Source organism: Streptomyces sp. NPDC101160 (genome assembly GCF_044768205.1).
Classification (GTDB): domain Bacteria; phylum Actinomycetota; class Actinomycetes; order Streptomycetales; family Streptomycetaceae; genus Streptomyces.
Map to the genome: position 1 here is coordinate 483,859 of NZ_JBIWPJ010000003.1, position 92,739 is coordinate 576,597.

The 92,739-nt window shown below is 72.7% G+C and carries 90 protein-coding genes and 3 pseudogenes (1 of these 93 only partly in view); 42 read left to right on the top strand and 51 right to left on the bottom strand.

Features of this window, described 5'->3' with window-relative positions; genetic code table 11:
* Together ACIRSU_RS11630 and ACIRSU_RS11635 are read left to right on the top strand one after the other, a co-directional pair.
* A protein-coding gene (locus tag ACIRSU_RS11630) for an STAS domain-containing protein (protein ID WP_403790997.1) crosses the window boundary here: on the top strand, positions 1-821 show its 3' portion. It extends 4 nt beyond the left edge of the window; 821 of the gene's 825 nt are visible here — the last part of the coding sequence; the start codon falls outside the window, past its left edge; the stop codon is at positions 819-821.
* 183 nt (positions 822-1,004) lie between these two features.
* Positions 1,005-2,222, top strand: coding sequence for a DUF4185 domain-containing protein (locus tag ACIRSU_RS11635; protein WP_403790999.1), 1,218 nt, complete (start codon positions 1,005-1,007; stop codon positions 2,220-2,222).
* A 73-nt stretch (positions 2,223-2,295) separates the two neighbouring features.
* Here the strand turns inward: ACIRSU_RS11635 and ACIRSU_RS11640 are convergent, their stop codons facing one another.
* From ACIRSU_RS11640 to ACIRSU_RS11655, 4 genes are all read right to left on the bottom strand, one after another.
* Positions 2,296-3,309 (bottom strand): NlpC/P60 family protein, encoded by a 1,014-nt coding sequence (locus tag ACIRSU_RS11640; protein WP_403791001.1) that lies wholly within the window; start codon positions 3,307-3,309, stop codon positions 2,296-2,298.
* A 13-nt stretch (positions 3,310-3,322) separates the two neighbouring features.
* The gene (locus ACIRSU_RS11645) at positions 3,323-4,297 is read right to left on the bottom strand and encodes an LGFP repeat-containing protein (protein ID WP_403791002.1); all 975 of its coding nucleotides are present in this window, start codon (positions 4,295-4,297) and stop codon (positions 3,323-3,325) included.
* Positions 4,298-4,540: 243 nt separating this feature from the next.
* A complete protein-coding gene (locus ACIRSU_RS11650; RefSeq protein WP_403791004.1) occupies positions 4,541-5,980 on the bottom strand; it encodes a serine/threonine-protein kinase in 1,440 nt (479 codons plus the stop codon).
* On the bottom strand, positions 5,977-6,792 hold the full coding sequence (locus tag ACIRSU_RS11655) for a serine/threonine protein kinase (protein WP_403791006.1): 816 nt from the start codon (positions 6,790-6,792) through the stop codon (positions 5,977-5,979). Before ACIRSU_RS11655 ends, ACIRSU_RS11650 begins: the two co-directional genes overlap by 4 nt.
* Before the next feature lie 494 nt (positions 6,793-7,286).
* On the opposite strand from ACIRSU_RS11655, the gene ACIRSU_RS11660 reads away from it, so the two are divergent.
* Positions 7,287-8,390 carry a BTAD domain-containing putative transcriptional regulator gene (locus ACIRSU_RS11660; RefSeq protein WP_403791007.1) on the top strand — a complete coding sequence of 368 codons (1,104 nt, stop codon included), beginning with the start codon at positions 7,287-7,289 and terminating at the stop codon, positions 8,388-8,390.
* 188 nt (positions 8,391-8,578) lie between these two features.
* Here the strand turns inward: ACIRSU_RS11660 and ACIRSU_RS11665 are convergent, their stop codons facing one another.
* The 4 genes from ACIRSU_RS11665 to ACIRSU_RS11680 form a co-directional block, all read right to left on the bottom strand.
* Positions 8,579-9,244, bottom strand: coding sequence for a cutinase family protein (locus ACIRSU_RS11665; RefSeq protein ID WP_403791009.1), 666 nt, complete (start codon positions 9,242-9,244; stop codon positions 8,579-8,581).
* Between the two features lie 82 nt (positions 9,245-9,326).
* On the bottom strand, positions 9,327-10,412 hold the full coding sequence (locus ACIRSU_RS11670; RefSeq protein WP_403791011.1) for an alpha/beta hydrolase: 1,086 nt from the start codon (positions 10,410-10,412) through the stop codon (positions 9,327-9,329).
* A 123-nt stretch (positions 10,413-10,535) separates the two neighbouring features.
* Positions 10,536-12,998, bottom strand: coding sequence for a penicillin acylase family protein (locus ACIRSU_RS11675; protein ID WP_403791012.1), 2,463 nt, complete (start codon positions 12,996-12,998; stop codon positions 10,536-10,538).
* Positions 12,999-13,107: 109 nt separating this feature from the next.
* Positions 13,108-16,047, bottom strand: coding sequence for an AfsR/SARP family transcriptional regulator (locus ACIRSU_RS11680; RefSeq protein WP_403791013.1), 2,940 nt, complete (start codon positions 16,045-16,047; stop codon positions 13,108-13,110).
* 193 nt (positions 16,048-16,240) lie between these two features.
* On the opposite strand from ACIRSU_RS11680, the gene ACIRSU_RS11685 reads away from it, so the two are divergent.
* From ACIRSU_RS11685 to hypE, 18 genes and pseudogenes are all read left to right on the top strand, one after another.
* Positions 16,241-16,723, top strand: a complete 483-nt coding sequence (locus ACIRSU_RS11685) for a hypothetical protein (RefSeq protein ID WP_403791015.1) — start codon at positions 16,241-16,243, stop codon at positions 16,721-16,723.
* Between the two features lie 44 nt (positions 16,724-16,767).
* Positions 16,768-18,144, top strand: coding sequence for a hypothetical protein (locus tag ACIRSU_RS11690; RefSeq protein ID WP_403791016.1), 1,377 nt, complete (start codon positions 16,768-16,770; stop codon positions 18,142-18,144).
* Between the two features lie 180 nt (positions 18,145-18,324).
* On the top strand, positions 18,325-19,974 hold the full coding sequence (locus ACIRSU_RS11695) for a GDSL-type esterase/lipase family protein (protein WP_403791018.1): 1,650 nt from the start codon (positions 18,325-18,327) through the stop codon (positions 19,972-19,974).
* 228 nt (positions 19,975-20,202) lie between these two features.
* Complete coding sequence (locus ACIRSU_RS11700) at positions 20,203-21,915, top strand: enoyl-CoA hydratase-related protein (protein WP_403791020.1); 1,713 nt, start codon at positions 20,203-20,205, stop codon at positions 21,913-21,915.
* Positions 21,916-22,035: 120 nt separating this feature from the next.
* On the top strand, positions 22,036-23,052 hold the full coding sequence (locus ACIRSU_RS11705) for a hydrogenase expression protein HypE (protein ID WP_403791485.1): 1,017 nt from the start codon (positions 22,036-22,038) through the stop codon (positions 23,050-23,052).
* Between the two features lie 105 nt (positions 23,053-23,157).
* Positions 23,158-24,942, top strand: coding sequence for a nickel-dependent hydrogenase large subunit (locus ACIRSU_RS11710; protein WP_403791022.1), 1,785 nt, complete (start codon positions 23,158-23,160; stop codon positions 24,940-24,942).
* On the top strand, positions 24,939-25,499 hold the full coding sequence (locus tag ACIRSU_RS11715) for a hypothetical protein (protein WP_403791024.1): 561 nt from the start codon (positions 24,939-24,941) through the stop codon (positions 25,497-25,499). Before ACIRSU_RS11710 ends, ACIRSU_RS11715 begins: the two co-directional genes overlap by 4 nt.
* Positions 25,496-26,152: a DUF5947 family protein gene (locus ACIRSU_RS11720; protein ID WP_403791026.1), complete on the top strand. Its 657-nt coding sequence runs from the start codon at positions 25,496-25,498 to the stop codon at positions 26,150-26,152. Before ACIRSU_RS11715 ends, ACIRSU_RS11720 begins: the two co-directional genes overlap by 4 nt.
* Positions 26,149-26,787 carry a DUF6084 family protein gene (locus tag ACIRSU_RS11725; protein ID WP_403791028.1) on the top strand — a complete coding sequence of 213 codons (639 nt, stop codon included), beginning with the start codon at positions 26,149-26,151 and terminating at the stop codon, positions 26,785-26,787. Before ACIRSU_RS11720 ends, ACIRSU_RS11725 begins: the two co-directional genes overlap by 4 nt.
* A complete protein-coding gene (locus ACIRSU_RS11730) occupies positions 26,784-28,181 on the top strand; it encodes a hypothetical protein (RefSeq protein ID WP_403791029.1) in 1,398 nt (465 codons plus the stop codon). The genes ACIRSU_RS11725 and ACIRSU_RS11730 overlap by 4 nt, the downstream gene beginning before the upstream one ends.
* Complete coding sequence (locus ACIRSU_RS11735) at positions 28,178-28,747, top strand: hydrogenase maturation protease (RefSeq protein ID WP_403791031.1); 570 nt, start codon at positions 28,178-28,180, stop codon at positions 28,745-28,747. Before ACIRSU_RS11730 ends, ACIRSU_RS11735 begins: the two co-directional genes overlap by 4 nt.
* Positions 28,744-28,863 carry a DUF6893 family small protein gene (locus ACIRSU_RS11740; RefSeq protein WP_403791033.1) on the top strand — a complete coding sequence of 40 codons (120 nt, stop codon included), beginning with the start codon at positions 28,744-28,746 and terminating at the stop codon, positions 28,861-28,863. The genes ACIRSU_RS11735 and ACIRSU_RS11740 overlap by 4 nt, the downstream gene beginning before the upstream one ends.
* 178 nt (positions 28,864-29,041) lie before the next feature.
* A complete protein-coding gene (locus ACIRSU_RS11745) occupies positions 29,042-29,452 on the top strand; it encodes a hydrogenase maturation nickel metallochaperone HypA (protein WP_403791035.1) in 411 nt (136 codons plus the stop codon).
* Positions 29,440-30,135: a hydrogenase nickel incorporation protein HypB gene (hypB, locus tag ACIRSU_RS11750; protein WP_403791037.1), complete on the top strand. Its 696-nt coding sequence runs from the start codon at positions 29,440-29,442 to the stop codon at positions 30,133-30,135. The genes ACIRSU_RS11745 and hypB overlap by 13 nt, the downstream gene beginning before the upstream one ends.
* A complete protein-coding gene (hypF, locus tag ACIRSU_RS11755) occupies positions 30,132-32,534 on the top strand; it encodes a carbamoyltransferase HypF (RefSeq protein ID WP_403791038.1) in 2,403 nt (800 codons plus the stop codon). The genes hypB and hypF overlap by 4 nt, the downstream gene beginning before the upstream one ends.
* Before the next feature lie 10 nt (positions 32,535-32,544).
* Complete coding sequence (locus ACIRSU_RS11760; protein WP_403791040.1) at positions 32,545-32,865, top strand: HypC/HybG/HupF family hydrogenase formation chaperone; 321 nt, start codon at positions 32,545-32,547, stop codon at positions 32,863-32,865.
* Positions 32,862-33,941, top strand: a pseudogene (gene hypD, locus ACIRSU_RS11765) (hydrogenase formation protein HypD); the annotation flags it as partial. The gene ACIRSU_RS11760 and the pseudogene hypD, both read left to right, overlap by 4 nt.
* A 153-nt stretch (positions 33,942-34,094) precedes the next feature.
* On the top strand, positions 34,095-35,135 hold the full coding sequence (hypE, locus tag ACIRSU_RS11770; RefSeq protein WP_403791487.1) for a hydrogenase expression/formation protein HypE: 1,041 nt from the start codon (positions 34,095-34,097) through the stop codon (positions 35,133-35,135).
* An 84-nt stretch (positions 35,136-35,219) separates the two neighbouring features.
* Here hypE and ACIRSU_RS11775 read toward each other — a convergent pair whose 3' ends face one another.
* Entirely contained in the window at positions 35,220-35,495 is a 276-nt protein-coding gene (locus ACIRSU_RS11775; protein WP_403791041.1) for an isoamylase early set domain-containing protein, read from the bottom strand.
* Positions 35,496-35,882: 387 nt separating this feature from the next.
* On the opposite strand from ACIRSU_RS11775, the gene ctaD reads away from it, so the two are divergent.
* Together ctaD and ACIRSU_RS11785 are read left to right on the top strand one after the other, a co-directional pair.
* A complete protein-coding gene (ctaD, locus tag ACIRSU_RS11780; RefSeq protein WP_403791488.1) occupies positions 35,883-37,511 on the top strand; it encodes a cytochrome c oxidase subunit I in 1,629 nt (542 codons plus the stop codon).
* Positions 37,508-37,906, top strand: a complete 399-nt coding sequence (locus tag ACIRSU_RS11785; protein ID WP_403791043.1) for a cytochrome c oxidase subunit 4 — start codon at positions 37,508-37,510, stop codon at positions 37,904-37,906. Before ctaD ends, ACIRSU_RS11785 begins: the two co-directional genes overlap by 4 nt.
* Before the next feature lie 165 nt (positions 37,907-38,071).
* Here ACIRSU_RS11785 and ACIRSU_RS11790 read toward each other — a convergent pair whose 3' ends face one another.
* The 8 genes and pseudogenes from ACIRSU_RS11790 to ACIRSU_RS11825 all read right to left on the bottom strand — a co-directional run bounded on the left by ACIRSU_RS11790 (position 38,072) and on the right by ACIRSU_RS11825 (position 44,272).
* Positions 38,072-39,781 carry a cytochrome bc complex cytochrome b subunit gene (locus tag ACIRSU_RS11790; RefSeq protein WP_403791045.1) on the bottom strand — a complete coding sequence of 570 codons (1,710 nt, stop codon included), beginning with the start codon at positions 39,779-39,781 and terminating at the stop codon, positions 38,072-38,074.
* A 460-nt stretch (positions 39,782-40,241) separates the two neighbouring features.
* Positions 40,242-40,811, bottom strand: a pseudogene (locus ACIRSU_RS11795) (zinc-binding dehydrogenase); the annotation flags it as partial.
* Positions 40,792-40,938 carry a hypothetical protein gene (locus ACIRSU_RS11800; protein ID WP_403791047.1) on the bottom strand — a complete coding sequence of 49 codons (147 nt, stop codon included), beginning with the start codon at positions 40,936-40,938 and terminating at the stop codon, positions 40,792-40,794. The gene ACIRSU_RS11800 and the pseudogene ACIRSU_RS11795, both read right to left, overlap by 20 nt.
* Before the next feature lie 10 nt (positions 40,939-40,948).
* The gene (locus ACIRSU_RS11805) at positions 40,949-41,725 is read right to left on the bottom strand and encodes a metallophosphoesterase (RefSeq protein WP_403791049.1); all 777 of its coding nucleotides are present in this window, start codon (positions 41,723-41,725) and stop codon (positions 40,949-40,951) included.
* Positions 41,722-41,988, bottom strand: coding sequence for a BON domain-containing protein (locus ACIRSU_RS11810; protein ID WP_403791051.1), 267 nt, complete (start codon positions 41,986-41,988; stop codon positions 41,722-41,724). Before ACIRSU_RS11810 ends, ACIRSU_RS11805 begins: the two co-directional genes overlap by 4 nt.
* Positions 41,978-42,823 (bottom strand): hypothetical protein, encoded by an 846-nt coding sequence (locus ACIRSU_RS11815; protein WP_403791053.1) that lies wholly within the window; start codon positions 42,821-42,823, stop codon positions 41,978-41,980. The genes ACIRSU_RS11810 and ACIRSU_RS11815 overlap by 11 nt, the downstream gene beginning before the upstream one ends.
* Positions 42,824-42,837: 14 nt before the next feature.
* Positions 42,838-44,013 carry an iron-containing redox enzyme family protein gene (locus ACIRSU_RS11820; RefSeq protein ID WP_403791055.1) on the bottom strand — a complete coding sequence of 392 codons (1,176 nt, stop codon included), beginning with the start codon at positions 44,011-44,013 and terminating at the stop codon, positions 42,838-42,840.
* A complete protein-coding gene (locus tag ACIRSU_RS11825; RefSeq protein WP_403791056.1) occupies positions 43,988-44,272 on the bottom strand; it encodes a CDGSH iron-sulfur domain-containing protein in 285 nt (94 codons plus the stop codon). Before ACIRSU_RS11825 ends, ACIRSU_RS11820 begins: the two co-directional genes overlap by 26 nt.
* A 250-nt stretch (positions 44,273-44,522) precedes the next feature.
* Between ACIRSU_RS11825 and ACIRSU_RS11830 the strand changes: the two genes are divergently transcribed.
* On the top strand, positions 44,523-45,095 hold the full coding sequence (locus tag ACIRSU_RS11830; RefSeq protein WP_403791058.1) for an SRPBCC family protein: 573 nt from the start codon (positions 44,523-44,525) through the stop codon (positions 45,093-45,095).
* A 130-nt stretch (positions 45,096-45,225) separates the two neighbouring features.
* Here ACIRSU_RS11830 and ACIRSU_RS11835 read toward each other — a convergent pair whose 3' ends face one another.
* The gene (locus ACIRSU_RS11835; RefSeq protein WP_403791060.1) at positions 45,226-45,936 is read right to left on the bottom strand and encodes a HemK2/MTQ2 family protein methyltransferase; all 711 of its coding nucleotides are present in this window, start codon (positions 45,934-45,936) and stop codon (positions 45,226-45,228) included.
* Positions 45,937-46,063: 127 nt separating this feature from the next.
* Entirely contained in the window at positions 46,064-47,164 is a 1,101-nt protein-coding gene (locus tag ACIRSU_RS11840) for a glutamate--cysteine ligase (RefSeq protein WP_403791062.1), read from the bottom strand.
* Between the two features lie 203 nt (positions 47,165-47,367).
* Here ACIRSU_RS11840 and ACIRSU_RS11845 point away from each other — a divergent pair, with 203 nt between their 5' ends.
* Positions 47,368-47,529, top strand: coding sequence for a hydrophobic protein (locus tag ACIRSU_RS11845; RefSeq protein ID WP_403791064.1), 162 nt, complete (start codon positions 47,368-47,370; stop codon positions 47,527-47,529).
* 86 nt (positions 47,530-47,615) lie between these two features.
* Positions 47,616-47,810, top strand: a complete 195-nt coding sequence (locus tag ACIRSU_RS11850; protein ID WP_403791066.1) for a hypothetical protein — start codon at positions 47,616-47,618, stop codon at positions 47,808-47,810.
* 104 nt (positions 47,811-47,914) lie between these two features.
* Here ACIRSU_RS11850 and ACIRSU_RS11855 read toward each other — a convergent pair whose 3' ends face one another.
* The 4 genes from ACIRSU_RS11855 to ACIRSU_RS11870 form a co-directional block, all read right to left on the bottom strand.
* A complete protein-coding gene (locus ACIRSU_RS11855) occupies positions 47,915-48,814 on the bottom strand; it encodes an SDR family oxidoreductase (protein ID WP_403791068.1) in 900 nt (299 codons plus the stop codon).
* Positions 48,815-48,845: 31 nt separating this feature from the next.
* On the bottom strand, positions 48,846-49,550 hold the full coding sequence (locus ACIRSU_RS11860; protein WP_403791070.1) for a hypothetical protein: 705 nt from the start codon (positions 49,548-49,550) through the stop codon (positions 48,846-48,848).
* 15 nt (positions 49,551-49,565) lie between these two features.
* Positions 49,566-50,126, bottom strand: coding sequence for a hypothetical protein (locus tag ACIRSU_RS11865; protein ID WP_403791072.1), 561 nt, complete (start codon positions 50,124-50,126; stop codon positions 49,566-49,568).
* Between the two features lie 116 nt (positions 50,127-50,242).
* On the bottom strand, positions 50,243-50,440 hold the full coding sequence (locus ACIRSU_RS11870; protein ID WP_403791074.1) for a hypothetical protein: 198 nt from the start codon (positions 50,438-50,440) through the stop codon (positions 50,243-50,245).
* Positions 50,441-50,644: 204 nt separating this feature from the next.
* On the opposite strand from ACIRSU_RS11870, the gene ACIRSU_RS11875 reads away from it, so the two are divergent.
* The 5 genes from ACIRSU_RS11875 (at position 50,645) to ACIRSU_RS11895 (ending at position 55,061) form a co-directional block, all read left to right on the top strand.
* Positions 50,645-51,604 (top strand): Rieske 2Fe-2S domain-containing protein, encoded by a 960-nt coding sequence (locus tag ACIRSU_RS11875; RefSeq protein ID WP_403791076.1) that lies wholly within the window; start codon positions 50,645-50,647, stop codon positions 51,602-51,604.
* Positions 51,605-51,892: 288 nt separating this feature from the next.
* Positions 51,893-52,174 (top strand): GNAT family N-acetyltransferase, encoded by a 282-nt coding sequence (locus tag ACIRSU_RS11880; protein WP_403791490.1) that lies wholly within the window; start codon positions 51,893-51,895, stop codon positions 52,172-52,174.
* An 80-nt stretch (positions 52,175-52,254) separates the two neighbouring features.
* Entirely contained in the window at positions 52,255-53,241 is a 987-nt protein-coding gene (locus ACIRSU_RS11885) for a PfkB family carbohydrate kinase (RefSeq protein ID WP_403791078.1), read from the top strand.
* 107 nt (positions 53,242-53,348) lie between these two features.
* Positions 53,349-54,059: a ribonuclease H gene (locus tag ACIRSU_RS11890; protein WP_403791080.1), complete on the top strand. Its 711-nt coding sequence runs from the start codon at positions 53,349-53,351 to the stop codon at positions 54,057-54,059.
* A gap of 276 nt (positions 54,060-54,335) precedes the next feature.
* Positions 54,336-55,061 (top strand): GNAT family N-acetyltransferase, encoded by a 726-nt coding sequence (locus ACIRSU_RS11895; RefSeq protein ID WP_403791082.1) that lies wholly within the window; start codon positions 54,336-54,338, stop codon positions 55,059-55,061.
* Positions 55,062-55,301: 240 nt separating this feature from the next.
* Here the strand turns inward: ACIRSU_RS11895 and ACIRSU_RS11900 are convergent, their stop codons facing one another.
* The 4 genes from ACIRSU_RS11900 to ACIRSU_RS11915 form a co-directional block, all read right to left on the bottom strand.
* Entirely contained in the window at positions 55,302-55,703 is a 402-nt protein-coding gene (locus ACIRSU_RS11900; protein ID WP_403791084.1) for an STAS domain-containing protein, read from the bottom strand.
* 139 nt (positions 55,704-55,842) lie between these two features.
* On the bottom strand, positions 55,843-56,763 hold the full coding sequence (locus tag ACIRSU_RS11905; protein WP_403791085.1) for a universal stress protein: 921 nt from the start codon (positions 56,761-56,763) through the stop codon (positions 55,843-55,845).
* A 166-nt stretch (positions 56,764-56,929) separates the two neighbouring features.
* Positions 56,930-58,582, bottom strand: a complete 1,653-nt coding sequence (locus ACIRSU_RS11910; protein ID WP_403791087.1) for an FAD-dependent oxidoreductase — start codon at positions 58,580-58,582, stop codon at positions 56,930-56,932.
* Positions 58,583-58,710: 128 nt separating this feature from the next.
* Positions 58,711-59,634 (bottom strand): diiron oxygenase, encoded by a 924-nt coding sequence (locus ACIRSU_RS11915; protein WP_403791089.1) that lies wholly within the window; start codon positions 59,632-59,634, stop codon positions 58,711-58,713.
* A gap of 168 nt (positions 59,635-59,802) precedes the next feature.
* On the opposite strand from ACIRSU_RS11915, the gene ACIRSU_RS11920 reads away from it, so the two are divergent.
* Entirely contained in the window at positions 59,803-60,219 is a 417-nt protein-coding gene (locus tag ACIRSU_RS11920) for a DUF4440 domain-containing protein (RefSeq protein WP_403791091.1), read from the top strand.
* A 48-nt stretch (positions 60,220-60,267) separates the two neighbouring features.
* Positions 60,268-61,317, top strand: coding sequence for a sigma-70 family RNA polymerase sigma factor (locus ACIRSU_RS11925; protein WP_403791093.1), 1,050 nt, complete (start codon positions 60,268-60,270; stop codon positions 61,315-61,317).
* On the opposite strand, the gene ACIRSU_RS11930 is transcribed toward ACIRSU_RS11925, so the two are convergent.
* The 3 genes from ACIRSU_RS11930 to ACIRSU_RS11940 all read right to left on the bottom strand — a co-directional run bounded on the left by ACIRSU_RS11930 (position 61,301) and on the right by ACIRSU_RS11940 (position 63,829).
* Positions 61,301-61,669 (bottom strand): DUF4180 domain-containing protein, encoded by a 369-nt coding sequence (locus ACIRSU_RS11930; RefSeq protein ID WP_403791095.1) that lies wholly within the window; start codon positions 61,667-61,669, stop codon positions 61,301-61,303. The genes ACIRSU_RS11925 and ACIRSU_RS11930 overlap by 17 nt on opposite strands.
* Entirely contained in the window at positions 61,666-62,145 is a 480-nt protein-coding gene (locus ACIRSU_RS11935) for a helix-turn-helix domain-containing protein (RefSeq protein WP_403791097.1), read from the bottom strand. Before ACIRSU_RS11935 ends, ACIRSU_RS11930 begins: the two co-directional genes overlap by 4 nt.
* Before the next feature lie 97 nt (positions 62,146-62,242).
* Complete coding sequence (locus tag ACIRSU_RS11940) at positions 62,243-63,829, bottom strand: serine protease (RefSeq protein ID WP_403791099.1); 1,587 nt, start codon at positions 63,827-63,829, stop codon at positions 62,243-62,245.
* A 214-nt stretch (positions 63,830-64,043) separates the two neighbouring features.
* On the opposite strand from ACIRSU_RS11940, the gene ACIRSU_RS11945 reads away from it, so the two are divergent.
* Positions 64,044-64,784, top strand: coding sequence for an RNA polymerase sigma factor (locus ACIRSU_RS11945; protein WP_403791101.1), 741 nt, complete (start codon positions 64,044-64,046; stop codon positions 64,782-64,784).
* Between the two features lies 1 nt (position 64,785).
* The gene (locus tag ACIRSU_RS11950; RefSeq protein WP_403791103.1) at positions 64,786-65,865 is read left to right on the top strand and encodes a CU044_5270 family protein; all 1,080 of its coding nucleotides are present in this window, start codon (positions 64,786-64,788) and stop codon (positions 65,863-65,865) included.
* 48 nt (positions 65,866-65,913) lie between these two features.
* Here the strand turns inward: ACIRSU_RS11950 and ACIRSU_RS11955 are convergent, their stop codons facing one another.
* Entirely contained in the window at positions 65,914-67,791 is a 1,878-nt protein-coding gene (locus ACIRSU_RS11955) for a protein kinase (RefSeq protein ID WP_403791104.1), read from the bottom strand.
* A 192-nt stretch (positions 67,792-67,983) separates the two neighbouring features.
* Here ACIRSU_RS11955 and rpmG point away from each other — a divergent pair, with 192 nt between their 5' ends.
* Entirely contained in the window at positions 67,984-68,148 is a 165-nt protein-coding gene (gene rpmG, locus ACIRSU_RS11960; RefSeq protein WP_403791106.1) for a 50S ribosomal protein L33, read from the top strand.
* A gap of 41 nt (positions 68,149-68,189) precedes the next feature.
* A complete protein-coding gene (ykgO, locus tag ACIRSU_RS11965; protein ID WP_403791108.1) occupies positions 68,190-68,312 on the top strand; it encodes a type B 50S ribosomal protein L36 in 123 nt (40 codons plus the stop codon).
* A 149-nt stretch (positions 68,313-68,461) separates the two neighbouring features.
* On the opposite strand, the gene ACIRSU_RS11970 is transcribed toward ykgO, so the two are convergent.
* Both ACIRSU_RS11970 and ACIRSU_RS11975 read right to left on the bottom strand, forming a co-directional pair.
* Entirely contained in the window at positions 68,462-69,775 is a 1,314-nt protein-coding gene (locus ACIRSU_RS11970) for an FAD-dependent oxidoreductase (protein ID WP_403791110.1), read from the bottom strand.
* Between the two features lie 37 nt (positions 69,776-69,812).
* Complete coding sequence (locus tag ACIRSU_RS11975; RefSeq protein WP_403791112.1) at positions 69,813-70,646, bottom strand: hypothetical protein; 834 nt, start codon at positions 70,644-70,646, stop codon at positions 69,813-69,815.
* A gap of 297 nt (positions 70,647-70,943) precedes the next feature.
* On the opposite strand from ACIRSU_RS11975, the pseudogene ACIRSU_RS11980 reads away from it, so the two are divergent.
* A pseudogene (locus ACIRSU_RS11980) lies at positions 70,944-71,366 on the top strand (discoidin domain-containing protein); the annotation flags it as partial.
* Positions 71,367-71,372: 6 nt separating this feature from the next.
* Entirely contained in the window at positions 71,373-72,173 is an 801-nt protein-coding gene (locus ACIRSU_RS11985; protein ID WP_403791492.1) for a chitosanase, read from the top strand.
* Positions 72,174-72,239: 66 nt separating this feature from the next.
* Here ACIRSU_RS11985 and ACIRSU_RS11990 read toward each other — a convergent pair whose 3' ends face one another.
* The 6 genes from ACIRSU_RS11990 to ACIRSU_RS12015 form a co-directional block, all read right to left on the bottom strand.
* A complete protein-coding gene (locus ACIRSU_RS11990) occupies positions 72,240-74,360 on the bottom strand; it encodes a protein kinase (RefSeq protein ID WP_403791114.1) in 2,121 nt (706 codons plus the stop codon).
* A 134-nt stretch (positions 74,361-74,494) separates the two neighbouring features.
* Positions 74,495-74,827, bottom strand: coding sequence for a hypothetical protein (locus tag ACIRSU_RS11995; protein ID WP_403791116.1), 333 nt, complete (start codon positions 74,825-74,827; stop codon positions 74,495-74,497).
* Positions 74,828-74,836: 9 nt separating this feature from the next.
* Positions 74,837-75,106, bottom strand: coding sequence for a DUF6296 family protein (locus ACIRSU_RS12000; protein WP_403791117.1), 270 nt, complete (start codon positions 75,104-75,106; stop codon positions 74,837-74,839).
* Positions 75,107-75,133: 27 nt separating this feature from the next.
* Positions 75,134-75,940 (bottom strand): N-formylglutamate amidohydrolase, encoded by an 807-nt coding sequence (locus ACIRSU_RS12005; protein ID WP_403791119.1) that lies wholly within the window; start codon positions 75,938-75,940, stop codon positions 75,134-75,136.
* 103 nt (positions 75,941-76,043) lie between these two features.
* A complete protein-coding gene (locus ACIRSU_RS12010) occupies positions 76,044-77,111 on the bottom strand; it encodes an aldo/keto reductase family oxidoreductase (protein ID WP_403791121.1) in 1,068 nt (355 codons plus the stop codon).
* Between the two features lie 232 nt (positions 77,112-77,343).
* Positions 77,344-77,730, bottom strand: a complete 387-nt coding sequence (locus ACIRSU_RS12015) for a CPCC family cysteine-rich protein (protein ID WP_403791123.1) — start codon at positions 77,728-77,730, stop codon at positions 77,344-77,346.
* 337 nt (positions 77,731-78,067) lie between these two features.
* On the opposite strand from ACIRSU_RS12015, the gene ACIRSU_RS12020 reads away from it, so the two are divergent.
* Both ACIRSU_RS12020 and ACIRSU_RS12025 read left to right on the top strand, forming a co-directional pair.
* Entirely contained in the window at positions 78,068-78,625 is a 558-nt protein-coding gene (locus tag ACIRSU_RS12020; RefSeq protein WP_403791125.1) for an HPP family protein, read from the top strand.
* A 39-nt stretch (positions 78,626-78,664) separates the two neighbouring features.
* Positions 78,665-79,288 carry a hypothetical protein gene (locus tag ACIRSU_RS12025; RefSeq protein ID WP_403791127.1) on the top strand — a complete coding sequence of 208 codons (624 nt, stop codon included), beginning with the start codon at positions 78,665-78,667 and terminating at the stop codon, positions 79,286-79,288.
* Between the two features lie 8 nt (positions 79,289-79,296).
* On the opposite strand, the gene ACIRSU_RS12030 is transcribed toward ACIRSU_RS12025, so the two are convergent.
* The 11 genes from ACIRSU_RS12030 to ACIRSU_RS12080 form a co-directional block, all read right to left on the bottom strand.
* Complete coding sequence (locus tag ACIRSU_RS12030; RefSeq protein ID WP_403791129.1) at positions 79,297-79,998, bottom strand: beta-glucanase; 702 nt, start codon at positions 79,996-79,998, stop codon at positions 79,297-79,299.
* A 359-nt stretch (positions 79,999-80,357) separates the two neighbouring features.
* Positions 80,358-81,248 carry an ectoine/hydroxyectoine ABC transporter ATP-binding protein EhuA gene (ehuA, locus tag ACIRSU_RS12035; protein WP_403791131.1) on the bottom strand — a complete coding sequence of 297 codons (891 nt, stop codon included), beginning with the start codon at positions 81,246-81,248 and terminating at the stop codon, positions 80,358-80,360.
* Positions 81,238-81,873, bottom strand: coding sequence for an ectoine/hydroxyectoine ABC transporter permease subunit EhuD (gene ehuD / locus ACIRSU_RS12040; RefSeq protein ID WP_403791133.1), 636 nt, complete (start codon positions 81,871-81,873; stop codon positions 81,238-81,240). The genes ehuA and ehuD overlap by 11 nt, the downstream gene beginning before the upstream one ends.
* On the bottom strand, positions 81,873-82,637 hold the full coding sequence (gene ehuC, locus ACIRSU_RS12045) for an ectoine/hydroxyectoine ABC transporter permease subunit EhuC (protein ID WP_403791135.1): 765 nt from the start codon (positions 82,635-82,637) through the stop codon (positions 81,873-81,875). The genes ehuD and ehuC overlap by 1 nt, the downstream gene beginning before the upstream one ends.
* Entirely contained in the window at positions 82,634-83,560 is a 927-nt protein-coding gene (ehuB, locus tag ACIRSU_RS12050) for an ectoine/hydroxyectoine ABC transporter substrate-binding protein EhuB (RefSeq protein WP_403791137.1), read from the bottom strand. The genes ehuC and ehuB overlap by 4 nt, the downstream gene beginning before the upstream one ends.
* A 90-nt stretch (positions 83,561-83,650) precedes the next feature.
* A complete protein-coding gene (gene thpD / locus ACIRSU_RS12055) occupies positions 83,651-84,550 on the bottom strand; it encodes an ectoine hydroxylase (protein WP_403791139.1) in 900 nt (299 codons plus the stop codon).
* Between the two features lie 105 nt (positions 84,551-84,655).
* On the bottom strand, positions 84,656-85,066 hold the full coding sequence (locus ACIRSU_RS12060) for an ectoine synthase (RefSeq protein WP_403791141.1): 411 nt from the start codon (positions 85,064-85,066) through the stop codon (positions 84,656-84,658).
* 15 nt (positions 85,067-85,081) lie between these two features.
* Positions 85,082-86,389, bottom strand: coding sequence for a diaminobutyrate--2-oxoglutarate transaminase (gene ectB, locus ACIRSU_RS12065; protein WP_403791494.1), 1,308 nt, complete (start codon positions 86,387-86,389; stop codon positions 85,082-85,084).
* An 83-nt stretch (positions 86,390-86,472) separates the two neighbouring features.
* Positions 86,473-87,030, bottom strand: coding sequence for a diaminobutyrate acetyltransferase (gene ectA / locus ACIRSU_RS12070; RefSeq protein ID WP_403791143.1), 558 nt, complete (start codon positions 87,028-87,030; stop codon positions 86,473-86,475).
* 432 nt (positions 87,031-87,462) lie between these two features.
* The gene (locus ACIRSU_RS12075) at positions 87,463-88,023 is read right to left on the bottom strand and encodes an HAAS signaling domain-containing protein (RefSeq protein WP_403791145.1); all 561 of its coding nucleotides are present in this window, start codon (positions 88,021-88,023) and stop codon (positions 87,463-87,465) included.
* Positions 88,020-88,391: a PadR family transcriptional regulator gene (locus tag ACIRSU_RS12080; protein ID WP_403791147.1), complete on the bottom strand. Its 372-nt coding sequence runs from the start codon at positions 88,389-88,391 to the stop codon at positions 88,020-88,022. Before ACIRSU_RS12080 ends, ACIRSU_RS12075 begins: the two co-directional genes overlap by 4 nt.
* 343 nt (positions 88,392-88,734) lie before the next feature.
* On the opposite strand from ACIRSU_RS12080, the gene fusA reads away from it, so the two are divergent.
* Positions 88,735-90,750, top strand: a complete 2,016-nt coding sequence (gene fusA / locus ACIRSU_RS12085) for an elongation factor G (protein WP_403791148.1) — start codon at positions 88,735-88,737, stop codon at positions 90,748-90,750.
* A gap of 277 nt (positions 90,751-91,027) precedes the next feature.
* On the opposite strand, the gene ACIRSU_RS12090 is transcribed toward fusA, so the two are convergent.
* Complete coding sequence (locus tag ACIRSU_RS12090; RefSeq protein ID WP_403791150.1) at positions 91,028-92,566, bottom strand: MFS transporter; 1,539 nt, start codon at positions 92,564-92,566, stop codon at positions 91,028-91,030.
* Positions 92,567-92,739 lie beyond the last annotated feature (173 nt).

A 92,739-nucleotide genomic window follows, 5' to 3' on the forward strand; every position in this document is an offset into this window, starting at 1 on the left:
CCACTCAACCCGAGCGCGTCGCCATGGTCTTCGAACCGGAGCGCAGACGGATCGTGGCCCGCGTGAGCGGCGAGGTCGACCTGCACGACGCCGTCCACGTGCGCGATCACCTCACCGAGGCACTGGTCGCCAGCCCCGGCGGACTCGACATCGACCTGGCCGCTGTCACCGGTTGCGACAATGCGGGCCTGCAGGTCCTGCTGGACCTGAACCGGCTGGCCCTGCAGGCCGGGAAGTCGGTCGTTCTCACCGCGCTCAGTCGCCCGGTCGCCCGCCTGCTGCGCGTCAGCGGGGCCCAGCGCCTGCTCACCGTGCGGGGCTGGCCCGCGTCCGATGTCCAGGGCTTCCGGATGAGGACAAGCCACTACGGGCAGACCGCGCACCTCGCCGCTTCCGGTGCGCTCGACATGGACGCCAGATCCGCTTTCGACGAGGTAGAGGCCGGTCTCGACGGTTTCGACGTGGTGGCCTGCGACATGCGGGACCTGAGCTTCCTCGACGTGGCGGGCCTGCACACCCTCCTCGACCTCGCACTCCGCCTGCACGCGAGGGGCATCGCGTTCTTCACCTACAACTGGCAGCCCCAGCCGCGTCGGCTCCTGGACCTCGTCGACGAGCTCTACCCGCCCGACGACACCCGCGGCAGGCCCACCCGGCTGCAGGACTTCGCCGCTGCCGCCCGGACGGCCGGAGCGCTCGATGACGGGACCAGGGCACCACATCACACGCATGCCGCCGTCCGTTCGCAAACGACGGCGGAGCCTCAAGCGACGGAACCAGGACGCTCCATCTCTTCCACCGTCCCACACCTGAGCTCCTAGCCGGGGGTAAGGAGGGGCGAAACCCGGAACGTTCCGGATGCCTCGCGCCGTGTGCCCCTGGCTACCTTGCGGGTCGCCGACGGCGGACCACGCCGCGGCGCACACGACTCGGTACGCGGAAGGGGTCCCGTGCGCAGAACGCGAACTGAACCAGAGCTGGTCGCGACCATGGAGGACCGAGAGATGACGAACCCGCCCCAGCCCGGCCACGTGCCCAGCAGGCGGACCGCGCTGAGGGCCGGCATGGGCCTCGCCGTGGGCGCGGGACTGGCCGTGGCCGCGCCCGGAACCGCGTCCGCCGTGCCACGCGGCACCCGGGGCGCAGCCCTGGCGGGCCAGGTCGGCACGCCGCTGTGCGAGCAGCCCGGGGACTCGGCGAGCGCGCAAGGGCTGGTCTCGGGCGACCTCGGCATTCCGTACTTCCGGGAGCACGACGGCACGTGGGGCTACGTCTTCGGGGACAGCTGGACGGGGCCCCGGCAGACCGGTGACTGGATCGGTTCCCCGGTGATGCTGAACCAGGCGAGCTTCGACAGCTCGGGCGGCACACCGATCTCCTTCACCTGGGCGATGCCCACGGGTGGCGCGGCAGCCCAGCTCTTCGACTACCGGCACAACGAGGACAACGGCTACGGCGACACCGAGGTCTCCCGCATCCTCAACGACTGCATCGAGTTCGGCGGTCGCACCTACATCCAGTACACCTCGGTGTTCACCTGGGACCCGCCCGCCGGGTGGGACGGGTCGCTGATGTCCGGCGTGGCCTACTCCGACGACCACGGCGTGACCTGGCACGACTACCCGTACCACTGGCCCGGTGACCGCCTCGGCGCCAACCAGAGCATGTACGGCATGTGGTCGTTCGCGGGCATCGACAACGGCTATCTGTACATCTTCTCCAAGCGCTGGAACGGCGGACACAAGAACACGGCGGACGGCGGCGCGATCCAGCTCTTCCGGATCACGCCCGACGAGTTCCGGGCCGGGAACTTCGGGGCGCAGGAGAACTGGGCCTATCTGAACGGCCGCTGGCAGTGGACCAGGGACGTCGGCCCGTCCGTCATCCTCTCCGGCAACAACATCGGCGAGTTCTCCGTGAAGCGCATCGGCGGCCGGTACTGCATGAGCTACCTGGACGTGGCGGACTACTCGATCTGCACCCGCACCGCGTCCCGTCCCGACGCCGTCTGGTCGGCCCCCAAGGTGCAGATCGTCGGGAACGGCTCCTGGCCGGTCAGTCACTGGGGCAAGCCCCAACTGCCCTTCCTGTACGGCGGATACATTCACCCGGGAAGTGCCAGCGCTACGTCGCTGACCCTGATCGTGTCGCAGTGGTCCTCGGACGCGAACCACCAGACCACCGCCTACCGCGTCCTCCAGTACGACGGCATCAACCCGTGACCCCCTGAGCGCGAAACCCGGACATCACACAGGCGCGGCCCCGGACACCGGGGCCGCGCCTTCGCGCCGAGCGTCAGTTGGTGGTGATCCAGGTGTGGTTGTCGGCGGCGCTCCAGTGGATGGTGGCTTTCTGGAAGACCTGTTTGACGCCGCCGGGTTCGGTTGTCTCGTCGGTGGTGGGGTAGCCGAGTGCGGCTTCGTGGCCTGCGGCGTGGAAGGCGTCGTAGATGGCGTCGTGGACGATGTGGGTGCCGGTCTTGGGTGACCAGAGGAAGAGGGCGTGTTCGAAGAACTGGTAGCGGCCTCGGGTGCCGTCGGGGGCGGTGGAGGCGTCGGCTTCGTCCATGGTGGGGAAGCCCCAGCGGCGTTCGGCGTCCGTGGCCCAGAACCGCTGCAGGATGTCCCCGCGAACCGCGTACGCCACGTCCGGGTGCCAGATGATCATGCCGTTCTGGAAGACCTGGAAGCGACCGCCCAGCGCGGAGTCGCGCTCACCCGTGGCCGGCGCGCCCAGCACGCCGTTCGGGCCGCCCATGCTGTCGTACTTCACCGCGATCGTGCCGTACGGGATCCTGTCGTCGAGCTGGTTGTAGCGGCGCGGCGCGAAACCGCGCAGCCCGTTGCCCCACACGCGTTCCTCGGCGACGTGCCCGAAGTCGTACTCCTCGCGCACCACCGGCTGGGTGTGCGCCGGATCGGCCCACCGCACGAACAGCGCCACATGGTGCGTGCCGCCGTCCACGTCCATGAGCAGGGCGTCACCGGGCTGCAGGTCGCTCGCGGGGATGTCGTAGGTGACGTTCCACAGGTCCCAGGTGGTCAGCGCCCTGCTGAGGTTCCAGGCCATCGACACGAAGCCGGAGCAGTCGGGGCGGTAGCAGCCGTACTGGTTCTCGTGGCAGCCGTCCCAGCTGTACGGCACCTGCTCGGCCACCCACGACCAGGAGCGGTCCATCACCTCGCCGCGCCCGATCGCGCCGTCCGGCACCGAGGCGCCCGCGGCGGGCGCCGTGGTCAGCGTGGCGGCGAGCGCCGCGAGCAGCAGCGCCAACGTCCCCAGGACGCGCTGGAGATTCCGCGATCTCATCAGTGCCTCCAGCTCAGTTGGTGGTGATCCAGGTGCGGTTGTCGGCGGCGCTCCAGTGGATGGTGGCTTTCTGGAAGACCTGTTTGACGCCGCCGGGTTCGGTTGTCTCGTCGGTGGTGGGGTAGCCGAGTGCGGCTTCGTGGCCTGCGGCGTGGAAGGCGTCGTAGATGGCGTCGTGGACGATGTGGGTGCCGGTCTTGGGTGACCAGAGGAAGAGGGCGTGTTCGAAGAACTGGTAGCGGCCTCGGGTGCCGTCGGGGGCGGTGGAGGCGTCGGCTTCGTCCATGGTGGGGAAGCCCCAGCGGCGTTCGGCGTCCGTGGCCCAGAACCGCTGCAGGATGTCGCCGTACACGGCGTAGGCCACGTCCGGATGCCAGATCACGATGCCGTTCCGGAACAGCTGGAAGCGGCCGCCCAGGGACGCGTCCTCCTCGGCGCGCACCGGAGCGCCGAGTGGGCCCCCGCCGCCGCCCAGCGCCGCGTACTTCGCACCGATCGTGCCGTACGGCTGGAACGCCTCGTCCCGCATCGCACGCGCCTTGTCCTCGGCCGTGTCGTACTTCCAGCCGTAGGCGGAGCGCTGCACGGCCTGCGCCAGTTCGCCGGCGGTGCTGCCCTCCCAGTCGGGCTCCATCTGCTGGGCCACTTCGAAGAACTTGTCGGCGGCGTAGTCGACGTCGAGGCACTGAGCGGGCTCGCACCAGCCCTGCGAGGGCCGCTGCTGGAACACACCCAGCGAATCCCGGTCCCCGCACGCCAGATTGTTCATACGGGACTCGATCCAGCCGGTCTCGAAGCCCGCCAGCATCACCTTGTCGGAGACACCCCGGCGCTGCCCGACCTCGTACACCTTGCGCGTCACCGCGATGTCCCGGTCCGGCGGGATGTCGCAGTACTCGTCGGCCGGCGCGAGATGCGCGAGCGGGCCGGGTACCGGGCCCGGGCCCTGGGCCCAGGCCGGGCCGCCCGGCAGCGACAGGGCCGTCATGATCAGCAGAACCGCTGCGCCGCGTCTCCCGCGGCTCGTACGACGTGAGGCTGTGCCAGACACGTTCCTGCTCCTCTGCTCCGCAAGTCGCCCTGCGGCGGGCCACGTTGACGTGCCGGGCGGGATGCCTCGGCACCGGGCAGGCAAGGTAGCCAGCGGCGCGCGGCACGCGGCACCCGGAACGCTCCGGAGTGACAGCGCCGCGGAGAGGCGGGGAGCATGCGGAGGATCGAGGAGTGACGCCTACGGGTGACGGGAGGGAGCGGGGCAGGCGGGGAGCGCGGGGTGGTCACGGGTGCGGACCGCGGGCAGCCAGGCGACGGGGGAAGCGGTGTGCGGGGCGAGACGGACGCGGAACCACTGGGTGGAGACGGCGTCGGCCTCGTCGACGATGGGCTTCCCGTGCGCCAACGCGCAGTCGACGTCGAGGAGATCGCCGTGCCACACCCGCTTCGGCACCACGTTGTCCGCGGTGTAGGCCCGCATCGGGTCGATCGCCAGGCCGAGGCTGCACTCGGGTTCCCGGGTGGGCCGCAGCCGGCACGGCAGGTCGGCGTTGAACACCCGGACGTGCGCGACGGGGTCGACGACGCCGTCCGGCAGGGCCGCCACCCCGTCGTCGGCGGCGGCCGACCAGAGCACCGCGGCGGCCGCACCCGCCTTGAGGGCGACGAGCGCGGCACGGCTCCGTCCGCGGCGCCGGGGCGGCCCGGCCGGCCCCGTGGCGGCCAGGTGGGCGGTGATGCGGGCGAGCAGGCGCTCCGCCGTGTGTCCGGCGCGCGCCGCATGGCTGGGTGCCAGACAGTCGGCGGCCAGGGCACGCCAGAACGGCGGCACCGCGTCGTCCATGCGCAGCGGGGCGCGCCCGTCCGCGTATTCCTGCGCCGCAGCGCCCCGGGAGACGGGCGTGGCGCCCGGGAACGGGGAGGCGCCGCCGGTGAACACCTCGTGGATCATGACGCCGAGGGCCCAGATGTCGGCGGTGGGCCGGATCCGTACGCCGTGCTCGCCGAGCGGGGCCTTCCAGCGTTCCGGCGGGAGGTAGTCCATGGTTCCCATGGGCGGCGCGTAGCCGTGGGTGCCGTCCGCGCCGGTCAGCTCGGCGGCGAGCCCGAAGTCGGAGAGTCGGACCGAACGGTCCGGCATGAGCAGGACGTTGTCCGGTTTGAGGTCGCCGTGCACCCAGCCGCTGCGGTGCAGATGGGCCAGTCCCTCGCAGATCCCGGCGAACAGACGGCCGGCCTCGGCCTCGGTCACGCCCGTGCCGAGCTCGTCCCGCAGGCTGCCTCGGGCGCGCTCCATGACCAGGACGATCGCACCGTCCAGGGGCGGACGGTCCGGCTCGCTGAGCACGACGGAGTCGAGGAGGCGGATCAGCCGTGGGTGACGGGCGCTGCGGGCCAGTTCGACCTCGCGCCGGGCCGCTTCGGCGACCTTCCGCGCCTGGCGCGGCGCGAGCCCGGCCGTCGGCAGGAACTTCAGGGCCACCTCGCGCGGACCGGCCGAGGGATCACCGTCGTACTCGGCGTCCAGGCCCGCGTGGACGGTCGCCCAGCCGCCGGCGCCGATCGGCTCCATGACCTCCCAGCGCCCGACGCGGTGGCCGCGCGGGAGCACGTCGGTGCGCTCACCGCGGTCCGGGGCGTCGGCCGTGCCGCGCACCGCCCCACCACCCGGGTTCATCGCAGCGTTGCCCGCTCTGGCTCCCGGGGCCCGGCGGCGCCCCGGCGCGGGAGGAGGGCGAGGTGCTCCTCGCGCACGAGGCCGAACCGCAGCGCGACGGAGACGACGGCCTCGCGCTTGCCGTTGCGGCGGGCGCTCCGGCTCGGCTCGTGCCGCTCGGCCGGGGTGCTGAGCCGCATCTTCTCTTCCGCGAGGTAGTCGATGTGGGAGCTGACCGCCCGTGACGTCAGGCCGACGCAGCCGGGGTGGCCCGCCAGCCGTTCGACGATCTGAGGAGTGGTCGGCACGGCGAGCGGCGACTCGTCCCGCAGCCGTGGTTCGCAGAGCGCGACCAGGACGAGGAAGTAGATGGCCGTCTCGTCCAGCGAGTACGCCATGAGGGTGTGGGTGCCCCACGAGCCGCCCGCGCGGTCCGGGTCCAGGTAGACGTGGTCGGGCGCGAACACCTGGAAGGCGGCCGTCGTCCCGCCGCGCGTGGGCAGCACGACCCGGGCGAACTCGAACGGGATGGGCGCGCCGGCCCGCCGCGGCGGAACCCTCAGGTACTCCCCGGCGCCCTCGGGGTTCTCCACCAGATAGGTCTGCGTGGCGCTGTGGTTGCTGAGCTGCCAGTGATCGTCCGTCACCCGGATCTCGCCGGCCAGGCGGGAGATCGCCGCGTCCTCGAGGCGCAGCTCCACCGGGCTGGTCGCGGAGCCGCGTCCGAAGCGGGCCACCTCACCGGGGCCGAGCCGCAGCGTCACGGGGTCCGCGCCCGGCTCCGAGTGCGGGCCGCGGACGCCTCGCGGCAGATGAATGACTATCCCGCTCATGATCCCTACTGCCTCGGCACCCCGTCCACGCCCGGCCCGTCCGCCACACACGGACGAACCTCCCTGGTGGGCGCGGCACATCTGAAGGATGGCGTGGCCGGACCAGAGAGGTCCATCAGGTTTCCCGTCACAAAGGCGGGTGGGCGGCGCCCACGGATCGACGGGGCACGAGGAGGCCTCCGAGGGCTCCGTGGGTCACGGTTCCACGAGGTGGAACGGGTTCTCGTACGGCAGGAGGCGCGGGGCGCGCGCGGAGTTGAGCATGCGTCAACTTCCGGCCAGTCGGGTTGCCGCGTCGGCGTGCCAGGCGCACGCGAGGCCGTCGCGGCGGGGGTGACAGTGCAGCCCTCCACCGCCGGCCGGACGGGCGGACCCTTGCCGGTCGAGGGGTCGCGTGTCACCCCGGATCGTTCCGGGTGCCCTGCCCGGAACCGGCGCCGCTAGCTTGTCGGCCTGTTCGCCAGACCGACGAGACCGGAGCCCGGAGGGCAGCGATGCCGACGACCGCGACCATCGGCCGGCCCGCGGACACCGCGCTCGGACAGCGGGAGCGCGAGGTGCTCCACGCGATCGGCTGCGGGCTCCGGGACGACGAGATCGCCGCCGCCCTCGGACTTCCCGAGGACGCCGTGGCCGGACACGTCGCGCGGATCCTCGCGAAACTCGGCCTGCGCGACCGGGCCGCCGCCATCGTCCACGCCTTCGACTGCGGTCTGGTCGTGCCCGGCCACGGCCCCCGCACGACCGGTCCGCGGAGGGACGTGGGCCGGATGACCGGACCCCGGGTGCGGATCTCCCTGCTCGGGCCACTGCGGGCATGGGTGGACGCGCGGCCTCTCGAACTGGGGCATCTGCGTCAGCAGGCCGTACTGGCGGCGCTGGCGTTGTGCGCCGGGCGGCACGTCAGCCGGCAGGAACTGCTCGACGGGGTATGGGGGATGGAGCATCCCGTCACGAACGTGGTGCCGGTGTACGTGTACCGACTGCGCAAGGCCCTGCACACGGGGGCCCCGCGCACCGGGACCCCGCGCACCGGGCCCCTGCGCACCGGGGACGGCCCGGACGCGCTGATCGAGCACGGTCGCTGCGGCTACCGGCTGGTTCCCGGCGCGGCCGAAGTGGACGTGGCGTTCATGGAGGGACTGGTCGTCGAGGCCGGGGCGGCCGTCCGGGCGGGTGAGCCGGCCGAGGCGGTCCGGCTGTGTTCCCAGGCCCTGGACCTGTTTCACGGAGAGCCTCTGGCGGGTCTGCCCGGGCCGCTCGCCGAGCTGGAGCGGCTGCGGCTCACCGAGCGCAGGATCTCCCTCGTGCGGCGGAAGGCGGCGCTGCAGATACGGCTCGGCCGGCTCGCCGAAGCCACCGCCGAGCTGTACGCCCTGTCCGCGGCGCACCCCTTGCACGAGCCGGTCGCGGCGATGCTGATGGGCGCCCTGTTCCGCGGCGGCCGGCAGGCCGACGCGCTGTCCGTGTTCGACCGCGCCCGTCGCCGGCTGGCCGACGACCTGGGGGTACCGCCGAGCGGGATGCTGCGCAGGACGTACGAGATGATCCTGCGCGGCGACGAAGCCGGCCTCGGCCTCACCGGAACCGCGAGCTGACCGGACGGTCACCGCACCCGCATCCGGGACCGAGACGGGGACGGTCGCCGCGCGCCCGGGACCGAGACGGGGACGGTCGCCGCGCGCCCGGGGCCGGGACCGAGACGTAGACGGGCACCGGGCGCCCGAGCGTGACGGTCACCGCACGCCCGGGACCAGGGCGGTCACCGGGCGCACGGGATCCTCGGCTACCAGGAGGCGGGATTCCAGGCGCCGTTGTACCACTCCTCGTTGGCGCTGTCGTTGTGGTGATCCATGTCGAAGTCCACGTCGTAGTTGTGCATGTGGTTGCCCGGGTAGGTCCAGATGCCGGCGGACTCGTCACAGACGTAGTCCCAGTTGCAGATCGTCTTGACGGGAATGTTGCCGAAGAACCGGTCGGCCCCGGCCAGCGGGGCGCCGACGAAGCCGCCGAAAGGCACGGCTCCGCCGTTGGCTCCGGGCGGGCCCTGGCGCTTGGGGTCCGCGATGAGGATCGCGTTGACGTTGCCGAAGGTCTGCCAGTTCTCCGTGACCCAGACGTGCACCACCCCGGCGCCCAGGGAGTAGCCGCCGATCTTGACGTGCTGGTCGGGGCAGGCGGCACGCTGGTTGCGGACGAGCCGGTTCAGCTCGTTCACGCCGGCGCGGGTGCTCGTGCCGTTGGGGATCTGGGTGGGATAGCCGACGTGCTGCTGGATGTCGCCCCGGAAGCCGTCGTTGTTCCACGAGCTTCCCGTGCCGCCTACGACGATCGTGTAGGTGCCGTCGCAGGAGGCCGCCGACTGTGCCGCGGCCGTCGGCGCCTGTGTCGCCGACACCCCCACGGCCAGCAGTAGACCGGCCAACGCGGATGTGATCCTGGTCGCGCGCATGGTGCTGCTCCTCAAATCCTGTGAATGGGCGTGGTGTTGACGGTCGCGGTGGCGGCGGTCCGTCCCGGAGGCTCCCGTACGGTCAGGAGGCGAAGGACCGCTCCAGCCGGGGGATGAGGTCCTGGAGGTCCCTCTCCCAGCACCAGCCGTTGTGGCCGCCGTTGCAGTTGGTGCCCCAGGCGGCGCCGTCGCCGTAGTCGACGTAGTGGTACGACATGCCCAGGGCGTCCATGCGGTCCTTGACGTGCTTGGACGCGCCCTCGACCCAGAACTCCAGGTCGGTGACGTCGCCACGCCCGTTGCCCACGTAGAGGGAGACCCCGACCCCGCCGGCCTTGAGCTTGTCCATGTGCTGTGACGGGTCGACCTCGTTCCACCGCCAGTCGACGTTGAACACGGGGTAGGGCGAGCCGAACAGGGCGTCGCTGTCCACACCGGGCTTGTACGGGTCGTCGGCGGGGTCGCAGACACCGGAGGACGAGGCGCACATCGCGCCCTGCGCGTCGATGACGGTGGCGACGGCGGCCAGCCGCAGGTCCATGGAGTCGGCCGACAGGTCGATGTCGCCCGACAGGGACGCGGTCTGGCCGAACAGGTCCGGGCGGTCCTGGGCGTAGTGGAAGGCGCCGAACCCGCCCATGGAGACACCGGCGACGGCCCGGGCCTTCTTGGTGGCGACGGTCCGCAAGTTCGCGTCGATGAACGGGATGACCTGCTTGAGGTGGAAGTTCTCCCAGTTCTGCGCGCCGATCGCGGTGTTCTGGTCGAGCCAGTTGGCGTACCAGCCCCGGGCCCCGCCGTCCGGGATGACGGTGATCATCTGGTTCGACGTGGTCAGTGCCGGATAGTTCTGCTGGATCGGGTCGTCGGGCGAACCGTGCAGGAAGTAGAGCACCGGATAACGCCTTGCCGGGTCGTCGTAGTAGCCGCTCGGCAGGATGATCTTGATGTGGTGCCGGCCCGTGACCTCGGGCGTGGTGACGGTGATGAAGAAGTTGGTCGCGGTGCCCTGCGCCGTGTCGACCTGGGTCAGGCCGAAGCCGTCCCTCAGCGGTGGCGGCGCGCCGCCACCGTCGTCGGCCCTGGCCACGCCCGCCGGCGCGGCGAAGCCCACGAGGGCGACCATCAGCGCCGGCAGCACGCGCCAACGGCTCGATGTCCTCGTCACGGAGTTCCCCCTTCTGAGCCTTGTCGTTGGGTGGAACGAAACCTATGAGGCGGCGATGAAATGCCGATGAAGCGAGGTCAGGGGCATGCCGGGGACCCCTGCCGGGGTCCCCGGCGCACCCGCTCAGGACAGGACCTTGACCTCCAGCACCGGTGAGGCCGCGATCTGCTCCTCGGTGTACCGCTCGGTCACCCACTGGCCCGCCGAGAACAGCCTGGTCTGATCGGCGTAGTGCGGCGAGTTCGGATTGGCCGACTGGGAGTAGGCCAGCAGCGAGTACGCCTCGGGCGGCCCGTCGGCGGTGAACCGCACCTGCTGGATGAAACTGGACCCGAAGACGATGTCCACCTTGCCGTCGACCACGGCGGGGGTGACCACGTTCAGCACGCCCAGCTCGTGGATCGAGCCGTGGATCGGGATCTTCTCACCGTTGCGGGTGACGTTCTGGATGCTCGACAGCGGTGCGTCCAGCGCGACGCCCGCGTTGCGCAGGGCGAGGACCGCGCGGGCGAGCGAGTTGCGTACGACGTCGTTCCCGGCGTCCAGCGAATTGGGCGTGTGCACCGGATCATGGGCGTCGAAGCCGACCCGCCAGGGCAGTTTCTCGATCGCCTGCCCGTTCTGCAGATACGCCCAGAAGTTCTCGAACAGCCAGGAACCCCGGCTGTCCGACGTGTACTTGTGACTCTTCCACGCGGCCAGGACCGGGCACGCCTCACTGATGTTGACCAGGTTGCCGTCCACCACGACGAGCCCGAACAGGGTGTTCTGGCACGCCGTCACCGTGGCGTCCAGCGCCAGGTCGGCCGCCCTGCTGTTGTCGGCGAACAGCAACTGCCGCATGTTCGCCGGCGTGAAGCCCCGGCCCGGCAGGCCGTCGGTGCCGTCGATCCGGTTCTGCGCGGTCAGGAGCAGCTCCTGGGTGCGCAGCGAACGGGGAGCCGCCATGTCGCCCATCACCCTGGGGAAGGTCAGCGGCTGCTCGGGGTTGGGCAGCCAGGCGCTGTCGTTGGCGTTGCCCGCGTAGTCGGACCGGATCAGACGCGGCTGCTTGTGCGGGTCCAGGAGGCCCGGCGCGACCGCGTTCGGGTCGTCGGGCCAGTCGCACGCGCTGCGCTTGCCGTCGAAGACGGAGACCGGCGGCACGTTCGGCAGCCGGAGCGACTGGTTGAAGAGCAGCTGGCCGGTCGCGGTGAGGCACGACTGGGCGTGCTCGTCGGTGATGTTCGGGGTGGCCTGGATGTCCGCGTAGAGGGCGTTGCCCTTGCGGTCGGAGGCGACCGTGTTGAAGAAGGGCACGCCCTCCGTGGTCTCCAGGGTGTTCACCACGTCGTGGACGTCCGTGGCCTGGTCGAGGTGGAACCAGGTGTTCAAGGCCCGCAGGTTGTCCATGTTCACGTCGCGCACCGCGTGGGCGCTGACCACCCAGGGCAGCGCGATGCCCTGGACCGACGAGGTGACCGGGCCGTAGCGGGTGGCCCACAGGGTCCTGGTGACCCTGCCGACGGAGCCGTCCTTGTTCAGCACGTCAACGCTGACCTGCTGCGAGGTCATCTTCTGCCAGGCGCCGTCCACCAGATAGCTGGTGGGGTCGAGCGGATCCACCTGCACGTCGAACAGCCCGAACGGCGCTACCGTGGCGACCGTGTGGCTCCAGGCGACGTTGTCGTTGTGGCCGATGTTGACCGCGGGGAATCCGAGCAGACTGGCCCCGGTGACGTTGATCCTCCCCGGGATCGTGAGCTGGCTCTGCCACATCCGGTTCTTGCCCTGCCACGGGAAGTGCGGGTTGGCCAGCATCATGCCGGTGCCCTGGGACACGCCCTGCGAGCCGACCGCCAGCGCGTTGCTGCCCATGCTCGTCCGACGGGCGGCGGCCATCGCGTCACGGATCTTCCGCGCGGTCTGCTCGGGCGAGGCGGCCGGCGCGGTGGCGGAGGCCGACGCCCCCGGCGGCACGGCGTTCACCTCACCGTCCAGCAGTGCGTCGGCGGTGCCCATGATGATCTCGGCGTGCGCGTGCCGGTAGACGTCCAGCTCGGTGATCGGCCGCACCCAGGCAGCGCCGCGGCAGGCCGGGTCGGTGATGTTGCCGACGCCCGTCTCGGCCAGGTACCTGTTGTACCCCTGGACGTAGCCGCGAATGGCCTCCTTGACCGCCGGCTCCGGCCCGTTGGGCGCGGGCTGGTCGAGCAGCCGTTCCACCACCCGGTTGTCGTTGATCCGCTGGAAGTAGATGTCGCTGTTGAGGTTGGTGGTCGTGTTCTGGTGCTCGCCGGGGCTCGCCCTGCCGTCGGGCCCGAGATAGCGGGACAGCTGGGCGTTGACCATCAGATAGGTCTGGGCCAGGGTGCAGATGTTGTCCTTGGCCGCCGCGTATCCGTAGCCCGTACCCAGCCCCTCCCAGTCCGAGGCGATGATGTGCGGAATCCCGTACTCGGTGTAGCGGATCGTCGGCCTGTCCGGCCCCGATTCGGCGGCCGCGGCCCCGGTGGCCCGCGGTCCGGCGGCCGTCACCGTGCTGATCACCGCCAACACGGCCACGGCCGCCACCGGCAGCCTCGCTCCGCATCTCCAGCGCGCCATCGAGTCGTCCTTCCCCTGGGGTTCAGCCGTTCTCCGGACCCGGTCACGCTAAGGAGGAGCGATGAAATCCCGATGATGCCGCCGTACCGGCGAAGCTTTCGTTACGGCCTCAGTGCTCCCTGTCGTGGGCCTTCTCGATGGTGGCGAGGACGTCGTGCGCCTCGTTGAGCCGGCAGCCCAGCTGGTGGCGGTCGGCGACGTCAACGGCCTGGCGGGCGCGGGCGCGGGCCTCGTGCCACTCGCCGAATTGGACGTGTGTCCGCGCCATGACGATCAGGAAGTCGCACGAGTGGGCGACATTGCCGATCTGCTCGGAGATGTCGAGGGCTTCCCGGAACGCCCCGAAGGCGTCCTCCCGGCGGCCGAGCCCGCGAAGCGCGTCGCCGAGGTTGGACAGCGTGACGGCGACGTTGCCGACGTCGCCGTGCTCGCGCCAGAGGCCGAGGGCCTCGCGGTAGTGGGCTTCCGCCTCCGTGTAGCGGCCTGCTTCGCGTAGTGCGTCGGCCATGGAGCTGACGAGGATGGCGGGCCGTCGTCGGCCATTGCCGGTGTGCGGCTGGAGATCGAGGGCTGCCTGCGCGTGATGAAGGGCCTGGTCGCTCTGGCAGTTTCCGCCAAAAGCCATCGACAGGTTCGAATGGACCGCGGCTTTGTCGTCGGGCTCGTCGAAGAGCACGAGCGCTTCCCGCAGCGGACCGATCGCCTTGTCGTACCAGTGGGCCAGCCCGTGACAGACACCCACCATGCGCAGAAGCCAGGCGCGGCCGAGCCGGTCGTCGTGCCGCGCGGCGATGCGCAGTGCCTGCTCCAGGTGGTCCTCCCAGTGCCCGGTCCACCAGTAGACGCGCATGTACGGGAAGAGACCGACGGCCAGTCGCCAGGCGACGTCAGGCCGGGAGCACTCGCCGGCCGACCGGATGACCTCGCCGATGTTCGACAGTTCCTGCCGGAACCAGGTCAGGACCTGAGGCTCGTCCGTGAAGTCGGGGAGCGGGGCGGGCGATGCCAGGTCGAGTCCGGGGGGCGACTGACTTTCCTGGTAGACCGTGGCGCCGGCGCGCTCCACCGCGAGCGCGTACCAGACGTACAGGCGTAGCCGGGCAGCCTCGCGTTGCCCGGCCGATTCGTCGCTGAGGGCACGTTCCGCGGCGTAGTCGCCGAGCAGGTCGTGGAAGCGGTACGAGAACGGGGCCGGGCTCTGCAGCAGATACGCGTCGACCAGCCGCTCCAGCAACTCCTCGGCCCGTTCAGGCGTCCGGTCCAGCAGGGCGGCGGCGGACGCGGCAGTGAAGACGTGCCCCCGGCACAGGCCAAGAAGCCGGAACGCCCGTGCCGCCTCGCGCTCGGTCCCCTGGTCGCTGTCGTGCAGGGCGAGGTAACTGGAGGTGAAGGTCGCCCGTACCCCCAGCTGTCCCGCGGTCAGGGCCGCCAGGCGTCCCGGCCTGTCGGTGCCGATGCGGTCGGCGAGGGCGGCGGGCGACCAGGTGGGGCGGGCGGCCAGCCGGGCCCCGGCGATCCGCAGGGCCAGCGGCAGCCCGGCGCAGGCGGCCAGCAGCCGCAGAGCGCCGTCCAGGTCCTGCTCGAGGCGTTCAGTCCCGCACAGCGCCGTCAGCAGTGCTCGCTGCTCCTCGATGTCCATGGGCGCCAGGGACAGGTGGCGGCCGGCGGGCAGGTCCGACAGGCTCGCCCGGCTGGTGACGATCACCGCGCTGTGACCGGTGCCGGGCAGCAGGGGCAGCACCTGGGAACTGTCGCGGGCGTTGTCGAGGACGACCAGGACGCGCAGGTCGGCAAGCGCGGTCCGCAGCTGGGCGGCCCGGTCGTCGGTGTGCTCGGGCAGCGCCCTGGCGGGCAGGTCGTGTTCGGGGCGGTGCAGATCGGCCAGAAGCGTGGCGAGTGCCTCGTGCGGCGACCGGGGCGGACGGGTGCCGAAGCCGTGGAGGTCGAGGTACAGCTGTCCGTCGGGGAAGCGGTCGCGCAGCAGGTGTGCGGCGTGGACGGCCAGCGCGCTCTTGCCCACGCCGCCCATGCCGGTGACGGCCACCACGCGCGGACGGCTCGGGTGGGTGTCGTCCGTCAGGGCGTCGCAGAGCTCGTGCAGCTCCTGCTGACGGCCGGTGAACAGGGTGGCGTCGATGGGCAGCTGCGCCGGAACGGGGAGGGGCACGGGCTGCGGGGCGGACGCGGAGGGCGTGCCGGACGGCGTGTCGGTTGGCTTCCCGGCGCCCGGGACCGGGGCAGGGCCGGGCATGGCTGCCGTCGCTGTCGCGGGAAGACCGGTGGGCGCGGCGGCGGGCGGTCGCAGCAGGGCGGGGTCGGCGGTGAGCACCTGCTGATGCACGGTGCGCAGCGCGGGGCCGGGGTCCACGCCGAGTTCTTCCACGAGGGCGGTCCTGATGGTGTCGAAGGCATGGAGCGCCTCCGCTTGACGCCCGCTGCGGCAGAGGGCGGTGATGAGGTGGACGTGCAGCGCCTCGTGCAGCGGGTGGCGCGCCGCCCATCGGCTCAGCTCGGGTGTCGCCTCGGCGTGCCGGCCCAGGCCCAGTTCGGCCTCGTAGTGCCATTCCAGCGCCTGGAGACGGCTCTGGTTCAGATGCCGGACGTCCGCTTCGAGCGTGTGCAGCTCCGGTACGTCGGACAGCGGACGGCCGCGCCACAACGCCAGCGCCTGCCCTGTGTGCCGGCTGACGGCTTGCCAGTCGCGCCGCGCACGGCCGTCGCGAGCCACGTCGAGCAGAGCGGCGAACTCCTGGAGGTCCAGCTCGCCTTCTTCTACGCGCAACAGCAGGCCGTACGGCGTGGACGAGAGCCGCTGCGCGCCCACCGGGCCGAGCGCCCGACGCAGACGCCCCACATGGTTGCCCAAGGCGGCGCCCGCGGTCGCCGGCGGGTCCTCGCCCCACAAAGCGGCCTGAAGGCTGCTCAGGGACACTGCCCGGTTCGCCCGGAACAGAAGGGCGGCCAGCAGAGCACGGCTCTTCGCACCGGTGACGGGCACCACTTTGTCCCCGTCGTGAACCTCGATGGGGCCGAGCAGACCGAAGCGCATAACTCCCAGTCCAGGGATCGGAACGGGCCGCCGCCTGTCGCTCGCGCCCGCAGCGTTGATCAAGTGTTTGTCGGATGTTATCGGCTTCGCGCGCCACCTCGACAAGCTGGTCTCCACAGGCCGGACGGCAGCGCGCACGGGCTCGCCCGCGCGGGCGACCAATCCACAACCTCGAAGGAAAGGACCGTTTGTCATGAGGAAGACCACCCGACGAGTCGCCGGCATCGGCGCGACGCTGCTGGCAGCGGCGTCCATGTCGCTGGCGACCACTTCGCCGGCATCGGCGGAGGAGTACCACCCCGGTTCCTGGGTCGGAACCGGCACGAACTGGGCGCCCGGAGAGGATACATACAGCATGACCACTCACCTGGTCATGCAGGACGACGGCAACTTCGTTCTGTACTGCCGAAACGGCACCGGCCAGGACGCCCTGGCCATCTGGAACTCGGGAACCTGGGGCAACCCCGGGGCCCACGCCACCTTCCAGGCGGACGGCAATCTCGTCGTCTACAGCAGCCAGGGCACGCCCCTGTGGTACTCCGGCACGTACGGCTCCGGCGGCAACCAACTCGCCGTGCAGGACGACAACAACCTCGTCATCTACCGGGACGACGACACCCCTGTCTGGCAGTCGAACACCTATCACGCCTGCCCGGCGTACACGCGACTGGACTGAATCGTCTGCGACGGCCGACTCAGCGTCGTTCTCCGAGAGGACTCATGAAGAAGATATCGAGGCTCTTCGCCTTCATCAGTGCCATCGCCCTGGCCATCGGCATCACTGTCGTCGCCAGTGGTCCGGCATCAGCCTGGGACGGGGTCGGGTGGCAGATCCAGAACAAGGCGACAGGTCTGTGCCTGACCGGGACGGTCGATATACCGACCGCCAAGAACCCTGTCTACGAGGCGCCTTGCGGCACGAAGCCCACGCAGTACTGGGGCAACTGGACGAACATGCTCGTCATGGTGGACGCCGGCGCGTACAACATCTGTCTGACCGCGAACACTTACGGCGACGTGTACACCACAGGATGCCAGGCCGACGGTGACACGGGTTGGAGCTACGGTGACCAGGCGTGGAAATTCGCGTCCCTCAGGGGCGACTACACCAACCTCTACAGCGAAGCCCACGGTTGCTATGCGCAGGTGATTTCTGGCCAAGCAGCCTGCATGCTCGGCTGGTCCGGAGACTCCAAGCAGTTCCGGTTCATGAGCACCCCTGTCGATTCGCCTCCCGCGGTGCCGAACACGGTGCGGCTGGTGGACCTGCGGCCGGATGGCCGACTGCAGAACGCCGAGGGTGACTACTCGGCGGGCGGGTGGACTCCGTGGAGTGACATGGGTGCTTCCGGGATACGGGAGGTGACCAGTGCGGCCACCGGTTCGGTGAACCGGATCTTCGCGATCGCCGGCGACGGTCAGGTGTACGAGAAGGACGGCAACTACGCGAACCAGCAGTGGTCGGGCTGGTTCCAGCCGGCGACCGGCGGCCTGCCGTCGCCCGCCGTCGCGATCAGCGCGTCGTCGTACGGCAACACGGTGCACCTGGTGATCGTGGGAGCGGACGGGCACCTGTACAACTCCGACGGTGACTTCGCGGCCGGTCGGTGGAACGGGTGGACGGACCACGGCGCCGGTTTCAAGCGGGTGACCAGCGTCTCGACGGCGGACAACGTCAACCACATCTTCGCCATCGACAGCAGCAACCGGATCGACGAGCTGGACGCGAACTACGCCACCAGCACGTGGGGCACCTGGAGGTCGGCCGGATCGGTCGCGTTCACCGCGCAGGACGTCGCGGCGTCCGCGTCCGGTGACATCGTGCACCTGAGCGCCGTCGCAGTGGACGGCAGTTGGTCGAACACCGAAGGCAACTTCGACACCGGCCGGTGGGACGGCTGGACCAAGATGTCTGGTTCGGGTCTCAAGCGGATCGCCAGTGCCGCCGCGAACAACGTGAACCACATCTTCGCCGTGGACGGCAGCAACCGTCTCATGGAGATCGACGGGGACTACAACACCGGCCACTGGAGCTCCTGGGCCCAGGCCGCCGCCGGCGCCGACGCCATCGGCGTCACCGCCACCTTCACCCACTGAGCGCGGAGTCGACGCGCGACGGCGCCCCGCCCAGCTGATCCGAGCCGTCCGGCCGCCCGAGCCTTGTGCCGGGCGGCCGGATCTGTTCCATCCGCGCCGGGCGTCGCCCCTTCCGCACCGTGTACGAACCTCGTAGCCCACCACCCCACCCTCCTATGGTGCGCCAGACCGGAGAATTCCATGAACCGCCTCACCACCCTCACCGCAGCCACCATCCTGCTCGCCGCGGCCGGAACCATCGCGACCCCCACCGCCGCGAGCGCCGCGACGACCAGTACGACGGCTGCCCCACCCGTGGTCCGAGTCCTGCCGCTGGGCGACTCGATCACCTACGGCCGGAACAGCTGCACCGGCAACGGGTATCGCGGACCCCTGCAGAACCTGGTCGCCGCCGAGGGACGCTTCGCCGTCGACTACGTCGGATCGCAGCAGAACGGCGTGATGGCCGACCCGGCGAACGAAGGCCATCCGGGGGACACGGTCGACCAGATCAGCGCCGGCATCGACGGGTGGCTGGCGGCCACCCACCCGGATGTGGTGCTGCTGCACATCGGCGTCAACGACCTGAACCAGTACGCGAGCGGCTCGGACACCGCCGCCAAGGCGACGCAGCTGGTGGACCGGATCTTCGCGGACCAACCCGGTGTCACCGTCATCATGCAGGGCCTCATTCCCACCACATACGGCATGAACAGCCCTCTGCCGGACATGTCGGGGAACATCCCGGCCTACAACTCCGCGCTCCAGCGCCTGGAGGCCACCGAGCAGCAGGCGGGCAAGCACTTCCGCTACGTCGCCGCCCCCGCGCTCGTCCCGTACGACCACGGCACGGCGACGCAGCCCGCACAGATGTCGGACGGGCTGCACCCGAACGACGCCGGCTACGCCCTGCTGGGCCAGAACTTCCTCGCACCGCTCGACCAGGCCTACGACGTCGGCTGGTTCACCGGCGGGGCCGCGCAGTCCCCCCAGCCGGCCAACACGGTGCATCTGGTGAACCTGGCACCGGACGCCAGCCTGCACAACACCGAGGGCGACTACTCGGCGGGCACATGGAACGGCTGGAGCGACCTGGGTGCTTCGGGGATCAAGGAGGTGACCAGCGCACACACCTTCTCGGTGAACCGCATCTTCACCATCGGCCGTGACGGACAGGTGTACGAGAAGGATGGCGACTACGGGAGCAGGCAGTGGTCGGGCTGGTTCCGGCCGAGCATCGGGACACTGCCCTCGCCGGCGGTCGCCATCACCGCCTCCTCGCACAACCACACCGTCCACCTCGCGGTCGTCGGAGCCGACGGACACCTCTACAACAGCGACGGCGACTACGAAGCCGGTCGATGGAACGGGTGGACGGACCACGGTGGCGGTTTCAAGCGGGTGGCCAGCGCCTCGACGGCCGACAACGTCAACCACATCTTCGCCATCGACAGCAACAACCGTGTCCAGGAGATCGACGCCGACTACTGCGCCGGCACCTGGAGCGGCTGGGCGCCCGCCGGGTCGAGCGCGTTCACCGCACGGGACGTCGCGGCGTCCGCTTCCGGTGACACGGTGCATCTGAGCGCTGTCGCACTGGACGGCAGTTGGTCGAACACCGACGGGAACTTCGACACCGGCCAGTGGAACGGCTGGTTCAAGATGTCCGGCTCCGGTTTCAAGCGGATCGCCAGTGCCGCCGCGAACAACGTGAACCACATCTTCGCCGTGGACGGCAGCAACCGTCTCCAGGAGATCGATGGGGACTACAACACCGGCCACTGGAGCTCCTGGGCCCCGGCCGCCGGCGGCGCCGACGCCATCGGCGCCACCGCCACCTTCACCCGCTGAGCCGCCGTTGAGCTCGTGCGGAGCAGCTCGTGAGCCGTACCGCGTGCGAGGAGGCCACCCGGGAGGGCGGGGCCGGCTGCCGCCAAGTGGTGGGAAACGGGTCTCGATCGAGTGAGGCGAGGGAGGCGTCGCCTCGCTCCCCGCGCAGGGCGGTCCGACGATCGCTGGGGCCGCGTACCGAACCGTCGTTCCGGCGCGGGGCCTCCACGACGACCCGGAAGGGCTGCCATGCGCATTCTGCTCATCGCCAGCAGCTACAACAGTCTCACCCAGCGGGCTCGGGCCGAGCTGCAGGACCACGGGCACGCCGTATCCGTGGAGGTCACGCCCGACGGGGCGGCGGTGCGGGACGCCGTCGAGCGGCACGCGCCCGATCTGGTCGTCGCGCCCATGCTGAAGGCGGTCGTGCCCCGGGACGTCTGGCAGAGTCGCCTCTGTCTGATCGTGCATCCCGGGCCGGTCGGCGACCGTGGGCCGTCCTCGCCGGACTGGGCGATCCACGAGGGCGCCGCCGAATGGGGCGTGACCGTCCTTCAGGCCGACGAGGAGATGGACGCGGGCGACGTCTGGGCGACGGTCGCCTTCCCGCTCCCGGCGGTGGGCAAGAGCGACCTGTACCGGAACGAGCTGTCCGACGCCGCCATGAGGGCCGTGCACCTCGCCGTCGAGCGGGTAGCCGCCGGGGCCGTACCGCAGCCGCAGACGGGGCAGGTCCGGGCCAGGCCCTACTTCCGGCAGGAGCAGCGGCGGATCTCGTGGGAGGAGGACACCGAGACGGTCCTGCGCACCCTGCGCGCCGCCGACTCGCAGCCGGGCGTCCTGGACGAGCTGCTCGGCGCCGAATGGTTCCTGCACGGCGGCCACGCCGAGGACGGCCTGCGCGGCGAGCCCGGTGAGCTGCTGGCCACCCGAACCGGCGCGATCTGCCGCGCCACGGGAGACGGCGCCGTCTGGATCCCGGAGCTGCGCGCCCGTACCGGACGCGGCGAGGAGCGGGCCTGCAAGCTGCCCGCCACCCTGGCCCTCGGCCTCGCGGGACGGCTGCCCGACCTCCCCGAACTGCCCGCGCCGGTCGACGCGCCGGTCGACGCGGAGGCGGGCCGGACCTGGTCCGACATCCGCTACCGGGAGCAGGGCCCCGTCGGGGTGCTGTCCTTCGCCTTCCCGGGCGGAGCGATGAGCACCGACCACTGCCGCCGCCTGCTGCGGGCCTACGAGACCGCCTGCCGGCGTCCCACCTCCGTCCTCGTGCTCGGCGGACAGCGCGACTTCTTCTCCAACGGCATCCACCTCAACGTGATCGAGGCCGCCACCGATCCGGCCGCCGAGTCGTGGGCCAACATCAACGCCATGAACGACCTCGTCGAGGCGGTGCTCACCACCACCGACCGGCTCGTCGTCAGCGCGATCGGCGGCAACGCCGCCGCGGGCGGCGTGATGCTGGCCCTGGCCGCCGACGAGGTCTGGTGCCGGTCGGGCTCCGTCCTCAACCCCCACTACCGGCGCATGGGTCTGTACGGCTCCGAGTACTGGACCCGCAGCCTGCCCCGCAAGGTGGGCCCCGCGCTGGCGGAACGGCTCACCCAGGGCGCCCGGCCCGTCTCCGTCGCGGCCGCCCGCAGCATGGGGCTCGTCGACCGGATCGTCGAGTGCGGGCCGGCCGATTTCTCCGCCGAGGTCACCCGCTTGGCCGCCCGGCTGGCAGCGCACCCCGCAGTCGCCTCCCGGGTGGCGGCGAAGAAGGCGGAGTACGAGGCCAGGGAGTCGCTCACACCCCTCGCGGCCCACCGGGAGCAGGAGCTCAGCCGCATGCGGGCGATCTTCGACGATCCCTCCGCGCCCTACCACTCCCTGCGCCGGGCGTTCGTCCGTAAGGAGGACCCGGCCGCGGGATCTCCCGACGCCTGGGATGCGGACACGGCCGGTCCGGCCGACCGTTGACACGTACGTGGGCCCTGAGACGGCCTCTGCCCCATCCTCCGCAGGAGACGACTCGTGAACGCAACCACGCAGGCCCAGGTCGACGACCAGGGCGCCGCTCCCGGCAGTGACGAGAAACCGATCCACATCCTCTGGATCAACGCGGGCCTGAGCTGCGACGGCGACTCGGTGGCACTGACCGCCGCCATGCAGCCGAGCATCGAGGAGATCGCCCTGGCCGGGCTGCCCGGACTGCCGAAGATCGCGGTCCACTGGCCGCTGATCGACTTCGAGTGCGGTCCGGTGGGCGGCGCCGACACGTTCATCGAGTGGTTCTTCAAGGGAGAACGCGGCGAGATCGACCCGTTCGTGCTGGTGATCGAAGGTTCCGTCCCGAACGAGGACATCAAGCAGGAGGGGTACTGGTGCGGCTTCGGCGACAACCCGGAGACCGGCCAGCCCATCACCACCAGCGAATGGATCGACCGGCTGGCCCCCAAGGCGCTCGCGGTCGTCGCGATCGGCACCTGCGCCACGTACGGCGGCATCCACGCCATGGCCGGCAACCCGACCGGGGCGATGGGCGTGCCCGACTACCTCGGCTGGGACTGGAAGTCCCACGCCGGCATCCCGATCGTGTGCGTGCCCGGATGCCCCATCCAGCCGGACAACTTCGCGGAGACCCTGACGTACCTGCTCTACCAGGCCGCCGGTTCCGCGCCGATGATTCCGCTGGACGACCGGCTCCGCCCGACCTGGCTGTTCGGGGCGACGGTGCACGAGGGGTGCGACCGCGCGGGCTACTACGAGCAGGGCCAGTTCGCCACCTCGTACGACTCGCCCAAGTGCCTGGTCAGACTGGGCTGCTGGGGGCCGGTCGTGAAGTGCAACGTCCCCAAGCGCGGCTGGATGAACGGCATCGGCGGATGCCCGAACGTCGGCGGCATCTGCATCGCCTGCACGATGCCCGGCTTCCCGGACAAGTTCATGCCGTTCATGGACGAACCCCCCGGGGCCAAGGTCTCCAGCACCGCAAGCGGCGTGTACGGCTCCGTGATCCGCCGGCTGCGGGACATCACGGCCAGGACCGTGGACAAGGAGCCGAAGTGGCGGCACACCGGCGACCGGATCACCACCGGTTACCGGCCGCCGTGGTGATCGGGCGCCTGCTCCGGAAACCCGGAAACCCGGGAACCCGGCAGACCCCCTCACCCCCGCACTGTTCGTGAAGTCGAAGCACCGACGAAGGGCACCGTACAGACAATGGCATCTCCGGCGAAGACGACGGGGGACGGCAGCGGCCTGGTGGAGATGGCCTGGGATCCCATCACCCGGATCGTGGGCAGTCTCGGCATCCACACCAAGATCGATTTCAAGCAGCGGCGGGTCGCCGAGTGCTACAGCACGTCGTCCGTCTTCCGCGGCTACAGCGTCTTCATGCGCGGCAAGGACCCGCGCGACGCGCACTTCATCACCAGCCGCATCTGCGGCATCTGCGGCGACAACCACGCCACGTGCTCCGTGTACACGCAGAACATGGCGTACGGCGTGAAGCCGCCGCACCTGGGCGAGTGGATCATCAACCTCGGCGAGTCCGCGGAGTACATGTTCGACCACAACATCTTCCAGGAGAACCTGGTCGGCGTGGACTACTGCGAGAAGATGGTCCGGGAGACCAACCCCGGGGTCCTGGAGCTCGCCGAGCGCACCGAGGCGCCGCACGCCGCCGAACACGGCTACCGGACCATCGCCGACATCATGCGCTCCCTCAACCCCCTCGAGGGTGAGTTCTACCGCGAGGCGCTGCAGGTCAGCCGCTACACCAGGGAGATGTTCTGCCTGATGGAGGGGCGCCACGTGCACCCCTCCACGCTCTACCCGGGCGGCGTCGGCACCATCGCGTCGGTACAGCTCTTCACCGACTACCTCAGCCGGCTCATGCGGTACGTGGAGTTCATGAAGCGGGTCGTCCCGCTCCACGACGACCTCTTCGACTTCTTCTACGAAGCCCTGCCCGGCTACGAGGAGGTCGGCCGCCGTCGTGTGCTGCTCGGCTGCTGGGGGGCGCTCAACGACCCCGAGTACTGCGACTTCACGTACGCCAACATGACCGACTGGGGCCGGCGGATGTTCGTCACCCCGGGCGTCGTCGTCGACGGCAAGCTCGTGACCAACGACCTCACCCGGATCAATCTCGGCATCCGCATCCTGCTCGGCAGCTCGTACTACGAGGACTGGCAGGGCCAGGAGCAGTTCGTCACGCACGACCCGCTGGGCAACCCCGTCGACCCCCGTCACCCCTGGAACCAGCACACCATCCCCGCGCCGCAGAAGCGGAACTTCGACGACAAGTACAGCTGGGTGATGTCACCCCGCTGGTTCGACGGCAAGGACCACCTCGCGCTCGACACCGGCGGCGGCCCCATCGCCCGGCTCTGGTCCACCGCCCTGTCCGGCCTGGTCGACATCGGCTACGTCAAGGCCACCGGGCACAGCGTCGTCATCAACCTGCCCCGGACGCTGACCAAGCCGGAGACCACCTTCGAGTGGAAGATCCCGCAGTGGAGCAACGCCCTGGAGCGCAACCGCGCCCGGACCTACTTCCAGGCGTACGCGGCGGCCGTCGCCCTGCACTGCGCCGAGAAGGGCCTGGAGGAGGTCCGCGCCGGACGCACCCAGACCTGGGAGAAGTTCGAGGTGCCCGACGAGTCCATCGGGGTCGGCTTCACCGAGGCGGTCCGGGGCGTCCTCTCCCACCACATGGTGATCCGGGACGGCAAGATCGCCAACTACCACCCGTATCCGCCCACGCCGTGGAACGCCTCCACCCGCGACACCTTCGGTACCCCGGGCCCCTACGAGGACGCGGTGCAGAACACCCCGATCTTCGAGGAGAACACGCCCGAGAACTTCAAGGGCATCGACATCATGCGGGCCGTACGGAGCTTCGACCCGTGCCTGCCGTGCGGTGTGCACATGTACACCGGCAACGGCCGCACGGTGAAGGCGATGCACGTGCCCACCGGCCTGAGCGGACTGGGCGGATGAGCGCCGTGACCGCCGAACAGGCGGGCCGGCGGGTCGAGGAGGTCCTCGACCGGCTGGCGGAGAAGGGGGACGCCGAGGCCGTCGCGGCCGCCGAGGACCTCGTGCGGGTCCTGATGGAGTTCTACGGCAGCGGGCTCGCCCGCGTCGTCGAGCTCCTCGGCCGCCCCGGCGCCCGGCCCCCCGCCGAACCGCTCGGCGCACTGCTCGCGGACGAACTCGTCGCGAGCCTGCTCAACCTGCACGGACTGCACCCCGACGACCTGCCCACCCGTATCGAGCGGGCGCTGTCCGGCCTGCCCCAGCCCGTACGCAACTCCGGATTCGACACGGCGAGCGGGGTGCTGCGGCTGGGCGTCGAGGCCTCGTCCGGCTGCGGATGCCCGAGCACCCGGGAGGCGACCCGGCAGGCGGCACTGGACGCCCTGGCGTGCTTCGCCCCCGAGGTCACCGGCGTCGAACTGGAACCGGCGGGCGACCGGGAGCCGGCGCTGCTCCAGATCGGCGCCCGCCCGCCCGGCGCGGCCAAGGCCGGCACCGCATCGGGCGAAGCCCGGTGACCGGGCTCCCGACCGGTACGGAACCTCGCACCGCACCCGCCGGCCTGCGGCGCTTCACCACGCCGCGCCCGCCCCGGGAGGAGCGGTGCGAACTGTGCGGTGCCCGGCTCGCCGGTGAGCGCCACCGCCACCTGGCCGACACGGACAGGCGGACCCTGGTCTGCGCCTGCGGCGCGTGCGCACAGCTCATGGACCACTCGGCCGCGGCGCGGGGCCGCTTCCGGGCCGTTCCGGACCGCTGCCTCGCCGACCCGGCACACCGTGTCGACGACACCGTGTGGGAGACGCTGCGGATCCCGGTCTCGGTCGCCTTCCTCTTCCACAACTCCGCCCTCGACAGGGCGGTCGCGCTCTACCCGAGCCCCGCCGGCGCCACCGAGAGCGAACTGGAGGACACCGCCTGGCAGTCCGTGCTCGACGCCACCCGGCTCGCCGCCCTCCTCCAGCCCGACGTGGAGGCGCTGCTGCTGCGCCGTCACCAGGGGCGCACGGAATGCTTCCTGGTGCCGATCGACGTCTGCTACGAACTGGTGGGCCGGATGCGACTGCACTGGCAGGGCTTCGACGGCGGCGCGGAGGCACGGTCCGACCTCGACGCCGTCTTCGCCCGCGTCCGCGGAGCGGCGCGCGACGCGCAGGGGAGCCGGCCGTGACCGAGTTCTCCTTCGCCTGCACCGGCGTCCGCGCCGACGCCTACGCGGCCGGACCGACGCTCGTGTTCCGGCTGCGCGTCAGCGCGACGCCCGGAACCCGGGTGCACGCGCTCGCGCTGCGCTGCCAGATCCGTATCGAACCGGCCCGGCGCGGATACGACGACGAGGAGGCCGAGGCCCTCGGCGACCTGTTCGGCGAACGCTCCCGGTGGGGCAGCAGCCTCCACCCGGTGCAGTTCGCCCAGGTCTCCGTGATGGTCCCCGGCTTCACCGGCGAGACCGAGACCGACCTCGTCGTACCGTGCACCTACGACACCGACATCGCCGCGACCCGCTACTTCCGGGCGCTCTCCGGCGGCGAGGTGCCGCTGCTCCTGCTGTTCTCCGGAACCGCCTTCACCGGCGCCGGCGGCTTCCACGTCGAGCCCGTGCCCTGGGACAAGGAGGCCGTCCACCGGATGCCCGTGAAGGTCTGGCGCGAGATGATCGACCAGCACTTCCCGGGCTGCGGCTGGATCCGGCTCCCGAGCGACGCGATGGACGCCCTGCTCGCCTACCGGTCGCGCCGGGCCCTGCCGTCCTGGCAGGCCACCGTCGAGGCCCTGCTCGAAGGGGCGGGGGAGCGGACCCGATGACCACCACCGTCTTCACTCCCGGCACCGAGGCGCGACTCGCCGTCGCCCGGCAGGTCGCCGACGCCGTCCTCTTCGAGGGGTACGTGCTCTACCCGTACCGGGCGTCGGCCGCGAAGAACAGGTTCCGCTGGCAGTTCGGCGTCCTCGTACCGCCGTCCTGGAACGCGGCCGGTGAGCACTCCCTGCAGCACACCGCATGCCTGATGGAGCCCAGACCGGGCGCCGAACTCGCCCTGGAGGTCCGCTTCCTGCACGTCCAGCGGCGGACCGTGGAGGCGCTCCGCGACGGCGGCGGCTACGTTCCCGTCACCGAACTGCGCCTGGCCGACCGGGTCCTGCCGACGTGGGACGAAGGCGTCGAGGAGCGGATCGCCCTCGCCGTCCCCGTCGGCGAACTGGACGGCGAGGGTGTGACCGTGCCCTTCACCCGCCCCGCCGCCCAGGAGACCGAGGAGGTCACCGACGCCGACGGCCGCCTCCGCGGCCGGCTCGTCCGCCGCCGCGAGGCGATCAGCGGCACCGTGCGGATCTCGGCGGCGGAACTCGACGGCCCGTACCGGGTCAGGCGGCTGTCCGTCACGGTCGAGAACACCAGTGACTGGAAGCCCCTGCCGGACGCCGACCGGCACGCGGCGCTCGCCCACTCCCTCGTCGCCACGCACACCCTGCTCCGCCTCGACGCCGGCTCCTTCCTGTCCATGACCGACCCGCCGGAATGGGCCAAGGGCGCGGTGGCCTCCTGCGACAACCGCCACACGTGGCCCGTCCTCGCGGGCGAACCCGGCCGCGCCGACCTCGTGCTCTCCTCGCCGATCATCCTCGACGACCACCCGGCCATCGCCCCGGAGAGCCCGGGAGCGCTCTACGACGCCACCGAGATCGACGAGATCCTCGCCCTGCGCACCGCGGCCCTCACCGACGAGGAGAAGCGCGAGGCCCGGGGGACCGACGCACGCGCCGCTGCCGTGATCGACCTGGCGGACACCATGCCGCCGGAGGTGCTGGAGCGCCTGCACGGAGCCGTACGCAGCCTGCGGGAGGTCACCGCGCCGCAGCATTCGCCAGGTGCCGACGTCCTCGTACCGGACACCCCGTGGTGGGACCCGGCGGGCGACACCTCCGTCGATCCGGCCCGCGACCACGTCCTCGTCGACGGACACGCCGTGCGTGCGGGCAGCAGGGTGCTCCTCCGCCCGCGGCTGCGCCGCACGGACGCCCAGGACCTGTTCGTGGACGGCCGCAGCGCCCTGGTCGAAGCCGTGCTGCACGACGTCGACGGCGGCGTGCACATCGCCGTGACCCTGGAGGACGACCCGGGCGCCGACATCCGGCGCGAACAGGGCCGGTTCCTCTACTTCCAGCCCGACGAGGTGCACGCCCTGGAGGACGTGTGAACCACCCCGAGCCCCCCGAGCCCCCCGATCCCTCCGAGCCCCGCTCCGCCCCGCGCACCCTCGTGGCGGGCGTCGGCAACGTCTTCCTCGGCGACGACGGCTTCGGCGTCGAGACCGTACGCCTCGTCGCCGGACGGCGACTGCCGCCCCACGTCGAGGTGTCGGACGTCGGGATCCGCGGCGTCCACCTCGCCTACCGGCTCCTCGACGGCTGGGACACCCTCGTCCTCGTCGACGCCACCGCGCGGGGCGGCGCGCCGGGGACGCTCTACCTGATCGACGCCACGGAGCCGGACGGGCGGCCCGCCGACCCCGACGCCGTGCCGCTCGACGGCCACCGCATGGCGCCCGACGCCGTCCTCGCCCTGCTGGACACCCTGTGCGCGGGAACGGGCGCGACGCCGCCGCGCAGGATCCTCGTCGTCGGCTGCGAACCCGCCTGCCTCGACGAAGGCGTGGGGCTCAGCCCGCAGGTCGCCGCCGCACTGCCCGAGGCGGTCCGCATGGTGACCGAACTGGTCAGCCGGGAAGTCGTCGTCCGAAGCCCGACACGGAGAGCAGCATGAACAAGAACGTCATCGGCACCACCTTCCTCGCCGTCACCGCGACCCTGGCCGTCGTGGCCCTCCTCAAGGGGGTCCTCCCCGACATCCAGCGCTACGTGCGCATCAGCCGTATGTGACCAGCCGGACGTGACCCGCAGGTGGTGACCGGCGGGTTGTGACCACCGCCGCCCGGTCCGGCTGCACCGAACGGACGACAGCCCGGCGCCCTCCCGGCGAGCCGGGCGGCAACCCCCGCTCCTCCCGTCCTGTAATGGCGGCCCAGAGACACCCCACCCCGGCCCCGGACGGAGAGCGATGCACGAGATGTCCGTCGCGCTGGCCGTCGTCGACCAGGTCGAGACGGCCGCGCGGTCCCGCGGGGCCACCGGAGTCGTCAGCATCCGCCTGGAGACGGGAGAGCTGGCCGGCATCGTCGCCGACTCGCTCCACTTCTGCTTCGAACTCGCCTGCGCCGGAACCCTCGTCGAGGGCGCCGAACTGATCACGACGACGGTACCGGGGACCGCGCGCTGCGAGCCCTGCTCCCGGGTCTGGGAGGTCGGCATGCCGCCACGACTGCTCTGCCCCGACTGCGGGGGAGCGGCCGTCGAGCTCCTCTCCGGACGCGAACTGCGGATCCGGGAGGTCCGCTGGACCGATCCCGCCGCGGCCGGCGCACCACGCAGCGAACCCACCACGGAGAAGAGCCGATCATGTGCCGAGTAGTCGACCTGCAGCGGGCGATCCTCGCGAGGAACGATGCCGCGGCGGGCATCCTGCGCGCCGAACTGGCCGCCCGCGGTACGACGGTGGTCAACCTGCTCTCCAGTCCCGGCAGCGGGAAGACCGCCCTGCTGGAGCGCACACTGCGGCTCTCCGTCGAGCAGGGCGTCAGCACGGCCGCGCTCACCGCGGACCTGGCCACCGAGAACGACGCCGAACGCCTGGCCCGGGCGGGCGTCCCCGTCAAGCAGGTGCACACCGACGGCCTGTGCCACCTGGAGGCCGACATGGTCGCCCGGCACCTGCACGGCTGGCTGCCCGAGGCCACCCGGCTGCTGTTCGTGGAGAACGTCGGCAACCTCGTCTGCCCGGCCGGCTACGACCTCGGCGAATCCCTCCGCGTCGTCCTCGCCTCCGTCACCGAGGGCGAGGACAAGCCCCTGAAGTACCCCACCGCCTTCGGCCTCGCCCAGCTGGTGGTCGTCACGAAGACCGACCTGGCCGCGGCCGCCGAGTTCGACGAGGCGGCCTTCCGCCGCAACGTGGAACAGGTCAACCCCGGCGTCGAGGTCCTCCTCACCTCCGCGCGCGACGGCCGCGGCGCCGGGACGCTCCTCGACCGGGCCCTGGCCGCGGCCGAGGGCGCCGACACCCACACCCCCGTGATGGCCCGGGCCGGCGCGTGACAGCCGTACGACCGGTCGCCGCGCCTCCGACGCCCGCCCTGCGCAACCGCGTCGTCGTGCGCGGAGTCGTCCAGGGCGTCGGCTTCCGGCCGTACGTCTACGCCCTCGCCACCGGCCTGCGGCTGTCCGGGCACGTCACCAACACGCCCGACGGCGTCGTGGCCGAGATCGAGGGAGACCCCGCGGACGTCGCGGCGTTCTGCGCGCGCATCGGACCCGAGGCGCCGCCGCTGGCCCGGGTGGAGTCCGTCGAGACGACCGGCGTCACCGTACGCGGCGGCAGCGGGTTCACCATCGTCCCCTCGCGCCAGGACGGCGCCGTCCGGACCCTCGTCCCGCCGGACACGGCCACCTGCGACGACTGCCTCGCGGAACTCGCCGACCCCGCCGACCGGAGACATCTGCACCCCTTCGTCACGTGCACCCACTGCGGGCCCCGGTTCACCATCGTCACCGGCCTGCCCTACGACCGCGCCCACACGACCATGGCCGGCTTCCCCATGTGCCCCGACTGCGCACGGGAGTACGCGGACCCGGCGGACCGGCGGTTCCACGCGCAGCCCGTGGCCTGCCCGAGGTGCGGCCCCCGGCTGCGGCTGGTCGCCGGACCGGGCCACTCGGCCGCGGCGGACCCGCGCGCCGACCCCGTGACCGCCGCCCGGCGGATGCTCGCGGCCGGCGCGATCCTCGCGGTCAAGGGCCTGGGCGGATACCACCTGGCCTGCGACGCCACGAACCCGGCGGCGGTCGCCGAACTGCGCCGGCGCAAGGCCCGCGGGACCAAGCCGTTCGCGGTGATGGCGGCGGCGCTCGCGGACATCGAGCCCCTGGTGCACCTCGGCACCGCGGAGCGCGAACTCCTCACCGGGCGCGTCCGCCCCGTCGTCCTCCTGCGACGCCGTGACACCCCGCCGCCTTCCGGCACCCTCCCGGCGGCGGAGGTGGCCCCCGGCAGTCCGGACCTCGGCGTGATGCTCCCGTACACCCCGGTGCACCACCTGCTCCTCGGAGTCGGCGCCCCCGGCCCGGGGCCCCGGCTCCTGGTCATGACCAGCGGAAACCTCTCCGGCGAACCCATCGTCACCGACGACGCGGACGCGCTCGTCAAGCTCGCCGGTCTGGCGGACGCCTGGCTGACGCACGACCGCCCGATCCATGTCCCCTGCGACGACTCCGTCGTACGCGTCCGTGACGGCGAACCGCTCGTCCTGCGCCGCTCCCGCGGCTACGCCCCGCTGCCGCTCACCCTGCCGGTCGAGGTCGTCCCCGCGCTCGCCGTCGGCGGGGACCTGAAGAACGCGTTCTGCCTCGGCCAGGGCCGCCAGGCCTGGCTGTCCGCGCACATCGGCGACATGGACACCCTGGCGACACAGCTGGCCCTCACCTCGGCCGAGCGGCAGCTGGAATCCGTCACGGGCGTCAGACCCGGCCTGCTCGCCGTGGACCACCACCCCGCGTACCGGTCCACGCGCTGGGCCGCCCGGCACGCGGCGGGGCGCCCGGTCGTGCGCGTGCAGCACCACCACGCGCACATCGCCTCCGCCATGGCCGAGAACGGGCTCGACGGCAGCCACCCCGTGCTCGGAGTCGCCTTCGACGGCACCGGCTACGGCCTCGACGGCGCCGTGTGGGGCGGCGAGTTCCTGCTCGCGGACTACCAGGGGTTCTCGCGGTTCGCACACCTCGCCTACGTCCCGCTTCCCGGCGGGGACGCGACCGTTCGACGCCCGTACCGCATGGCCCTCGCACACCTGCACGCTGCCGGCTTCCCGTTCGACCCCGCGCTGCCGTGCGTGGCGGCCTGCCCTCCCGGCGAACTGCGCGTTCTCGCCCAGCAGTTGGCGCGAGGACTGAACTGCGTACCGACGTCGAGCATGGGCCGCCTCTTCGACGCCGTCGCCTCCCTCGCGGGGATCCGCCACCTCGCCGGGCACGAGGCACAGGCGGCGGTCGAGCTGGAGGCCGCGGCGCTCCGCGCGCCGGCAGCGCAGGACGACGCGCGCTACGCCTTCCGTCTGACGGCGCCGCGGCCGGGCCGCCCGCTCTCGGCCGACGCCGCCCCCCTGCTCGCCGCGGTCGCCGACGACGTGCGCGGCGGCACTCCGCCGGCCCTCGTCGCGGCCCGGTTCCACCACGCCGTCGCCCGCCTGGTGCACACGATCTGCGCCGCGGCCCGGAGCGAACTCGGCGTGGAGGCCGTCGCGTTGACCGGGGGAGTGTTCGCCAACACGGTCCTGGCCTCGGCCTGCGACCGTGCGCTGCGCCAGGACGGCTTCACCGTCCTCCGCCACCGCCTGGTCCCGCCGAACGACGGAGGCCTGGCACTCGGGCAGCTGGTCGTGGCCGCACGTGTCACCACCGGCCCGGCCCCCGGCGCGCGACCACGAAAGCGACAGTGAGGAGACGCACATGTGTCTGGCGGTCCCCGGAAGGGTGCTGGACGTCGAGGACCGGGACGGCACCCGGATGGCCACCGTCGACTTCGGCGGCGTGGTCAAGGAGGTCTGCCTGGAGTACCTGCCCGACCTGAAGGTGGGCGAGTATGCGATCGTCCATGTCGGATTCGCCCTGCAACGCCTGGACGAGGAGTCGGCCAGGAGGACGCTGGAGCTGTTCGAGAACCTCGGCATGCTCCAGGAGGAGTTCGGCGACCCGTGGGAGACGGCCGCCGAGATGACCGACGGCGAACGGCAGGCGCCCGAGGGCGTCGCCGGAGAGGTGCACCGGTGAAGTACATCGACGAGTTCCAGGACCCCGAGCTGGCCAGGCGGCTGCTCGACGAGATCCATGCGACGGTGACCCGGCCGTGGGCGCTGATGGAGGTCTGCGGCGGCCAGACCCACAGCATCATCCGGCACGGCCTCGACCAACTCCTCCCGGAGCAGATCGAGTTGATCCACGGCCCCGGCTGTCCGGTGTGCGTGACACCACTGGAGGTCATCGACAAGGCCCTGGAGATCGCCTCGCGGCCCGGCGTGATCTTCTGCTCGTTCGGGGACATGCTGCGGGTCCCCGGCACCGGCCGGGACCTCTTCCAGGTGCGCGCGCGGGGCGGCGACGTCCGGGTCGTCTACTCCCCGCTCGACGCCCTGCGGATCGCCGAGCAGAACCCGGCGCGTGAGGTCGTGTTCTTCGGCATCGGCTTCGAGACAACCGCCCCGCCCAACGCGATGACGGTCCATCAGGCCCGCCGGCTGGGCATCCGCAACTTCAGCCTGCTGGTCTCCCACGTCCGGGTGCCGCCCGCGATCGAGGCGATCATGCGGTCACCGGACTGTCGCGTACAGGGTTTCCTCGCCGCGGGCCACGTCTGCAGCGTGATGGGAACGGGGGAGTACCCCGAACTCGCCGCACGCCACCGGGTGCCCATCGTGGTCACCGGCTTCGAACCCCTGGACATCCTCGAAGGGGTACGGAAAACGGTGCTGCAACTGGAACGGGGGGAGCACATCGTCGACAACGCCTACCCCCGCGCTGTGCGCACCGACGGCAACCCGGCCGCCAGGGCCATGCTCGACGACGTCTTCGAGGTCACCGACCGGTCCTGGCGCGGCATCGGTGTCATCCCGGACAGCGGCTGGCGGCTCTCGGAGCGCTACCGCGACTACGACGCCGAGATCCGCTTCTCCGTCGAGGGGATCGACACGCGCGAACCGGCCGAATGCCGCAGCGGAGAGGTCCTGCAGGGCCTGCTCAAGCCCAACGAGTGCGAGGCGTTCGGCACCCTGTGCACGCCCCGCTCCCCGCTGGGCGCCACGATGGTCTCCAGCGAGGGGGCCTGCGCCGCCTACTACCTCTACCGGCGCTCGACCTCGGCTCTCCGGGGCGGCGGACCCCGGCACCGGGGGTTCCGACCCCCGGCACTCCGTCCTCGAACGTCCCGCCCCTGGAAGGAAGTTCCGTTGTCTGACACGACCACGGGCACCACCGTCCCGACCACCCCGGACCAGGCGCCGGACATGCTCGCCTGGACCTGCCCGGCACCCCTGCGGGACCAGGCACAGATCGTGATGGGCCACGGTGGTGGCGGCGCGCTCTCCGCCGAACTCGTCGAGCAGATCTTCGCGCCCGCCTTCGGCGGGCCGGCGCTCTCGGTCACCACGGACGCCGCCGCGCTCGAACTCGGCGGCGCCCGGCTGGCCTTCTCCACCGACACCTTCGTGGTGCGGCCGCTCTTCTTCCCCGGCGGCAGCATCGGCGACCTGGCCGTCAACGGAACCGTGAACGACCTCGCGATGAGCGGGGCCAGTGCGGCCTACCTGTCCTGCGGCTTCATCCTCGAGGAAGGCGTCGGGACCGACGTCGTCGCCCGGGTGGCGAACGCCCTCGGCGCCGCCGCGCGTACGGCCGGCGTCCAGGTGGTCACCGGCGACACCAAGGTCGTGGAGGCCGGCCACGGGGACGGCATCTACATCAACACCTCCGGGATCGGCCTCGTCCCCGACGGTGTGGATCTCCGTCCGCAGCGCGTCGTCCCCGGTGACGTGGTGATCGTCAGCGGGCCCGTCGGCGTCCACGGCGTGGCCGTCATGAGCGTGCGCGAGGGCCTGGAGTTCGGCGTCGAGATCGAGAGCGACTGCGCGGCACTGGGCGGTCTCGTCGAGGCGATGCTCGCGGTCACGCCGGATCTCCACGTGCTGCGCGACCCCACCCGCGGAGGTCTGGCCGCCTCGCTCAACGAGATCGCGGCCGCCTCGGGCACCGGCGTCGTCCTCCAGGAGCGCGCCGTGCCCGTGCCGGAGCCCGTGGCCAACGCCTGCGCGATCCTCGGCCTCGACCCGATGTACGTCGCGAACGAGGGCAAGCTGGTGGCGTTCGTACCGCGCGAGCACGCGGAGCCCGTACTGGCCGCGATGCGCGCCCACCCGCTCGGGGCGGGCGCGACCGTCATCGGCGAGACGGTGGAGGAGCACCCCGGCATGGTCGTCGCCCGTACCGGCCTCGGAGGGACCCGCGTGGTCGACATGCCGCTCGGGGAGCAGCTGCCGCGGATCTGCTGATCCTGGAACCCGTGGGCGGCGAACGGCGCGGTCTCGTCGCCCACCGGAACGGCGTCAGGCGTCAGGCGTCACGTGTTCACATGTTCACGTGTTCAGACGGCTGTTGGTGCCGTCGTGGTGGTCGGCGGCCTCCTCGTCGAACCAGTAGTCGTCCGCCGCGAGGTAGCGGAAGGCGTGGCTGGTGTGGGCCGGCAGGGTGACCGTGGCGGCGCGGGTGCCGTCACCACGCGGTGCCAGCGGGTGGGCGTGGGGGTTCCAGTGGTTGAAGTCCCCGACCACGCTGACAGGGCCTTCCGGGGTGTGGTCGGGCAGGACGAACGTGACCTGGGTACGGCCTTTGACCTTCTTGCGTTCGAGCATGTCGGCTCCTGTCGGAAGAGATGACTGCGACGGGTGCATCCTCGGCCGCGGCGCCCCCGACCGGCGCCGTACGCGCCCGACACGAGGGACGTGGTCACCCGGTCCGGTGGTGTGGCGTCGGCTGTGTGGACGGACGCAAGGGCGGACACGTCAACGAGCGCGGCGGTGAACCGGTGAATTCCGGTGCGTGTCGCCCCCCGCGTCGGCTCCTCGGAGACGTCGAGGAACCAGGATCGGTGCACCGACCGCACACCGAGGCATTGGGGTGGACAACGCATGGAACGGGACGCCACAGGACCGCCGCGAGAAGTGCCGGAATGGAGTGCGACCGAGCCGGAGGCGCCGGAGGAGACCCCCCGCGGCCCGCTCGGCACGGGCGTGCGCATCATGGGGCTGCTGACGACCACCGACCACAAGGTGATCGGCTACCTCTACATGGTCACCTCGTTCGGGTTCTTCCTGCTGGCCGGCACGCTCGCCATGCTGATGCGCGCGGAGCTCGCCCGCCCGGGCCTCCAGATCGTGAGCGCCGGCCAGTACAACCAGCTGTTCACCGTGCACGGCACGGTGATGATGCTGCTGTTCGCCACGCCCATGTTCGCCGGATTCGCCAACGCGGTCATGCCGCTGCAGATCGGCGCCCCGGACATGGCCTTCCCACGGCTGAACGCCCTCACCTACTGGCTCTACCTCGGCGGCGGACTCGTCGTCGTCTCGGGACTCGTCGTACCCGGCGGCGCCGCCTCGTTCGGCTGGTTCGCGTACGCCCCGCTGAACGGCCCGGTCTTCTCACCCGGCCCGGGCGGCGACCTGTGGACCATGGGTCTGGTCCTGTCCGGCGTGAGCACCACGCTGACCGCCGTCAACTTCATCACCACCATCGTCTGTCTGCGCGCGCCGGGCATGACGATGTTCCGGATGCCGATCTTCACCTGGAACGTGCTCTTCACCTCCATCCTCGCCCTGCTCGCCTTCCCGGTGCTCACGGCCGCCCTGCTCGCCCTCGAACTGCAGCGGAAGCTCGGCGCGCACGTCTACGACTCGGCAGCCGGCGGCGCGTTGCTCTGGCAGCACCTGTTCTGGTTCTTCGGCCACCCGGAGGTCTACATCGTCGCGCTGCCGTTCTTCGGCATCATCAGCGAGATCATCCCCGTGTTCAGCAGGAAACCGCTCTTCGGCTACGTCGGCATGGTGGGCGCCACCGTCACCATCACGATGCTCTCGGCCGTCGTATGGGCGCACCACATGTTCGCCACCGGCGCGGTCCTGCTGCCCTTCTTCTCCCTCATGTCCTTCCTCATCGCCGTGCCCACCGGGATCAAGTTCTTCAACTGGATCGGCACGATGTGGCACGGCAGTCTCTCCTTCGAGACACCGATGCTGTTCTCGGTCGGCTTCCTGGTCACCTTCCTGCTCGGCGGTCTGAGCGGGGTGCTGATCGCCTCGCCGCCGCTCGACTTCCACCTCACCGACTCGTACTTCATCGTCGCCCACCTGCACTACGTCCTGTTCGGCACGGTGGTCTTCGCGATGTTCGCGGGCTTCTACTTCTGGTGGCCCAAGTGGACCGGCCGCCTGCTCGACGAACGGCTGGGCCGGATCCACTTCTGGAGCCTCTTCACCGGCTTCCAGACGACCTTCCTGGTCCAGCACTGGCTGGGAGAGTCCGGCATGCCGCGGCGCTACGCCGACTACCTCGACGCCGACGGCTTCACCGTCCTCAACACGGTGTCCTCCATCGGTGCCTTCCTCCTGGGTCTGTCGACCCTGCCCTTCCTCTACAACGTGTGGCGCACCGCGACGAAGGCGCCCCGCGTCGGGACCGACGACCCGTGGGGGTACGGCCGTTCCCTGGAGTGGGCGACCTCCTGCCCTCCGCCGCGGCACAACTTCGCCGCGATCCCCCGTGTCCGTTCCGACTCCCCGGCCTTCGACCTGAACCACCCGGAGACCGAGGCCGGCACCGCCGACACGCTCCACCGTTCCGAGGGTCCGTCGAAGGAGGGGCGCGCATGAAGACCGAGGCCGTCGTGTTCGCGGGCGTGGCGGGGTTCTTCCTCGTCGTGGACGTGCTGTACGCGGTGTGGTCCGGGGCGGAGCCGGCGGGGACGGCGGCGCTCACCGTCGCCACCTTCATGGCACTGCTCGTGACCTTCTTCTTCTCCCGCCGGCACCAGCTGATCGGGCAGCGCCCCGAGGACCGCCCGGACGGGGAGGTACGGGAACGCTCCGGACCGCTGGACTTCTTCCCGCCGCACAGCGCCTGGCCCGTCCTGATCGCCGCCGGGGCGAGCGTGCTCGCCGTGGGTGCGGTGTACGCCCTGTGGCTGTTCCTGATCGGGGTGGGCCTGGTCGGGGCGGGTGTCGCGGGCTTCGTGTTCCAGTACGCCGGCGACGAGGGCCGGCGTTAGCGGACTCGGACTCTCGAGGGGGCGGGGGAGGGGGCACGGGCGGGGGGGGGGGGGCCCGGGGGGGGGGGGGGGCCCCCCCCCCCCCCCCCCCCCCCGCCGCGTACGGATGACTCCCCCGCCGCGTACGGATGACCTCCGAGCCGCCAGGGCCTCGCGGACCGGGTTTCAGTCGGCCTGCTCGGCCGCCTTCGCCGCGTGCGGAGAACCCCCCGGGCCGCCGGTGCCTTGCACCGCGTCGTCCGTCGGTTCGTCGGCCTGGCGCGGCGGCGCCAGGCGCTCCTCCACGGACGCACGCTCCTTCGCCGTCGCGGGGAGTTCGACCTGGCGGCCCTGGAACCAGCGGCTCGCCGCGACCCGCAGCCGCCGGCGACGGGGGACACGCTCCTCGTCGGGGAGTCCCAGCGGCTCGGGGGTGTCGCGCATCAGCAGGCGGTAGCGCACCGTGGGCCCCACGGCGCGGTGCCCGGAGGAGAGTTCGCCGTGGACCGCCTGTCCCACCTCTCCGGTCTCCTCGCCCTCGGCGAGCCTGCGGCGGTCGCGTTCCTGCAGGGCGAGGCAGAGACGCCGGGTCACGGCGAAGGCCAGGGGCGGCGCCACGATCAGCGCGATCCGCAGGATCCAGGTGATCGTCTCGACCGACAGCTGGAAGCCGAAGGCGATGACGTCGTTGCCGCCGGCCAGCAGCAGCACGGCGTAGAAGACGATGCCGGCCACGCCGAGGCCCGTGCGGGCCGGGCGGTTGCGCGGCCGGTCGCACAGGTGGTGTTCGGCGCGGTCGCCCGTCAGCCACCTCTCGATCAGCGGGTAGAAGAGCAGACCGGTGAACAGCAGGCCCGGCAGCACCAGCGTGGGCACGAAGACGTTCCACATGATCGTGTGCCCCGCCACGGGCGTCTCCCACGGCGGCATCAGCCGCAGCGCGCCCTCCAGGAACCCGACGTACCAGTCCGGTTGGGATCCGGCCGAGTCCTGGTCCCCCCGGTAGGGCCCGTAGTTCCAGACCGGGTTGACCTGCGCCACCGCTCCCATGACCGTCAGCGTCCCGAAGACCAGCAGGAACAGCCCCGTGGACTTGGTGGCGAAGTGCGGGACCATCGGCTGCCCGACCGCGTTGCGGTTGGTCCGGCCCGGAACGGCCCACTGCGTGTGCTTCAGGTAGAAGACCAGCAGGAGGTGTGCCGTGACCAGGGCCACCAGCAGGGCCGGCACGAGCAGTACGTGCAGCACGTACAGGCGCGGGATCACCACGTGGCCGGGGAACTGACCGCCGAACACGGCCATCTCCAGATACGTGCCCACGACCGGGATCGACCCCACGATCGTCGCCGCCGTCCGCAGCCCGGTCCCGGACAGCAGGTCGTCCGGCAGCGAGTACCCGGCGAAACCCTCCACCATCGCCAGGATGAACAGCGTCACGCCGAGCACCCAGTTCGCCTCCCGGGGCTTGCGGAACGCGCCGGTGAAGAAGACGCGGAGCATGTGCACGGCGACGGCGGCCAGGAAGACCAGGGCCGCCCAGTGGTGCACCTGCCGGATCAGCAGACCGCCCCGCACCTCGAAGGAGAGGTACAACGTCGTGGTGTAGGCCTGCGTCATCGGTTGTCCCTGGAGCGGGACGTAGGGGCCCTTGTACGTGGTCTCGACCATGCTGGGGTCGAAGAACAGGGTGAGGTAGACCCCGGTGAGCAGGAGCACGACGAACGAGTAGAGGGCGATCTCCCCGAGGAGGAAGGCCCAGTGGTCGGGGAACGCCTTGCGCAGTGCGGCCCGGGCGAGCTCGGACAGCGGCAGCCGGCCGTCCGCCGCCGTGAAGCCGCGCCTTGTCGCGTCCTCGACCTGGGCCCGCCATCGGGCGCGACGCTTCCGAAGGAACACTGTGCTCTCCTGACGGTCTGCACGAGACGGTGGGGCGTCAATGCCGAACCCTCACCCGTCCAGACCCTCAAAGAGAGGGGCCACGCCGACGTGTGGGCCGCACGGTGGAAGACGTGTGGGCCGGACGGTGGAATGAGTCGGCGCGTCCGTGGACCGAAAGCCGTGTCCCGCGTGGCGGGCGCACCACCGGCGGGGCAGCCGGAGTCGACCGTGCGTCCGGAAGTCGCTCGCGGACGCGGCGGCGCACGAGGGTCGCTCCGGCGCCGCTCAGCCCGCAGGTCTCCTGGCGCTCTCCCACGTTGGCGGCCCGGGAGATCACAGGACACCGCCGTACGTGGCGGACGTACGGTTCGTGACCGTGTCCGTCACCTCCCGTCAGGGGGTGAACAGCCCTTGACGGCGCCGTCCTGTTTCTTCTGGAACATGGCGTACGCCTCCGGTGCCTCGGGGCGCCTGCCGCCACCGGCGCGCCGTGGGCCTCCAGGCCCACCGCGTCGATGACCGCGTCCGGTCCGCGGCCGTCCGTCAGATCACGTACCGCGGCCACCAGATCGTCCTGGTCGAGGTCGAACACCCGCACGCCGCGCCGGCGGGCCCGGTCCAGGCGCTCCGGCACGAGGTCGATGCCGATGACCGTTTCCACGCCGAGGTGGGCCGCGACGCGCGTGCACATGTCGCCGATGGGGCCGAGGCCCAGGACGGCGAGGCTGCCGCCCGGGGGGACGGCGGCGTACTGGACGGCCTGCCAGGCCGTCGGCAGGACGTCGGAGAGGTAGACGAACCGGTCGTCCGGCGGGCCGTCGGGGACCTTGACGGGCAGGTCGTTGCCGAAGGGCACCCGCAGGTACTCGGCCTGTCCGCCGGGCACCTGGCCGTAGAGCTTCGTGTAGCCGAAGAGGGACGCTCCCATGCCGTGCTCGTGGACCTGGGTGGTCTCGCACTGCGAGTGGAGGCCCTGTCGGCACATGAAGCAGGTGCCGCAGGAGACGTTGAACGGCACGACGACCCGGTCACCGGGGCTCAGCCTTGTTCAGGAGCTCCTGCGCCTTGGTCTTCACCGAACCCCCGACGACCTTGTCGCTCCCCGACTCCATCGCGTCCAGGCCGTCTCCGCCCTCCCCGGAGCCGGGGGCGCCCGGTCGGATCCGGTCGGACATCACCGGCTCGTCAGACGTCACCCGTCTGCGCGCGATGCCCGTTCACCGGGAGCCGGTAGAGGGCGAACGCGCGGCGGATCACGGGCTGGGCGACGTTGCGGACCCGGACGCCGCCCGCTGTGATGCCGTGCTCGGTGCCGAGATGGGCATGGCCGTGGACGGCCAGGTCCGCTCCGGCGGAGTCGATCGCCTCCGCGAGCAGATAGCTGCCGAGGAACGGGTAGATCCCCAGCGGCTCCCCCGCCAGCGTGTCCGGTACGGGGGAGAAGTGGGTCAGCGCGATGCGGACGGCGCAGCTGTCGGCCGACAGCTCGGCGAGCGCCGCCGCCAGCCGCTCCGCGCTGAGCCGGCTGGTACGGACGAACGCCTTCATCTCGGGTTCCCCGAACTCGCTCGCGCTGGCCCCGACGAAGCCGCCGCAGAAGCCCTTCGTACCGGCGACGCCGACCTTGTGCTCCGCCACCTTCACCACGACGGCATCGCCTTCCAGTACGGAGACGCCGCCGTCCCGGAGCACCTGGCTCACCTCGGCTTCCTGGCCGGAGTGGTAGTCGTGGTTGCCGAGGACCGCCACCACCGGCACCCCGGCGTCCCGGACCTCCTCCACCACCACCGCGGCCTCCTCGGCCGTGCCGTGGCGGGTCAGGTCGCCGGCGAGCAGCAGCAGGTCGGCGCATTCCGGCAGAACCGAAAGCGCCGGCCGCAGCAGACCCCGGCAGTCCTGACCGAGATGCACATCGCCGACCGCCGCGACCCGCACGACATCGGACGCCGGAGCGGCGCTCATGACAGCTCCTCCCACCGGTCGGGGGCGTCCGCGCACGCCACGACGAGGTCGGCGAGCACCGTGGACCCCGCCAGTTCGGCGCGGGCGAGAGCCACGATCTCATCCCGCCGGGCGGCCGTGGGCACGGTGCCGGTCAGCAGGATGGCGTCGCCCCGCTCCTCCACGCGCACGCCCAGCTCGGCGAGGTCGTCGCGGGCGAGGCGTTCGACCAGCCGGGCGACGCGGTACTCGTGCTCGTGCGCTTCGAGATGCTCACCGCTCATCGCCGGTCGCTCCTCTCCTCCCGCCCCCTTGCCGCTCGCGCCGCTCGTGCCGCTCATGGTGCTCGCGAGGCTCGGCGTGGCTCGGCCGATGGTCGCCGCCCGTCCCGTCGGCCCTGTCGATCACGCCGAACAGTTCGAGCAGGTACAGAAAGGCGATCGCCATGGGGTTGTCCGAGGTCTCCGCCCGCACCCGCGCCCAGTCCACCCGCTCGCGCAGGCCGCGCGCCACGGGAAGCAGCGGGCCGAAGTCGCAGTGGTGCTCGGAGAACGCCGAGAGCCGTACGGCCATGAGGTCCGTGGGGTCGATCACCGGCATGTGCACCGAGTCCACGGGCAGGGTCCAGGCGCGGGCCAGCAGTTCGGTGGTGACGGGCCGCCCGGCCAGGGCGAAGATGAGGTCGATCTCCTCACCACCGGTCCGGGCCTTCACCAGCCAGTCCTCGGGTGGTTCCACGATGCGCACGCCCCGCCGCTGCAGCAGTCGCGTGACGGTCTCGGCGTCCTCCCTGCGGACGGCGAAGTCCGTGTCGTGCTGGAGAGGGACCGGAATGCCGTGTGCGTACACGGCGACGCTTCCGACGAGGGCGAAGGGACAGCCCGAGGTCTTCAGTATGGCCGCGATCTCCTTCGTCGCCTCCAGAATGGCCTGGGTGTGATCGGCCGGCAGGCCGCCCGTCCGGTCGGTGCGCCGGTCGCGGTCCGACCGGACGGGTGTGTCCGGCCGTCCGACCCCGTCCAGCGGCTCCGGCGCGAGGTAGGTGACGCTCCCGGGCCAGGCGTGCGGGTGGTGGGCCGCGCCGGAGCGGCCGCTGCCCTGTTCTTCCGCGAGGTTCATGGCGTGCTCCTCGGTCACGACCGGTCACGACCGGCTGCTGGAGAGCCGGCGCGCTGACCCGTGGGCCGTACGTCGGGCTGTACGTCAGGCTCCGGCCGTACGTCTGGCGGTGCCTCCGGCCGTACGTCAGGCTGTTCGTCTGGCGGTGCCTCCGGCCGTACGTCATCGAGCCGCGCCCGCAAGGCCGTCGCCCCGGACTCCCAGGCACGCGTGACGGAGTCGGCGAACCAGTCCTCCAGAAGGACCGTCGCATCGGCTCCGAAGGCGAGATCGGCGGCGAGGTCCGGCTCCTCGGCCAGGAGCGGCGTGACGACCTCGTGGCGGACCAGCTGCTCGTGGACGGCGTCGGCCTCCACGTGCTCGTCGTAGAAACGTACCGCCGCCTCTCCCGCACCGGCCCGGCGCAGCGCGGCGACCAGACGGGACGCGGCCGGCGAAGAGGTGATCTCCAGGACGGCGAAGTGGCCGACGAGGGCGCCCCGGCGGGACCGGTGGAGGCCGAACAGCGACATCAGGTTGGCCGTGGCGAGCGCCGGTGCGCCGACCGCCGGCAGGTAGTGGCCGTACGCGGGGTCGAGCCCCAGGTCGGTCAGGAGTTCGGCGTAGAGCCGGGCGTGCATGCGCTCGGCCCGGCCGCAGCCGTACTCGTCGTACTGCACCGTCATCATTCCGGCCTTGGCTCGCCCCTGGAGCCTGGGCACCACCCACAGGTGCGGGTCGGCCTCCCGCAGCTGGTACACCGAGCGGAGTACCGCGTGTTCGCGCAGCTGTTCCAGAGTGCCGTGACGGACGAGGTAGTGGGAGACGCCCCGCCCGTCGTCATGTTCGGTCAGCAGGGAATCGAACACCTCGGCGGGGTCGGGTGACCGGCCGCACGCGGCGCGCAACGCCGCCTCGAACCGCGCCTCGAGCCGGGCCCGCAGCCCCAGCAGGCCCAGGTCCCACTCGGCGTCGTCGGGCACCCCCGCGAAGCCCCGGTAGTGGAGTTCGTATCCGAGGTGGAGCGCGAGCTGGAGGTCCTCCCCGTACGGGTCGGCGGCCTCGGCCACGCGGTCGCCGGGGAGTGCTCCGGCCCGTCCGCGGAGGCGGTCGATGACGGCCTCCGACAACTCCCCGCGGGGCGGGGGCAGTTCCGGACCGCCGGCCTGGCGGCCGCGCTCCGTCCTAGGGCTCGGGGCTGTTGTCGTCACGGGTCGGCCTCCTCGTGTCGGGTCCCCGGCGCCGCGCGCGGTGGCGGTGGCTGGTGTCGCAGAACGGCTCCCTGAGGCTGCGCCGGCATCTGCACAGGGCGACCACCGGACGGTCGCTGCGGCAGACCGTTCCGTCGGCCAGCACGATCTCCACGGGGCCCTCGACCAGCAGCGGTCCGTCCGCCATGGGAGTGATCCGCGCGGCGGCCCGCGCGGTCATGGGGCGCGCGGCGCCGGGATGGTCTTCTGTGGGTTTCATGACGGACCTCCGCTCGGCGGGAACGATGCCATGGCGGGTGCCCCTTCCGGTCCGGATCATGCTCCGGGAGCGCGCTGCGCGCCGAGCACGGCGCGGGCGCGGGCCCGGCGCGGGCAGTGCACGCCGGGCCCCGCGCGCGTGCGCGCCGTGAGAAGGGGTAGTCGCGGGGGTGAAGAGGGGAGTCGCCGACGTCCGCGGACGCGTCCACGGGCGATTCCCGCCGTGCGCAAGACCGCCCGAGGAGGACACCATGACCATGGTGCAGGAGTCGATCAGAGTCACTGCCCCGCTGCACGACGTCTACGGGCGGTGGACACGGTTCGAGGAGTTTCCCCGCTTCATGGACGGTGTCGAGGAGGTCCGGCAGCTCGATGACCGCCTCTGCCACTGGCGCACCCGGGTGGCGGGCGTGGCCCGCGAGTTCGACACGGAGATCGTCGACCAGCTCCCCGACGAGCGCATCTCCTGGCGCACGGTGGGCGACGGCGTGAAGCAGAAGGGCGTCGTGTCCTTCCAGCGCCTCGACGACGCGCACACGCGGGTGAGCCTGGCCATGGAGGTCGAGCCGCAGGGGATGGTCGAGCAGGCCGGCTACGCCCTGGGCTTCGTCGAAGAACGGGTCCGCGGCGACCTGCAGCGCTTCAAGCAGTACGTCGAGGAGAGCGACGGCACCGACAGCGGCTGGCGCGGCCGGCTCCGTCCCGTCGACAGCACGGGCGAGGCACCGCCGTCGGCCGAACCGGAGCCGCCCGAGCGGCCGGGCCCCTACCCGGGCCCGCTCCCGGACACCCCGGGGGAGGCTCCCGGAGCGCCTCACATCTGAGGGTCGCCCTCAGACCTGAAGGTTCTGAAGGCCCCGGCACGGGAGGTTCCGAAGACCCCGGCACGGGCTGCACCGGCCCGGGTCGGCCCGCTGAGGCCGGCCCGGGCCGGCGCGAGCTCAGCCCGGGAGCTCAGCCCGGGAGCCGGGACAGCGGGCTCGTGCCGGTCCCGGCCGGCCGGCGGACCGTGGCGGCGTCGCGGACCGCGCGGATCACCACCAGCTCCTCGACGCGCGTTCCCCGCGCGACCAGGCCACGGCGCTCGAACCAGTCGGCGCGCGCCTCCATCACGGGACCGAAGGGCTGGGCGCGCCGGGCGACGACCCGGGCGCGCAACCCCGCCGCGCGCAGAGCGGCCAGGCTGGCGCCGATTCCGCTGAGCGAGGACTGGACGAGGAGCAGCACGCCGCCGGGCGCGAGGAGCGCGGGGGCGACGCGGCAGATCCGGTCGAGCAGCAGCCGCCCGTCCGGCCCGGCGTCCCAGGCCCGGCGTCGACCGCGGGCGGGCGCATCCGGCGCCGCGGCGGGCACGTACGGCGGGTTGACGGTGACGAGGTCGAAGCGCTCGCCGGACACCGGCACGGCGAGGTCCCCGGTCAGGACGCGGACGTGGCAGCCGTGCAGCCGTGCGTTGGACTGTGCCGCCGCGGCCGCGGCCCGCGAGATGTCGGACGCGGTCGCCTCGGCTCCGCGGCGGGCCGCGGCGACGGCGAGGATCCCGGTGCCGGTGCACAGGTCGAGGGTGCGCGCGCCGGGCTCCAGGGGTTCACGGGCGAGGCTCCGCAGGAGCAGGGCCGTGTCGCCCTGGGGGGCGTAGACACCGGGCGGTCTGATCATTCCCATGGTGCTCATTCCTCGCGGGTGCCCGTGTCCCGCGCCCGCACACACCGCCGGGTGTCCGCACACCGCCGGGTGTCCGCACACCGCCGGACGCGCGCACGCACGGCAGGCTCGTGCGGTCGCATCGGTGTCAGCTCGCCACGGTGAGCCGGGCGAGCGAGTCCACCACGTCGGTGAGCCGGCCGTGCCGGCGGAAGGCGGTGCGCTGGCGGGTCGCGCCGCCGCCGTGGGTCTGGAGGCGGTCCCACTGACGCAGCACGCGTTCCGTGTCGCCGGCGGCGTCGAGCGCGGGGCGGGTCCGGCGCAGCAGCCCCTCGACCAGGTCGACGGCGGGCCGCTCCCGGCCCGTGCACGGGTCGATGCCGTAGCCGGACAGGCCGTGCCAGGCGGCGAGTTCGTGCGCCAGCAGGAGCCGGCGGAGCGGGACGCGCGGCACGGGCCGGCCTTCGGCCTCCTCCGCCAGCAGGACCGTCGCGAGGGCGCGGACGAGGGCGGCGAGCATGACCACCGTCCCCACGTCGGCGTTGGCGTCGCCGACACGGATCTCCAGCGTGGGCACGTGCTCCGACGGCCGGGCGTGCCAGTACAGCATGCGCCGGTCCATCAGCGTGCCGGTACGCACCAACTCGGCCACGTGGGAGAGGTAGCCGGCCTCGTCGAGGTCAGGGGCGGGGCCGACGGTGGGCCAGCTCGCGTACTCGACGGAGCGCCAGCTGTCGAAGCCGGTGTCACGGCGGCGCGCGAAGGGCGAGTTGGACATGAGGGCCTGGAGGACGGGCAGCCACGGGGCCATGCGCCGGGAGAGGGCGAGCGCTCGGTCGCGGTCGAGCGTCCCCACATGGAGGTGGCAGCCGCACACCAGGCCGTCGACCGGACTGAACCGGGTGGCGAAGCGACGCGCCATCCGCTGGTAGCGGTCGGTGTCGGTCACGGTCAGCGGAGCCTCCGGCGGTATGACGGAGGTGCCGCTCGCGACGGGCAGACAGTTCTCCGTCCGGGCGGCCTCGGTGACCACACCCCGCAGCCAGACCAGCTCCTCGCGCAGATCGCGGCACGAGGCCGTGGGCCGGGACGTGGTCTCGACCTGCGCGTTGAAGAACTCCTTCTGCACCTGCTCGCCGAGTACCTCGGCGGCAGCCGCGATCACCCGTGGCGCACGCCCGACCGCGGCTCGGCTGGACCGGTCCACGAGGACGAACTCCTCCTCGACCCCCATCGTCAGGATCTTCATGGGCTACTCCTCGCTTCGGTGCCGCGACTACCCGGCCGCGCACCGTTCACCCCTGTGTTTCGGCGGTGCGGGCGGGCTCGGGCCGGGTCCGGATCGCGCTGGTGTCGATATCCGGACGTGTCTGCATTATCCGGATGTGTCGGCATTCCGGAACAGGGCAGACGCTGCCAGCAGGAGGGCAGGAAGCAGGAAAGGAGAGTGCCATGGCGGTTCTGATCGCGGTTCTGATCCTGGCGCTGATACTGGGCGGAGCGGGGTTCGCCGTGCACGTTCTGTGGTGGATCGCCCTGGCGGTCCTCGTGCTGTGGGTCCTCGGCTTCTTCCTGCACGGCGCCGCGGGAGGCCGCCGCTGGTACGGGTGGTGAACAGATCGTCGGCTCGGACTCCGAGGGTGCGTCGGGCTCAGCCCGACGCACCCGGGCCGGGCCGATCCGAGCGGAGGAGGGACGCCATGGCTACCGCCGACAAGAAGGACAGACAACGGCAGAGCGACGACACCCCGCAGGTGGACGAGGCGACGCGGGAGCGGTCATCGAGGCAGCGGAACATCACCTCGCCGACGCCGCCGGACGTCCGGGCCAAGGCTGACGAGGACGACGACGACCGCCGCGGCTCGCGGGCGGCAGAAGGCAGGCGGGCACCGTGACCGCCGGCCCCGCAGACATACATCTGCCCTCACACCGTGTGTGAGGGCAGATGTATGTCTGCGGGTATGTCTTCTGCGTCTATGTCTGCGGGGCCGGGCAGCCGTCAGGGCAGCGGGGTGCCGCCTGTCGCGTTGAGGATCTCGCCCGTGATGTACGAGGCCTGCGGGGAGGCCAGGAAGACATAGGCGGGGGCCATCTCGGCGGGCTGGGCCGCGCGCCCCAGCGGGGACTGCTCACCGAAGTGCGCGACCTTCTCCTCGCCCATGGTGGCCGGGATCAGCGGCGTCCACACCGGCCCCGGTGCCACCGCGTTGACCCGGATACCCTCCGGCGCCAGCTGCTGCGCCAGACCGTGCGTGAAGGCAACGATCGCCGCCTTCGTCATCGCGTAGTCCAGCAGGTGCGGGCTGGGCTTGTACGCCTGCACCGAGGCGCTGTTGATGATCACGGCGCCGGGCCGCAGGTGCGCCAGCGCGGCACGGGTCAGCCAGAACATCCCGTACAGGTTGGTTCGCATCACCCGGTCGAACTGCTCGTCGCTGATCGCGGCGAGCCCGTCGGGCTGGGACATCTGGTAGGCGGCGTTGTTCACCAGCACGTCCAGGCCGCCGAGACCGGCGACGCAGCGGTCCACCAGATCCGTGCAGAACGCCCCGTCGCGCAGGTCGCCGGCCATGGGCAGGGCGCGCCGCCCGGCGTCCTCGATCAGGGCGGCGGTGGTGTCGGCGTCGTCCTGCTCCTCGGGCAGGTGGCAGAACGCCACGTCGGCGCCCTCGCGGGCGAAGGCCACGGCGACGGCACGGCCGATCCCGGAGTCCGCTCCGGTGATGAGCGCGACCCGGTCCCTCAGGCGGCCGGCTCCCCGGTAGGAGTCCTCGCCGTGGTCGGGCTCGGGCCGCATCCGCTCCCCGCTGCCCGGGTACGGCTGTGACTGCTCCGGCTGCGGCGGTTCGGGACGACGCGCCCCCGGATCCCGCGAGGTGTCACGGTCGCTCGTCACCATGGGCCCTCCACTCGCTCGCTCGCTCTCTCACTCACTCGGTCGTGCGCTCGCGGCCGGCGGCGTCGCCCGTGCCGGACTCCGCCGTCTCCCGGTCGACTCCGGTGCTCAGCAGCCGTTGGAAGAAGGAACGGTACCGGCGCAGGGCCGTCCGAAGGCTCTCGGTGTCGACGTCCTCACCCTTCCGCCACTGTCCTTCGAGGGACCTGCGGTGGTCGGCGAAGGTGGCGGCCAGCTTCTGCATCACGTCCGCCACCAGGGCGTCGGCCTCGTGCACGGCCTGGCGCGGGTCGTCCACGAACATGCTCTGCAGTTCGTGCCAGCGCGTACGGAAGCTCTCCTCGTCCTCGGGATCCATCAGCCGCGGCGACTCGTCGGCCGAGCCGTGCCCCTCGGTGGCTGTCGCACCGGCGCCATTGCCGGTGTCGGTGGTGTCGGTGGTGTCGGTGGTGTCGGTCGTGTCGGCGGCATCGGTCGTGCCGCGGCCGGTGCCCGTCCGGGTGTCCGTGGCAGCGCCGCTCTCCGTGCCGCTGTCCCTGTCTCCTCCCTCTTCCCGGCCGGAGAGGCCCGGGCCGCCGGTGGCGATGGCTTCCCCGGGGTACGTGGGTGCCCCGTCGGTGCCTCGGGCCTCCTGCCCCCGGCCCGTACCGGGGCTGCCTTCGCGCTCGGACGAGCGTGCGATGTCGTCGGTCGACAGGCTGCTGCTGTCCGACCGTTCGGGTGTGTCGTTGTCATGCATGGCGGAGTCCGCCTCTCAGGCCCGGCCGGAGCCGGGCCGGTCGCCGTCGGAGAGCAGCTCGTCGAAGAGGACCCGGTAGTGGATCATCGCTCCGCGCAGCTGCTCGGTAGTGGCCTGGTGGTCCGAGCTGAGCCGGTTGACCTCGTGCGCCGCGCGGTAGTGCTCCAGGGTGCGGCCGTGCTCGACCGACAGGTCCCTGGCCCGCTGCTCGAAGTCGTCCGTGGGATAGCCGCGCTCGTGCATGAGGGCGGTCACCAGCCGGTCCGCGTCGTGGACCGCCGACTCGGGACGGTCGACGAACTGTTCCTGCACCCCGCGCCACTCCTGTGCGTAACGGTCCCTCACGCCGGGGTCGAGTGGCCGGATGTCGAGGGATTCATGGCGCTTCTCGCGGCTGTCGAGATCGTGCTCGGCCGCCCGGCGGCTACCCGCCTCGTCGACCGTGCGGTCGTACTCGGAGCCGAAGCGCTCCCGCAGCCGGCGCCTTCTGCGCCGGTCCAGGGCGATCGCTACTGCGACCAGGACGATCACCACCGCGATCGGGATGATGATGGCCAGAAGTGTTCCTGTGGACATGACCCGGCCCCCTTGGCTGTGACGGGGTCTGCCTCCCGCGGTTGCCCACCGACGGAAAGGCGAAACGGTCTTCCCTGCCCGGGCGCCGAGGCGCAGGGCGCAGCGTCGCGGCGGCCTCAGTGGGCCGCCGCGCCGAACTCGGCGTGCTGCGTGCGCAGCGCGAAGTCGGTCTCTGCCGCGGGTGGGTTGCAGGAACCGGCGGCGGTTCTCTGCGCGGGCCTCCCGCTCAGCACCCGGAACTCGGCGTCCGTGAGCCTGTGTCGGGCGCCGCCGCCCTTGTTGCCGGCCCTTCTCTTCTTCGTGCGCGTACGCATGACGGTCGCTTCCGCCTTCCCGTTCTCGCACGGCGGCTGCCCGGGCCGCGCCGGAACAGACATCGCGGACATCGCCGGCCGGGACGCCCCGACCGCGACGCGTCCGGCCCGAGGTGGCGAACCGGGCGGCACGGCGCCGGTACTCGCACTCGCACCGACGCTCGGACGCCGTTTCGGGTGCCGCCACCGGGTTACACGCGAGGCATGAAGACCATTCCGAGCGCCATTCCGAGCGCCCTGCGGGCGGCCCTTCCCTCCGATGACGGGCCCGGCCGCGTGCTGAGAGCGATGGACCGGCTGGAGGACTCCTCGCTGGCCGACGGCCTCGTCGACGCCCTGCGCGGAACCGTACGGGCGCTGCCGCTCGGCTCGGCGCGTGACGCCCTGCACGGCCGATGGCTGGGCCATCCCGTACACCCCCTGCTCGTACAGTTCCCGCTCGGGGCCTGGTTGTCGGCCGCCGTGCTCGACCTCGTCCCGGGCGGTCATCGCGCGGCGCGGGTGCTCGTCGGCGCGGGGCTCGCCGGGGCTGGGCCGGCGGCCGTCGCCGGCTGGGTCGACTGGGCCGAGATGCGGCGCCCGCAGCTCCGCGTCGGGCTCGTGCACGCCGCCGCCAACATCACGGGCGTGGTCTGCTACGCCGTGTCCCTCACGGCCAGGTGCCGCGGGCACCACTGGCGCGGCCGGCTCTGGGGCTTCGGCGGGCTCACCGCGGTCGGGGTGGGCGGCGCCATCGGCGGGCACCTCGCGTACCGGCAGGCCGCGGGGGCCAACCACGCCGAGCAGGTCCCCGCTCTCGCCCCGGCCGACTGGCACCCGGTCGCGGCCCTGGCCGACCTCCCGGTCGGCCGGCCGCGCCGCGCGCACGTCGGCGAGGTGGCGGTGGTCGTCGTCCGCGTGGACGACGGCACGGCGCGTGTGCTGGCGGAACGGTGCAGCCACATGGCCGGCCCGCTGGCCGACGGCAAGGTCGTCGACGGCTGCCTGGTCTGTCCCTGGCACGGCAGCACCTTCCGCCTCGAAGACGGCTGGAACGTCACCGGCCCGGCCACCGCCCCGCAGCCCGTCTTCGACACACGGATCGTCGACGGCCGCGTGGAGGCCCGTCTCCGCGCCCGGGGCCGGTCCTCTCCGTCGGCGGGTCACGGTAGGTCCGCACCCTGAGTCGGCGGGCACCACCAGAGACGCATACGTTGGGGCACAGCTGATCTCCGCGGCGGCCACCCGGCCGCCGCGCCGCTGCCCCGACCGTGCGTGCCCCGGTGCGTATGCCCACCCACTGAAAGGCTTGTCATGTCTCAGACCGAGGACCAGCCCCAGACCGAGCCCCAGACCGAGGCTCGGAGCGGGAACGAGGCCCCGACCGAGGGCCGGACCGAGGGCCAGGCGCAGGGCCGGCAGGACGCCGCCGCCCCCGTCGTCCGCCACAACGACGGCCGGCACCGTTACGAGATCCTCGTCGACGACAAGCGGGCCGGACTGACGGCGTACCGCGACCGCGAGGACCGCAGGGTGTTCTTCCACACGGAGACCGACCCCGCCTACGCGGGCCGCGGCCTCGCCTCGATCCTGGTCGAGCAGGCCCTGAACGACGTCCGGGCCGCAGGCATGCGGATCGTGCCGGTCTGTCCCTACGTGGCGAAGTTCCTCAAGAAGCACACCGAGTTCGCGGACATCACCGACCCGGTGACCCCCGAGGTGCTCCAGTGGCTGGAGGGCCGGCTGGCGCGCTGATCCCGGGACCCCGGTGTGATCTTGCGGAAAGCCGTTGCAAGATCTTGCGAGCGGCTGCGGGCCGCTGCTTGACTCCCCGCATGAGCGAACCCGGCACCGACCCCGACCTCGACCCGGACCCCGACGTCGACCCGGGCCCCGACCTCGACTTCGACGACAGCGACGACATCGACGTCCTCGTCCTCGGCGGGGCCGGGGTCGACACGATCGTGTACGTACCCGAGCTGCCGCTGCCGCTCGCGGACAGCCACATGATCCGGCCCGGGATCCAGACCCGGGCGGGGCAGACCGGCGACTTCGTCGCCCTCGGGCTGCACCGCCTGGGCCTGCGCACCCACCACCTCGACATGGTCGGCGCCGACCCCGAGGGCGAACTCGTCCGCGCCTTCCACCGCGACCAGGGCATCCCGCTCACCGAGGTCCACCAGCCCGCCGGCACCAAGCGGGCCGTCAACCTCGTCGACCCCGACGGACGCCGGCTCTCCCTCTACGACGCCACGCGCGGCCACGACGCCGACCGGCTGCCCCCGGAGACCGTCAAGGCCCTGGCCGCCCGCAGCGGTCACGCCCATGTCTCCCTCACCCAGCCCTGCGCCCACGCCCTGCCCCTGCTGCACGACGCGGGCGTGACCCTCTCGACCGACCTGCACGACTGGGACGGCCGCGACGACTACCACCGGCCGTTCGCGTACGAGGCCGACGTCGTCTTCCTCTCCGCCGCCGCCCTCGACGACCCGGAGCGCACCCTCCGGCACATCGCCGAGCACGGCCGTGCCTCCGTGGTCGTCGCCACCGCCGGGGCGGCCGGGGCCCAGCTGCTGACCGGCGCGGGCGCGGAGCCGGTCCACATCCCCGCCGTCACCCCGCCCGCACCCGTCGTCGACAGCAACGGCGCCGGGGACGCCTTCGCCGCCGGCTTCCTGTACGCCTGGCTCTCCGGCGCGCCCGTCCGCACCTGCGCCCTGTACGGCGCCGTGGCCGGCGCGTACGCCTGCACCGTGCCCGCGACCCGCACCGACGCCATCGGGCGCGACGCGCTCCTCGCGGGCGTGGCGGGGCTCGCGTAGGCGCCCGCGCCCCCCCGCTCCGCCGTGTCACCGGCCCAGGGGCGGCCGCGGGCGGTCGCGCCCCGCCCTGGTCAGGGACATGGCCCCGGACATGTCAGGATCGAGGGATGACAGAGAAGATCATCGCGGCGTGCGACGGCGCCTCCAAGGGCAACCCCGGGCCCGCGGCCTGGGCCTGGGTCATCGGCGACGAGGACGGCGGTGTCGCGCACTGGGAGGCCGGCCCGCTCGGCACGGCGACCAACAACGTGGCCGAACTCACCGCGCTCCTCCGCCTCCTGGAGCGCCTCGACCCCGCCGTGCCCGCCGAGGTGCGGATGGACTCGCAGTACGCGATGAAGGCCGTCACCACCTGGCTGCCCGGCTGGCGCCGCAAGGGCTGGAAGACCGCCGCCGGCACGCCTGTGGCCAACAAGGAGCTGGTGGTGCGGATCGACGAGCTGCTCGCCGACCGGCGCGTGGAGTTCGTCTACACGCCCGCCCACCAGGTCGACGGCGACCCGCTCAACGACGCCGCGGACCGCGCCGCCAGCCACACCGCGCGCAGCCAGGAGCCCGCCGGATCCGCCGCCGGCTCGCCGCTGCCCCCGCCCGAGCCGGGCTCCGCGCGCCCCGCCGGTGCCAAGCGCGCCCCCCGGCGCGCCAACGCCTCCGGTGGCGCCGCCACCCGCCGTACCGGCTCCGGCGCATCCGCCCCCACCCTCAAGGCCCGTTTCCCCGGCAGGTGCCGCTGCGGACAGCCGTACGAGAAGGGCGCGACGATCACGAAGAACGCGACCGGCTGGGGCCATCCGACCTGCGCGGACGCCGCTTCCTAGGGCCTCGGGGAGGGGCTCGCGGCGGCCGCGCTGGGCCGAACGGGGGATAGGGGTAAACCGGACATTCACCCAGCTGTGAGCCCGGGTTCGTGTGGGGTTCTGTTCTCGGAGCGCTCGGGGCTGCATACTGTTCCTCCCCGCACCGGTGACGAACCGTTTCCCTTGCCTTTTTGCCATTTCGGCGAAGGGGGCGGCACCATGCGGGAACCCCTCCCTTTCATCCTCGCCGTGATCCGGCGTGCGATGACCCCTGCCCTTGGAAAGACCCGAGGTTCCGTGCCAGTACCTGTAGTCCTTGCCGGGCGCACCGTGCGCCTGGAACCGCTGGCCATGCGCCACGCCGAGGGCATCGCCTGGGCGGGCGCACTGGATCGTGCGGCCTATGCCTACACCGCCGTGCCCCACGGCCTTGATGCTTCCTGCGACTACATCGCCCGCGCCCTCGAGGAACAGGCGGCGGGTCGGTCGCTGGCCTTCGCCCTGGTGAACCCACGGAACGGGCGAGTGCTCGGGTCGACCCGCTTCCTGGAACTCGACTACTGGCGCGGTCCCCTGGTGTGGCCGCCGACCACCGGCGTGCCGCACGGGGACCCGCTCACGGCGGTGCCCGACGCCGCCGAGATCGGCAACACCTGGATCTCCAGCGAGGCGCGCGGCACCGGCGTCAACACCGAGGCCAAGTACCTCATGCTGCGCCACGCGTTCGAGACCTGGGGCGTCCGCCGCATTTCCATGCGCGCCGACGCCCGCAACACCCGCTCCCGGGTCGCCATCGAGCGTCTCGGCGCCACCTGCGAGGGCGTCCGCCGCGCCCACTCGCGCGGCCTGGACGGAGTCGTCCGCGACACGGCCTTCTACTCCATCCTCGACGAGGAGTGGTCCGCCGTCCGCAGCATCATCGAACTCCGCCTCCCGGGCATGCGCCCGCCGGCGCCGCTCCCGAACCCGTTCTCGGGCGGCACGCACGAGCACGGAGGTGCGGGCGAGCTGCTGCCGGCCTGAGCGAAACCGCGACGCGGGCGGGTCCCCCGGCGGGGCCCGCCTGCGGCGGGGCCCGCCTGCGGCGGGGCCCGCCTGCGGCGGGGCCCGCCTGCGGCGGGGCATGGCCTGTCCTGCGGCTGCGCCCGCTCCGCTGCCGGAGCGAGCCCTCGCCGCGCGGGCAGCCGTGTCTGCCCGCGGTCGTGTCGCATCGCCCGGCCGTGCGACGGCATCCCCTCCGGGCGAACCGGGCGTGCTCGCTCCTCACACCCGAAGCCTCCGCGGCACTCCCGTCCGCGGCCCCGGTGGGCGGGCGCACGAGGCGGGGGACGGGGGCGGTGGCGGAGTGGGGGCGAGGACGTCGTCGAGGGCGGTGAGGCGGATCAGGCGGAGGATCGTCGGCTGGTCGCAGATCAGGTGCCAGGCCGCGCCGCGTGCGCGGACGCGCTGGGCGCAGCGGACCAGGAGCCCGAGGCCCGACGCGTCGCAGAACGTGAGGTGGCGCAGGTCGACGGTGAGCGCCGGCGCTTCGCGGGTCAGGACGTCGAGTTCGGGTCGGACGCGTTGCACCAGGACCAGGTCGAGCTCGCCGTACAGCTCGACCGTGGTCCGGCCCTCGCTCGACCGGACGGCCAGGTTCGGATCGCCGCGTCGGATCAGATGCATGGACACGCTCCACTGGATCGGCCCCCGTGCGTCGAGGTTCGCGGCCCTTACGCAGGCAGACACGTTTCTCCACATCCGGCATCACCCGAAGAGGTGAAAACGAGGCATTTCCGCCCCGGCGGCAGGGGGTTCGCGCCGGTCAGGACGCCGGCGCCGGCGGCACGATCGCGACCGGGCAGGCCGCGTGGTGCAGCACGGCATGCGCGACCGAGCCGACGAGCAGGGTCTCGACGTGGTGCCTGCGATGCCGGCCCACGACCAGGAGGCCCGCCTCCTGGGAGTCGTCCACGAGCCGTCCGGCCGCGTCGGCCGGAGTGACGGCCGGGACCACCTCGACCCCCGGATAGCGCTCGGCGAACGGTCGCAGCCGCTCCTCCTGGTGCCGGCTCGTCGTCTCGACGAGCTCCGGCGTCTCGTCGGGCATCGGCGGCGGCACCTGCAGAGCCGGTGCGGGCGCGCCGATGAGCAGGGCGGGGGAGGGCGGTACGGGGTAGGCGGTCACCACCTCCAGCGGCACCCCGCGCCGCCGCGCCGCCCGGAAGGCGAAGTCGACGACCTCGTCCGCGGTCTCCTCGGGATGCAGTCCGAGCAGCACCCGGCCCGCCTGCGCCCCGGTGTCCAGGGAAGCGGCCCTGGCCTCGTGGGGTACGACGACCAGCGGACACGGCGCCGAGGCGGCGAGCGCGCGGCTGGTGGACCCGATCAGCAGGCTCTTGAAGCCGCCTCGCCCGCGCGAGCCGACCACCAGGAGCTGGGCGCCCGCCGCGGCCCGGACCAGGGCGTCGACGACGGAGCCGTCCAGCGACTCGTACCGCACGTCGAGCCCCTCGGCCCGTGGCCCGACCTCCTTCACCAGCGCGTCGACCACGGTGTCGGGGATCTCCGGCGCCGGGCCGAGCGACGCGATCCGGGCGCTGCCGAGCTGCAGCGCCTCGGGGCGGACATGGGCGACGGTGAGCGGGGCGCCCAGACTCCGCGCGGTGTGCAGGGCCCACTCCAAGGCCCGCAGGCTGTGCTCGGAACCGTCGACACCCACCACCACAGCTGACTGTTCACTCATGCTTCGCACTCATATCGGCATCAACCTGCCGAAATCGGGTGACACGCCGAGGGCGCGGGTCTGACCCCCCGCGCCCCTCGGCGCCGCCCGTCCGAGCAGTGGTCCGAGCAGTGGTCCGAGCCGTGGTCCGTGCAGCCGTCCGGCACCAGGAACGGCCCGCAGCGGCTCAGCGCAGCAGCCGACGGCGGGCCCGCGCCGCCGCGACCAGCTCCGGTACGGTCCCCAGCTTGACCCGTGGGCGGCCGGTCTCCTCGCCGCGGGCCCGTTCGGCGCGCTCGATGGCGGCGAGGCCCCGGGCGTCGACCACGTGCCGGGCGCGGCCCCGCACCAGTCGGTCGAAGGCGCGGGCGCCGCCGGCGGGCGCGGGCAGGCTGCCGGCGACGGCGTCGGCCAGGAGCGTGCCCACGGTCTCCGCCGCGCAGGTGCGGTTGGCGCCGATGCCGCCGGAGGGGCCGCGCTTGATCCAGCCGACGACATAGGCGCCGGGCCGGCCCTCGACCCGCCCACCGGCGTGCGGGACCGCGCCGGCCGCCTCGTCGAAGGGCAGCCCGGCCACCGGGCGTCCGCGATAGCCGACCGCACGCAGCACCATGGCGGCCGGAACGGTGACCGGACCGCCCTCGCCGGTCACCCGCACGGCGCCGGCCTCGATCTCCTCGGGGGCCGAGTGGAAGCGGAACACGATCCGCCGCTCGGCGCCCCCGGCCCCCGGCCGCCCGCTCCAGTCCACCCGCTCACGCACCGCGCCCCGCAGCAGCGCCGCCTTGTCCCGCGGCCCGGCAGAGTCGATCGCGGCCCCGGTCCGCGGGTCGTGGTCGTCGACGACGAGGCGGACGCCCGGCAGCCGTCCGAGGGCGAGGAGTTCCGGCGCCGTACAGGAGGCGTCCTCGGGGCCGCGCCGCGCGAGCAGCACCACCTCGCGCACGGCGGAGGCCCGCAGCGCGGCCAGCGCGTGGTCCGCGATGTCCGTCGCGGCAAGGGTGTCCGGGTCGGTGACGAGGATGCGGGCGACGTCCAGGGCGACGTTGCCGGTGCCGACCACGACCACCCGCTCGGTTTCCGACAGGTCGATCGCCTCCGGCGCCACCTCGGGGTGCGCGTTGTACCAGGCGACGAAGTCCGTCGCCGCGACGCTGCACGGCAGCTCCTCGCCCGGCACGCCGAGCCGCCGGTCGCCGGCCGCGCCGACCGCGTACACCACGGCGTCGTGGTGCGCGGCCAGTTCCGCCGCCGTGATGTCCGTACCGACGTCGACGCCCAGGAACATCCGGACCCGCGGGTGGGTGTGGAAACGGGCGAAGGTGTCGCCGATGCGCCTGGTCGCGGGATGGTCGGGCGCCACGCCGTACCGGAGCAGTCCGCCCGCCACCGGCAGCCGGTCGACCAGGGTCACCTCGGCGTTGGTGTGCAGCAGCAGGTCCTCGGCGGCGTACATGCCGGCCGGGCCGGTGCCGACGACCGCGACCCGGATCGGCGCGAAGTCGGCGGGCAGGCTCCGCTCGAACGACGGCGCGCCCCAGGCGTGGAACGTCGGCACGCCCTCCGGCACCGGGCGCGGCGCGCGCTCCTCGTAGAAGGCCGCGTTGACCGCCGCGTACTCCTCCTGCCCGGCGGCGGCCAGGGCGTCGGCGGGGAAGATCGCGTCGACCGGGCAGGCGTCGGCGCAGGCGCCGCAGTCGATGCAGGACCCGGGGTCGATGTAGAGCATCTCGGTACGGCCGAAGTCCGGTTCGTCGGGCGTCGGATGGATGCAGTTGACGGGGCAGACGGCGATGCACGTGGCGTCGTTGCAGCAGGTCTGGGTGATGGCGTAGGTCATGTCGTCGTCAGCTCGCGGGGCTCCGGGACGGGTGGTTGCGGATGGATCGGATGAGCGGCGGACTCAGATGAGGTGCGGACTCGTCCGAGGAACTTCATCCGAGGAACGGACTCATATGAGGTGCGGACTCATATGAGGTGCGCGCGCCTGTAGACGGCGGTCGCCGGCCGGGTGAGCAGCCGCGCCGAGGACAGGAACTCCATCAGGCCCGCGCAACTCGACCGCATCAGCGACTTGTGGTGCTCGTTTGCCTTCGCCTCGGCGAGCGCCCGCTCGACGTCGAGACCGGCGTTCGCGTACACCTCCCGGCTGACCATGCTGGTGACGATGAAGTACGAGGCGAGGGAGACGACGAGCGCCTGGACGTGACGGCGCACGGGGCCGGCCTTGCGCAGCCGGGCGCGGGTCTCCTCGCGGGCGAACTTCATGTGCCGGGACTCCTCGACGACATGGATGTTGTTGATGGTCCGGATGAAGGGCGCCACCCGCTCGTCGCGCATCCAGTCGCGCTGCATGACGTCCAGGACCTCCTCGGCGACGAGGATCGAGGCGTACGCGGCCTCGCCGACCGCCAGGGTCTTGAACACGCGCCCGAGTTCGACGACCCAGCGCGCCGGCCGGTAGGCGGGGGCGCGCAGCTTGGCCGCGCCGCGCCCGAACATGATCGAGTGCCGGCACTCGTCGGCGATCTCCGTCAGCGCCCACTGGAACCGCGGATCGGTCGGGTCCTTCGCGTACATGTCGCGCAGCACCATCTGCTGCAGGATCATCTCGAACCAGATGCCCGTGCTGGCCACGCACGCGGACTCCTGCCGGGTCAGCTCCTTGCGCTGGGCCTCGGTCAGTTCCTGCCAGTAGCGGGTGCCGTAGAGGGTGCTCCACTCCGGGCTCATCCCGTGGTGGTCCTCGTCGAGCGGGGTGTCCCAGTCCACCTCGGCGGCGGGGTCGTAGGAGAGCTTGGCGGACGACTCGAGCAGCCGGCGGGCCGCCTCGCGCTCGGGCTGCTTCTGGTCCTGGGCCTGGTCCGCCGGCTGGACGGTGGTGTTGGCCATGGTGCGGCTCCTTGAAACCCTCGGGACGGAATCGGTCGCGTTTCCGGCGCTTGTTAGACGCTGTGTCTAGCAAGCCGTTGGTCGGAAGGTATAGCAAGACGAGCCGCACGCCTACCCGTCGGTACAGAATTCGTTGCCGCGGATCCCGGAGCAGGGGATGATCCGTACATGATCGACACGAGCGACACCATTGACCACGGCGGCGAGAGCGCCGAGGAGCGGGCCGCGATCGCCGCGGCCGTGGACGGCGAACTGCGCCTGCTGGAGGCCGACGTCCGGGCGTCGGCCGAGGCTCCCCGGCTGTTCGACCCCGAGTTCGTCGAGGTCGGCGCCTCGGGACGGCGCTGGACGTACGAGGAGATGCTCGCGGCCCTGCCCACCCTGCACGGCACGGGCGCGGACAGCCCGCGCATCGAGGCCTCCGGCATGCGCGGGGTCCTCCTCGCCCCTGACCTCGTCCACCTGACGTACGAGACCGAGATCGCCGGCCGCCGGGCGCGCCGCAGCTCGATCTGGCGCAAGGGCGAGGGCGACACCGGCTGGCGGCTCTACTACCACCAGGGAACCCCGGTGGGCGGGGTCTGAACGCCCGTGCTTTCATGAGGCGTTCGCGACGGGGGAGTGGGGGCAGGCGTGTCGGGTGACGGTGGGCTGCTGACGGAGCGGTTCGAGCGGGACCGGGGGCATCTGCGTGCGGTGGCCTACCGGATGCTCGGTTCGCTGGCGGAGGCCGACGACGCCCTGCAGGAGGCGTGGCTGCGGGCGAACAGCGCGGGAATCGCGGGCGTCGAGAACCTCGGCGGCTGGCTCACCACCGTGGTGTCCCGGGTCTGCCTCAACATGCTCAGGTCCCGTGACCGGCGTCGCGAGGACTCCCTCGACGACCGGTTCAGCGAACCCGGCGCCGGGACGGGCGCCGGAGCCGGCTCCGGCGCGGTCGCCGGCCGGCCCGGCGGCGATCCCGAGGCGGAGGCGCTGATGGCCGACTCCGTCGGCGTCGCCCTGCTCGTCGTCCTCGACACCCTCGCCCCCGCAGAGCGGCTCGCCTTCGTGCTGCACGACATGTTCGCCGTGCCCTTCGAGGACATCGCCCCGATGCTGGACCGCACCCCGGCCGCCGTCCGGCAGCTCGCGAGCCGCGCCCGCCGCCGGGTGAAGGGCGGCGCCGTGGTCGCCGAGGCGGACGCGGTACGGCAGCGGCGCGTCGTCGAGGCGTTCCTGGCGGCGACCCGGGGCGGGGACTTCGAAGCCCTGGTCGCCCTGCTCCACCCGGACGTCGTGCTGCACGCCGACCGCCTGGTCGTCCCGACGCCCGAACCGATCCTCGTCGCCGGCGGCCGGGCCGTCGCCCAGGGCGCCATGGCGGCGATGGGCCGGGCCCGCTTCACCGGCCTCGCCCTGCTGGACGGCAGGGTCGGCCTGGCGATGGCACCGCTGGGCCGCCTCCGCCTGGTGCTCACCTTCGAGGTGGCGGACGACGGCCTGATCACCGGGATCGAGGTCGTGGCCGAACCGGAGCGACTCGCCGCGCTGGACTTCGGCGCGCTGGACCGCGGCGCCCCGGGTGTCGGCGCGGTCGGCGCGCCGGACCGCGACGGGCCGGACCTCGACCCGTCAGGCCCTGACCGGGCGGAGCTCGACCGGTCGGGTCTTGACCGGTCGGAGCTCAGGCCGCCGGAGTGAGCCGCTCGGTGAGGGCGTCGGTGTCGGGGACGAACCAGACCTGCGTGCCCCGGTTGCACTCCCGGACGAAGTCCCGGAGCGCCGAACTCCCCTCCAGGTGGCGGGATATGTCGCCCACGACGACCAGCCCGACCCGGTACTGGGCGAACTTCTGGACGATGTCACCGGCCATCCGGGTCCGCAGCCGGAAGAAGTCGTCCGGGAGACGCTCCACGGGCACCGCCACCCACGCCGCCCCGCCGTAGGAGCCCTCTCCTATCAGGTCGGTCGCGTCCCGCTCGCTGTGCACGAGCGGGCCGTCGGCCGCGCAGAGCAGCACGGGCGTGCCGTGGATGTCCTGAAAGACGTTCACTGGGTGCCTCCGATGAGTGCGTCGAGAACCTTCAGCAGGTCGGCGGTGGTGTCGAGGTCGCCGAGGATCACGAACTTCAGCGAGTGACGGTCCTCGTCGAAGACCGTCTCCACCCGCAGTCTGCCGCCGGGGTCCCCCTCGTCTCCGTGCCGTCCGAACACCGTGGCCATGACGGCGTTGGCGAGCCGGTCTGCGGTGTGCCGGTCCACCTCGTCGACCTGCACGATGGTCGACACGTCCGCGCGCGGTCCGAGTGCGCGCCGCGTGGCCGGCGTGGATGAGTGGGCGAGTCGCGCGGCCGGCGCGGCCGCCGACACGGGTACGCCGGTGAACGCCTCCAGGTCCGCCCGCGTGATCCGGTACTGCCGGCCGACCCGGGTCGCCCGGAGCCGCCCGTCGCGTACGTACCCGCGCACGGTCTTCACGTGCAGGCCGAGCAGGTCCGCGACCTGCTCGACCGTGTAGAGCTCCTGCACCGGACTCCTCACCCCACCTTCCCTGTCGTCACCCAACGTAGCATAGAAAAGGGAGCGACAGGGAAGGTTGAGGAGTGTTAGAAAACTTCATGGAAGTTCAGGGAGTCCTGGAGGTGGAGGTGCTCGTGACGTACGCGTCGATGTGGGTCTGGGTGAGGGTGTTACCGAACGTGTCGGTGAGCTCAGCTCGCAAGGAAACCGGCCTGCCCGGCCCGGGGCTCGTGACGGAGATACGCCCGCCCCTCACCGGTACAGGAGTCCAGGTGGCGCCGCCGTCCGTCGACACGGACACGGTCAGCGACCGCACGCCCGACCGCTCCGCCGCGCCCCGCACCGCAACGCCGACATAGCCGGCCCGGCCTGGTGCCGCCGTACCGTCCCGGCCGAGCGGCGGGGTGAACCGCACGACGCTGAGCGGGAGTTCCGTTGCGGTCCTGGTCCTGGCGGACGTGAACGTCCAGGCGGCCGTCACACTTCCGCGCGGCTGCTTCGCCGTCGCCGTCAGCCGGTAGCCGGCCCGCCCCGCCGGCACGGTGAACGAGGCGTGCCCCGGCGCGCCGCGACGCGTGCCCACCAGCACGCCGTTGCGGTGCAGCGTCGTCGTGGCGGCGCTGTGCGGCGGCGCGGACGGCAGATGACCGGCGCCGTCGGCGAGCAGCGGCAGCGCGAGGGCGATCGTGTCGCCGGTGCGCACCCCGGCGGGCTTGGCGCCGGGGGAGGTGTCCAGCGCGGGACCGAAGACCGGGGTGTCGAAGTCGAGCACCGTCGTGCTCCCGGCCGTGACCGCGATCCCCAAGGCGCTGTAGCGGTTGGGAGGCTCCGACTCGGACGCGGTCGGCGCGGTGTACACGACGTCCCAGGTGCCGCGCTCCGGCGTCACCAGGTACGTCGCACTGCCCGGCACGGCCATGGCACTGGCGAGCAGCGGGGAAGGGCCCACGGTAGGCCCGAAGTCGACGAAGCCGTAACCGGGGCCACTCGCGGGCGCGGCGGCGTTGACGACGATCGTGCCGAGGTCACCCGGCGCGGGATGCCGGACCAGACCGGTCAGGGCGCGGTCGGACGTGAAGGTGTAGCCGAGGATGTACGTACCGCGCTGCCCGTTCCAGTACGTGTCGATCCACGCCCGGACCGCGCCGCGCTCGGTGGCCGGGCCGAGGTGTGCCACCCGCAGGTCCGGGGACGGCGTCAGCACGTTCGCGAACGCCGTCGCCCCCTCGTACGTGACCTCCACGAACGCCCCGGCGTGCCGGAAGGCGGGCCGCGCGTCCGGCGGGAGGACGTCCACCGGCCGGGCGGTACGGGCATCGAGCACCAGGGTCGTGTCGCGGTCCACGTCCAGGCGCGGCCGCACGAGCCAGTCGACTCCGGCGGCCCCGCCCGCCGCCTCGGTGGTGAGCGTGCTGTCCAGCACATAACGGCCCTTGGGCACACGGACGGTGACCGTGCCGGACGAGTGGGACGGCGCGTCCTGGCTGGTCCCGGCACCGGCGCCGGACAGCGCGGTGAGCTGCGTGCGGTACGCGGCGGTCGGCGCGCCGGTGCGGCCGAGGTGGACGAGCTTGAGGGTGTACGTCTCGGCCGCACCGGCCGCGGGCTTGGTGGCGGCGGCCGCGCCGACGCCGGACGACAGAGCGGTCGTGGTGACGGCCACGGTGGCGGTGGCGGCGAGCCCACGCAACACGGTCCGGCGCGTCGTGGCAGAGGCGGGTGCGATGGCGGACGAGGCGGGCGAGGCGGATGAGGATCCGGAGAAAACGTTCATGACCTGCACTGGGCCCACCCGGCAGCCCCGTTCCCGTGACCTGCCCCACAGGTGCCTCGCACGGAGCACGAGTGTGGCGGGCGTCACGGGAACCCGGACGAACCGGCGCCCAGTACCCAGTGTGGAATCAGCTATGAGAGATCGTTTCCGTGCCGGGGATCCCGCGGCGCTCGGCGAGGCGTACGACGAGCACGCGCAGGTCCTGTACCGGTACGCGCTGCGCGTGTGCGGCGACCCGGCCTCGGCCGAGGACGTCGTCTCCGCCACCTTCCTGGAAGCCTGGCGCTGCCGCGACCGGCTGCACCCGGACGGCGGCAGCCTGCGCCCCTGGCTGCTCGGCATCGCGACCAACGTGCTGCGCGGCACCGCCCGCGAGGCCCGCCGCCGCGACGCGGCCCTCGCCCGGATCGCCGACCGGGGCGTGCTCCCGGACTTCTCCGACGAGGTGGTGACCCGGCTGGCCGACGCCGAACAACTGCGCGCCGCCCGCGCCGCCCTGAAACGACTGCGCCGCCGCGACCGCGAGGTCTTCGCCCTCGTCGTGTGGGCCGGCCTGGACTACGCGGCCGCCGGCGAGGCCCTCGGCATTCCCGTCGGCACGATCCGCTCCCGCCTCTCCCGCGCCCGGGACCGCCTGCGCGCCCTGGCCGAGGCCGAACTACGAACGGCCCGCCGCGCCCGGTCCCGTACCCGCACCGCGGAATTGCCCGCAGCCGCAGCCGCAGCCGCAGCCGGAGCCGGAGTCGGAGCCGCAGCCACAACCCCAGCCCCGGCCCCAGCCCCGGCTTACGGCACCGGCCCCGATGACGCCTCCGGCCTCGCCCCCGCCTCCGCCCCCGCCCTCGTGTCCCGCCGTCCCGCCCCGGAGAACTGACATGCGTACCCCCGCAGACGACTCCCGCCTCCGCGCCGACCTCGTGGAACTCCTCCCGCCGCCCGAGGTCCTCGAGTTGACCCCGCTGCGCCACCAGGCCCTGAAGCACCGGATCCTGAACGCCGCCCAGAAGCCGACACAAAGCCGAGTCCGAAGCCAAAGCCGAAGCCGGAGCCGCCGCGTGCCGCGGTTCGCCGTACCCGCCGCAGCCGGGGCCGCCCTCGCCGCCGCGCTCGTGCTCGCCGTCGTGAGCGGCGAACCGCACGGCCCCGCCGACCCGCGTCGCCAGGACGGCGGCGTCGCCGCGGCGCCGGTCACCCCGACCGCCGACCAGGTGCTCTCGCGCGCCGCGCTCGCGGCCTCCGTCTCACCTCAGGCGGCCGCCCGGCCGGACCAGTTCGTCTACATCGAGAGCCTGACCGCACACGCCGCGCGCCGGGCCGACGGCGGGCCGGCCGCCCTGCCGCAGGCGCACCGCCGTCAGGTGTGGCTGTCCGCCGACGGCACCCGTGAGGGCCTGCTGCGCGAGGCCGGCGCGCCCGACACGCCGCTCGGCGTACGGGGCCGCGTGTACGAACTCGACCACCGGGGCGCCACGCCTCGCCCCGGCACCCTCGGTCCGGCCGAACCGTCGATCACCCAGCCGACCCACACCTTCGTCGCCTCGCTGCCGACCGACCCCGAGACCCTGCTCCGTCTCGTCTACGCCCAGACCCGGCCCGCCGACGGCGGCGACCCGCACCAGCGGGCGTTCACCGCGATCGGCACGCTGCTGACCGAGACCTGGGCGCCGCCGCGCGTGACCGCCGCTCTGTACGAGGCGGCGGCACGGATCCCGGGGACCAGCGTGCTGCCGAGGGCGACGGACGCGGCGGGCCGCGAGGGCGTCGCCGTGGCCCGTACCGCCCACGGGGAACAGACCCAGTGGATCTTCGACCGCACGACCTCCGCCTTCCTCGGCGAACGCACGGTCCTCACCCGCGCCGGTTCCGCCGGTCCGGCGGGCACGCTTCTCGGCACCACCGCCGTCCTCACCAAGGCGGTCGCCGACCGCCCCGGTGAGGTCCCGCCGGCCTCCTGACCTCAGCCGCGCCGGGTGCTCCGGGCGCTCTGGGTGCTCCGGGCGGGATCAGCTGCCCGAGCCGGAGGCCGCGGCGTTCCGCCAGACGGTGAGGTCGAGCGTCATGTACGTGCTGGGCGAGCCCTCCGGGGAGAAGGCCTTGACCGTGACGAGGCCCAGGTGGCCGGTGCCCGTGGTCACGCACAGCTGGCGGCCCGGCGACAGCTTGTTCACGTACACCTCCTCGGTGAAGCGGGTCTCCGCGCGACAGGTGGCGAGCGAGCCCTCCTGTCCCGGGTCGAGCAGCACCAGGTTCCCGCCGGTGCTCTCGGCGTCCAGGTAGCCGCCGGTGTCGTAGGACAGCTCGTATCCTCCGTCCTCGCCGTCCTGCGGGCGTACGACGTCGTCGCCGAGCGTCAGGTGATAGCCGGCGGTGAGGTTGATGCTCTTGAACTCCATGGGCTTGGGCTCCTGCTTGGCGGACGGCTTGTCGTGGGGCTGTGCGCCGCCCGAGGAACCGTTCGAGGCGCTGCCCGTGGAGCCGCTGGGCTTGCCGTTGTCGCCGGAGGCGCTCTGCCGGTCGTCGTTCTGCGTGAGGACGTACGCGAGGCCCGCGCCGCCCACGCCGAAGACGAGCGCGGCGGCGAGCCCCACCAGCAGGGTCCGCCTGCCCGCGTTCCCGCGCGGCGCAGGGGCCTGCGGCTGCTGCCCCGGGTACGGAGCGGGGGCGCCGGGGTACTGCGTCGCGTACGGTGCGGGGCCGCCCACGCCCTGCGTCGGGGCGTACGCGTAGCCGTGCGCGTGCGGCGGGGCGGGCACCGGACCGGTCGCGGGGCCGGTCACCGGGGCCGCGGGCGCGGTGGGGGAGTACGCCACGGCGGGCGCGGTGGCCGGGTGCTGCAGCCCTTGTGCCGAGGGCTGCACCGACGGCTGAGTCGGCGGCTGAGTCGGCGGCTGGACGGGAGCGTGCGCCGGGGGCGCCGGCGGCGCGGGGGGTGCCTGCGGCAGCGGAGACGCCGGCGCGGGGGTCGCGGCGCGCGCGGTGATGTCGGCCGAGACCGCGCCGGGCAGCCAGTCCTCGGGGCGGCGCAGCACGGTCGCGGCGTTGGCCTCCTGGCAGAGCCGGATGACCTCGGCGACTGTCGGCCGGGCCGCGGGATCCTTGGCGAGGCAACGGGTGACCAGCTCGCGCAGCCGCTCCGGAACGGCGCTCAGGTCCGGCTGCTCGTGCACGATCCGGTACAGCACACCGTGCGAGGACCCTTCGCCGAACGCGGGCAGCCCCGCCGCGGCGTACGCCGCGACCTGACCCAGCGCGAAGACGTCGGTGGCCGGGGTGACCCGGCTGCCGGCCGCCTGCTCGGGCGCCATGAAGGCAGGCGTGCCGATGGTGACGCCGCTGCCGGTGAGTGAGGTGGCGTCGGCGGCGTGCGCGATGCCGAAGTCGATCACCCGGGGCCCGTCGGCGGCCAGCAGCACGTTCGACGGCTTCAGGTCGCGGTGCACCAGGCCCGCGCCGTGGATCACCTGGAGCGCCTCGGCCATCCCCGCGACCAGCAGCAGCACCGTCTCGACCGGCAGCGCTCCGTGCGTCACCACCGCGTCCGCGAGCGAAGGACCGGGCACATAGGCGGTGGCGAGCCACGGATGCGCGCCCTCGGCGTCGGCGTCGATCACGGGTGCCGTGTACAGCCCCTGAACCCGCTGCGCGGAGCGCACCTCCTGGGCGAAGCGGCGACGGAACTCCGCGTCCTCGCCGAACTCGGGGCGGATGACCTTGACGGCCACGGGGCGGCCGCCGGGCGTGTACGACAGATAGACCTTGCCCATGCCACCGGCGCCGAGCCGGGCGGCCAGCCGGTAGCCGGCGACCATGGTGGGATCGTCCGCGGCGAGCGGCTGAAAGACCTCGGAGGCGGCGGCGCTGCCCGACTGCTGACCACTCATCAAGCTTGTTCTCCCCGTACGGAACTGCGGAACGACGCGGCCACCGAATGGCCGGGTTCCGGATCTCGCCCGGCACCCTATCCGCTCGGCGGGGGTGCGGGGGAATGCGAGCGCGGGTGCTGGTGTTGTTGGAGGTGGCTGACATGCCCGAGTCAAAGAAATCGGCTTGGTCGGCAGCCGGAAGGAGCACTCATGTCCCGCACCACCCAGCGCCCCGTGGTCACCCTCAGGTCCACGGCCGGCACCGGTGTCACCTACGTGACCCGCAAGAACCGCCAGAACGACCCCGACCGGCTCGTCCTGCGCAAGTACGACCCCGTCCTCGGCGCCCACGTCGAGTTCCGCGAGCAGCGCTGACGCCTGCCGCCACCCTCCCCGGCACACCCGGAAGGATCCTCATGAAGGTACGCAACTCCCTCCGCTCCCTGAAGGCGCGCCCCGGCGCCCAGGTGGTCCGCCGCCGCGGCCGGATCTACGTGATCAACCGCAAGGACCCGCGCGCCAAGGCCCGTCAGGGCTGACCACCGCGCCCCGGCTCCGTCCGCGCCCCGCCCGGCGCGGGCGGAGCCGTCCTGCTCGCACGGCCGGCGCGAGCAGCGCCCGCGCGATCTCGTCGCCAAGGCCGGCGGCGCTCACGCCGCCGGCCCCGAGCGGCTGCTGGCGCCCGCCCTCACCCCCGGCCGGTACCGGCGAGCAGCACCCGGGCCGCGCGCAGGAGCAGCGCGGGGCGGGTCAGGGCGCGTGGGTGCTCCATCATGTTCAGCACGTTGGTGTACGTGGTGTTCACGGTGGCGTCCACGATCGACGCCGCTGTGATGCGGTCTCCGACCCACCGGATCAGCGGGTAGCCGGGCGGGTAGGGGCCGTCGACGTGCGGCTGGGCAAGGTCGGCGGTGGTGGAGAGCTGCCAGGCCGCGTCGACGACGGTCGCGGCGCGCCGGAAGTAGCCCCATGCCGGGTCCTGGGGTGCCGCGCCGGAACGCAGGTAGGCGGCCAGGGAGTTGGCCTGCAGGGCGGCCAGGGTGAGCCCTTGCCCGTACACCGGGTTCACCGCGGCGAGCGCGTCCCCGGCCACCACGAGGCCGCCCGGGAAGCGGCCGAGGCGCTGGTAGTCGCGCCGCATGCTCTCGGCGACGTGGAACGTCTCCACCGTGTCGCTCATCTCGCAGGTGTCGGCGACCGTGCGCAGCGGCTCAACGCAGCGGCGCATCCGGGCCCGGAACTCCTCCGGGTCCCGTCCCGGCCGGTCGCCCGCGTAGCCGGCCAGGACCACCGACCAGTGGTCGCCCTCGACGGCGACGAGCCCGCCGGCTTCCGTCACCGTCGGCCGGTAGCCGCTCGCCGGGCCGGGGCTGCCGTGGACGACGACGGTGCTGCCCAGCTCGTCGCCGCGCCGGAAGGTGCCCGTGGCGTAGCCGAGGTCGATCCGCATCCGGGCGACCGGTGCCCGGTCCCAGCCGCCTTGTTCCAGCCAGTTGCCGAGCCGGCTGGAGCGGCCCGTCGCGTCCACGGCGAACTCCGTGTCGAGCACCTCGCCGTCCGCCGTGGCCACCCCGCGGACCCGGCCGCGCTCGACGACGAGCCCGGCGGCCTGCCCGGTCACCAGGCGCACGTTCGCCGCCCCGGCCACCCGCCGGCGTACCGTCGCCTCCAGGAACGGCCGCGTGGCACCCAGCATCCGGGTCCCCGCGGCGGGCGCCTTGAGCCGCCCGTCCATGTAGAACCGCACGTCGTCGCCCTCGCCGAGCAGCGCGCCGCCCGCGACGAGTTCCGCGGTGACCCCGGGAAACCAGCGTTCCAGCTGACTGTGCCCCATGGCGAGCAGCGCGTGCAGCTGTCGTCGTTGCGGGGCCCGCGTCCCCATTCCGTCCGGGCCGATGGCCTCGTCGGCCTCGAGGACGACGACCTCCTCGGCGTACTCGCTCAGCACCCGCGCGGCGAACAGCCCCGCGTAGCTGCCGCCCATCACGACGGCGCGTTTCATCCGGCCCCCACTGTCGCTTCGATGCCCCGTGAGGACCCTACCGGCCCCGCTCGGCCAACGCCGCTTCGAGCGCGGCGAGATGGCGCGCTTCCGCCTCCCTGCGCGCGGCGGCGAAGCGGCGGTCGACGAGCAGTACGGGCGCCAGCCACAGCCAGCCCCACAGGCCGATCGGGTAAACGTAGCCCCACTCGCGCAGCAGCAGGTTGGTGGCGAAGGCCAGGGCCATGGAAACCGCCCATGCCGCGGTGCGGTTGCGCCCGAGCAGGCGCACCGGTGCGTTCCACGGCCCGGACAGTGCCTCGACGGTCGCGGCGCGGACGTGGGCGTCGCGGCCGGCGGGGGCCGAGGCGTCCACGGACCCGGCGCCCCGCGCCAGGTCCTCGGCGAGGGCGCGGGCCTGCGCCTCGGTGTTCCACTCGTTGTCGTGCGCCCGGACCGACGCCTCCGCCCTCCGCATCCGGACGTCGTCCCAGTACCCGCGCCGGGCCCATCGCTCGGCTGCGGAGGCCGGCCGCTCGGCCTTGGGCGAGTCCGGCGGCGCGAGCTCCCTCAACCGCCGCGCGAGACCTGCGGCCCGCCCGGCCCGCCCCGGGTGGTCGAAGCCGTCGGCGCGCCGACAGAGTTCGGCGTACCCGGCGAGCAGCCCGAGATGATCGGGGTCGAGCGCGAGCCCCGCGCGGAACGCCCGCTCGGCTTCGTCGTCGTGGTCGTCCTCGTCCTCGACGACATGGCCGAGGGCGAGCCAGCACGAGAGGTCGGGGTGCGGGCCGAGCGCGTCGATCCCCTCCTGGGCCGCGCGCCGCACGGCGGCGCTCCCGCCGGCGACGAACAGCTGCTCACAGCGGTCCTGGTAGGCGTCGAGCGTGCTCATCCGGTTCCCCTCCTCGGTCACCCCCTCTGGGGCCGGGCAACTATGCGATGCGGAGTTTCCGCAGGTCAAGCGAGTTCTGACGGCATGCGGGCGGTGCAATCCGACGGTCCTTCAACTCCCTTTGCGGTCCGTCCCCTTGCGCCCCTCGGGGGCTCGCCCTACGCTCACCTCTCGCCGACAGTTAGGAAGCTTTCCTATTAATCGGCTCCCGCGCACACGTCACGACAGCCCGAGAACGACCCGCAGAGAGCCAGAACCCGAGAACCCCAGAACGAGAACCCGAGATCAAGGAGTGACATGCCCCCCACCATCAACGCACTCCGGCGCCACCGCACCGCCGCCCTCGTCGCCGCCGCGGCCACCGGCCTTCTGCTCCCCGCCCTGGCCGGCCCCACGTCCGCCGTCGCCGCGGCCGGCAACCTCGCCCAGGGCCGGCCCGTCACCACCTCGTCGACCGAGAGCAGCACGCTGACCGGCGCGAAGGCCGTCGACGGCTCTACCTCCACCCGCTGGGCCAGCGCCGAAGGCGTCGACAACCAGTGGATACGGATCGACCTCGGCGGCGGCACCGCCGTCAAGCGGGTCGTGCTCAAGTGGGAGGCGGCGTACGCCAAGGCGTACCGCGTCGAGGTCTCCGACGACGGCTCCACCTGGCGCCGGCTCTACTCGACGACCACCGGTGACGGCGGCACCGATGACCTCGCCGTCGACGGCACCGGCCGCTACCTGCGCGTCTTCGGCACCCAGCGCGGCACCGCGTACGGCTACTCCCTCTACGAGGTCGAGGCGTACGGCACCGGCTCCACCACCCCGCCGCCGACCACCGGCACCAACCTCGACGACCCCCGCAAGAAGGAGATCGCCATGAAACTGGTGTCCTCCTTCGAGAACTCCTCCCTCGACTGGCGCGCCCAGTTCGCCTACATCGAGGACATCAAGGACGGTCGCGGCTACACCGCCGGCATCATCGGCTTCTGCTCCGGCACCGGCGACATGCTGGACCTGGTCGAGCGCTACACCGCCAAGAAGCCGGGCAACCCGCTCGCCCCCTACCTGCCCGCCCTGCGCAAGGTCAACGGCACCGACTCCCACGAGGGCCTCGACCCCGGCTTCCCGGCCGCATGGCGGCAGGCCGCGCAGGACTCCGTCTTCCAGCAGACGCAGGAGGAGGAGCGCGACCGGGTCTACTTCAACCCCGCCGTCTCCCAGGCCAAGACCGACGGCCTGCGCGCGCTCGGCCAGTTCGCGTACTACGACGCCGCCGTGATGCACGGCGAGGACGGCTTCCGAGCCATCCGCGCGGTCGCCATGTCCCGGGCGACCCCGCCCTCCCGCGGCGGCAACGAGAAGACGTACCTCAACGCCTTCCTCGACGCCCGCGAGGAGGAGATGCGCAAGGAGGAGGCCCACAGCGACACCACCCGCGTGAGCACCGCCCAGCGCCGCTTCCTCAACGAGAACAACTACGACCTCAACACGCCGCTGTACTGGAGCGTGTACGGCGACCCGTACTCCATCACCAGCTGACGCGGTCGCTCGCGGCAGAAGCGGCGGTACGGGCCCGGCCCCGTGCCGCCGCTTCGTCGTGTGCCGTCACCGCCAGGCCGGGTGCCCCTCCGGGACGTCGCCGGTCGTGAGCTGCCGCTCGTCCGTGCCGTCCGCCCGGATCGCCCAGATGACCGGCTTCTCGTACGGGCCGCGCACGAAGGCCAGCCAGGTGCCGTCCGCCGACCATGCCGGGTCCATCTCGTGGGCGGCGGTCGCGACCAGTGGCCGGTCGCCGGTGCCGTCGGTGCGGACGAGGTGGATGTCGCCCCGGGTGGTGGTGCGCTGGTAGCTGCCCGCGGTGTAGGCGAAGGTCCGGCCGTCGGGGGACCACACGGGGTCGAGGGCCGGATGCGGCAGTCGGGTCAGCTGTACGGGCTCGCCGTCCGGCGCGGACGGATCCACGGTGAAGATCTGCCAGTTGCCCTGCTGGGACGCCTCCAGGCAGACGGCGACGCGCTTGCCGTCCGGGGACCACGCCGGATCCTCGACCCGGCCGGTCCCGTGCGTGAGCTGCCGGGCCGAGCCGTCGGCCACCGTCACCTCGAACAGCTGCTGTACGCCGTCCACCTTGCGCAGTACGGCGAGCCGGGTGCCGTCCGGCGACCACGACACCCGCCCGCCCGCGATCGCGGCGATCCGCCGGGCGCCCGAGCCGTCGGCGCGCGCCGTCCACACCGCCGTCTCCTCGGACGTGCGGCGCGTGAACGCGAACGACGCCCGGTCCGGCGCCCACTGCGGCAGCATGTCGCAGGTGCCGTCCGTGATCAGCCGGCGCGGAGTGTCCGTGCCCGCCGGGCGGACCGCGATCACGCCGTGGCAGCGCTGCGGCCAGCCGGGTGCGGTGTCCTGACGGATCAGCAGCGGAGCGGTCGGGAACGGCGCGGGCGCGGCGGCCGTCGGACCGCCCCCCGTCTTCGCACCACCGGTCTTCTCCCCGCCGCTCGACCTCTCCGCCTGCCAGGGCTGCCAGACGAGGAGGCCGGCGACCGCCGCGCACACGACGAGCGCCGCGCCCACGGCCGTACGGCGGCGGCGCGAGCGCCGAGCGGTCGAGGCGGAGTCGGCGTCGGCCGCGGTGGTGACGGGTGTCGTCACCGGCGCGGGCGTCGGTTCGGTTGCCTCCGAGGCGGTGACGGGTGTTGTCACGGGCACGGGCACGGGCGCCGGTTCGGTCTTCTCCGGCGCGGTGGCAGGGGTCGGTTCGGGCACGGGCACGGGCACGGGCGCCGGTTCGGCCGTCTCCGGGGCGGTGACAGGTGTCGGTTCGGTCGGTTCCCGTACCACCTCGGTGGGCGGGTGCTCCCGAGCCGCCGCCAGCAGCACCGTCGCCTCGTCCGGCAGCCAGCCGCCGTCCGGCCGGTGCCGCACCGTCAGCGCGTCGAGGAGGGTCGCGGGCGTGGGTCGTTGCTCCGGGGCCTTGGCCAGGCAGGCGGCGACGAGGCCGCGCAGTGCGACGGGGACCGCGGTGAGTTCGGGTTCCTCGTGGACGACCCGGTAGAGCCAGCTCGCCGACGAGCCGTCACCGAAGGGCGCGCCGCCCGCCGCCTGGCAGAGCACGACGCCCAGCGCGAACATGTCGACGGCCGGCGTGATCGTGCCGCCGGTCAGCTGTTCGGGCGCGAGGTAGCCCGGCGTGCCGACCTGGAGGCCGGTGCGGGTGAGGGCCGTGGTGCCGTCGAGCGCCCGGGCGATGCCGAAGTCGATGACGCGCGGCCCGTCCTCCGCGGCGATGATGTTGGCGGGCTTGAGGTCGCGATGGACCACCCCGGCCCGGTGGATGGACTCCAGGGCCTCCGCGAGGCCGGCGGCGAGCAGGGTGAGACTGTCGGCGGGCAGCGCCCCGACCCGGTCGAGGACGGTCCGCAGCGTGGGCCCGGGGACGTACGCGGTGACCAGCCAGGCCGGCTGCCCATCGGGGTCCGCGTCGACCACGGGGGCCGTGTGGAAGCCGCCGACCTGCCGGGCCGCCGCCACCTCACGGGCGAAGCGGCGCCGGAACTCGGGGTCGGTGCCCAGCTCGGGCCGTACGACCTTGATCGCGACCGCCCGGCCGGACCGGGAGCGGCCCAGGTACACCACCCCCATGCCGCCCTGGCCGAGCCGTCCGACCAGTTGGTACCGGCCGTCACCGACCGATGCCGGATCCCCTGCCTCCAGCGGCTTCATTCCGTGCCCCCTTGCCCGACGTACTGTGCAGGGATCTCCTACCAGCCGCACGGTGCTCTGGTCGAGCGCCGCGCGGCGGAAGGTGATCGGGAAGAGGAGGGGAGGAGGAGGCGATGGGGGAGGAGGAGCGGGGATCAGTCCTCTACCGAGTGCTCTTCCCAGGTCTCCTCGTCCGGGTCGTACTCGGTGTGGGCGGACTCCCACGTGGCCGAGGTCAGCTCGACGCCGGGCACGTCGCCGAGCAGCTCGATCGGGTCGATGAAGTGGGCGAGGGAGCCGGACGGGTCCAGCTCGATCGCCTCGACGGACTGGGCGCGCTCGGCGTCGTCCAGGTACTCGTCGTTCCGCACCTGCTCAAGCGCGGCGGCCTTGAGGGCCTGCTCGTCGGTGATCTCGGCGACGAGCTCGATGGTGACCCGGACGTAGCGCGGGTCGGACTGCTCGGAAGAGGGGTCGATCGTGGTCATCCGCGAAGCTTAGGCGACGTCCGCGCCACCCGCGTCCGGGGCCTCCGGAAGCCGCCTGGCCACCACTCCCTGCGGGACGTCCTGGTGGCCGCCCGAGGCGAGGATGCGCACCTCCGCCCGGTCGCTGATCTCGGCGCGGATGATGCCCGTCGCGTCGGCGTATACGGGATGCCCGCCGGGACCCGTGGCCGAGGTCCGCTCGACCACCACGGCGTCCCGGGCCTCGCCCGTCCCGCCGGAGAACACCAGCTCGTACCGCAGTGCGCTCACCTGCCCCATTTTACGCGGAGGTCCCGGCACGGTGCCTCAGGAGAGGGCGTCGACGAGGGCGGCCAGGGCGCAGCCCAGGGCCCGCACCCCCGGCCCGGCAGGGCCTCCGGGCTCGGTCATGTACAGGTCGCGGCGGATCTCCACCATCAGCGCCGTGACCCGCGGGTCCTTCCCGTAGTGCGCCAGCGGCACGTACGTCCCGGCGAACGGGCTGTCCGTCCCCACCCCGCCGAAGCCGGCGAAGGCCCGCCGCGCCGCCGCGAGCAGCGCGGGCGGCGTGTGGAAGGCGTCCGTGCCCAGGCAGACGGGTGGCCGCCGGCCGTCGCCGTGCAGTTCGTACGGGAGCGGTGCCGTCGGGTACGAGTGGACGTCCACGATCACCGCGCGCCCCACCGCCGCGAGCCGCTCGTCCACGGCCCGGGTCATGGCCTCGGCGTACGGCGTGAAGTAGCGGCCGACGAGCGGTACGGGATCGAAGCCGTCCGGCCGCAGCTCGCCGCGGTGCGTGGTCCGCGTGTACACCGCACCCATCCCGACCGCCAGCATCTCCTCCCGCTCGTCCGGGAACCGCTCGGGGTCGACCACCAGCCGCGACAGCCGGTTGACGAACCGCCAGGGCGCCACGTCCGCCGAGACCGCCGCCACGGCCGCGATCTCCTCCGTGTGCGCGTCGGTGATGTAGTCGAGCTCGCGGTCCAGCTCCGCGTCGCCGAGCACGATGCCGGCGCGCACCTCCGGGGGCACCACCCGGGAGGAGTGCGGCACGTGGAGCAGCACGGGGGAGCCGGGATCCCCGGCGAGGTGGGCGAAGGAGGACGCCTCGGCGTGCGGCGCGTCGTTCATCTCTGGCGGGCTCCCGTCCCCGGCTCGATTCCGGTCCTGGCTTCGGTAACGGTCCGGCCGCGCCCCGGGTTCCCGGCCGGCACGCGGTCCCTCCTGCCGCCCGTCACGGCAGGGCCGCGCCGCGCGCCGTGATCCACAGGTGGTACCACTCCTCGTGCCCGAGGTCCGGTGCGGCGACGGCGGCGTCCCGGCAGGCGCGGATGCGCTCGGGGCGGCTCGTGCCGATGACCGGGGCGATGCGGGCGGGGTGGCGCTGGAGCCACCACAGCACGATCGTCTCCGGGGTGGTGCCCTTCTCCTTCGCGAGGTCGGCGACGAGCGCTGCCGTGGCGTGCTCGTCCGCGGTCTCCTGACGCCCGGTGTAGCGGCCCTGTGCCAGCGGGGCCCATGCCTGGAGACCGATGCCGTGGGCCATGCAGTGCTCGACCGTGCCGGCGGGGAAGCCGACGGCGGAGGCCGCGGCCGTGTTCACGAGCACGCCGTCCTCCAGCCAGTCCCGGCGCAGCAGGCTCAGCTCCAGCTGGTTCGCGACGAGGGGCAGCGAGAGGTGGGCCTGGAGCCGGGAGATCTGGGGCGCGCTCATGTTGGAGACGCCGAACCGCCGTACGAGCCCCTGCCGATGGAGCGACTCCAGGGCCTCGGCGACGTCCGCCGGGTCGGCGAGCGGGTCGGGCCGGTGCAGCAGGAGCACGTCGAGGAAGTCGGTGCGCAGCCGGGCGAGGCTCTCCTCGACCCGGCGCACGATGGTGGCCCCACGCAGGTCGTAGAGACCGGGCCGGTCACCGTCGTCGAGCCGGACCCCGCACTTCGACTGGACGGTGATCCGCTCGCGCAGCCCGGGTGTGCGGGCGAGGACCTCGCCGAAGACGGCCTCCGCCTTGCCGTGCCGGTAGATGTCGGCGTGGTCGAAGGCGGTGATGCCACTGTCCAGGGCGGCCTCGATCGCCGCCTCGGCGGCATCGACGTCGGCGCCGGAGTAGGGGCTGGGGTCCCAGCTCCCGCCCAGCCCCATGCAGCCGAGCAGCACCCGCCCGCCGCCCGGAGCCGTTCGCGGGGTCGTCCCCGGGGTCAACCGGGAGGTCGTTCGCGGAGCCGTCCGCGCGGGCGTCCGCTGGGTGTCGCGGGCGTTCCGGGTGTCGTCGGTGCTGTCGGTTTCCGGCGTCGAGTTCACGGCCTCACCCTCCCACAGGCCGCGCGCCGGCCCGACCGAGCACCGGCCCCGCACCCGGCCCGCCCGCTCCCATCGACCGGCCTCGGGCTGGTGACCGGCCCCACTCGTCCCGCTTCAACGTCTGATCCGCCCGGCGAAAGGCCGACTCGTCGTCGGGCCACAGGTGGGTGTGGATGTTCAGCGGCATGGCCGCATTGGTGTGGCCGAGACGCTCGGAGACCGACTTCACGGGTCATGACGCGGAGTCGTCCCGACGCCAGAAGGTGGGCAGCCACCAGCAGAGCACCGAGCGGTCGGCAGGCCACGGGGCGCGGTCCTCGGCATCCCAGTCCTCGAAGGAGTCCCGGGTCAGGTCGATGGGGCGCCAGGCGGGGTCGAGCGGCTCGTCCTCGGCCGGCAGGCGGACGTACCGGCGGCCGTGCTCGTGGCAGGCGCCGAAGTCCTGGTAGTTCTGCTGTGCCTCGATCAGGGAGACCTTGTTCGCGCCGCCTCCCATGGTCGGCCAGCGGAACTGGACCCCGTCGTCCTCCCAGAAGCAGACGGGGCAGATCTCGTACGAGCCGGGCAGCGCGTCCAGCACTTGGTGCCCGCAGCATGGGCAGGGGTAGCGGTCGCTCACCCGGGCAGTCTCCTTGCCGGTACCGCCGGTGCGCCATGGCTTTCTTGGTCCCCGCCCGCCCGGCCGGTCCGCAGTCAGTCCGCAGGACACTCGTGAACGGCCGTCGGAAGCCAACGCCTGCCGCCCAGAAAACCCCAGGTCGGAGCCCTGGACGGGGCTCCGCCGCAGGTCAGGATGAGACCGAAGGCATTCCGCTTCGACGTTTTGTATACAATCAATCGTGGTCGCCCCGAGCCGGGCGGCGCAGGCGTGGGCGCAAGGGCGGGCCGACTGTCGATCACAGGGTCCGTACGCCTGCCCTCCCGATCCCCTGCCTCCGGAAACACTTCACTTCACCATGAGCACCGACACCGCAGACCCCGAGACCGTGACGTCCGCCGCCACGGTCGAGACCGCGCCCAAGCCCCGGAGCGCCGGCCGAGCCCCAGCCCGCCCGGCGCCGGCGGCCGCCTTCCACAGTGTGAGCGCCGTCACGGTCGTCCTCCTCGGTCTCGTCGCCATCGGCGCGGCCATTCACGAGCCGGTCCTCATACCCCCGCTTGCCGCGAGCGCCGCCCTCGTCCACAGCGCCCCGACCGCGCCGCTCTCCCAGCCGCGCAGCGTCGTCATCGGCCACCTGCTGGCCGCCGCCGCGGGCTACGCCACCCTGGCGCTGGCCGGCGCCAGTGCCTGGGCCGCGGCCGTCGCCGCCGGCGTCACCCTGGCTTTGACCCACCTCGCCCGCACCCCGCACTCGCCGGCCTGCGCCACCGCCGTGGTCGTCGTCCTCCAGTCGCCCGACCCGGCCCGCTTCGTTCCGCTGCTCTTCGGCGCCACGCTGGTGCTCGTCCTCATGGAGTTCGTCGGCTCCCGCATCCGCCGCGGCGCACCGAAGTACCCCATTTACTGGTGGTGACAGCGGCCTGTGTCAGCGGCGGGCGATAGCGTCCGCGACATGGGATTCACGAGCGCCTGGGGGATCAGCAGCCACCCCGACACGGTCATCGCGCGGCACGCCCCGCGCCTGCTGCCCGCGATGGCGGCCGACCGTGCCGCGCACGGCTCGCGAGAGCGCTGGGAGGCGTGGCAGCGGGCCCCGCTTCCGGACCACCGAGCCTGGTACGGGCATCCGACCCGGCGCGACGCCATCGACGCGTTCCGCGCGCTGACCGCCCCCGGCCGTCACGTCGACGAGCTCTGCGCGGGCATCACCGACCCGTACTTCTACGTCGTCGACCACCTCTGGGACGGTCAGGACCTCGACGGCATCTTCGTCTCCGTGCACTCCAAGGAGTACGCGGTCTCCTCCCTCTTCCACTCCATAGGTCCCGCCCGCGCCGCCCTCCTGCCCGGCTGGTGCGGCAACTTCCTCCTCACCGCCGCCGAGACCCGCCACGCCCTTGCGGACGTCGAGGCGGCCCTCACCTTCACCTCGCCCGAGCGCACCGCGGCCGAGGAGCAGGACTGGCTCGACTACACGGCAGGCGAGGAGAGCGTCCTCGACGGCCCCCTGCGCGTCTGGCGCGCCGCGGTCCGCAACGGCCACGGTGTGTGCGGGGTGGCGCTGCACATCGGCTGACCGTACCGTCAGGCCACTGGCCAGCCCGGCCATCCTCCGCCCGCCGACCGGTACACGCGCAGCTCGCCCACCTCGTAGGACATCTCCTCCGCCTCCGGGGGCGGCGCCGGGTGGTAGCGGCCGGCGCAGACCGACAGGTTGACGATGAGGTCGGCGCGCCAGCCCCGGCCGACGCCGCGGTCGTCGCTGAAGATCTCGGTGTCGTCGAGCCACCAGGTCACCGAGCGGGCCCCGAACTCGGCGCGCAGCCGGATCCAGGCGCCGGGGCTGACGGTGGGGGAGCGGTGGTAGTGGTAGGTGCCGCGGACGTGGTTGGAGAGTTCGAGGAGGTCCGGGTTGTCGGGGTGGTACTCGAAGACGTCGACCTCGCTCCCGCCGTCCCGCCAGGTCCAGATCGCCGGCCAGGCGCCGGTCTCCTCGGGCAGGCGCACCCGCGCCTCCAGGGTGTCGCCGGTGCGCAGTTCGAAGCCCCCGGGGGCGCCCTCGGTCGTCAGGAGTCCCGTGTCCCACTTGCCGTCCGGCCGGCGGGTCGCGCGGAAGACGCCGCCGCGGGTGTAGGCGGGATCCGCCGTCAGGTAGTCCAGTTTGTTGTCGCCGGGGTTGATCGGGCCACCGCCCGGATAGGCCCAGGAGCGGCCCGCGGTCCACTGCTCCCGTGAGTCGAAGTCGGCGGTGAAGACCGGCTCGTCGGCTGGAGGCCACGTCGTCATGGATGCTCCTCAGGCAGTCGCCCGCTTGTCGTGCGTCTACCGGGTTCTGCCCGCCTGGCCCGGCCCGATGCGGAGGACCGCACTCCTTGTCGAGAACTCGTCATCGAGGTTCCGTCGCCTCCGGCTCCGTCTCGATCACCTCGTCCCCGTCAGCCCGCCGAGCCCGAGTTGGTGGAGGTGCGCGGTTCGGCGCCGGCGAAGTCGAGCAGGTCCCCCAGGACGAGCGGAGGCCCGGCCGACGGACGCACTGGACGAGCAGGCGGGCCGCGATGTCGTCCACGTCGTGCGTCCACGGGATCGGCGGGGCGCCCGCTCCGGCACAGCAGGCGGGTCCGGGGCCGCGCGAAGGGGTCGGGCGATCAGCGCACCGAGCTCAGGAACGCCCGGGTCCGCTCGTGCTCCGGGGCGTCGAGCAGGCGGGCCGCAGGACCCGACTCCACCACCGACCCGCGGTCGAACATCAGGATCCGGTCGGAGACGTCCCGCGCGAAGCCCATCTCGTGCGTCACGCACAGCAGGGTGATGTCCGTGTCCCGCGCGATGTCCCGCAGCACGTCCAGGACCTCCGCCACCAGCTCCGGGTCGAGCGCCGACGTCACCTCGTCGAGCAGCAGGATCTCCGGCCGCATCGCGAGCGCGCGGGCGATCGCCACCCGCTGCTGCTGGCCGCCGGACAGCCGGGTCGGCCGGGTGCCGGCCTTGTCGGCGAGGCCGACCATGCCGAGCAGCTCGCGGGCCCGCTCGTGCGCCTCCTCCCGGCTCTCGCCGAGCACGTGCACCGGCGCCTCGACGATGTTCTGCTCCACCGTCATGTGCGGGAACAGGTTGAAGTGCTGGAAGACCATGCCGATCCCGCGCCGGCGCCGGGCCAGATACCGCTCGCTCGCCGGTACGAGGGCGCCGCCCGCCCTGCCGTCCGACCCGTCGCCCGGCATGTGCGAGTACGGCTGCCCGGCCACGTGGATGACGCCGTCCGAGACCCGCTCCAGGGTCATCAGCAGCCGCAGGATGGTCGTCTTGCCGGAACCGCTCGGTCCGATCAGTGTCACCCGCTCGCCGCGCCCGACCGCCAGGTCGAGACCGTCGAGGACGACCTGATCGCCGTACCGCTTGGTCACCCGCTCGAACCGCACCGCCTCGGCGGGCGTCCCGGGCACCGGATCGGACACCGGATCGGACCGCTTCGCGGACCTCGTCCCGGGCGCCGCCTCCGCAGGCGCGGCCCCGGTTTCGGTCTTCTCAATGGGCAAGGCGTGCCTCCAGTCGTCGTACGAGCACGGACGTCGGCCAGCTCGCGAGCAGGAACACCGCGCCGGCCAGGGTGAAACTCTCCAGATAGGCGAAGTGCGTGCTGCCGAAGGCGTTCGCCTCGTGCACCATCTCGTGCACCGTGATCACGGACAGCAGCGGCGTCTCCTTGAACATGGAGACCGCGTAGTTGCCCAGCGGCGGCAGCACGTTGCGCACCGCCTGCGGCAGCACCACGGCCCGCCACACCCGCCGCCGCGGCAGCGACAGCGCCGTGCACGCCTCCCACTGCCCGCGCGGCACGGAGTCGATGCCCGCCCGGTACACCTCGGCCAGGTACGCCGCGTAGTGCACCCCGAGGACCAGGACGCCCAGGACGGGGGCGTCCAGACCGGGCACGAGCACCCAGGCCGCGAACAGCTGCACCAGCAGCGGCGTCGACCGGACGAACGCGGCCGCCCCGGTCACCGGCAGCGCCACCCAGCGGGGCGCGGCGCGCCCCACGAGCGCGAGCACGAGCCCGAGCAGCGCCGCCACCGCGAAGCCGAGCACGGTCGCCACGAGCGTGACCCCGAAGCCCTTCAGGACGACCGGCAGCGCGGCCCAGGCCGCCTCCCCGTCCCACATCACCGACCACCCCCCGTACCGAGTGCGCCGAGCTTCACGGAACCGCCGTGCTTCCCGGAACCGCCGGGCTTCCCGGAACCGCCCGGCCCGCTGGGGCCGTCGAGCCCGCCGAGGCGGGCCCGCGCGGCCCGCTCCAGCGCGTTCATCAGCAGGCTCACCACGGCGGCCAGGAGCCCGTACGCCGCGAGGAGCACCAGATACGAGGCGGCCGTGTCACCGGTCGCCGACCGCAACTGGTCCAGCTCGAAGGTGAGATCGGGCACCGTGACCAGCGACAGCAGCGGCGTGGCCTTGAGCAGCTGCACCAGCAGGTTCTTGAACGGCGCCACCATCAGCGCGTGCGCCTGCGGCAGCACGACCCGCCGCAGCCGCAGCCACGGCCCCATGCCGAGCGCGACCGCCGCCTCCCGCTGCGCCCGGGGCACGGCCGCCACCGCGCCCCGGACCACCTCGGCCCCGTACGCCCCGAAGTTGAGCCCCAGGGCCACCACGCCGCAGGCCAGCGGTTCGAGCCGGAAGCCGAGGATCGGCAGCGCGAAGAACAGCCAGAACAGCTGCACGTACAGCGAGGTGCCGCGGAAGAACTCGACGACCGTACGGGCCGCGCCGCGCACCGGCAGCCGCCGCGAGCGGGACATCAGCCCCAGCGCGTACGCCAGGACCAGCGCGAGGGCCGCCCCGAGCAGCGTCGCCTCCAGCGTCACGAGCAGCCCCTCGCCAAGCCGCGGTAGCGCCCGCCGGAGCTCCGCCAGGAAGTCGCTCACGCCGGCCCCTTGCCCGCGCACAGGTCCGCGGTCCGCAGCGACCGGGGCGGCGCCTCACCCTTGGTGAAGCCGTAGCGCCCGATCAGGCCCACATAGCGCCCCGGATCGCCGGTGATCCGCGCGAGCTCGCGGTCGAACGCGTCGCGCAGCGACCGCGCTCCCGGCCGGAACACCGCGCCGCCCGCGCTCCACTGCTTCACACCGTCCACGACGGGCACGAACGGCGTGGCCACCTCCACCGCCGCGCCCCGGTTCGTCCGGGCCAGCCAGCGCAGCGAGATCCCGGTGAGGGCGAAGGCGTCGACGCGTCCGGCGAGCAGCGCGTCGAGACCGTCCTGCTGCTTGGCCAGCGTCTTCACCGACCCGTCGGGGACGCCCGCCGCCTTCGCGTACGACGCCTCCACGGCGGCGGTCAGCACGCCCACCGTCGCCCCCGCCCGCGCGCACGACGAGAGGTCCGTCAGGCGCTTCGGGTTGCCCTTCGGGACCATCAGGGCGGTGGGGGAGACGAACTCGGGCTCGGAGAAGATCACCTTGGCGCACCGCTCGGGCGTGATCGACATGCCCGCGCTCACGACGTCGAACCGGCCGGCGAGCAGCCCGGGTATCAGCGAGCCGAACTCGGTGAGCGTCGGCCGCAGTTCGCGCACCCCGAGCGCCCGGAACACCTCCCGGTGCAGCGTCGGGGCCTCACCGGCGAGGTCGTCGCCGTCCTGGAAACCGTACGGCGCCTCACCGGCGAAACCGACCCGCACGAAGCCCTGCTCACGCAGCTTCGCGAGCAGGTCGGCGTCCTCCTTCGGAGCGCCCGTGCCCGCCTCGGTGCGACTGCAGGCGGTCAGCGCTCCGGCGATCCCGCAGGCGGAGGCCAGGGCGAGAAAGCCACGCCGGTCGAGCCGATCGGGGCGCGGGGCACGGGACATGAAGGGTCCTTCCAGTGAGTCGGGGAGGCCGGGACGTCGGGGCGGCCGGGAGAGGGGAAGAGAGGGGAGAGGGGGAGGGGGCGGGCGAACTCAGCTCAGGGGAGTGAAGTCCCGTGAGGCGATGAAGGACGGCCGCCGCACCGGCGCGGCGAACGGTGCCTCCGGCCTGTTCTCCACACTGTTGAAGACGAAGAAGATGTTGCTGCGCGGGTACGGGGTGATGTTGTCGCCCGAGCCGTGCAGCGCGTTGCAGTCGAACCAGGTCGCCGAGCCGGCCGGCCCGGTGAACTGGCGGATCCCGCAGGCGTCGGCGAACGTCGTGAGTGCCTCGTTCGACGGCGTCCCCGCGTCCTGCATCTGCAGCGACCGCTTGTAGTTGTCCTTCGGGGTCTCGCCGGCGCAGCCGAGGAAGGTGCGGTGCGAACCCGGCATGATCATGAGGCTGCCGTTGGTGGTGTGGTTCGGGGTCAGTGCGATCGACACCGACACGGTCCGCATCTGCGGCAGCCCGTCCTCGGCGTGCCAGGTCTCGAAGTCCGAGTGCCAGTAGAAGCCGCTGGCGCCGAAGCCGGGCTTGACGTTGACCCGCGACTGGTGGACGTACACCTCGGAGCCGAGGATCTGCCGGGCCCGCCCGGCGACCCGGGGATCGGCGGCGAGCCGGGCGAAGACCTCGCTGATCCGGTGCACCTCGAAGACCGAACGGATCTCCTGCGAGCCCGGCTCGACGATCGACCGCTCGTCCTGGCGTACGGCGGGGTCGGCGACGAGCCGGTCCAGCTCGGCGCGCAGCCCGGCGACCTCGTCGGGCGTGACCAGCTCCTCGACGGTGACGAAGCCGTCGCGGTCGTACGACTCCAGCTCGCGCGCCCAGAACGGGCCGGGGGTGCCGGGGACGGACCAGACGACGGGGTCCTTGCGGCCGATCAGCACCTCCTCGGCGCCGCGGGTGGGGTAGAGGTCGATGGGACGGGTGGGGGCGGAGACCATGGGTGGGACTGCCTTCCTTCCTCGTGTTCGTTTCCGGGGTCTGTACGGGGTTTCAGCTCGGCCGGTCCGTACGGGGTTTCAGCTCGGCCGGTCTGTAAAGGGGTTTCAGCTCGGCTCGGGCTCCGGCTCGGTGAGGAGCGGGTACACGCCGTTCTCGTCGTGGTCCTCGCGGCCGGTGACGGGCGGGTTGAAGACGCAGAGGCAGCGGAAGTCGCGCCTGACCTTGAGGGTGTGCCGCTCGTGCCCGTCGAGCAGGTACATCGTTCCGGGCACGATGGTGTACGTGAGCCCCGTCTCGTGGTCGGTGAGCTCGGCCTCGCCCTCGACGCAGACGACGGCCTCGACGTGGTTCGCGTACCACATGGACGTCTCGGTGCCGGCGTACAGGACGGTCTCGTGCAGGGAGAAGCCGACCCGTTCACGGGCCAGGACGATCCGCTTGCTCTCCCAGGTGCCGGAGGCGGCGCGGACGTGGCGCTCGGTGCCGTCGAGCGAGGCGAAGGTACGGACGATCATGAGGTGGCCTTTCGTTCAGGCGGCGGAGCGGCCGGCGGCGGCGTGGCGGACGGCCCGGGCGAGGATGCCGAGCCCCTCGTCGAGTTCGTCGTCGGTGGCGGTGAGCGGCGGCAGCAGCTTGACGACCTCGTCGTGCGGTCCGGAGGTCTCCAGGAGCAGCCCGAGCTCGAAGGCCCGTCGGCACACGGCCGCGGCGCGCTCCGGCTCGGCGAACTCCAGGCCCCAGACGAGTCCGCGGCCCCGGACGGAGCGGGCCGTGCGCCCGTCGTCGCCGCACAGGTCGCTGAGGGCGCGCTCGACCCGCTCGGCCCGGCCGAGGGTGCGCTCGCGCAGGGCGCCGTCGCGCCAGTACGCGTCGAGGGCGGCGGTCGCGGTGACGAAGGCCGGGTTGTTGCCGCGGAAGGTGCCGTTGTGCTCGCCCGGCTGCCACTGGTCCAGCTCGGCGCGGAAGAGGCACAGCGCCATCGGCAGGCCGTAGCCGCTGATGGACTTCGACAGGGTGACGATGTCGGGCGTGATGCCCGCCTCCTCGAAGGAGAAGAAGTCACCGGTGCGGCCGCAGCCCATCTGCACGTCGTCGACGATCAGCAGCATCTCGTGCCGCCGGCACAGCTCCGCGAGCCCGCGCAGCCACTCGGCGCGGGCGACGTTGACGCCGCCTTCGCCCTGCACGGTCTCCACGATCACGGCCGCCGGGCGGTCCAGGCCGGACCCGGGGTCGTCGAGGAGCCGCTCGAACCACAGGAAGTCGGGGGTCCGACCGCCCAGGTAGTGGTCGTACGGCATGCGCGTGGCGTGCGGGAGGGACACCCCGGCACCGGCCCGCTTGGCGGCGTTGCCGGTGACGGCGAGCGAGCCGAGGGACATGCCGTGGAAGGCGTTGGTGAAGGAGACCACCGTCTCCCGGCCGGTGACCTTGCGGGCGAGCTTGAGCGCGGCCTCGACGGCGTTCGTGCCGGTGGGGCCCGGGAACATCACCTTGTAGGGCAGCGCGCGGGGCTCCAGGACGGTGCTGCGGAAGGTCTCCAGGAAGTCGCGTTTGGCGGTGGTCGACATGTCGAGGCCGTGCGTCACGCCGTCGGAGGCGAGGTAGTCGAGCAGCGCCCGCTTCAGTACGGGGTTGTTGTGGCCGTAGTTGAGCGATCCGGCACCGGCGAAGAAGTCGAGGAAGGGCCGCCCGTGCTCGTCGTACAGCCGGCTCCCGCTCGCCCGCTCGAACACCACGGGCCAGGCGCGGCAGTAGCTGCGCACCTCCGACTCGACGGTCTCGAAGACGGACGGGGTGAGGGTGCTGAGGGGGGTGCTGAAGGGGGTGGTAAGGATGGTCACGCGTGCTCCGCAAGAGGTGGTGGTACGTGGCGGGTGTGTGGTCGGCGGTCGGCGGTCGGTCGGGCTGTCAGGGGGTGTCAGGGCGTCAGGGGCCCGATGCGGTACAGCACTTCGGGCTCGTGCGACGCGGGAGTGGTCCCGTGCGGCTCGTCGGCGCCGGCCGGCTCGGGGAACACGGCCGACGGGAAGAGGACCTCCCGCGCCACCCCGGCGCCGTGCCGGCGCGCGAACGAACGGAACATCCGGTCGGAGGCCACGTTCCCCGGTGTGACCGTCGCCTCGATCCGGACGAGCCCGTGCTCGGCCGCCACGCGGGAGGCCAGAGCGTCGAGCAGTGCTCCGGCTACCCCGGTTCCGCGATACGAACCCTCCACGGCGACCTGCCAGACGAAGAGCGTCCCCGGCGCCTCGGGCCGCAGATAGCCGGTGACGAACCCGACCGCGCGCCCGGTCGCGTCCCGCGCGACGGCGGTCGTCCCGGCGAAGTCCCGGCACCACAGCAGATAGCTGTAGGGCGAGTTGACGTCCAGTTCCCCGGCTTCGCGGGCGATCCGCCAGAGGTCGGCGCCGTCCGTGATCTCGGCCCGGCCTATGTCCAGGCCGGTGGTCGCAGTGGTGGCGTGTGCTGTGGTCATGGGCGCCGAAGCTACCGAGCACGTCGGTGAACTTCCTGGCCCGAGGGGGTTGTGGTGCGGCGGCGGGTCTGATAGTCGCGCGAGTCGCCCGGCGTACGGAAATGGCGGCGGAGGGGCGCGGAAAACACCCCTAAAGGTGGACGAAATGCCCGTTTATAACGGCTGGGTAACGGCCCTGTCTGGAGCGCGTGGCCTTGTTAGGGACCTGCGAAGGCATGCGTTTTCTGGTTTGGGGCGGGCGGTGGGGGGTGAGGCGTAGGGGTTCCGGAGGCGACGCGAGCGGCCCTTTCCGCGCCGGCGCGGGGCCGGCCCTCACCGCCCCCGCCAGCGGCTGACCTGGGTGCCCGCACTCGCACGGCGGTAAGACGGCGCGAAGGCGCTCGGCCGGGGTCTCCCGGCCGAGCGCCTTCGCGTCTGTTTCGTGTCGAGCGCTCAGCGGCGCACGGTGCGCAGCAGGGTCACGGCGCCGATCGCCGGCACGGCGAGCACGAACGCGACGAGGAGCAGCACCTCCGTGGGGCCTATCCGGGGAGCGGCCAGGAACAGGCCGCCGACGAGCAGCATCACCGGGGGCGCCGCCGAGGTGGCCGTACCGATCACCTTGCTCGGCTGGTCCCAGAGCGGCGACTTCCACAGCAGCCACAGCCCGACCACCAGCGCCACCGTGCCCACGACCATGTTCAGGAGGAAGAGCAGCCCCGCCGCGGCGAGCAGGAGCACGGTGGGAAGGGCGCGCCCGGGCCGTACGGGCTCCACGACCGTGACCGCCGCGGTGACCGGCTCCTCGGCGAGGGCGGACGCGGCCACCGTGCGGGGCTCGCCCAGGTCGGCGAGGACCTCGCGCAGCTGCTGTTCGCCCTCGGCGCCGCTCACCTCGATGTGCTCGCGCAGATCCGCCAGGAGCTCGGCCCTGCGCTCGGCGGGCAGTTCGGCCGTCTCGCGCGCGACGGCGTCGAGGTAGGCGGTCACGAGCGGGTGGTCGATGGTCTTCATGAGGGCTCCCCCTGCGGGTCGTTGAGAAAGTGGTCGACGGCGTCCCGGAACAGCGGCCAGGCCCGGGTGAACTCGGCCAGGGCCGCCCGGCCGGCCGGGGTGAGCGTGTAGTAGCGCCGGGACGGACCGCTCGGCGACTCGCGCAGCTCGGTGTCGACGAGTCCCTCGCGGCGCAACCGGGACAGCAAGGGGTAGATCGTCCCCTGGCTGGTGGTCATCACGCTGACCGCGGAGAGCTCGCCGAGCAGCTCGATGCCGTACCTCGGCCCGTCCCTGAGCAGCGCCAGGACGCAGTGCTCCAGCACGCCCTTGCGGAGCTGGCTGGGAACCCTGCCCCCCGCCTCGTTACTTGCGTCACCAGGAACCATGTAATGCAAGATAGCTGGCGCAGGGCCCTCCCACAAGAAAAACAGGTGTCACAGCGGGACCGCGTCTCCCTACACTCGCTCACGCGGACGATCCGACGCACCGTCGGGCCGACGAACCGTCAGATGAACGAGCCATGAAGGGAGACGACCGTGCGCACCGCTGCTGTCACCGCCATCGCCGTCGTCTCCCGTGCCCGGTACGACGTGATCCTCGCCTCTCGCCCCCTCCGGTGCCGGCTGCGCGGCCGTCACCGCTGACCCGCGACGAGGTCGTACCCGTACAGCGAATCGTCTCGGGAATCGCGCTGCCCTGCTTCCGCATCGCACGCGAAGGACCATCATCATGCGTACCTCTGCACACCTCCGTAACCTCGGCATCCTCGCCCACGTCGACGCCGGCAAGACCACCCTCACCGAGCGGTTCCTCTATCTGACCGGCGCCACCCACAAGCGCGGCGAGGTCCACGACGGCACCACCGTCACCGACTTCGACCCGCAGGAGCGGGACCGGGGCATCACGATCTTCTCCGCGGCCGTCAGCTGCGAGTGGGCGGGCCACCGGCTGAACCTGATCGACACCCCCGGCCACGTCGACTTCGCGGGCGAGGTCGAACGCGCGCTGCGCGTGCTGGACGGCGCGGTCGCCGTGTTCGACGGCGTCGCGGGCGTCGAGCCGCAGAGCGAGTCGGTGTGGCGCCAGGCCGACCGGCACGGCGTCCCGCGCATCGCGTTCGTCAACAAGCTCGACCGCGCGGGCGCCGACCTCGACAAGGCCGTGGCGTCCCTCCGGACCAGGCTCGGCACCGTACCGCTGCCCGTCCAACTCCCCATCGGCCGAGAGGACGCCTTCACCGGCGTCGTCGACCTGGTCCGGATGCGGGCGTACGAGTGGCCCGGCGGCGCCGCGCAGGGCGAGGGCCCGGTCGAGGGACCCGTGCCCGATGCCCTGCGCGAGCAGGCGGCGCACCGGCGGCGGGCGCTCGACGAACAGGTCGCGGAACTGCACCCGGCCGCCCTGGAGGAGTTCTGCGCCAAGGGCGCGCTGAGCGCCGAGACGCTGGTCGCCGCGTTGCGCGACCTCACTCTCTCCGGCGAGGCGACGGTCGTGCTGTGCGGCTCGGCCTACCGCAACCGCGGTGTGGAGCCGCTGCTCGACGCCGTCACCGCGTATCTGCCCGCGCCCGCCGACCTGCCGCCCGTACGCCCCGACCGGCACCCCGCCGACCCGGCGGCGCCGTTCACCGCGCTCGCCTTCAAGGTGGGCGTCACGTCCACCGGCCGTATGACCTACCTCCGCGTCTACGCGGGAACGCTCCGAAAGGGGGACACCGTGCTCGACACCACGGCGGGACGCACCGAGCGCGTCGCCCGCATCCTGCGGGTCCAAGCCGACCGTACGACCGAGACCGAACTGGCCGCGGCCGGCGACATCGTCGCCGTCGTCGGGCCCAAGTCCACCCGGTCCGGCGCCACGCTCTGCGCGCCCGACGCGCCGGTGGTGCTGGAGGAGCCCGAACGGGCCGACCCCGTGGTCTCGGTGGCCGTCGAGGCACGGCGCGGCGTCGACACCGGGCGCCTCGCCGCGGGCCTGGCCCGGCTGGCCGAGGAGGACCCGTCCCTGGTCGTCGGCACCGACCCCGAGTCGGGGCAGACCGTGCTCTCGGGCCTGGGCGAACTGCACCTGGAGGTCACCGTCGAGAAGCTGCGCCAGGCCCAGGACCTCGACGTCGTGGTCGGGCGGCCCCGGGTCGGGTACCGGGAGACGGTCGCCCGCGGCGTCACCGGCCTCACGTACCGGCACGTCAAACAGGACGGCGGCGCGGGCCAGTTCGCCCACGTCGTCATCGATCTGGAACCGCTCACCGAGGAGAACGAGGAGGACTTCGTGTTCCGCTCGACGGTCGTCGGCGGCCGCGTCCCGCCGCTGTTCGCCCGCGCGGTCGAGGCAGGCTGCCGCGACGCCCTCGCCGAGGGCCCGCTCGGCGGCCACCGGGTGACCGGAGTCCGCGTCACGCTCACCGACGGCTCCACGCACGTGAAGGACTCCTCCGAGCTCGCCTTCCGCGCGGCCGGCCGCTTCGCCCTGCGCGAGGCGCTCCGGGCGAGCGAGATGACGCTGCTCGAACCGGTCGCCGAGGTCACGGTCACCGTCCCCGAGGACGCCGTCGGCACGGTCCTGGGCGACCTCGCCGCCCGCCGCGGCAGGGTCACCGGCTCCACGACCCGGGGCGGCACGGCCGTGCTGACGGCGACGGTCCCGCTGGCCGAACTCTTCGGCTACGCCTCGCGCCTGCGCAGCCGCACCCAGGGCCGCGGCACCTTCACCACCCGGCCGGCGGGTTACGCACCAGCCGGATAGCCTGACCGGTCTGTGCGGTTGCGGTGAGGCGGGTCACCTCGTTGAGCAGTTCGTGAAGCAGCTCGGTCGGCGGCGTCGGCTCTGGGCCCCCGTCACCTCCTGACAGGCCGGGAGGCTGTCCCGGGTGACCGGAAGGTGCCCCGACGAAGCCTGGGTGAAGATCCGCCTCACCACCACCCGAGGAGTCCCCCCCTCGCCCTCGCCCGCGACGCCCTGGCACGCTTCCTGCCCGGGCGGCGCGGGTGAGGTGCGCGAAGCCCCTACCGAGCGGGGCCTCTCATCGGGCAACCGCGCCTTTCGCCACGGCTGGCTCGGCCACGGCCGGCTCCGCCGCCGTCCCGGCCGTCCCGGCCGTCTCGTCCTGCCCGGACGCCCGGATCACGGTCTTCCCGCGCCCGTCCTCGATCCGCAGCCCCGTCAGCGCCGTGACCGTCACCAGCGCGAACGCGATCGCGCCGATCACGAACGCGGTCGTGTACTGGGACTCCTGGGGCAGCGGCGGGACGCCCGGCGGGAGACCCTTGATGAGGTGGGCGGTGAGCAGGGAGGTGATCACCGCGCTGCCGATGGCGCTGCCGACCGAGCGGGCGATGGAGTTGATGCCGTTCGCGATGCCGCTCTGGTGGACCGGCACGCCCGCCACGATGAACGCGGGCAGCGAGGCCAGGCCGAAGCTCACGGCGAGGCCGGTGAGCATGCCGGCGGCGATCACCGAGCCGGTGGTGCCGTGCTGGAGCGCCAGCCACAGATAGCCGAGGACGCCGAAGACACCACCGGTCGCCAGGGTGACGCGGGCTCCGACGCGGCGCACCAGGAGACCGGCGATCTGGGCGCCGACGAGCGAGGCGAAGGTCGCGGGCAGCAGATAGGTGACGGCCGCCGACAGGACGGAGGCGGTGAATCCGTATCCGGCGAGCGCCGTCGGCGTCTGCACGAGGTACGACACGGCGATGAACTGCGTGAACATGCCGAAGCCGAGCAGCAGCCCCGCGACGTTGGTGAACAGGACCGGCCGCAGCACGAACATCCCCATGTCGACCAGCGGTTCGCGCACCCGCCGTTCGACGAGCACCCACACCGCCGCCATCACCACGGCCGCGACGAACAGCGTGACCGTACGCACCGAGCCCCAGCCCCAGGTGTTGCCCTGCGACACCGGCAGGAGCAGCAGCACGAGCGTGGCGGCGAGCGCTCCGGCACCCAGCCAGTCGGTACGCCCGCCCGACGGACGCGGCGACGGCGGGACGGTCACGGCGGCGACGACGAGTGCGAGGACGGACAGACCCGTGGCGAGCCAGAACACCCGGTGGTAGTCCGGGTCGGCGCCCCGCGTCAGCAGCCCCGCGCCGACCAGGGCGAGACCGCTGCCGACCGCGAGGGTGCCGCTGACCAGGCCCATGGCACCGGGCAGCCGGCGCGGCGGAAGTTCGTCGCGCAGGACGGACAGGGCGAGCGGGAAGATCGCCGTGGCGGCGCCCTGCATGGCGCGGGCGGCGAGGAGCAGCGGGAGCGAACTCGTCGTGGCGGCGAGGACCGAGCCGACGACGGTCAGGGCCAGAACGGCGATCAGGACCGGCCGCTTGCCTCGCTGGTCGCCGAGACGGCCGAGCAGCGGCGTGAACACGGCGGCGGACAGCAGGGTCGCGGTGGTGAGCCAGCTCGCGGCGGACGTGGTGATGTCGAGCTGGTGCTCGACGACGGCCAGGATCGGGACGACGAGCGTCTGCATCATCGACACGACCATGGCGGCGAGGCCGAGGGCCAGGACGAGTCCGGTGCCGGACTGCCTGGACGAAGGGGATTGCTGCGGCGACATGGAGGGACAGGCTCCGAAGGGTACGTACGAGGGAGGGGGATACGAGGGAGGGGAAAGGGCGTGCGGCGGGCCCCCCCCCACCCGCCGGCCCCCCCCCCCAAGCGGCAAGGGGTGGGCGCGGCCGGCCCGCCAAAATCCCCGGGTGGCCCCCCCCCACCAACACAGGGCCGCCG

What these genes read in the sequence shown, in the direction of transcription:
- ACIRSU_RS11635 (WP_403790999.1), top strand. Translation starts at nt 1,005, where the DNA reads ATGACGAACCCGCCCCAGCCCGGCCACGTGCCCAGCAGGCGGACCGCG.
- ACIRSU_RS11640 (WP_403791001.1), bottom strand. Translation starts at nt 3,309, where the DNA reads ATGAGATCGCGGAATCTCCAGCGCGTCCTGGGGACGTTGGCGCTGCTG.
- ACIRSU_RS11645 (WP_403791002.1), bottom strand. Translation starts at nt 4,297, where the DNA reads ATGACGGCCCTGTCGCTGCCGGGCGGCCCGGCCTGGGCCCAGGGCCCG.
- ACIRSU_RS11650 (WP_403791004.1), bottom strand. Translation starts at nt 5,980, where the DNA reads ATGAACCCGGGTGGTGGGGCGGTGCGCGGCACGGCCGACGCCCCGGAC.
- ACIRSU_RS11655 (WP_403791006.1), bottom strand. Translation starts at nt 6,792, where the DNA reads ATGAGCGGGATAGTCATTCATCTGCCGCGAGGCGTCCGCGGCCCGCAC.
- ACIRSU_RS11660 (WP_403791007.1), top strand. Translation starts at nt 7,287, where the DNA reads ATGCCGACGACCGCGACCATCGGCCGGCCCGCGGACACCGCGCTCGGA.
- ACIRSU_RS11665 (WP_403791009.1), bottom strand. Translation starts at nt 9,244, where the DNA reads ATGCGCGCGACCAGGATCACATCCGCGTTGGCCGGTCTACTGCTGGCC.
- ACIRSU_RS11675 (WP_403791012.1), bottom strand. Translation starts at nt 12,998, where the DNA reads ATGGCGCGCTGGAGATGCGGAGCGAGGCTGCCGGTGGCGGCCGTGGCC.
- ACIRSU_RS11680 (WP_403791013.1), bottom strand. Translation starts at nt 16,047, where the DNA reads ATGCGCTTCGGTCTGCTCGGCCCCATCGAGGTTCACGACGGGGACAAA.
- ACIRSU_RS11685 (WP_403791015.1), top strand. Translation starts at nt 16,241, where the DNA reads ATGAGGAAGACCACCCGACGAGTCGCCGGCATCGGCGCGACGCTGCTG.
- ACIRSU_RS11690 (WP_403791016.1), top strand. Translation starts at nt 16,768, where the DNA reads ATGAAGAAGATATCGAGGCTCTTCGCCTTCATCAGTGCCATCGCCCTG.
- ACIRSU_RS11695 (WP_403791018.1), top strand. Translation starts at nt 18,325, where the DNA reads ATGAACCGCCTCACCACCCTCACCGCAGCCACCATCCTGCTCGCCGCG.
- ACIRSU_RS11700 (WP_403791020.1), top strand. Translation starts at nt 20,203, where the DNA reads ATGCGCATTCTGCTCATCGCCAGCAGCTACAACAGTCTCACCCAGCGG.
- ACIRSU_RS11710 (WP_403791022.1), top strand. Translation starts at nt 23,158, where the DNA reads ATGGCATCTCCGGCGAAGACGACGGGGGACGGCAGCGGCCTGGTGGAG.
- ACIRSU_RS11715 (WP_403791024.1), top strand. Translation starts at nt 24,939, where the DNA reads ATGAGCGCCGTGACCGCCGAACAGGCGGGCCGGCGGGTCGAGGAGGTC.
- ACIRSU_RS11730 (WP_403791029.1), top strand. Translation starts at nt 26,784, where the DNA reads ATGACCACCACCGTCTTCACTCCCGGCACCGAGGCGCGACTCGCCGTC.
- ACIRSU_RS11740 (WP_403791033.1), top strand. Translation starts at nt 28,744, where the DNA reads ATGAACAAGAACGTCATCGGCACCACCTTCCTCGCCGTCACCGCGACC.
- ACIRSU_RS11745 (WP_403791035.1), top strand. Translation starts at nt 29,042, where the DNA reads ATGCACGAGATGTCCGTCGCGCTGGCCGTCGTCGACCAGGTCGAGACG.
- hypB (WP_403791037.1), top strand. Translation starts at nt 29,440, where the DNA reads ATGTGCCGAGTAGTCGACCTGCAGCGGGCGATCCTCGCGAGGAACGAT.
- ACIRSU_RS11760 (WP_403791040.1), top strand. Translation starts at nt 32,545, where the DNA reads ATGTGTCTGGCGGTCCCCGGAAGGGTGCTGGACGTCGAGGACCGGGAC.
- hypE (WP_403791487.1), top strand. Translation starts at nt 34,095, where the DNA reads ATGCTCGCCTGGACCTGCCCGGCACCCCTGCGGGACCAGGCACAGATC.
- ACIRSU_RS11775 (WP_403791041.1), bottom strand. Translation starts at nt 35,495, where the DNA reads ATGCTCGAACGCAAGAAGGTCAAAGGCCGTACCCAGGTCACGTTCGTC.
- ctaD (WP_403791488.1), top strand. Translation starts at nt 35,883, where the DNA reads ATGGGGCTGCTGACGACCACCGACCACAAGGTGATCGGCTACCTCTAC.
- ACIRSU_RS11785 (WP_403791043.1), top strand. Translation starts at nt 37,508, where the DNA reads ATGAAGACCGAGGCCGTCGTGTTCGCGGGCGTGGCGGGGTTCTTCCTC.
- ACIRSU_RS11800 (WP_403791047.1), bottom strand. Translation starts at nt 40,938, where the DNA reads ATGTCCGACCGGATCCGACCGGGCGCCCCCGGCTCCGGGGAGGGCGGA.
- ACIRSU_RS11805 (WP_403791049.1), bottom strand. Translation starts at nt 41,725, where the DNA reads ATGAGCGCCGCTCCGGCGTCCGATGTCGTGCGGGTCGCGGCGGTCGGC.
- ACIRSU_RS11810 (WP_403791051.1), bottom strand. Translation starts at nt 41,988, where the DNA reads ATGAGCGGTGAGCATCTCGAAGCGCACGAGCACGAGTACCGCGTCGCC.
- ACIRSU_RS11815 (WP_403791053.1), bottom strand. Translation starts at nt 42,823, where the DNA reads ATGAACCTCGCGGAAGAACAGGGCAGCGGCCGCTCCGGCGCGGCCCAC.
- ACIRSU_RS11825 (WP_403791056.1), bottom strand. Translation starts at nt 44,272, where the DNA reads ATGAAACCCACAGAAGACCATCCCGGCGCCGCGCGCCCCATGACCGCG.
- ACIRSU_RS11830 (WP_403791058.1), top strand. Translation starts at nt 44,523, where the DNA reads ATGACCATGGTGCAGGAGTCGATCAGAGTCACTGCCCCGCTGCACGAC.
- ACIRSU_RS11835 (WP_403791060.1), bottom strand. Translation starts at nt 45,936, where the DNA reads ATGGGAATGATCAGACCGCCCGGTGTCTACGCCCCCCAGGGCGACACG.
- ACIRSU_RS11840 (WP_403791062.1), bottom strand. Translation starts at nt 47,164, where the DNA reads ATGAAGATCCTGACGATGGGGGTCGAGGAGGAGTTCGTCCTCGTGGAC.
- ACIRSU_RS11845 (WP_403791064.1), top strand. Translation starts at nt 47,368, where the DNA reads ATGGCGGTTCTGATCGCGGTTCTGATCCTGGCGCTGATACTGGGCGGA.
- ACIRSU_RS11850 (WP_403791066.1), top strand. Translation starts at nt 47,616, where the DNA reads ATGGCTACCGCCGACAAGAAGGACAGACAACGGCAGAGCGACGACACC.
- ACIRSU_RS11855 (WP_403791068.1), bottom strand. Translation starts at nt 48,814, where the DNA reads ATGGTGACGAGCGACCGTGACACCTCGCGGGATCCGGGGGCGCGTCGT.
- ACIRSU_RS11860 (WP_403791070.1), bottom strand. Translation starts at nt 49,550, where the DNA reads ATGCATGACAACGACACACCCGAACGGTCGGACAGCAGCAGCCTGTCG.
- ACIRSU_RS11865 (WP_403791072.1), bottom strand. Translation starts at nt 50,126, where the DNA reads ATGTCCACAGGAACACTTCTGGCCATCATCATCCCGATCGCGGTGGTG.
- ACIRSU_RS11870 (WP_403791074.1), bottom strand. Translation starts at nt 50,440, where the DNA reads ATGCGTACGCGCACGAAGAAGAGAAGGGCCGGCAACAAGGGCGGCGGC.
- ACIRSU_RS11875 (WP_403791076.1), top strand. Translation starts at nt 50,645, where the DNA reads ATGAAGACCATTCCGAGCGCCATTCCGAGCGCCCTGCGGGCGGCCCTT.
- ACIRSU_RS11885 (WP_403791078.1), top strand. Translation starts at nt 52,255, where the DNA reads ATGAGCGAACCCGGCACCGACCCCGACCTCGACCCGGACCCCGACGTC.
- ACIRSU_RS11890 (WP_403791080.1), top strand. Translation starts at nt 53,349, where the DNA reads ATGACAGAGAAGATCATCGCGGCGTGCGACGGCGCCTCCAAGGGCAAC.
- ACIRSU_RS11900 (WP_403791084.1), bottom strand. Translation starts at nt 55,703, where the DNA reads ATGCATCTGATCCGACGCGGCGATCCGAACCTGGCCGTCCGGTCGAGC.
- ACIRSU_RS11905 (WP_403791085.1), bottom strand. Translation starts at nt 56,763, where the DNA reads ATGAGTGAACAGTCAGCTGTGGTGGTGGGTGTCGACGGTTCCGAGCAC.
- ACIRSU_RS11910 (WP_403791087.1), bottom strand. Translation starts at nt 58,582, where the DNA reads ATGACCTACGCCATCACCCAGACCTGCTGCAACGACGCCACGTGCATC.
- ACIRSU_RS11915 (WP_403791089.1), bottom strand. Translation starts at nt 59,634, where the DNA reads ATGGCCAACACCACCGTCCAGCCGGCGGACCAGGCCCAGGACCAGAAG.
- ACIRSU_RS11920 (WP_403791091.1), top strand. Translation starts at nt 59,803, where the DNA reads ATGATCGACACGAGCGACACCATTGACCACGGCGGCGAGAGCGCCGAG.
- ACIRSU_RS11945 (WP_403791101.1), top strand. Translation starts at nt 64,044, where the DNA reads ATGAGAGATCGTTTCCGTGCCGGGGATCCCGCGGCGCTCGGCGAGGCG.
- ACIRSU_RS11950 (WP_403791103.1), top strand. Translation starts at nt 64,786, where the DNA reads ATGCGTACCCCCGCAGACGACTCCCGCCTCCGCGCCGACCTCGTGGAA.
- ACIRSU_RS11955 (WP_403791104.1), bottom strand. Translation starts at nt 67,791, where the DNA reads ATGAGTGGTCAGCAGTCGGGCAGCGCCGCCGCCTCCGAGGTCTTTCAG.
- rpmG (WP_403791106.1), top strand. Translation starts at nt 67,984, where the DNA reads ATGTCCCGCACCACCCAGCGCCCCGTGGTCACCCTCAGGTCCACGGCC.
- ykgO (WP_403791108.1), top strand. Translation starts at nt 68,190, where the DNA reads ATGAAGGTACGCAACTCCCTCCGCTCCCTGAAGGCGCGCCCCGGCGCC.
- ACIRSU_RS11970 (WP_403791110.1), bottom strand. Translation starts at nt 69,775, where the DNA reads ATGAAACGCGCCGTCGTGATGGGCGGCAGCTACGCGGGGCTGTTCGCC.
- ACIRSU_RS11975 (WP_403791112.1), bottom strand. Translation starts at nt 70,646, where the DNA reads ATGAGCACGCTCGACGCCTACCAGGACCGCTGTGAGCAGCTGTTCGTC.
- ACIRSU_RS11990 (WP_403791114.1), bottom strand. Translation starts at nt 74,360, where the DNA reads ATGAAGCCGCTGGAGGCAGGGGATCCGGCATCGGTCGGTGACGGCCGG.
- ACIRSU_RS11995 (WP_403791116.1), bottom strand. Translation starts at nt 74,827, where the DNA reads ATGACCACGATCGACCCCTCTTCCGAGCAGTCCGACCCGCGCTACGTC.
- ACIRSU_RS12000 (WP_403791117.1), bottom strand. Translation starts at nt 75,106, where the DNA reads ATGGGGCAGGTGAGCGCACTGCGGTACGAGCTGGTGTTCTCCGGCGGG.
- ACIRSU_RS12005 (WP_403791119.1), bottom strand. Translation starts at nt 75,940, where the DNA reads ATGAACGACGCGCCGCACGCCGAGGCGTCCTCCTTCGCCCACCTCGCC.
- ACIRSU_RS12020 (WP_403791125.1), top strand. Translation starts at nt 78,068, where the DNA reads ATGAGCACCGACACCGCAGACCCCGAGACCGTGACGTCCGCCGCCACG.
- ACIRSU_RS12025 (WP_403791127.1), top strand. Translation starts at nt 78,665, where the DNA reads ATGGGATTCACGAGCGCCTGGGGGATCAGCAGCCACCCCGACACGGTC.
- ACIRSU_RS12030 (WP_403791129.1), bottom strand. Translation starts at nt 79,998, where the DNA reads ATGACGACGTGGCCTCCAGCCGACGAGCCGGTCTTCACCGCCGACTTC.
- ehuD (WP_403791133.1), bottom strand. Translation starts at nt 81,873, where the DNA reads ATGTGGGACGGGGAGGCGGCCTGGGCCGCGCTGCCGGTCGTCCTGAAG.
- ehuB (WP_403791137.1), bottom strand. Translation starts at nt 83,560, where the DNA reads ATGTCCCGTGCCCCGCGCCCCGATCGGCTCGACCGGCGTGGCTTTCTC.
- thpD (WP_403791139.1), bottom strand. Translation starts at nt 84,550, where the DNA reads ATGGTCTCCGCCCCCACCCGTCCCATCGACCTCTACCCCACCCGCGGC.
- ACIRSU_RS12060 (WP_403791141.1), bottom strand. Translation starts at nt 85,066, where the DNA reads ATGATCGTCCGTACCTTCGCCTCGCTCGACGGCACCGAGCGCCACGTC.
- ectA (WP_403791143.1), bottom strand. Translation starts at nt 87,030, where the DNA reads ATGACCACAGCACACGCCACCACTGCGACCACCGGCCTGGACATAGGC.
- ACIRSU_RS12075 (WP_403791145.1), bottom strand. Translation starts at nt 88,023, where the DNA reads ATGAAGACCATCGACCACCCGCTCGTGACCGCCTACCTCGACGCCGTC.
- ACIRSU_RS12080 (WP_403791147.1), bottom strand. Translation starts at nt 88,391, where the DNA reads ATGGTTCCTGGTGACGCAAGTAACGAGGCGGGGGGCAGGGTTCCCAGC.
- fusA (WP_403791148.1), top strand. Translation starts at nt 88,735, where the DNA reads ATGCGTACCTCTGCACACCTCCGTAACCTCGGCATCCTCGCCCACGTC.
- ACIRSU_RS12090 (WP_403791150.1), bottom strand. Translation starts at nt 92,566, where the DNA reads ATGTCGCCGCAGCAATCCCCTTCGTCCAGGCAGTCCGGCACCGGACTC.